The organism is Nocardioides sp. Z22_16 (genome assembly GCF_058134365.1).
The window spans coordinates 225,757-337,376 of sequence record NZ_JBYTTI010000005.1 but is presented as its reverse complement, the minus strand read 5'-3'; the positions used below and the strand labels follow the sequence as shown (position 1 = coordinate 337,376).

Annotated in this window: 112 protein-coding genes (2 of these 112 only partly in view); 61 read left to right on the top strand and 51 right to left on the bottom strand. The window is 72.1% G+C overall.

Annotated elements, in window-relative coordinates:
- Nucleotides 1-493, bottom strand: partial view of a hypothetical protein gene (locus tag AC3X7R_RS16760; protein WP_489966818.1) — the 5' portion only. 59 nt of this gene lie to the left of the window's left edge; only the first 493 of its 552 coding nucleotides appear in the window; its start codon is at nt 491-493; its stop codon lies off the left edge, out of view.
- A 146-nt stretch (nt 494-639) separates the two neighbouring features.
- Between AC3X7R_RS16760 and rimP the strand changes: the two genes are divergently transcribed.
- The 7 genes from rimP to AC3X7R_RS16725 all read left to right on the top strand — a co-directional run bounded on the left by rimP (nt 640) and on the right by AC3X7R_RS16725 (nt 7,873).
- Nucleotides 640-1,128, top strand: a complete 489-nt coding sequence (rimP, locus tag AC3X7R_RS16755) for a ribosome maturation factor RimP (protein WP_489966817.1) — start codon at nt 640-642, stop codon at nt 1,126-1,128.
- Nucleotides 1,128-2,138 carry a transcription termination factor NusA gene (gene nusA / locus AC3X7R_RS16750; RefSeq protein ID WP_489966816.1) on the top strand — a complete coding sequence of 337 codons (1,011 nt, stop codon included), beginning with the start codon at nt 1,128-1,130 and terminating at the stop codon, nt 2,136-2,138. Before rimP ends, nusA begins: the two co-directional genes overlap by 1 nt.
- Before the next feature lie 66 nt (nt 2,139-2,204).
- Nucleotides 2,205-2,537 carry a YlxR family protein gene (locus AC3X7R_RS16745; RefSeq protein WP_489966815.1) on the top strand — a complete coding sequence of 111 codons (333 nt, stop codon included), beginning with the start codon at nt 2,205-2,207 and terminating at the stop codon, nt 2,535-2,537.
- Between the two features lie 96 nt (nt 2,538-2,633).
- Entirely contained in the window at nt 2,634-5,501 is a 2,868-nt protein-coding gene (gene infB, locus AC3X7R_RS16740; protein ID WP_489966814.1) for a translation initiation factor IF-2, read from the top strand.
- Nucleotides 5,502-5,570: 69 nt separating this feature from the next.
- Nucleotides 5,571-6,026, top strand: a complete 456-nt coding sequence (rbfA, locus tag AC3X7R_RS16735) for a 30S ribosome-binding factor RbfA (protein WP_489966813.1) — start codon at nt 5,571-5,573, stop codon at nt 6,024-6,026.
- Nucleotides 6,023-6,913 (top strand): tRNA pseudouridine(55) synthase TruB, encoded by an 891-nt coding sequence (gene truB, locus AC3X7R_RS16730; RefSeq protein ID WP_489966812.1) that lies wholly within the window; start codon nt 6,023-6,025, stop codon nt 6,911-6,913. The genes rbfA and truB overlap by 4 nt, the downstream gene beginning before the upstream one ends.
- Before the next feature lie 21 nt (nt 6,914-6,934).
- A complete protein-coding gene (locus AC3X7R_RS16725; protein WP_489966811.1) occupies nt 6,935-7,873 on the top strand; it encodes a bifunctional riboflavin kinase/FAD synthetase in 939 nt (312 codons plus the stop codon).
- A 4-nt stretch (nt 7,874-7,877) separates the two neighbouring features.
- Here AC3X7R_RS16725 and AC3X7R_RS16720 read toward each other — a convergent pair whose 3' ends face one another.
- Nucleotides 7,878-10,028, bottom strand: coding sequence for a molybdopterin-dependent oxidoreductase (locus AC3X7R_RS16720; RefSeq protein ID WP_489966810.1), 2,151 nt, complete (start codon nt 10,026-10,028; stop codon nt 7,878-7,880).
- Nucleotides 10,029-10,182: 154 nt separating this feature from the next.
- Here AC3X7R_RS16720 and AC3X7R_RS16715 point away from each other — a divergent pair, with 154 nt between their 5' ends.
- The 3 genes from AC3X7R_RS16715 (at nt 10,183) to AC3X7R_RS16705 (ending at nt 11,069) form a co-directional block, all read left to right on the top strand.
- A complete protein-coding gene (locus AC3X7R_RS16715; protein ID WP_489966809.1) occupies nt 10,183-10,458 on the top strand; it encodes a DUF6458 family protein in 276 nt (91 codons plus the stop codon).
- A 114-nt stretch (nt 10,459-10,572) separates the two neighbouring features.
- On the top strand, nt 10,573-10,917 hold the full coding sequence (locus AC3X7R_RS16710; RefSeq protein WP_181310559.1) for a PadR family transcriptional regulator: 345 nt from the start codon (nt 10,573-10,575) through the stop codon (nt 10,915-10,917).
- Nucleotides 10,914-11,069 (top strand): hypothetical protein, encoded by a 156-nt coding sequence (locus AC3X7R_RS16705; RefSeq protein ID WP_489966808.1) that lies wholly within the window; start codon nt 10,914-10,916, stop codon nt 11,067-11,069. Before AC3X7R_RS16710 ends, AC3X7R_RS16705 begins: the two co-directional genes overlap by 4 nt.
- 363 nt (nt 11,070-11,432) lie before the next feature.
- Here AC3X7R_RS16705 and AC3X7R_RS16700 read toward each other — a convergent pair whose 3' ends face one another.
- Nucleotides 11,433-12,668, bottom strand: coding sequence for a hypothetical protein (locus AC3X7R_RS16700; protein ID WP_489966807.1), 1,236 nt, complete (start codon nt 12,666-12,668; stop codon nt 11,433-11,435).
- A gap of 273 nt (nt 12,669-12,941) precedes the next feature.
- Between AC3X7R_RS16700 and rpsO the strand changes: the two genes are divergently transcribed.
- The 3 genes from rpsO to AC3X7R_RS16685 all read left to right on the top strand — a co-directional run bounded on the left by rpsO (nt 12,942) and on the right by AC3X7R_RS16685 (nt 17,092).
- On the top strand, nt 12,942-13,217 hold the full coding sequence (gene rpsO, locus AC3X7R_RS16695) for a 30S ribosomal protein S15 (RefSeq protein WP_489966806.1): 276 nt from the start codon (nt 12,942-12,944) through the stop codon (nt 13,215-13,217).
- Between the two features lie 267 nt (nt 13,218-13,484).
- On the top strand, nt 13,485-15,716 hold the full coding sequence (locus AC3X7R_RS16690; protein ID WP_489966805.1) for a polyribonucleotide nucleotidyltransferase: 2,232 nt from the start codon (nt 13,485-13,487) through the stop codon (nt 15,714-15,716).
- A gap of 104 nt (nt 15,717-15,820) precedes the next feature.
- The gene (locus AC3X7R_RS16685) at nt 15,821-17,092 is read left to right on the top strand and encodes a M16 family metallopeptidase (RefSeq protein ID WP_489966804.1); all 1,272 of its coding nucleotides are present in this window, start codon (nt 15,821-15,823) and stop codon (nt 17,090-17,092) included.
- Nucleotides 17,093-17,125: 33 nt separating this feature from the next.
- Here AC3X7R_RS16685 and AC3X7R_RS16680 read toward each other — a convergent pair whose 3' ends face one another.
- From AC3X7R_RS16680 to AC3X7R_RS16670, 3 genes are read right to left on the bottom strand one after another with little or no spacing between them, the layout of a single operon-like run.
- Nucleotides 17,126-17,668: a hypothetical protein gene (locus tag AC3X7R_RS16680; RefSeq protein WP_489966803.1), complete on the bottom strand. Its 543-nt coding sequence runs from the start codon at nt 17,666-17,668 to the stop codon at nt 17,126-17,128.
- Nucleotides 17,669-17,691: 23 nt separating this feature from the next.
- Nucleotides 17,692-18,306 (bottom strand): transposase, encoded by a 615-nt coding sequence (locus AC3X7R_RS16675; protein ID WP_489966802.1) that lies wholly within the window; start codon nt 18,304-18,306, stop codon nt 17,692-17,694.
- Nucleotides 18,307-18,358: 52 nt separating this feature from the next.
- Nucleotides 18,359-18,874, bottom strand: coding sequence for a class I SAM-dependent methyltransferase (locus tag AC3X7R_RS16670; protein WP_489966801.1), 516 nt, complete (start codon nt 18,872-18,874; stop codon nt 18,359-18,361).
- A 102-nt stretch (nt 18,875-18,976) separates the two neighbouring features.
- Here AC3X7R_RS16670 and dapB point away from each other — a divergent pair, with 102 nt between their 5' ends.
- Nucleotides 18,977-19,744: a 4-hydroxy-tetrahydrodipicolinate reductase gene (dapB, locus tag AC3X7R_RS16665; protein ID WP_489966800.1), complete on the top strand. Its 768-nt coding sequence runs from the start codon at nt 18,977-18,979 to the stop codon at nt 19,742-19,744.
- 17 nt (nt 19,745-19,761) lie between these two features.
- Here the strand turns inward: dapB and AC3X7R_RS16660 are convergent, their stop codons facing one another.
- The 4 genes from AC3X7R_RS16660 to AC3X7R_RS16645 form a co-directional block, all read right to left on the bottom strand.
- Nucleotides 19,762-20,058: an AzlD domain-containing protein gene (locus tag AC3X7R_RS16660; protein WP_489966799.1), complete on the bottom strand. Its 297-nt coding sequence runs from the start codon at nt 20,056-20,058 to the stop codon at nt 19,762-19,764.
- Nucleotides 20,058-20,810, bottom strand: a complete 753-nt coding sequence (locus AC3X7R_RS16655) for an AzlC family ABC transporter permease (protein WP_489966798.1) — start codon at nt 20,808-20,810, stop codon at nt 20,058-20,060. The genes AC3X7R_RS16660 and AC3X7R_RS16655 overlap by 1 nt, the downstream gene beginning before the upstream one ends.
- A gap of 21 nt (nt 20,811-20,831) precedes the next feature.
- Nucleotides 20,832-21,062, bottom strand: coding sequence for a hypothetical protein (locus tag AC3X7R_RS16650; RefSeq protein WP_489966797.1), 231 nt, complete (start codon nt 21,060-21,062; stop codon nt 20,832-20,834).
- A gap of 93 nt (nt 21,063-21,155) precedes the next feature.
- A complete protein-coding gene (locus AC3X7R_RS16645; protein WP_489966796.1) occupies nt 21,156-21,701 on the bottom strand; it encodes a GNAT family N-acetyltransferase in 546 nt (181 codons plus the stop codon).
- A gap of 102 nt (nt 21,702-21,803) precedes the next feature.
- On the opposite strand from AC3X7R_RS16645, the gene paaA reads away from it, so the two are divergent.
- Genes paaA through AC3X7R_RS16620 form a run of 5 tightly spaced genes read left to right on the top strand, consistent with a single transcriptional unit; the run spans nt 21,804 to nt 25,333 of the window.
- On the top strand, nt 21,804-22,754 hold the full coding sequence (gene paaA, locus AC3X7R_RS16640; RefSeq protein ID WP_489966795.1) for a 1,2-phenylacetyl-CoA epoxidase subunit PaaA: 951 nt from the start codon (nt 21,804-21,806) through the stop codon (nt 22,752-22,754).
- Nucleotides 22,751-23,038, top strand: coding sequence for a 1,2-phenylacetyl-CoA epoxidase subunit PaaB (paaB, locus tag AC3X7R_RS16635; protein WP_489966794.1), 288 nt, complete (start codon nt 22,751-22,753; stop codon nt 23,036-23,038). Before paaA ends, paaB begins: the two co-directional genes overlap by 4 nt.
- Nucleotides 23,035-23,802, top strand: coding sequence for a 1,2-phenylacetyl-CoA epoxidase subunit PaaC (gene paaC, locus AC3X7R_RS16630; protein WP_489966793.1), 768 nt, complete (start codon nt 23,035-23,037; stop codon nt 23,800-23,802). The genes paaB and paaC overlap by 4 nt, the downstream gene beginning before the upstream one ends.
- A gap of 8 nt (nt 23,803-23,810) precedes the next feature.
- Nucleotides 23,811-24,290 (top strand): 1,2-phenylacetyl-CoA epoxidase subunit PaaD, encoded by a 480-nt coding sequence (gene paaD, locus AC3X7R_RS16625; RefSeq protein ID WP_489966792.1) that lies wholly within the window; start codon nt 23,811-23,813, stop codon nt 24,288-24,290.
- Nucleotides 24,287-25,333, top strand: coding sequence for a 2Fe-2S iron-sulfur cluster-binding protein (locus AC3X7R_RS16620; protein WP_489966791.1), 1,047 nt, complete (start codon nt 24,287-24,289; stop codon nt 25,331-25,333). The genes paaD and AC3X7R_RS16620 overlap by 4 nt, the downstream gene beginning before the upstream one ends.
- Here the strand turns inward: AC3X7R_RS16620 and AC3X7R_RS16615 are convergent.
- Entirely contained in the window at nt 25,321-26,145 is an 825-nt protein-coding gene (locus tag AC3X7R_RS16615) for a hypothetical protein (protein ID WP_489966790.1), read from the bottom strand. The genes AC3X7R_RS16620 and AC3X7R_RS16615 overlap by 13 nt on opposite strands.
- Before the next feature lie 14 nt (nt 26,146-26,159).
- The gene (locus AC3X7R_RS16610; protein WP_489966789.1) at nt 26,160-26,783 is read right to left on the bottom strand and encodes a DUF3043 domain-containing protein; all 624 of its coding nucleotides are present in this window, start codon (nt 26,781-26,783) and stop codon (nt 26,160-26,162) included.
- A gap of 133 nt (nt 26,784-26,916) precedes the next feature.
- Between AC3X7R_RS16610 and AC3X7R_RS16605 the strand changes: the two genes are divergently transcribed.
- Genes AC3X7R_RS16605 through nadA form a run of 6 tightly spaced genes read left to right on the top strand, consistent with a single transcriptional unit; the run spans nt 26,917 to nt 31,500 of the window.
- Nucleotides 26,917-27,699, top strand: coding sequence for a PspA/IM30 family protein (locus AC3X7R_RS16605; protein ID WP_489966788.1), 783 nt, complete (start codon nt 26,917-26,919; stop codon nt 27,697-27,699).
- Entirely contained in the window at nt 27,696-27,974 is a 279-nt protein-coding gene (pspAA, locus tag AC3X7R_RS16600) for a PspA-associated protein PspAA (RefSeq protein WP_489966787.1), read from the top strand. The genes AC3X7R_RS16605 and pspAA overlap by 4 nt, the downstream gene beginning before the upstream one ends.
- 1 nt (nt 27,975) lies before the next feature.
- Nucleotides 27,976-28,884, top strand: a complete 909-nt coding sequence (gene htpX / locus AC3X7R_RS16595) for a zinc metalloprotease HtpX (RefSeq protein ID WP_489966786.1) — start codon at nt 27,976-27,978, stop codon at nt 28,882-28,884.
- 1 nt (nt 28,885) lies between these two features.
- Nucleotides 28,886-29,461, top strand: a complete 576-nt coding sequence (pspAB, locus tag AC3X7R_RS16590; protein ID WP_489966785.1) for a PspA-associated protein PspAB — start codon at nt 28,886-28,888, stop codon at nt 29,459-29,461.
- Entirely contained in the window at nt 29,458-30,279 is an 822-nt protein-coding gene (locus AC3X7R_RS16585; protein ID WP_489966784.1) for a sensor histidine kinase, read from the top strand. Before pspAB ends, AC3X7R_RS16585 begins: the two co-directional genes overlap by 4 nt.
- 30 nt (nt 30,280-30,309) lie before the next feature.
- Nucleotides 30,310-31,500, top strand: a complete 1,191-nt coding sequence (nadA, locus tag AC3X7R_RS16580) for a quinolinate synthase NadA (protein ID WP_489966783.1) — start codon at nt 30,310-30,312, stop codon at nt 31,498-31,500.
- A gap of 18 nt (nt 31,501-31,518) precedes the next feature.
- Here nadA and AC3X7R_RS16575 read toward each other — a convergent pair whose 3' ends face one another.
- Complete coding sequence (locus AC3X7R_RS16575; RefSeq protein ID WP_489966782.1) at nt 31,519-32,427, bottom strand: GNAT family N-acetyltransferase; 909 nt, start codon at nt 32,425-32,427, stop codon at nt 31,519-31,521.
- 51 nt (nt 32,428-32,478) lie between these two features.
- On the opposite strand from AC3X7R_RS16575, the gene AC3X7R_RS16570 reads away from it, so the two are divergent.
- Both AC3X7R_RS16570 and erpA read left to right on the top strand, forming a co-directional pair.
- Nucleotides 32,479-33,567, top strand: a complete 1,089-nt coding sequence (locus tag AC3X7R_RS16570) for a glycerate kinase family protein (protein ID WP_489966781.1) — start codon at nt 32,479-32,481, stop codon at nt 33,565-33,567.
- A 91-nt stretch (nt 33,568-33,658) separates the two neighbouring features.
- A complete protein-coding gene (gene erpA / locus AC3X7R_RS16565; RefSeq protein ID WP_489966780.1) occupies nt 33,659-34,021 on the top strand; it encodes an iron-sulfur cluster insertion protein ErpA in 363 nt (120 codons plus the stop codon).
- Nucleotides 34,022-34,106: 85 nt separating this feature from the next.
- Here the strand turns inward: erpA and AC3X7R_RS16560 are convergent, their stop codons facing one another.
- Nucleotides 34,107-34,241 carry a hypothetical protein gene (locus AC3X7R_RS16560; protein ID WP_489966779.1) on the bottom strand — a complete coding sequence of 45 codons (135 nt, stop codon included), beginning with the start codon at nt 34,239-34,241 and terminating at the stop codon, nt 34,107-34,109.
- Nucleotides 34,242-34,413: 172 nt separating this feature from the next.
- Between AC3X7R_RS16560 and AC3X7R_RS16555 the strand changes: the two genes are divergently transcribed.
- Nucleotides 34,414-35,400 (top strand): carbohydrate kinase family protein, encoded by a 987-nt coding sequence (locus tag AC3X7R_RS16555; protein ID WP_489966778.1) that lies wholly within the window; start codon nt 34,414-34,416, stop codon nt 35,398-35,400.
- Nucleotides 35,401-35,415: 15 nt separating this feature from the next.
- Here the strand turns inward: AC3X7R_RS16555 and AC3X7R_RS16550 are convergent, their stop codons facing one another.
- The gene (locus AC3X7R_RS16550) at nt 35,416-35,655 is read right to left on the bottom strand and encodes a sulfurtransferase TusA family protein (protein ID WP_489966777.1); all 240 of its coding nucleotides are present in this window, start codon (nt 35,653-35,655) and stop codon (nt 35,416-35,418) included.
- The gene (locus AC3X7R_RS16545) at nt 35,652-36,794 is read right to left on the bottom strand and encodes a cysteine desulfurase family protein (RefSeq protein WP_489966776.1); all 1,143 of its coding nucleotides are present in this window, start codon (nt 36,792-36,794) and stop codon (nt 35,652-35,654) included. The genes AC3X7R_RS16550 and AC3X7R_RS16545 overlap by 4 nt, the downstream gene beginning before the upstream one ends.
- Nucleotides 36,795-36,951: 157 nt before the next feature.
- Between AC3X7R_RS16545 and ctaC the strand changes: the two genes are divergently transcribed.
- The 3 genes from ctaC to AC3X7R_RS16530 are packed head-to-tail and all read left to right on the top strand — an operon-like array spanning nt 36,952 to nt 39,997.
- Nucleotides 36,952-37,836: an aa3-type cytochrome oxidase subunit II gene (ctaC, locus tag AC3X7R_RS16540; RefSeq protein ID WP_489966775.1), complete on the top strand. Its 885-nt coding sequence runs from the start codon at nt 36,952-36,954 to the stop codon at nt 37,834-37,836.
- Nucleotides 37,833-39,602, top strand: coding sequence for an aa3-type cytochrome oxidase subunit I (ctaD, locus tag AC3X7R_RS16535; protein ID WP_489966774.1), 1,770 nt, complete (start codon nt 37,833-37,835; stop codon nt 39,600-39,602). Before ctaC ends, ctaD begins: the two co-directional genes overlap by 4 nt.
- Complete coding sequence (locus AC3X7R_RS16530) at nt 39,599-39,997, top strand: cytochrome c oxidase subunit 4 (protein WP_489966773.1); 399 nt, start codon at nt 39,599-39,601, stop codon at nt 39,995-39,997. The genes ctaD and AC3X7R_RS16530 overlap by 4 nt, the downstream gene beginning before the upstream one ends.
- A 90-nt stretch (nt 39,998-40,087) precedes the next feature.
- Here the strand turns inward: AC3X7R_RS16530 and AC3X7R_RS16525 are convergent, their stop codons facing one another.
- From AC3X7R_RS16525 to ctaE, 5 genes are all read right to left on the bottom strand, one after another.
- Nucleotides 40,088-41,113 (bottom strand): LLM class flavin-dependent oxidoreductase, encoded by a 1,026-nt coding sequence (locus tag AC3X7R_RS16525; protein WP_489966772.1) that lies wholly within the window; start codon nt 41,111-41,113, stop codon nt 40,088-40,090.
- Nucleotides 41,114-41,204: 91 nt separating this feature from the next.
- Nucleotides 41,205-42,947: a cytochrome bc1 complex cytochrome b subunit gene (qcrB, locus tag AC3X7R_RS16520; RefSeq protein ID WP_489966771.1), complete on the bottom strand. Its 1,743-nt coding sequence runs from the start codon at nt 42,945-42,947 to the stop codon at nt 41,205-41,207.
- Nucleotides 42,944-44,026, bottom strand: coding sequence for a cytochrome bc1 complex Rieske iron-sulfur subunit (gene qcrA / locus AC3X7R_RS16515; protein ID WP_489966770.1), 1,083 nt, complete (start codon nt 44,024-44,026; stop codon nt 42,944-42,946). Before qcrA ends, qcrB begins: the two co-directional genes overlap by 4 nt.
- Nucleotides 44,023-44,895, bottom strand: coding sequence for a cytochrome bc1 complex diheme cytochrome c subunit (gene qcrC, locus AC3X7R_RS16510; RefSeq protein ID WP_489966769.1), 873 nt, complete (start codon nt 44,893-44,895; stop codon nt 44,023-44,025). The genes qcrA and qcrC overlap by 4 nt, the downstream gene beginning before the upstream one ends.
- Nucleotides 44,896-44,930: 35 nt before the next feature.
- Entirely contained in the window at nt 44,931-45,578 is a 648-nt protein-coding gene (gene ctaE / locus AC3X7R_RS16505; RefSeq protein ID WP_489966768.1) for an aa3-type cytochrome oxidase subunit III, read from the bottom strand.
- Nucleotides 45,579-45,700: 122 nt separating this feature from the next.
- On the opposite strand from ctaE, the gene AC3X7R_RS16500 reads away from it, so the two are divergent.
- The 3 genes from AC3X7R_RS16500 to trpD are packed head-to-tail and all read left to right on the top strand — an operon-like array spanning nt 45,701 to nt 48,094.
- Nucleotides 45,701-46,624 carry a cytochrome c oxidase assembly protein gene (locus tag AC3X7R_RS16500; protein WP_489966767.1) on the top strand — a complete coding sequence of 308 codons (924 nt, stop codon included), beginning with the start codon at nt 45,701-45,703 and terminating at the stop codon, nt 46,622-46,624.
- Nucleotides 46,625-46,637: 13 nt separating this feature from the next.
- Nucleotides 46,638-47,057, top strand: a complete 420-nt coding sequence (locus AC3X7R_RS16495; protein WP_489966766.1) for an Rv3143 family two-component system response regulator — start codon at nt 46,638-46,640, stop codon at nt 47,055-47,057.
- Nucleotides 47,058-47,062: 5 nt separating this feature from the next.
- A complete protein-coding gene (trpD, locus tag AC3X7R_RS16490) occupies nt 47,063-48,094 on the top strand; it encodes an anthranilate phosphoribosyltransferase (RefSeq protein WP_489966765.1) in 1,032 nt (343 codons plus the stop codon).
- Here trpD and AC3X7R_RS16485 read toward each other — a convergent pair.
- From AC3X7R_RS16485 to AC3X7R_RS16470, 4 genes are all read right to left on the bottom strand, one after another.
- The gene (locus tag AC3X7R_RS16485; protein WP_489966764.1) at nt 48,083-49,540 is read right to left on the bottom strand and encodes a hypothetical protein; all 1,458 of its coding nucleotides are present in this window, start codon (nt 49,538-49,540) and stop codon (nt 48,083-48,085) included. The genes trpD and AC3X7R_RS16485 overlap by 12 nt on opposite strands.
- A 149-nt stretch (nt 49,541-49,689) precedes the next feature.
- Entirely contained in the window at nt 49,690-54,009 is a 4,320-nt protein-coding gene (locus AC3X7R_RS16480; protein WP_489966763.1) for a hypothetical protein, read from the bottom strand.
- Between the two features lie 135 nt (nt 54,010-54,144).
- Nucleotides 54,145-54,423, bottom strand: a complete 279-nt coding sequence (locus AC3X7R_RS16475) for an Lrp/AsnC family transcriptional regulator (RefSeq protein ID WP_489966762.1) — start codon at nt 54,421-54,423, stop codon at nt 54,145-54,147.
- A 10-nt stretch (nt 54,424-54,433) separates the two neighbouring features.
- Nucleotides 54,434-56,215, bottom strand: coding sequence for a DEDD exonuclease domain-containing protein (locus AC3X7R_RS16470; protein ID WP_489966761.1), 1,782 nt, complete (start codon nt 56,213-56,215; stop codon nt 54,434-54,436).
- Nucleotides 56,216-56,303: 88 nt separating this feature from the next.
- On the opposite strand from AC3X7R_RS16470, the gene AC3X7R_RS16465 reads away from it, so the two are divergent.
- The 4 genes from AC3X7R_RS16465 to AC3X7R_RS16450 all read left to right on the top strand — a co-directional run bounded on the left by AC3X7R_RS16465 (nt 56,304) and on the right by AC3X7R_RS16450 (nt 60,255).
- Entirely contained in the window at nt 56,304-57,599 is a 1,296-nt protein-coding gene (locus tag AC3X7R_RS16465; protein WP_489966760.1) for an NYN domain-containing protein, read from the top strand.
- Between the two features lie 64 nt (nt 57,600-57,663).
- Complete coding sequence (locus AC3X7R_RS16460; RefSeq protein ID WP_489966759.1) at nt 57,664-57,870, top strand: hypothetical protein; 207 nt, start codon at nt 57,664-57,666, stop codon at nt 57,868-57,870.
- Between the two features lie 107 nt (nt 57,871-57,977).
- The gene (locus AC3X7R_RS16455; RefSeq protein ID WP_489966758.1) at nt 57,978-58,967 is read left to right on the top strand and encodes a C40 family peptidase; all 990 of its coding nucleotides are present in this window, start codon (nt 57,978-57,980) and stop codon (nt 58,965-58,967) included.
- 58 nt (nt 58,968-59,025) lie between these two features.
- On the top strand, nt 59,026-60,255 hold the full coding sequence (locus AC3X7R_RS16450; RefSeq protein WP_489966757.1) for a M48 family metallopeptidase: 1,230 nt from the start codon (nt 59,026-59,028) through the stop codon (nt 60,253-60,255).
- A gap of 48 nt (nt 60,256-60,303) precedes the next feature.
- On the opposite strand, the gene AC3X7R_RS16445 is transcribed toward AC3X7R_RS16450, so the two are convergent.
- The 10 genes from AC3X7R_RS16445 to AC3X7R_RS16400 form a co-directional block, all read right to left on the bottom strand.
- A complete protein-coding gene (locus AC3X7R_RS16445) occupies nt 60,304-60,513 on the bottom strand; it encodes a Flp family type IVb pilin (protein ID WP_489966756.1) in 210 nt (69 codons plus the stop codon).
- 77 nt (nt 60,514-60,590) lie between these two features.
- Nucleotides 60,591-60,791, bottom strand: coding sequence for a Flp family type IVb pilin (locus AC3X7R_RS16440; RefSeq protein WP_489966755.1), 201 nt, complete (start codon nt 60,789-60,791; stop codon nt 60,591-60,593).
- Nucleotides 60,792-60,950: 159 nt separating this feature from the next.
- Nucleotides 60,951-61,628, bottom strand: a complete 678-nt coding sequence (locus AC3X7R_RS16435; protein ID WP_489966754.1) for a response regulator transcription factor — start codon at nt 61,626-61,628, stop codon at nt 60,951-60,953.
- On the bottom strand, nt 61,625-63,223 hold the full coding sequence (locus AC3X7R_RS16430) for a sensor histidine kinase (RefSeq protein ID WP_489966753.1): 1,599 nt from the start codon (nt 63,221-63,223) through the stop codon (nt 61,625-61,627). Before AC3X7R_RS16430 ends, AC3X7R_RS16435 begins: the two co-directional genes overlap by 4 nt.
- Nucleotides 63,223-64,146 (bottom strand): type II secretion system F family protein, encoded by a 924-nt coding sequence (locus AC3X7R_RS16425; protein ID WP_489966752.1) that lies wholly within the window; start codon nt 64,144-64,146, stop codon nt 63,223-63,225. The genes AC3X7R_RS16430 and AC3X7R_RS16425 overlap by 1 nt, the downstream gene beginning before the upstream one ends.
- The gene (locus AC3X7R_RS16420) at nt 64,146-66,047 is read right to left on the bottom strand and encodes a type II secretion system F family protein (RefSeq protein ID WP_489966751.1); all 1,902 of its coding nucleotides are present in this window, start codon (nt 66,045-66,047) and stop codon (nt 64,146-64,148) included. The genes AC3X7R_RS16425 and AC3X7R_RS16420 overlap by 1 nt, the downstream gene beginning before the upstream one ends.
- Nucleotides 66,047-67,564, bottom strand: coding sequence for a TadA family conjugal transfer-associated ATPase (locus tag AC3X7R_RS16415; protein WP_489966750.1), 1,518 nt, complete (start codon nt 67,562-67,564; stop codon nt 66,047-66,049). Before AC3X7R_RS16415 ends, AC3X7R_RS16420 begins: the two co-directional genes overlap by 1 nt.
- Before the next feature lie 4 nt (nt 67,565-67,568).
- On the bottom strand, nt 67,569-68,837 hold the full coding sequence (locus AC3X7R_RS16410) for a CpaE/TadZ family protein (protein WP_489966749.1): 1,269 nt from the start codon (nt 68,835-68,837) through the stop codon (nt 67,569-67,571).
- Between the two features lie 9 nt (nt 68,838-68,846).
- Entirely contained in the window at nt 68,847-69,575 is a 729-nt protein-coding gene (cpaB, locus tag AC3X7R_RS16405; RefSeq protein WP_489966748.1) for a Flp pilus assembly protein CpaB, read from the bottom strand.
- Between the two features lie 157 nt (nt 69,576-69,732).
- The gene (locus AC3X7R_RS16400) at nt 69,733-71,520 is read right to left on the bottom strand and encodes an AMP-dependent synthetase/ligase (protein WP_489966747.1); all 1,788 of its coding nucleotides are present in this window, start codon (nt 71,518-71,520) and stop codon (nt 69,733-69,735) included.
- 137 nt (nt 71,521-71,657) lie between these two features.
- On the opposite strand from AC3X7R_RS16400, the gene AC3X7R_RS16395 reads away from it, so the two are divergent.
- Genes AC3X7R_RS16395 through AC3X7R_RS16380 form a run of 4 tightly spaced genes read left to right on the top strand, consistent with a single transcriptional unit; the run spans nt 71,658 to nt 74,636 of the window.
- On the top strand, nt 71,658-72,095 hold the full coding sequence (locus tag AC3X7R_RS16395) for an SRPBCC family protein (protein ID WP_489966746.1): 438 nt from the start codon (nt 71,658-71,660) through the stop codon (nt 72,093-72,095).
- 2 nt (nt 72,096-72,097) lie between these two features.
- The gene (locus AC3X7R_RS16390) at nt 72,098-73,264 is read left to right on the top strand and encodes an ArsA family ATPase (RefSeq protein ID WP_489966745.1); all 1,167 of its coding nucleotides are present in this window, start codon (nt 72,098-72,100) and stop codon (nt 73,262-73,264) included.
- Complete coding sequence (locus AC3X7R_RS16385; protein WP_489966744.1) at nt 73,261-73,680, top strand: hypothetical protein; 420 nt, start codon at nt 73,261-73,263, stop codon at nt 73,678-73,680. Before AC3X7R_RS16390 ends, AC3X7R_RS16385 begins: the two co-directional genes overlap by 4 nt.
- The gene (locus AC3X7R_RS16380) at nt 73,677-74,636 is read left to right on the top strand and encodes an ROK family protein (protein WP_489966743.1); all 960 of its coding nucleotides are present in this window, start codon (nt 73,677-73,679) and stop codon (nt 74,634-74,636) included. The genes AC3X7R_RS16385 and AC3X7R_RS16380 overlap by 4 nt, the downstream gene beginning before the upstream one ends.
- Here the strand turns inward: AC3X7R_RS16380 and AC3X7R_RS16375 are convergent.
- The gene (locus tag AC3X7R_RS16375; RefSeq protein ID WP_489966742.1) at nt 74,621-75,859 is read right to left on the bottom strand and encodes an ornithine cyclodeaminase, nickel-pincer nucleotide-dependent; all 1,239 of its coding nucleotides are present in this window, start codon (nt 75,857-75,859) and stop codon (nt 74,621-74,623) included. The genes AC3X7R_RS16380 and AC3X7R_RS16375 overlap by 16 nt on opposite strands.
- Nucleotides 75,860-75,917: 58 nt before the next feature.
- Here AC3X7R_RS16375 and AC3X7R_RS16370 point away from each other — a divergent pair, with 58 nt between their 5' ends.
- Entirely contained in the window at nt 75,918-77,285 is a 1,368-nt protein-coding gene (locus AC3X7R_RS16370; RefSeq protein WP_489966741.1) for a hypothetical protein, read from the top strand.
- Here AC3X7R_RS16370 and AC3X7R_RS16365 read toward each other — a convergent pair.
- Together AC3X7R_RS16365 and AC3X7R_RS16360 are read right to left on the bottom strand one after the other, a co-directional pair.
- Entirely contained in the window at nt 77,222-77,665 is a 444-nt protein-coding gene (locus tag AC3X7R_RS16365) for a hypothetical protein (protein ID WP_489966740.1), read from the bottom strand. The two genes, AC3X7R_RS16370 and AC3X7R_RS16365, sit on opposite strands and share 64 nt — an antisense overlap.
- Before the next feature lie 41 nt (nt 77,666-77,706).
- Nucleotides 77,707-78,474, bottom strand: coding sequence for an alpha/beta hydrolase (locus AC3X7R_RS16360; RefSeq protein ID WP_489966739.1), 768 nt, complete (start codon nt 78,472-78,474; stop codon nt 77,707-77,709).
- A gap of 45 nt (nt 78,475-78,519) precedes the next feature.
- Between AC3X7R_RS16360 and AC3X7R_RS16355 the strand changes: the two genes are divergently transcribed.
- Genes AC3X7R_RS16355 through AC3X7R_RS16335 form a run of 5 tightly spaced genes read left to right on the top strand, consistent with a single transcriptional unit; the run spans nt 78,520 to nt 82,659 of the window.
- A complete protein-coding gene (locus AC3X7R_RS16355; protein WP_489966738.1) occupies nt 78,520-79,281 on the top strand; it encodes a lysophospholipid acyltransferase family protein in 762 nt (253 codons plus the stop codon).
- Complete coding sequence (gene macS / locus AC3X7R_RS16350) at nt 79,278-80,447, top strand: MacS family sensor histidine kinase (protein WP_489967093.1); 1,170 nt, start codon at nt 79,278-79,280, stop codon at nt 80,445-80,447. Before AC3X7R_RS16355 ends, macS begins: the two co-directional genes overlap by 4 nt.
- Nucleotides 80,444-81,010, top strand: coding sequence for a flavin reductase family protein (locus AC3X7R_RS16345; RefSeq protein WP_489966737.1), 567 nt, complete (start codon nt 80,444-80,446; stop codon nt 81,008-81,010). The genes macS and AC3X7R_RS16345 overlap by 4 nt, the downstream gene beginning before the upstream one ends.
- Before the next feature lie 34 nt (nt 81,011-81,044).
- Nucleotides 81,045-81,677, top strand: coding sequence for a response regulator (locus AC3X7R_RS16340; protein ID WP_489967092.1), 633 nt, complete (start codon nt 81,045-81,047; stop codon nt 81,675-81,677).
- Between the two features lie 49 nt (nt 81,678-81,726).
- On the top strand, nt 81,727-82,659 hold the full coding sequence (locus AC3X7R_RS16335) for a hypothetical protein (RefSeq protein ID WP_489966736.1): 933 nt from the start codon (nt 81,727-81,729) through the stop codon (nt 82,657-82,659).
- A gap of 43 nt (nt 82,660-82,702) precedes the next feature.
- Here the strand turns inward: AC3X7R_RS16335 and glpK are convergent, their stop codons facing one another.
- The 3 genes from glpK to AC3X7R_RS16320 are packed head-to-tail and all read right to left on the bottom strand — an operon-like array spanning nt 82,703 to nt 86,252.
- A complete protein-coding gene (gene glpK / locus AC3X7R_RS16330; RefSeq protein WP_489966735.1) occupies nt 82,703-84,169 on the bottom strand; it encodes a glycerol kinase GlpK in 1,467 nt (488 codons plus the stop codon).
- Nucleotides 84,166-85,032: a DUF1028 domain-containing protein gene (locus AC3X7R_RS16325; RefSeq protein ID WP_489966734.1), complete on the bottom strand. Its 867-nt coding sequence runs from the start codon at nt 85,030-85,032 to the stop codon at nt 84,166-84,168. Before AC3X7R_RS16325 ends, glpK begins: the two co-directional genes overlap by 4 nt.
- On the bottom strand, nt 85,029-86,252 hold the full coding sequence (locus AC3X7R_RS16320; protein WP_489966733.1) for a pyrophosphate--fructose-6-phosphate 1-phosphotransferase: 1,224 nt from the start codon (nt 86,250-86,252) through the stop codon (nt 85,029-85,031). The genes AC3X7R_RS16325 and AC3X7R_RS16320 overlap by 4 nt, the downstream gene beginning before the upstream one ends.
- Nucleotides 86,253-86,362: 110 nt before the next feature.
- Between AC3X7R_RS16320 and AC3X7R_RS16315 the strand changes: the two genes are divergently transcribed.
- The 3 genes from AC3X7R_RS16315 to AC3X7R_RS16305 are packed head-to-tail and all read left to right on the top strand — an operon-like array spanning nt 86,363 to nt 90,283.
- Nucleotides 86,363-87,838 carry an APC family permease gene (locus AC3X7R_RS16315; protein ID WP_489966732.1) on the top strand — a complete coding sequence of 492 codons (1,476 nt, stop codon included), beginning with the start codon at nt 86,363-86,365 and terminating at the stop codon, nt 87,836-87,838.
- Nucleotides 87,839-87,896: 58 nt separating this feature from the next.
- Nucleotides 87,897-89,234 carry a class II 3-deoxy-7-phosphoheptulonate synthase gene (locus AC3X7R_RS16310; RefSeq protein ID WP_489966731.1) on the top strand — a complete coding sequence of 446 codons (1,338 nt, stop codon included), beginning with the start codon at nt 87,897-87,899 and terminating at the stop codon, nt 89,232-89,234.
- 35 nt (nt 89,235-89,269) lie between these two features.
- Nucleotides 89,270-90,283 (top strand): threonine aldolase family protein, encoded by a 1,014-nt coding sequence (locus AC3X7R_RS16305; protein ID WP_489966730.1) that lies wholly within the window; start codon nt 89,270-89,272, stop codon nt 90,281-90,283.
- Nucleotides 90,284-90,298: 15 nt separating this feature from the next.
- Here AC3X7R_RS16305 and aroF read toward each other — a convergent pair whose 3' ends face one another.
- The 4 genes from aroF to pknB form a co-directional block, all read right to left on the bottom strand.
- Nucleotides 90,299-91,348: a 3-deoxy-7-phosphoheptulonate synthase gene (aroF, locus tag AC3X7R_RS16300; RefSeq protein WP_489966729.1), complete on the bottom strand. Its 1,050-nt coding sequence runs from the start codon at nt 91,346-91,348 to the stop codon at nt 90,299-90,301.
- A 225-nt stretch (nt 91,349-91,573) separates the two neighbouring features.
- Nucleotides 91,574-92,467 (bottom strand): DMT family transporter, encoded by an 894-nt coding sequence (locus AC3X7R_RS16295; RefSeq protein ID WP_489966728.1) that lies wholly within the window; start codon nt 92,465-92,467, stop codon nt 91,574-91,576.
- The gene (locus AC3X7R_RS16290; protein WP_489966727.1) at nt 92,460-93,350 is read right to left on the bottom strand and encodes a deoxyribonuclease IV; all 891 of its coding nucleotides are present in this window, start codon (nt 93,348-93,350) and stop codon (nt 92,460-92,462) included. The genes AC3X7R_RS16295 and AC3X7R_RS16290 overlap by 8 nt, the downstream gene beginning before the upstream one ends.
- Before the next feature lie 41 nt (nt 93,351-93,391).
- Nucleotides 93,392-95,488: a Stk1 family PASTA domain-containing Ser/Thr kinase gene (pknB, locus tag AC3X7R_RS16285; RefSeq protein ID WP_489966726.1), complete on the bottom strand. Its 2,097-nt coding sequence runs from the start codon at nt 95,486-95,488 to the stop codon at nt 93,392-93,394.
- Nucleotides 95,489-95,587: 99 nt separating this feature from the next.
- Here pknB and AC3X7R_RS16280 point away from each other — a divergent pair, with 99 nt between their 5' ends.
- Complete coding sequence (locus AC3X7R_RS16280; protein ID WP_489966725.1) at nt 95,588-95,959, top strand: Rv2175c family DNA-binding protein; 372 nt, start codon at nt 95,588-95,590, stop codon at nt 95,957-95,959.
- A gap of 36 nt (nt 95,960-95,995) precedes the next feature.
- Here the strand turns inward: AC3X7R_RS16280 and AC3X7R_RS16275 are convergent, their stop codons facing one another.
- Complete coding sequence (locus AC3X7R_RS16275; protein ID WP_489966724.1) at nt 95,996-97,060, bottom strand: polyprenyl synthetase family protein; 1,065 nt, start codon at nt 97,058-97,060, stop codon at nt 95,996-95,998.
- A gap of 102 nt (nt 97,061-97,162) precedes the next feature.
- Between AC3X7R_RS16275 and metF the strand changes: the two genes are divergently transcribed.
- Together metF and AC3X7R_RS16265 are read left to right on the top strand one after the other, a co-directional pair.
- The gene (gene metF, locus AC3X7R_RS16270) at nt 97,163-98,053 is read left to right on the top strand and encodes a methylenetetrahydrofolate reductase [NAD(P)H] (protein WP_489966723.1); all 891 of its coding nucleotides are present in this window, start codon (nt 97,163-97,165) and stop codon (nt 98,051-98,053) included.
- 54 nt (nt 98,054-98,107) lie between these two features.
- Entirely contained in the window at nt 98,108-98,695 is a 588-nt protein-coding gene (locus AC3X7R_RS16265; protein WP_489966722.1) for an SIMPL domain-containing protein, read from the top strand.
- 13 nt (nt 98,696-98,708) lie between these two features.
- On the opposite strand, the gene AC3X7R_RS16260 is transcribed toward AC3X7R_RS16265, so the two are convergent.
- The 3 genes from AC3X7R_RS16260 to AC3X7R_RS16250 are packed head-to-tail and all read right to left on the bottom strand — an operon-like array spanning nt 98,709 to nt 100,877.
- Nucleotides 98,709-100,007, bottom strand: a complete 1,299-nt coding sequence (locus AC3X7R_RS16260) for a phytoene desaturase family protein (RefSeq protein WP_489966721.1) — start codon at nt 100,005-100,007, stop codon at nt 98,709-98,711.
- 10 nt (nt 100,008-100,017) lie between these two features.
- Nucleotides 100,018-100,404 carry an ArsC/Spx/MgsR family protein gene (locus tag AC3X7R_RS16255; RefSeq protein ID WP_489966720.1) on the bottom strand — a complete coding sequence of 129 codons (387 nt, stop codon included), beginning with the start codon at nt 100,402-100,404 and terminating at the stop codon, nt 100,018-100,020.
- Nucleotides 100,404-100,877 carry a YbaK/EbsC family protein gene (locus AC3X7R_RS16250; RefSeq protein ID WP_489966719.1) on the bottom strand — a complete coding sequence of 158 codons (474 nt, stop codon included), beginning with the start codon at nt 100,875-100,877 and terminating at the stop codon, nt 100,404-100,406. The genes AC3X7R_RS16255 and AC3X7R_RS16250 overlap by 1 nt, the downstream gene beginning before the upstream one ends.
- An 89-nt stretch (nt 100,878-100,966) precedes the next feature.
- Here AC3X7R_RS16250 and AC3X7R_RS16245 point away from each other — a divergent pair, with 89 nt between their 5' ends.
- The 7 genes from AC3X7R_RS16245 to AC3X7R_RS16215 all read left to right on the top strand — a co-directional run bounded on the left by AC3X7R_RS16245 (nt 100,967) and on the right by AC3X7R_RS16215 (nt 108,726).
- The gene (locus tag AC3X7R_RS16245; RefSeq protein ID WP_489966718.1) at nt 100,967-101,431 is read left to right on the top strand and encodes a hypothetical protein; all 465 of its coding nucleotides are present in this window, start codon (nt 100,967-100,969) and stop codon (nt 101,429-101,431) included.
- A gap of 156 nt (nt 101,432-101,587) precedes the next feature.
- A complete protein-coding gene (locus AC3X7R_RS16240) occupies nt 101,588-101,935 on the top strand; it encodes a DUF6504 family protein (protein ID WP_489966717.1) in 348 nt (115 codons plus the stop codon).
- Between the two features lies 1 nt (nt 101,936).
- On the top strand, nt 101,937-102,410 hold the full coding sequence (locus tag AC3X7R_RS16235) for an SAV_6107 family HEPN domain-containing protein (RefSeq protein WP_489966716.1): 474 nt from the start codon (nt 101,937-101,939) through the stop codon (nt 102,408-102,410).
- Nucleotides 102,400-106,179, top strand: a complete 3,780-nt coding sequence (locus AC3X7R_RS16230; protein WP_489966715.1) for a DNA polymerase III subunit alpha — start codon at nt 102,400-102,402, stop codon at nt 106,177-106,179. Before AC3X7R_RS16235 ends, AC3X7R_RS16230 begins: the two co-directional genes overlap by 11 nt.
- 37 nt (nt 106,180-106,216) lie before the next feature.
- The gene (locus AC3X7R_RS16225) at nt 106,217-106,948 is read left to right on the top strand and encodes a methyltransferase (RefSeq protein ID WP_489966714.1); all 732 of its coding nucleotides are present in this window, start codon (nt 106,217-106,219) and stop codon (nt 106,946-106,948) included.
- A gap of 24 nt (nt 106,949-106,972) precedes the next feature.
- Entirely contained in the window at nt 106,973-108,166 is a 1,194-nt protein-coding gene (gene dinB / locus AC3X7R_RS16220) for a DNA polymerase IV (RefSeq protein WP_489966713.1), read from the top strand.
- Nucleotides 108,167-108,276: 110 nt separating this feature from the next.
- A complete protein-coding gene (locus AC3X7R_RS16215) occupies nt 108,277-108,726 on the top strand; it encodes an SCO2097 family morphological protein (RefSeq protein ID WP_489966712.1) in 450 nt (149 codons plus the stop codon).
- Between the two features lie 132 nt (nt 108,727-108,858).
- Here the strand turns inward: AC3X7R_RS16215 and AC3X7R_RS16210 are convergent, their stop codons facing one another.
- On the bottom strand, nt 108,859-111,213 hold the full coding sequence (locus tag AC3X7R_RS16210) for a transglutaminase TgpA family protein (RefSeq protein ID WP_489966711.1): 2,355 nt from the start codon (nt 111,211-111,213) through the stop codon (nt 108,859-108,861).
- Nucleotides 111,210-111,620, bottom strand: the end of a protein-coding gene (locus tag AC3X7R_RS16205; protein WP_489966710.1) for a DUF58 domain-containing protein. It continues 864 nt past the right edge of the window; only the last 411 of its 1,275 coding nucleotides appear in the window; its start codon lies beyond the right edge, outside the window; it ends in the stop codon at nt 111,210-111,212. The genes AC3X7R_RS16210 and AC3X7R_RS16205 overlap by 4 nt, the downstream gene beginning before the upstream one ends.

Genomic DNA, 111,620 nt, shown 5'->3' with positions numbered 1-111,620 from the left:
AGGCCAGCAGCCGGGCCACCTGGGCGTCGTCGGCCTCCCTGGCGCGGTCGAGCACGAGCCGCGCGTGCGCGGACTCCGCCTTCCGCAGCCGGCCCAGCGCCCGGGCCGGCCTCCCCGGCACCGACGGCGCGGTCGCGGCGGCCGGCTCGGAGGGGGAGGGGAGGGACGAGGCGGCAGAGCCCTCGCCGGTCGCCGTACGGAGCACGCGCGCGTGGTCGTCATGGGTCAGTCGGAGGCCCTCGAGCGTCGTGGCGAGCCGCGGGTGGGCGGTCGCGGTCGCGTGCACCAGCGAGATCAGCGTCGAGGTGCGGGCGAGGAGGTCCGGCAGCGGGTGCGCGGCCGGCTCGACGCCCGGTGCCGGTGTGTGGTCGCCCACGGTCGCGTCGCACCCGGCGGCCAGCACCGTCGCCACCCCGCCGGCACCCAGCAGGACCGACCGGCGCGTCGTCGCCAGGGGGTCTCGGGCGTCTCGGTGACGAGGTGGGAGGAGCACCGGGGGAGCCTAGTCCACCGGTCGGGGAACGGGTTCGTGGCAGGCCGCGCGGCCTCACCTGGCCGGCCCCGGACGCGTGCGGCTGACCCGATTCCCGCGGCGGCGGTTATGGTGGGCGCAGACAACAGCACAAGGAGGTTGACAGCGTGGGCAACGCCAGAAGTGACGCCACCCGAGCCGGCATCGAGACGGCGCTGACGGACCCCCTGCAGGTGCTGGGCCTCGACCTCGAGGCCGTGGAGGTCACCCCGGCCGGCAAGCGTCGGGTGCTGCGGATCGCGGTGGACAAGGACGGCGGGGTGACCCTGGACGACGTCGCCGACGCGACCAAGGAGGTCTCGCGGGTCCTCGACGACTCCGACGTGATGGGCGAGATGCCCTACCTTCTCGAGGTCACCTCGCGGGGTGTCGACCGGCCGCTGACGCTGCCGCGCCACTGGCGGCGCAACGCAGGCCGGCTCGTGCGGGTCTCCCTGGTCGACGGCGACGAGCTCGTGGGCCGGATCGCCTCGAGCGACCAGGACGGTGTCGACCTGACGGTCGACGCGGACGAGCGCCGCGTGACCTACGACGACGTGGCCAAGGCTCTGGTGCAGGTCGAGTTCAATCGCAAGGACAAGGACGAGGACGACTGATGGACATCGATCTCGGCATCCTCAGGATGCTGGAACGCGAGAAGGAGATCTCCTTCGACGTGCTCGTCGAGGCGATCGAGCAGGCACTGCTGACGGCGTACCACAAGTCGCCCGGTGCCCAGGAGCGGGCCCGGGTCACCCTGGACCGCAAGACCGGGCACGTCGCGGTGCTGGCCGCTGAGCTGGACGCGGAGGGCAACGTCGTCGCCGAGTACGACGACACCCCCGACGGCTTCGGGCGGATCGCCGCGACCACGGCGAAGCAGATCATGCTCCAGCGGCTCCGCGACGCCGAGGACGACATCCGCTTCGGGGAGTTCTCCGGCAAGGAGGGTGACGTCATCTCCGGCGTCATCCAGCAGGGTCGCAACCCCGACGACGTGATGGTCGACCTCGGCAAGGTCGAGGCCCTCCTCCCGGTCGGCGAGCGGGTGCCCGGCGAGACCTACACCCACGGGACCCGGATCAAGTGCCTGGTGGTCTCGGTGCGCAAGGGGATGCGGGGGCCGCAGATCACCCTGTCGCGCACCCACCCCAGCCTGGTCAAGAAGCTCTTCGCCCTCGAGGTCCCCGAGATCGCCGACGGCACCGTGCAGATCGCCGGGATCGCGCGCGAGGCGGGGCACCGCACCAAGATCGCGGTGTACTCCAAGGTGCCGGGCGTCAACGCCAAGGGTGCCTGCATCGGTCCCATGGGCCAGCGGGTGCGCAACGTCATGTCGGAGCTGCACGGGGAGAAGATCGACATCGTCGACTGGTCCGAGGAGCCTGCCGAGCTGGTCGCCCACGCCCTCTCCCCGGCGCGGGTGACGTCGGTGGAGATCCTGGACCGCGCCGCCCGCTCGTGCCGGGTGGTGGTGCCGGACTTCCAGCTCTCGCTGGCCATCGGCAAGGAGGGGCAGAACGCCCGCCTGGCCGCTCGGCTGACCGGTTGGCGCATCGACATCCGCTCCGACGAGGAGCCCGCGAAGCAGCCCTCGGACTCCGACGAGGCACCGGCCGCGGGCTAGCAGGAGCGCGGGGCCCCGCATCCCCGGTTCGGAAATCACTGGCCTCACACGCTAGGCTGGCTCCCAGTGATTCGTACGACGTTCCTCCCTGCCCCCGGTCCGGTTCGGACCTGTGTGGGGTGTCGCCGTCGGACCACTAAGAGCGAGCTGCTGCGCGTGGTGGCAGGCGAGGGAGCCGACGGTCGTCCGGCCGTGGTTCCCGATCCCGCCGGCTCCGCACCAGGCCGCGGGGCGCACCTGCACCCCACGTCCGAGTGCCTGCAGCTGGCGGTGCGAAGGCGGGCGTTCCCCCGGGCCCTCAGGTCCAGGGAGGGCTTGACCCTCACACCGCTGGAGGACCACCTCTCAGCTCATCCCACCGTGATCGACCGACAAGAAACTGGAGCAGGCAGCTCATGAGCACTCGATGAGTACTTTCCGATGAGCCAGCACCACCACTAACGGTCCGAAGACATCCCCTGACGGGGCTCGGGCCAGAAGGAGCAACGTTCTAACGTGGCCAAGACCCGAGTCCACGAACTCGCCAAGGAGTTCGGAGTCGAGAGCAAGTTCGTTCTCGAGAAGCTCAAGGAGATGGGGGAGTTCGTCAAGTCGGCATCGTCGACGGTCGAGCCCCCGGTCGAGATGCGCTTCAAGAAGCAGTACGGCGACCAGCTGAAGTCCGCTGGCGCTGCTGCCCCCGCCGCGGAGGCCGCCCCGGCCCCCGCCGCGCCCGCTGCCCCGGCGGCGCCCGCGAAGGCGGCTGACAAGCCGGCCGAGACCGTGGCGCCCCGCGAGACGGCGCCGGCTGAGAAGTCCGCCGCCCCGACGCCGCCCCGCCCGGGCCCCAAGCCCGGTCCCAAGGCGAAGCCTGCCCCCGAGCCGGAGCCCGCTCCCGCGCCCGCCCCGGCTCCGGTGGCCCCGGCTCCCGTGGCCCCGGCCGCGCAGCAGCCGCCGGCCGCGGCCGCCAGCCCGACCCCCGGCCCGAGCCCGACCCCCAAGGCCCCGACCCCCGCACCTCGGCCGGTCGGCAAGCCCGGGGCTCCGCGGCCCGGCAACAACCCCTTCGCGCCCAGTCAGGGCATGGGCCGTCGCCCGTCCGCCCCGCCGACCCCTGCGACGGGGACCCCGGGCGGCGCCGGCGACGAGCAGCGCGCGCCTCGTCCTCCCGCTGCACGTGACGGTGCCCCCGCGGGCCGTCCCGGAATGCCGCGTCCCAACCCGGCGATGATGCCGAAGTCCCCTGCCGCCTTCGGTGGCGGCCCCGGTGGCCGCGGTCCGGGCGGCCCCGGCGGCCCTGGCCGCGCGGGTGGACCCGGACGTCCGGGTGCTCCGGCACGCGGCGGCGCCCCGGGTCGCCCCGGTGGCGGCGCCCCCGGTGCCGGCGGTCGTCCCGGCGGTGGCTTCGGCCCGCCCGCCAGCGGGCGTCCCGGCCAGCGGCCGGGCCAGCGCGGCCAGACCCAGGGTGCCTTCGGTCGCCCCGGCGGCCCGTCGCGACGCGGCCGCAAGTCCAAGCGGGCACGTCGCCAGGAGTTCGAGGCCATGCAGGCCCCGACCATCGGTGGCGTGCGGGTCCGCAAGGGTGACGGCGAGACCATCCGGCTGCCCCGCGGCGCCTCGCTGACCGACTTCGCCGAGAAGATCAACGTCGACGCGGCCGCCCTGGTGCAGATGCTCTTCTCGCTCGGCGAGATGGTGACCGCGACCGAGTCGGTCAACGACGAGACGTTCGAGCTGCTCGGCGAGGAGCTCAACTACGTCGTCCAGGTCGTCTCCCCCGAGGACGAGGACCGCGAGCTGCTGGAGTCCTTCGACCTCGAGTTCGGCTCCGACGAGGGTGACGAGTCCGACCTGGTGATCAGGCCGCCGGTCGTCACCGTGATGGGTCACGTCGACCACGGAAAGACCAAGCTCCTCGACGCGCTGCGCAACGCCAACGTCGGCGCCAAGGAGGCCGGTGGCATCACCCAGCACATCGGTGCCTACCAGGTCCACACCGAGGTCGACGGCCAGGACCGCCGCATCACCTTCATCGACACCCCGGGTCACGAGGCGTTCACCGCCATGCGTGCCCGTGGTGCCCAGGCGACCGACATCGCCATCCTCGTGGTGGCGGCCGACGACGGTGTCATGCCGCAGACGGTCGAGGCGCTCAACCACGCCAAGGCCGCCGGTGTGCCGATCGTGGTCGCGGTCAACAAGATCGACAAGGAGGACGCTGACCCGACGAAGGTGCGTGGTCAGCTCTCCGAGTACGGCCTGATCCCCGAGGAGTACGGCGGCGACGCGATGTTCGTCGACGTGTCGGCCAAGTCCGAGCTCAACCTGGACAAGCTCCTCGAGGCCGTGGTGCTCACCGCCGACGCCTCGCTGGACCTGCGTGCCAACCCGACGCAGGACGCCCAGGGTCTCGTGGTCGAGGCCCACCTGGACCGCGGTCGCGGTCCGGTGGCGACCGTCCTGGTCCAGCGCGGCACGCTGCGCGTCGGGGACTCCCTGGTGGCCGGGCCGGCGTACGGCCGGGTGCGCGCCATGCTCGACGAGTTCGGCAACGAGCTCACCGAGGCGGACCCGTCGCGTCCGGCGATGGTCCTGGGTCTCAGTGCCGTCCCCGGTGCCGGCCAGAACTTCATCGTGGTCGACGACGACCGCATGGCTCGCCAGATCGCCGAGAAGCGCGAGTCGCGTGAGCGGGCGGCCATGCAGGCCAAGCGTCGCGTGCGTCGCACCCTCGAGGACTTCATGGCCTCCATGGAGAAGGGCGAGAGCCAGGAGCTCAACCTCATCCTCAAGGGCGACGTGTCCGGATCGGTCGAGGCCCTCGAGGACTCGCTGGCCCAGATCGACGTCGGCGACGAGGTCACCCTGCGGGTCATCGACCGCGGTGTCGGTGCGATCACCGAGACCAACGTCGACCTGGCCGCGGCCTCCGACGCGATCATCATCGGCTTCAACGTCAAGCCCCAGGGCAAGGCGGCGCAGATGGCCGACAAGGAGGGCGTGGAGATCCGGTACTACTCGGTGATCTACCAGGCCATCGAGGAGATCGAGGCGGCCCTCAAGGGCATGCTCAAGCCGGAGTACGAAGAGGCGAGCCTCGGGCAGGCGGAGATCCGCGAGATCTTCCGCTCGTCCAAGGCGGGCAACATCGCCGGCTGCATGGTCATCTCGGGCACGGTGCGACGCAACGCCAAGGTGCGCGTGCTGCGCGACGGCAAGGTCGTGGCGGACAACCTTGACCTGGCCTCGCTCAAGCGCGAGAAGGACGACGCCTCGGAGGTCCGCGAGGGCTTCGAGTGCGGTCTGGTGCTCAAGAACTTCCAGGACATCAAGATCGGCGATGTCGTGGAGTCGTTCGAGATGCGCGAGATCCCGCGCGGCTGACAGACCCACCCTCGAGTCGGCGCCAGTGAAATGCTGGCGCCGACTCGACATTTTGACGAAGGTAGGAACATGGCAAACCCACGGGTGCGCAAGATCGCCGACCGGATCCACGTGATCGTGGCCGAGATGCTGGAGCGCAAGATCAAGGACCCGCGACTCGGGTTCGTGACCATCACCGACGTGCGTGTCTCCGGTGACAGCCAGCACTCCACGGTCTTCTGGACCGCGCTGGGCGAGGAGACCGAGGTCGAGAGCTCGGCCGCGGCGCTGGAGTCGGCCAAGGGCGTGATCCGCGCCGAGATGGGCAAGCAGCTGGGCATGCGCCTGGTGCCGACCCTGGAGTTCGTCCGGGACGCGCTGCCCGACAGTGCCCGCCACCTCGACGACGTGCTGGCCGCGGCCCGGGCCAGCGACGAGGCGGTGGCGGCGCAGCGCGCCGGCGCGACGTACGCCTCGGAGGAGGACCCCTACAAGAAGCCGCGTACCGCGGAGGACGACGAGTCCGCCACGGACGACGACGCGTGACCGGCGCGCGCCCGCAGAAGGGCGCCGAGGGCCCGACCGGTCTGGTCGTGGTCGACAAGCCGGGCGGCATCACCTCGCACGGGGTGGTCGCACGGGTGCGTCGGCTCGCCGGGACCCGCAAGGTCGGTCACGCGGGCACGCTGGACCCGATGGCCACCGGTGTCCTGGTCCTCGGCCTCGGTCGGGCCACCAGGTTGCTGGGTCATCTGATGCTGACCGAGAAGCAGTACGAGGCCACGATCCTGCTGGGTCGCTCCACCACGACTGACGACGCCGAGGGCGAGGTGCTGGAGGAGCGGGACACCTCGGGGCTCCTCGAGCCGCAGGTGAGGGCCGAGCTGGAGCGGTTCGTGGGCGAGATCGACCAGGTCCCGACGGCGGTCTCGGCGATCAAGGTCGACGGCCGGCGCGCCTACGAACGGGTCCGGGCGGGCGAGCAGGTCGACCTCCCCGCCCGCCGGGTGACCGTGCACGAGCTCGAGGTGGTGGAGATGACGCTGCCACAGGTCCGCATCCGGATGCGCTGCTCCAGCGGCACCTACGTCAGGGCGGTGGCTCGCGACCTCGGCCTCGCGCTGGGGGTGGGTGGCCACCTCACGGCGCTGCGGCGCACCGCGGTCGGACCGTTCGACCTGGCGACGGCGCGCACCCTGGAGCAGCTGGAGCAGGAGCTCGCGGTGCTGCCCATCAGCGAGGCGGCCCGCGCCGGCTTCCCCGCGGTGGACCTCTCGGACGAGGAGGCCAGGGACGTACGGGTGGGGAGGCGACTCGACAGGGCGCTCCCAGGTGGCGGCGAACACGCGCTCTTCGCGCCCGACGGCGAGTTCCTGGCCCTCTACGAGCCTGCTCCGGAGGGGGCGCGTCCGGTCGCCGTCTTCGTCGGCTGACCCACGCCGTAGCATTCCCCCGTGCAGATCTGGCGATCAGTCGAGGAAGTCCCTGCCGACCTCGGGCCCACCGTGGTCTCCGTCGGCAACTTCGACGGGGTGCACCGCGGTCACCAGCACGTGCTGGAGCAGGCCCGGGCCACGGCGGAGCGGATCGGCGTGGAGACGGTCGTGGCCGTGACCTTCGACCCGCATCCGATGGCCGTGCTCCGTCCCGAGCACGCCCCACCCACGCTGACCTCGATCCCGAGGCGGGCCGCGCTGCTGGCCCGGGCGGGGGTCGACGCGCTCCTCGTCGTCCCCTTCGACCGGGGCGTCGCGGCGTGGGAGCCGCTGACCTTCGTGGACCGGATCCTGGTGGAGGCGCTGGGCGCGCGCGCGGTCGTGGTGGGGGCCAACTTCCGCTTCGGGCGCAAGGCGGCCGGTGACGTGGCCTTCCTGTCCCGGGTGGGGGCGGAGCGAGGCTTCGAGACCGAAGGCGTGCCCCTGGACGGTGGTCCCCAGGTCTGGAGCTCCACCTACGTCCGGCAGTGCCTGGCCTCCGGCGACGTCACCGGCGCGGCCGAGGCGCTGGGCCGACTGCACACCGTGCGGGGGGTGGTGGTCCGTGGGGACCAGCGAGGCAGGGACCTGGGCTTCCCCACCGCCAACGTCCCCACCTCGGTCGCCGAGGCCGCGCCGGCCGACGGTGTCTATGCCGGGTGGCTCACCCGTCGGGACACCGGCGAGCGCTTCCCTGCTGCGATCTCGGTGGGCACCAACCCGACGTTCGCGGGTGAGCGCGAGCGCAGGGTGGAGTCCTACGTGCTGGACCGTGACGACCTCGAGCTGTACGGCGTGGAGGTCGAGGTGGCCTTCGTCGAGCGGCTGCGCGGCATGGTCGCCTTCGAGGGGATCGAGGCGCTGGTCGCCACCATGCACGACGATGTGCGCCGCGCCCACGAGGTCCTGGGCGTCTGAGACCTCAGGCGGTCGAGACCCGGACCGGTACCCCGCTCAGGGCGGCGTTGCCCGACACGTCGAGCACCTCGGGGTCGGTCAAATCGTTGATCGAGACCCCCGGGACCTGGGCCGCCACGGACATCGACGTGCCCGGCCGGCCGTGGCCGTAGCCGTGGGGCAGGGAGACCACCCCCGGCATCATGTCCTCCGAGGCGCTGACCTCGACCACGACCTCGCCGACCCGCGAGCTCACCCTCACCAGCGCCTGGTCGCGCAGTCCGTGGCACGCCAGGTCCTCGGGGTGCATGAGGAGCTGGTGCCGGGGCCGCCCCTTGGTCAGCCTGGCCGTGTTGTGCATCCAGGAGTTGTTGTCGCGCTGGTGGCGCCGACCGATCAGGAGCAGCGTGCCGGGCTCGGGCGGCGTGGCTGACCCCAGACGGGCCAGGTCCTCCAGCACCAGGTCGGGCGCGGCCTGCACCAGGCCGTCGGTGGTGCGCAGCCGGCCGGGCAGCTGGTCCGGTCGGAGCGGACCGAGGTCCAGGCCCGAGGGGGCACGCCGCAGTGCCCGCAGGGTCACCCCCGTCCTGCTCGTGCGCAGCAGGATCGAGACCACCCGGGCGGGGGAGGTGCGCATCCGCGCCCAGCGCACCGCCCGGCGCCGCCGGGGGAGCCGGCGCGACGAGCGCGCGGCCAGGCGGCGGACCAGGCCGGCGTAGATCTCCCAGTCGTGGCGCTGGTCGTCGGACTTGGGGAAGGCGGCGGGGGAGAAGCGGGCGGTGTTGCGCACCGCCAGGGCGTGGAAGACCAGGTCGTAGTGGTCCCGCTCGAGGTGGGAGGTCGGAGGCAGGATCACGTCGGCGTGCCGGGTCGTCTCGTTGACGTAGAAGTCGATCGAGGCCATGAAGTCGAGCGTCGGCAGCACCCGGTCCAGCCCGCCGCCGTCGGGGGTGGAGAGCACCGGGTTGCCGCTCATCGTGAGCAGCGCACGCACCTGGCCCTCGCCGGGCGTCTCGATCTCCTCGCGCAGCACCGCGACCGGCAGCTCGCCGGCGGTTTCCGGCAGTCCCCGGACCCGGCTGTGCCAGACCCCTCGGTGTCCGGGGCCGATCAGGCCCCGCCCCACCACGTCGATCGCCGGGCTGGTCAGCATCGTCCCGCCGACCCGGTCGAGGTTGCCGGTGAGCAGGTTGAGCAGCTGGACCGACCACTGCGCCAAGGTGCCGAACTCAGTGGTGGAGACGCCGATCCGGCCGTGCACCGCGGCCCGCTCGGCACCCGCGAGCTCGCGGGCCAGGCCGCGGATGGTCTCGGCGGGCAGGCCGCTGGCGCCCTCGGCCGCCTCCGGGGTGCGGTCAGCCACCGCGGCGCGCACCCGGTCCAACCCGGCGACGTACGGCGGCGGCGTGGTCAGGTCCTCGGCGAGCAGCACGTGCACCATGGCCAGCAGCACGTGCACGTCGGTGCCGGGGCGGACGAAGAGGTGCTGGTCGGCCACCTTCGCGGTCTCGGTGCGGCGCGGGTCGAGGACCACGAGCCGCCCGCCGCGTCCCTGCAGCTCGCGGAGCCGGGCGGGGAAGTCGGGGACGGTCATCAGCGACCCGTTGGAGGCCATCGGGTTGTAGCCGAAGGCCAGGAGGAGGTCGGTGCGGTCGAGGTCGGGCACCGGCAGCAGCAGCTGGTGGCCGTACATCAGGTGGGCCACCAGCTGGGCGGGCAGCTGGTCGACCGAGGTGGCGCTGAACCGGTTGCGCGTGGGCAGCGCCTTGGCCAGCTCGGTGCCATGGGTCATCGAGCCCAGGCTGTGCACGTTGGGGTTGCCGAGGTAGACCGCGAGCGCGTCGCGTCCGTGCCGCTCGACGGTCTCCGCGAGCCGGTCGGCGACCAGGTCGAGGGCCTCGTCCCAGTCCAGCTCCTCCCACTGCGGGTCGTCCGCAGGCCCGCGGCGGCGCACGGGTCGGCGCAGCCGCTCGGGGTCGGTGAGCACATCGGCGATGGCGACGCCCTTGGGGCACACGTGCCCCCGGGAGAGCGGGTCGGCGGGGTCGCCGCGCACACCGGTGACGGCGCCGTCGGTGATCGTCAGCCGGAGGCCGCAGATCGCTTCGCACAGGTTGCAGGAGACGTGACGGATCCCGTCCCGGGGCTCGGTCGTGGCGCGGGAGGGGAGCAGCATCCGGGCATCGTGGCACCCCGGGGCCAGGGGGGACATGGGCGCGGAGCACAGAACCCGGGGCGCCGGATCCCTCAGGTGTGCACGCATGGTCACCGGGGTCCAAGGGTACGCCTGCCCTGCAAGGCGCGCGGTCGCGTGCCCGAAGGACAAGCAGATGGAGGACGTCATGGGTTACGGAGGCGCCGTCGGACTGATCGTGGTGGGACTGATCCTGTCCCTTGCCATCAACGAGGAGCAGGTCGGCCCGGTCAACCTCGGCATGGTGGGCTGGATCCTGACCCTCGCCGGCGTGGCGCTGCTGCTGCTGAGCATCGCCCAGCAGAACACCAGGCGCCGGCAGAGCACCATCGCCACCACCACCGACGCACAGGGTCGGCAGGCGACCACCGAGCGGCACGTGGAGGCGGACCCGCCGCCGCCGGCCTACTGAGAGACCCCGACGCTGAGCCCGGACCGTTCATCGGTCCGGGCTCAGACGTATGTCCGACACGCAGACGGCCTAGCATTCTGCGCAGTAGTGCGTAATCCGCACTGCTGTGCAGCCATGGATACCACCCAGCTCCTCAAGGGAGTGCTCGACCTGGCCGTGCTGGCCGTGGTCCACGACGAGGACGGCTACGGGTACGACGTCGTGCGGCGGCTGCGGGCCGGCGGCCTCGAGGACGTGGGGGACGCCTCGGTCTACGGCACGCTGCGTCGTCTCTACGCCGCCGGTGCGCTCACCTCCTACGTCGTCCCCAGCGACGAGGGACCGCACCGCAAGTACTACGGGATCACGCCCGCCGGGCGTGACCAGCTGGCGCGCGAGCGCACCGACTGGCGGACCTTCGCCACCACCCTCGGCCGGATCCTGGACGGGTCCGCCCCGGCACACGGAGTGAGCGCATGAACACGACCAGTATTCCGGCCAGTCCCGACGTGGCGCAGTTCGTCGCCCAGGTGCGAGCCCTGCTCGCCGACCTCCCGACCGACGTCCAGCAGGACCTGACCGAGGGACTCGAGTCCGATCTCGGTGAACAGCCAGCCCGAGTGCGTCTATGACGAGGGCGGGACACCCCAGGACCGCCTCCGGGTCTACTACCCGTGGAGCACGCCCATCGGCGCCGGCGACAACATCTTTCGCGTGCCGAGCCGGCTCCAGGACAGCGACCAGCCGCAGGTCGATCCACGCGCCTTCCTCGGCCTGGACCGGCCCTCGGTCGGAGGGTTCCCGATGGCCCGGGTGCCGGCCGCGGCTGCTGAGTGCCGATGGGGTGCCCGCTGCCGGCCTTGGGCGTCTGCTGCGGTTGCCGTGAAACGGTCGCGGACATGTCGTGCCCGGGTGAAAACGTCGAGCGTCTCGGCCGGCGTCGCTGACGTGGGGAGGGTCCACTCGTGTCGAGTGAACCCTCTCGCCGTTTCTCGTTAGGGGAATCGCCCGCCCATCGGCGTGAAGTAGAAGAAGCGGATCCAGACCATCTGCATCAGGGTTCCCACGACGGCGATGACGATCAGCGTCATCGCGCGATGGACGGGGCCCACGATGCGGGCGGAGACCTCCGGCAAGGGCCAGCCAGGCACCGCGACCAGGATCAGGTACCGAAACACACTCGGCGTGGTCCGGCTGGACCCCACGATGTAGAGGGCGTACAGGAAGGCCCAGGCGCGGAGCTCAGGGCTCCACGCCCGTGCCTGGGGCCTGCACACGACCCATCCCAGCAGGCTGAGGGCGCCGAAGACCAGGATGGTCGCCGGGAGGTCGTCACCACTGAGTGCCTGACCGAGCCACGTGCTCCACTCCTGACCCGGTCCCAGCCAGTTGCGCTGGGTCTGGGCGTAGCCGTCCCAGTCCCCTGTCACGACCCCGACGGTGAAGGGCCAGATGAGGAACGTCAGCGCAGTGGCGACGGACGCCGCACCGAGACGAAGGCGCTCGCCGACAGGGAAGGGTTCCTCGTGTCGCCCGCGGAACCGGAGGACCCAGACGACACCCATCACCGCGGCGAGTGGAAGGACGATGGGACGGCTCAGGGAGAGGACTACTGCGACAGCCACTGTCCAGCCGTAGCGCCGCTGCTCCAGACACATGAGGGCAAGGACCACCAGGAGCAGTGCGAGCCCTTCGGTGTAGGCGGCCTGGAAGACGATGGCGGCGGGGGCGAACAGCAGCGCCGTGATGCAGAGGGTCGCCAGGAATGCCCCTCCCCGGCGCGCCATCATCCGGTACAGGAGGATGACGGCCAGACCGGTGCAGGACGTGCTGACCACGGTCGCCGCCACGGGGAAGGAGAACCCCAGCGCGACCAGGCTCGCCACGAGCAACGGATAGACCGGATAGAAGGCCCAGGCGTTCGCCGCTACCTCGCCCTCGAAGCGAGGAAGGACCGCGGGATACCCCTCTGCCACGATGCGGCCGTACCACTGACCGTCCCAGACCGTCAGGGAATGCAGATAGGTCAGGGCGTCCAGGCGGTGGCTGCTCGCCATGTCGGCCGGCGCCCTGGACTCGATGAACCAGCTCAGCAGGACGGCGTCCACCACGCGGCTCGCCACGAGCACGGTCAGTGGGACGACCAGCCAGCGCCACCCGCGGGTCAAGTGTGGTGGCCTGGCGGTGCGGCCCGTCGTCGGGGCCCGGGTGTCGAGCACCTGGCTGGGCATCGTGTGTCCTCCACGGCAGATGACGTGGCCGGGCAGGGCCACCTCGCCAGAACGCTAGTGCCGCAATCGACTGCCTGTCCCGGACTTCGGCGAACGTGCTGACTTTCCGAATTGGGTGCGTCCGCCGGTCCGTTGGTAGTCTGTCGGAGTTGTCCACCTTCGGGTGGGCGACACCTGCCGTCCAACGGCCGCGGATCGAGAGTGCCCGGGTGAACAGGCCCCGGCGCGCCGCGCAACGAACGAGCCCCTGGTGGGCCGGAAGGGAGCCTGCGCATGTCCATCGGTACTGACGCGGAGACCAAGAAGAAGATCATCGCCGAGTACGCCACGGCCGAGGGTGACACCGGTTCGCCGGAGGTCCAGATCGCGCTGCTGTCGCACCGGATCGCCCACCTGACCGAGCACCTCAAGCAGCACAAGCACGACCACCACAGCCGTCGTGGTCTGCTGCTGCTGGTCGGCCAGCGCCGTCGCCTGCTGAACTACCTGCAGAAGACGGAGATCGAGCGCTACCGCTCGATCGTCGAGCGTCTCGGCCTGCGTCGCTGACGTGGGGGAGGGTCCACTCGTGCCGAGTGGGCCCTCTCGCCGTTTCTCGCTACATTTGCATGTGTGACACCCGTGGGCCTGGCCCGCGACACAACTGAAAACCCACCACTCAGGAGCGACCCGCCGACAAGGCTCGGTCCTCGGTAGTGGCCCGCAGGAGGCGACCAGGCGGTCGTAGGCCTGAGGGCCTCGATCGAAGACCGGCCCATGCCCCGCACGGGGCTTGGTCGTCCGCGGGTGCGCTCCGCGAACAGAAGGGACCACTACGTGGAACCCACCATCTCCGCCGTCGAGACCGTTCTCGACAACGGCAAGTTCGGCAAGCGCACCGTCAAGTTCGAGACTGGCCTGCTGGCCCGTCAGGCCGCCGGCTCGGTGACCGCCTACCTCGACGACGAGACCATGCTGCTCTCGGCGACCACCGCCTCCAAGCAGCCCAAGGACCACTTCGACTTCTTCCCCCTGACGATCGACGTCGAGGAGCGGATGTACGCCGTGGGCCAGATCCCCGGCTCGTTCTTCCGCAGCGAGGGACGCCCCGGCGAGGACGCGATCCTCACCTGCCGCCTGATCGACCGGCCGCTGCGCCCCACCTTCAAGAAGGGGCTGCGCAACGAGGTCCAGGTCGTCATCACGGTCCTTTCCCTGGACCCCGACATGCCCTACGACGTGCTGGCGATCAACGCCGCGTCGATCTCCACCCAGCTCTCCGGCCTGCCGTTCTCCGGCCCGGTCGGCGGCGTCCGGGTGGCGCTGATCGACGGCCAGTGGGTGGCGTTCCCCAGCCACAGCCAGCTCGAGGACGCGGTCTTCGACATGGTCGTGGCCGGACGCGTCACCGAGACCGGTGACGTCGCGATCATGATGGTCGAGGCCGAGGCGACCGAGCGTGTCATCTCCCTGGTCGAGGGCGGCGCCCAGGCGCCGACGGAGGAGGTCGTGGCCGAGGGCCTCGACGCCGCCAAGCCCTTCATCAAGCAGCTCTGCCAGGCCCAGGCCGAGCTGGCCAAGGAGGCCGCGAAGCCGGTCCAGGAGTTCCCGGTCTTCCTCGAGTTCGAGGACGACGTCTACGCCGCTGTCGAGGCCGCGGCCAAGGACGAGACCGCTGCTGCCCTCCAGATCGCGGGCAAGCAGGAGCGCGAGGAGAGGATGGACGCGATCAAGGCGTCGATCCTGGACCGCGTCGGCGGCGACTTCGAGGGTCGCGAGAAGGAGATCGGCGCCGCGTTCCGCTCGCTGACGAAGAACCTGATGCGCGAGCGCGTGCTGCGCGACAAGATCCGCATGGACGGCCGCGGCCTGGCCGACATCCGTCCGCTGCACGCCGAGGTCGGCCTGATCCCGCGGGTCCACGGCTCCTCGCTCTTCGAGCGCGGCGAGACCCAGATCATGGGCGTCACGACCCTGGACATGCTCAAGATGGAGCAGCAGCTGGACACGCTCTCCCCGGAGAAGCACCGCCGCTACATGCACAAGTACGTCTTCCCGCCGTTCTCCACCGGTGAGACCGGCCGGGTCGGCTCCCCGAAGCGGCGCGAGGTCGGGCACGGTGCCCTGGCGCGCCGCGCCCTCCTGCCGGTGCTCCCCACCCGCGAGGAGTTCCCCTACGCCATCCGCCAGCTCTCCGAGGCCATGGGCTCCAACGGCTCGACCTCCATGGGCTCGGTCTGCGCCTCCACGCTCTCCCTCCTGCAGGCGGGTGTGCCCCTGAAGGCCTCGGTCGCGGGCATCGCGATGGGCCTCATCTCCGGTGAGGTCGACGGCAAGACCGAGTACGTCGCGCTGACCGACATCCTCGGAGCCGAGGACGCCATGGGCGACATGGACTTCAAGGTCGCCGGTACGCGGCAGTTCGTCACCGCGCTCCAGCTGGACACCAAGCTCGACGGGATCCCCGCCGAGGTGCTCGGCGCGGCGCTCAAGCAGGCGCGCGACGCCCGCCACACCATCCTCGACGTGATGGCCGAGGCCATCGACGCCCCCGAGGAGATGTCGGTCCACGCCCCGCGGATCATCACCATCCGGGTGCCCGTGGACAAGATCGGCGAGGTCATCGGGCCGAAGGGCAAGGTGATCAACCAGATCCAGGACGACACCGGCGCGACGCTCTCGATCGAGGACGACGGCACCGTCTACATCGGTGCCACCAACGGTGAGGCGGCCGAGGCGGCCAAGGCCGCGGTCAACGCGATCGCCAACCCGACGATGCCCGAGATCGGCGAGCGCTACCTGGGCACGGTCGTGAAGACGACCAACTTCGGGGCCTTCGTCTCGCTGATGCCGGGCAAGGACGGCCTCCTGCACATCAGCAAGCTGCGCGGCCTGGCCGGCGGCAAGCGGGTGGACAACGTGGAGGACATCGTCTCGGTGGGCCAGAAGGTCCAGGTCCAGATCGCCGAGATCGACGACCGCGGCAAGCTCTCCCTGGTGCCCGTCGTCGAGGACGAGGGCGGCTCGGAGGAGTCCGGCGCCTCGGAGCAGGACTCCGAGACCGAGTGACCACACGCTCCAGGACGACCGGCCAGCAGGTTTCTGCTGGCCGGTCGGCCGTTTCCCAGTCACTTCCGTCCCAGCCGGTGGGCTCGACCCGGACCCTGCAGACGGTGAAGGACGTCGAGGGGCACGTGACCTCCCGGGTGCGCCGTACCCTCCTGCCGGGCGGTCTGCGGGTGATCACCGAGCAGATGGCGGGCGTCCGCTCGGCGAGCATCGGTGTCTGGGTGGCAGTCGGCTCGCGCCACGAGTCCCCGGCGCTCCACGGCTGCTCGCACTTCCTCGAGCACCTGCTCTTCAAGGGCACGCGAGAGCGCACCGCCATGGACATCTCGGTGGCCCTCGACGCGGTGGGCGGTGAGTTCAATGCGTTCACCGCCAAGGAGTACACCTGCTACCACGCACGCGTCCTCGACGAGGACCTGCCGCTGGCGGTGGACGTGCTGGGCGACATGATCACCAGCTCCCGCCTCAGCTCCGACGACGTCGAGGCCGAGCGCGAGGTGATCCTGGACGAGATCGCCATGCACGACGACGACCCCGACGACGTGGTGCACAACCTCTTCGCGCAGCAGGCCTGGGGGGACAGCCCGCTGGGGCGTCCGATCGCGGGGACGGCCGACTCCATCGGGTCGCTGACCCAGGCCCAGATCGCCCGCTTCTACCGCCGGCACTACCGACCTGCCGCGATGGTGGTCGCCGTGGCCGGCAACGTGGACCACGGCTCGGTGGTCCGGCAGGTACGACGGGCGTTCGACCGCAACAACTTCCTGATCGGGGACGAGCCGCCGGTGCGGCCGCGGAGCGGCGCGCGGTCGCGCCGGGTCACTCCCGGCACGGTGACGGCCAGCCGCCAGCTCGAGCAGGTCAACCTCGTGCTCGGCATGCGGGGGATCACCCGCGGCGACCCACGCCGATTCGTCCTGGGGGTCCTCAACACCGCCCTGGGCGGGGGGACCTCCTCGCGCCTCTTCCAAGAGGTGCGGGAGCGTCGCGGGCTGGCCTACTCCGTCTACTCGTTCGGCAGCCATCACGACGATGCTGGACTGGTCGGGGTCTCGGTGGCGTGCCTCCCCGCGAAGGTGGACGAGGTGCTCGACGTGGTCCGCGCCGAGCTCGCCCGGGTGGCGGCCGAGGGGATCACCGAGGAGGAGGTGAGCCGGGGCAAGGGGCAGCTGCGGGGGAGCGTGGTGCTGGGGCTCGAGGACAGCGGCGCCAGGATGTCGCGCCTGGGCAAGTCTGAGCTGGTCTACGGGGAGCTGCTGAGCATCGACGAGGTGCTCGGGCGGATCCAGGATGTGACGGCCGACGACGTGCGACGGCTCGCCGCCGAGGTGTTCAGCCAGCCCGAGGTGCTCGCCGTGGTGGGCCCGGAGAGCTAGGCACGGCCCCGGGCGGGTCACGCCCGGGGTCTGTCACCCCGTCAGCAGCAGGGCGACCCCGGCGCACCCGGCGGCCCACAGCACGCTGACGAAGGTACCGATGAGGAACCGCTCGGCGATACCGGTGTGCTGTTCGTTGCGGAGCTCGGGATAGCGGCCCAGACCCTTGACCGCGAGGCTGATGGCGATGCCTTCGGGCCACCGGCCGAGCAGGGAGGCGACGACCGCCAGTCGCTCCAGGGCCCCGATCCACGCCCCTCCCCGCAACACCTCCGCCGCGCGGCGCACGGAGCCGACCTGCTGGTCCCCCGGGCCGTCCACCAGGCGGAAGACCGCGGTGGTCAGCGGGCCGCCCCCCAGGACCGCCAGCACCGCGCACAGGCCCGCCAGGAGGACCTCGAGCTCGCGCTGGGAGGCCGCCATCCCCGGTTTCAGAGCGGCCAGCAGGGCAGCGACGACCACGAGCAGCAGCTGGGTCCCCGCCAGCCAGGGGGAGCGGTCGACCCACCAGCCGACGACCGCCGCGAGCGTGGCGCCCGCCAGCACGAGCAGGCAGAGCCAGGTCGTGGAGGTCATGGCGGGGACGGTGATCACGGCCGTCATCGTGGCCCCTCGAGCCACTCGCGGGCCAGCGCGGTGACCAGCTCGCGAGCCCGGCGTGACTCCACCAGGCCGGCGGCGGCGGCCCGCTGGCTCACCGCCGACTGGGAGATGCCCAGCGTGCGGCCCGCCGCCTCGTAGGAGAGACCGCCGTCGACCAGGTCGGCCACCTCCCAGCCCTTGTCGGTGCGACGGCCCAGGACCGCCGCCCACAGCCAGCAGACCGACTCCAGGTGCCGCGCCAGGGGCGTCCGGCCCGCCACGCGGAGCTGCCACGGCGCGTTGCGCGTGGAGGAGACAGCCTCCCGGGCGGCCACGAACGCCGGACCACGTGCCTCCCGGGTGTCGCGCGGCAGTGGCGTCTGCACGAGGTCGAGGCCGATGCCCACGTGCCAGCGTCCGTCGCGGAGCAGCAGCTCGAGCGCCGGGGCCAGAGCGGCCGCGTCGTCCACGACCCCCTGGAACTCGTCGCCGGCGGTGCGTCGGAAGGGCAGGAGCGTGGGCACCGGGGTGAGGGCCTCGAGCGTGGAACCCACCGCGTCGGGGTTGCGCCGGCTGTCCCGCTGGTCGACGGTGAGGACCACGCCGCGGATACCATCAGGCTCAGCACTCATAGTGTCGAGTATTAGGGAAAAAACTTATGAGTGCAAGAGATAAGCCCAGTGCCTAACGCCGACCGATCACTCCGATGACCGGAGGGGCCTTCTGCTCCACGATCGAGACCCGGAAGCCGGCGCCCGCGAGGGCCGCCGAGGTCTTCTCCACGATGTTGGGGACCAGCTCGGGCCGCACCGCCTCGTAGAAGAGGAAGACCGCGCCGCCCGGGACCAGGCGCTCGTGCAGCAGGGCGACCTCGTCCTCGCACGGGCGGACCCAGAAGAGGTTCACGTTGAAGGCGAACACCTTGGTCAGGCGCTTCACCGGGACCCTCAGGGTGGCGAGATCGATCTGGCGCACCGTGAGACGTCCGGACTCGACGTGCTTGGCGTTGCGCCGCTTGGTCCGGTCGACGCCGGACTCGGAGCGGTCGATGGCGAAGAGCTTCCCGCCGTCCAGCCGGGCGCAGATCAGCTCTGCCCCGGCTCCCGGACCGCAGCCGATCTCCAGCACCTGGTCGTGGGGCTGGATGTCCATCAGGTCCACCGCCCACCGGATCCGGGGAGGAATCGTCTGGGAAGCCATGGGGAACAGCCTGCCATCCCCGGGTCCCGGAGTCAGCCACCGGCTCCCCTCCGTTCCGGGTGCTCCGCGCGCGGGCGCGCGTGCCAGCGCTAGATTGCCCTCGTGAGCGCGCAGCGAGAGACGGTCCGTGTCGGTGTCCTGGGAGCCCGTGGCAAGGTCGGCCGGGAGGTGTGCCGTGCTGTGCGGGAGGCTCCGGACACCGAGCTGGTGGCTGAGATCGACGCCGGGGACGACATCGAGGACCTGGTCGCCTCCGGTGCCGAGGTCGTGGTCGACTTCACCCATCCCGACGTCGTGATGGACAACCTCGAGTTCTGCATCCGCCACGGGATCCACGCGGTCGTCGGGACCACCGGGTTCGACGACCGGCGCCTCGACACCCTGCGCCGGTGGCTCGGCGAGGAGCCGGCGTGCGGCGTCCTCATCGCCCCGAACTTCTCGATCGGCGCCATCCTGATGATGCGGTTCGCCGCGCAGGCGGCGCCGTTCTTCGACTCGGTCGAGATCGTGGAGCTGCACCACCCCGACAAGGCCGACGCGCCCTCGGGGACGGCGCGCCGCACCGCCGAGCTCGTCGCGGCTGCGCGGGCCGCTGCGGGCTCCGCCGCCATGCCCGACGCCACCTCGACGTCCCTGGAGGGTGCCAGGGGCGCCTCCGTCGCGGGTGTGCCCGTGCACGCACTCAGGATCCGCGGCATGGTGGCGCACCAGGAGGTCGTGCTGGGAGGGCTCGGCGAGACCCTGACCGTGCGGCACGACTCCATGGACCGCGTCTCCTTCACGCCCGGGGTGCTCGCCGGGCTGCGGGCCGTCGCGGACCATCCCGGGTTGACGGTGGGGCTGGAGCACTTCCTCGATCTGTCCGGCTGAGCGGAAGCCGGCTGGGCTCAGAGCAGGCGGACCAGCGCCGCGGCCAGGGCGGCGCCGAAGACGACGACCAGGAACGGCGCGCGCAGCAGCAGGGCCACCACCGCGAAGGCCAGGCCCACCAGGCGGGCGTCTGCGACGAGCGCCGACCCCTCGCCCAGCACCTGGACCGCCAGCAGTGCGGCCAGGAGCGCCACCGGGATCAGGTCGGCCGTGCGCGCCACCACGCGGTGCTCGAGGACGGCGGGGGGCACCGAGAGTCCTGCCAGCTTGAGGAGGTAGCAGGCCACGCAGCCTGCGAGCAGGGCGCCCCACATCAGTCCGCGCTCCTCGTGGGCGAGGCGTCAGGGGCGTCAGGCCCCGAGCTGTCCTGGTGCGAGGGAGTCAGGGCACCCACCAGCAGGGCCACGCCTGCGGCTCCCAGGACCGGCACCCCGGCGGCGGTGACCGGCACCAGTCCCAGGGCCACGGCCGCGGCGAGGACCGCCACGAGCCGGTGGCGCGGAGTGTCGAGCCGTGGCCACAGCAGGGCCAGGAAGGCTGCCCCCACGGCGGCGTCCAGGCCGTAGTCGCGCGGGTCCCCGAGGGTGTTGCCCGCCAGCGCGCCGACGACGGTCGCCAGGTTCCAGAGGGTGAGGACACCGAGCCCGGTCGCCCAGAAGCCGGTGCGTGCCGCCGCGGTGGAGTCCCGGGAGACCGACATCGCCGTGGACTCGTCGATCACCACGTGGGCGCCGGCCAGCCGGGCCCAGCCGCGGAGCCGGAGGAGTGGCGCGAGACGGAGCCCGTAGAGGGTGTTGCGCGTGCCGAGGAGAGCGGCGGTCGCCGCGCCCGACCACGGGCTCCCGCCGCTGGCCAGCACCCCCACCATGGCGAACTGGGAGGCGCCGGTGAACATCAGCAGCGACAGGGCGCAGGTCTGCAGGACGCTGAGCCCGGCGGCGACGGAGATCGCGCCGAAGGAGACGCCGTAGAGCCCGGTCGCCACCGAGACGCCGAGGGAGTCACGCAGGATGCGCGAGCGCTGGAGGGCGGGAGGCTCCCCGGACAGGCGGGAGGAGTCGGACACCCGGGGAGGTTAGCCCGCAGCTCAGCGCCGGCGGCCCCGTGGGTGGTTGCGGGCCTGGGGTCCACGGCCGTGGGGCTCGTGCACCAGCAGCCAGGCGGCGACCATGCCCGCGAGCACCCCCAGGGTGGCACCTCCGGAGATCAGGACCGGGACCGGGTGGAGGTGGCCGGCCCAGACGCCGAGGCCGACGAAGACGGCGAGCGCCGTGGCCGCGACCGCGAGCTGGTGGAGGCGGGGGAGTGGTCCTAGCACCGGAACCTCCTGCGGGGCGGGTCCGGCGACCTTGCCGGACCCCTCCATAGTGCCGCCATCTGGCCGGAAAGCAACTGTTGAACGGTCCACCGTCTAGGCGATGGCGGTGTGCAGCCTCACCTGCTTCAGGCGGTGCGTCCCGTTGCCGTCCAGGTCGAGCTCGCGGTGCGCGCCGTCCGGCGCCCAGCCGGCCTGGGTGAGGAACTCCCGCAGCGGGTCGTTGCGGCTGTCGACCCAGGTCACGGCCCGGACGAAGCGGTCCGCCACGAGCGTGTCCACGCAGGCCTGGAGGAGCCGGGACCCGTGGCCCCGGCCCCGCTCGGCCGGGTCGAGGGTGAGCTCGGTGAGCTCGCCGTCACGGACCGGGTCGCAGTCGGGGTCGGCGGCGGGGGAGGTGAGGGCGAACCCCACCACGCGGTTGCGCTCGAGGGCCACCAGGACCCGGTTGCGCGCGTCCGCCGGCCTGCTCAGTGCGGCCTGCCAGACCGGGGTCAGCTCGTCGGGGTCCTGGGGGAGGGTGTCCTGCGGCACGAGGCCGGCGTAGAGGTCGGGCCAGGCCCGCACCTGCAGCGCCGCGATGGCAGGAGCGTCGTCGGCCCAGGCGACGCGGACCGAGACGTCGGCGGAGGGTGTGCTCATGGGGACATCCTGCCGTGCGGCCGGCGGCGTCCCCACAGAGCAGTCATTACACAGCGACTGCACCTCTACACAATCGTGTCACATGCGTGCTAGCGTCGCTGGATGGGTGGGCAGGACGCGCAGGGAGCGGAGCTCGACCGGATCCTCGCCGGGGGCGGGCCGGTGGAGCCGACGGACCCGATGCCCGAGGAGTACCGCCGGGCGCTGATCCGTCAGATGGCCCAGCACGCGCACTCCGAGATCATCGGGATGCAGCCGGAGGGCAGCTGGATCGCGCGTGCGCCGAGCCTGCGCCGCAAGGCGATCCTGATGGCCAAGGTGCAGGACGAGGCCGGCCACGGTCTTTACCTCTACGCCGCCGCCGAGACCCTCGGGGTCGAGCGGGCCGACCTCCTCGAGAAGCTGCACTCCGGCCAGCAGAAGTACTCCTCGATCTTCAACTACCCCACGCCGACCTGGGCGGACGTCGGGGCGATCGGCTGGCTGGTGGACGGCGCGGCCATCGTCAACCAGGTCCCACTCTGTCGCTGCTCCTACGGCCCCTACGCCCGGGCCATGGTGCGGGTCTGCAAGGAGGAGTCCTTCCACCAGCGGCAGGGCTTCGAGCTCCTGCACACGCTCTCCCACGGGACGCCGGCTCAGCGGGCCATGGCCCAGGACGCGGTCGACCGCTTCTGGTGGCCCAGCCTGATGATGTTCGGCCTGCCGGACGCGGAGTCGCCGCACACCGCGCGTTCGATGGCCTGGGGCATCAAGCGGTTCTCCAACGACGAGCTGCGTCAGCGCTTCGTCGACATGACCGTCCCCCAGGCCGAGGCCCTGGGCCTCACGCTCCCGGACCCCGAGCTGCGCTGGAACGAGAGCACGGGCCACTACGACCACGGGCCCGTCGACTTCGGCGAGCTCGCCGAGGTGATCGACGGGCGCGGGCCGTGCAACGCCCAGCGCCTCGCCCACAAGGTCCGCGCCCACGAGGAGGGCGCCTGGGTCCGCGAGGCCGCGGCGGCGTACGCCGCCAAGCAGGCCGCCCGGGGAGAGGCCGGCGCGGCATGACGGCCTGGTCCGAGCCCCTGTGGGAGGTCTTCGTGCGCTCCCGGCGTGGCCTGGCGCACGTGCACGTGGGCTCCCTGCACGCCGCGGACGCCGAGCTCGCGCTGCGGAGTGCTCGCGACCTCTTCACCCGGCGCGAGGAGGGGATCTCCCTGTGGGTGGTGCCGGCCGCCGCCGTCACCGCCAGCAGGCCCGAGCAGCAGGCGTCCTTCTTCGAGCCCGCCGCCGACAAGGCGTACCGGCACCCCACCCACTACGCGGTCCCCGAGGGGGTCGAGCACCTGTGAGCGCCCCGGCCCCCGTGCCAGGCGCGGCCCAGGTGCTGCTCGCCCTGGGCGACGACGCGCTGGTGGCCAGCCAGCGGCTCTCCTGGTGGATCAGCCGGGCGCCGGCGCTGGAGGAGGACGTGGCCCTGGCCAACATCGGGCTCGACCTGCTCGGGCAGGCCCGGAGCCTGCTCTCGCGAGCCGGCGAGCTCGAGGGCGAGGGTCGTGACGAGGACGACCTGGCCTACCTGCGCGACGACCGTGCGTTCCGCAACGTCTGCCTCGTGGAGCGCGTGCAGCACGACTTCGCGACGACCATGGTGCGCATGCTCGTGCTCAGCAGCTGGCAGCGCGAGCTCTACGCCGCGCTCCGTGCCAGCGCGGACCCCGTGCTGGCCGCCGTGGCCGCCAAGGCCGTCAAGGAGGTCGCGTACCACCATGACCACGCCCGCCTCTGGCTGCTGCGGCTCGGCGACGGGACCGACGAGTCGCACCGCCGGGTCCAGGCGGCGCTGCACGCGGAGTGGCCGTGGGTCGCGGAGCTCTTCGACGGGACCTGGCTCCACCCCGACGTCGTGGCGTCCGGGCTGATGGTCGACCCCGTGACCCTCCGCCCGACGGTCCTCGACACGGTGACCGACGCGGTGCGCCGCGCCACGCTGACCGTCCCGGAGGTGCCGCCGGCGGTCGCCGCCGGGCGGACGGGCCGGCACACCGACGCGCTCGGCCCGCTCCTCGCCGAGATGCAGCACCTGGCGCGGTCGCACCCGGGTGCGTCGTGGTGAGCCCGGGCGTGAGCCGAAGCAGGGCCTGGGAGATCGCGGCAGGCGTCGAGGACCCCGAGCTCCCGGTCGTCACCCTCGAGGACCTGGGCATCCTTCGCGACGTCACCGAGGACGACCAGGGCCGGGTGCACGTGCAGGTCACCCCCACCTACTCCGGGTGCCCGGCGATGGAGACCATCCGGGCCGACCTCATCGCCCGGCTGCAGGAGGCGGGCTACCGGCGGGTGTGCGTCGAGTTCGTGCTGGCCCCGGCCTGGACCACGGACTCGATCACCGACCGGGGGCGGCGTCGGCTCGCCGCGCACGGGATCGCGCCACCGGGGCCGGTCGTCGCCCCTGGCCCCGTGGACCTCACGCTCACGGTCCGCTGCCCCCGCTGCGGCAGCACGCGGACCCACGAGTCGAGCCGCTTCGGATCCACCGCGTGCAAGGCGCTGCGGGTCTGCGGCGACTGCCGGGAGCCCTTCGACCACTTCAAGCCGCTGTGACCGGCCACCTCCTGGAGGTGGCGCAGGTGCGGCCGCTGACCTCCGACGCCCTGGAGATCGAGCTGACGGTCCCCGCCGACCTGCGGGAGACCTACGCCTACCTCGCCGGCCAGCACCTGACCGTGCTCTGCGCCGACGGGGTGCGTCGCTCCTACTCGCTCTGCAGCGCGCCGTCGGCGCGGCGCTGGCGGATCGCGCTCCGCCGGCTCCCGGGCGGCGCCTTCAGCGACGGCGTGGCCCCCCTGCTGAGAGCAGGGGACGTGCTCGAGGTGCTGCCGCCCGCCGGCGGGTTCTCCGCGACACCGGACTCCGGGCGCGCAGCGTCGTACGTCGCGGTCTCAGGCGGGTCCGGGATCACCCCGGTGCTCTCGATCGTGACCACGCTGCTGGAGGAGGAGCCGGACTCCGACGTCACCCTGGTCGCTGCCGACCGGTCGACGGCGAGCGTCATGTTCCTCGACGAGCTGCACGACCTGAAGGACCGCTTCCCCACGCGCTTCCAGCTGGTCCACGTCCTCTCCCGGGAGCGGCAGGAGGTCGACCTCCTCTCGGGACGGCTCGATGCCGAGCGGTTCGACTCCCTTCTCGACGCCCTGGTGGAGCACGAGCGGGTCGATGAGTGGTTCCTCTGCGGACCCCAGGCGATGGTGCTCGCCCTGCACGACCTGCTGACCCGCCGAGGGGTGCGCCGGGTGCACACCGAGCTCTTCCACGCCGAGGCGGTGGCGCCGCGCCCCCCCCGCCCGCCCGGGAACGCGGCGGGATCGGCGACGGTCAGCGCCCGGCTGGACGGCCGCGTCACCGAGGTCGTGCTTCCGGTCGGCCGCGCGAGCATCCTGGAGGCGGTCGCCGAGGTCCGCCACGACGTCCCGTTCGCCTGCAAGGGAGGCGTCTGCGGCACCTGTCGCGCGCGGGTGCTGGAGGGCGAGGTCGAGATGGACCTCAACTACGCGCTCGAGCCCGAGGAGGTGGAGCGCGGCTACGTGCTCACCTGCCAGTCGCACCCCGTGAGCACCCGGGTCGTCGTGGACTACGACGCCTGAGGCGGCGAGGGTGTGGCAGCGGGACGGACGGTGGCTGCGCCCACCACGGCGAGGGCCAGTCCCGCGACGACCGCGGGGAGCCAGCCCGGCCGGGCCGCGTCCCCCAGCAGCACCAGGCCCACCAGTGCCGGCACGAAGGTCTGCGCGGTGATCATCGGAGCCGTCGCGGTGGTGACGAGGGTCCCGGAGAGTCCACGGGAGTAGAGCCAGAAGGCCACGAGACCCAGCGCGGGCACCAACAGGGCGGCGGCCACCATCGAGGCCTCCGGCGGCCACCCCACGCCGCGGACCGCCAGGGCCGAGCCGGCGTAGCCGAGCCCGGCACCCCAGCCGAGCAGCCCGCCGCGGGACGCGGGGACGCGGCCGAAGGTGAGGACCAGCCCGAGCAGGAGGAGCAGCAGCAGCCCGGGCAGCCACCAGTCCGTCCGGACCTCGCCGGGGGCGCCGGCGGCACGGGCCAGGAGCACCAGCCCGACGGTCACGGCGACCACGCCGCGCCAGGCGCCGAGGGGGAGTCGTCCGTCCACCCGGCCCGAGGCCAGGGCCGTGACCGGGAGGGAGAGCGCCACCGTCGCCTGGGCGAGGTAGAGCGGCAGCCACCAGATCGCGACCGCGTGCAGCACGAAGCCGACGAGGTAGGCCAGCACGACCAGCATCAGCACCCGGTCGCGGACACCGGTGCGCGCGAAGTCGGCGAGACCCTGCGACGCGGGCAGTCGCCGTGCGGCCGAGGCTTGGGCGACGGCGGCCACGCCGAACAGCACCGCCGACACGACACCCGCGGCCAGGCCCCAGGCCGTCTGCAGCGCCACCGGTCAGCGCCCGGTCAGCGGTAGTGCTCGGGCAGCTTGTCGCCGATCTTGACCTGGGCCTTGGGCAGCCGCAGGAACTTCATCTGCATGGCTCGCATGAGGGCGTAGTAGGTCGTGCCCTTGGTGGGGGCGTCGGGGAACCGGCGCCGGAGCTCGCCGCGGAGCCGGAAGCGCAGGAAGAAGCCGTCGAGGATGATCATCACGACGCCGCCGATGAGGATCATGTTGCCGACGCCCACCAGTGTGGAGTTGCCGGTCCAGCCCAGGATCAGGGTCACCACCATCACCGGGATGAGCAGCTCCACGACGGAGAGGCGCGAGTCGACGAAGTCCCGGATGAACCGCTTCACCGGACCGCGGTCGCGAGCGGGGAGGTGGCGCTCGTCCCCGGTCTTCATGGCCTCACGCACCCGCAGGTTGGCCTCCTGCCGGGCCGCGCGCTTGGCCGCGGCCACCTCCTTGCGGGTCCGGGGCACCTTGGCGCGCGCCCGGGCGGCCGCCTCCGCCTCCTTGCGGGTGGGCGTGGGGCGGCCCTTCCCCCCGGGTCGACGAGGGTCTGGGGTCGGCTCGACGGTCTCGGTGGGCGCCGGGGAGGAAGCAGGCGCGGCGGACTGGTCGGACTTGGCGCGACGGAGCAACGGGGCACCTTCGTGAGGAGTGCGGCGGGAACCGCTCCATCCTACCGTCCGGGGGTCCTTCATCCGGTCTTGCGTGTGGCCCTAGGGTGAGGGGACAGCACCAGTGACCAGCACGAGGGAGGGGTTCGCCCCCATGAGTCTCATGAAGCGCATCAGCCTGATCTTCCGGTCCAAGGCCAACACGGCCCTCGACCGTGCCGAGGACCCCCGGCAGACCCTGGACTACAGCTACCAGCGGCAGCTCGAGCTCCTCTCCAAGGTACGCCGTGGCGTCGCCGACGTCGCGACCAGCCGCAAGCGGGTCGAGCTCCAGGTCAACCAGCTGACCCAGCAGGCCGACAAGCTCACCGGTCAGGCGCAGAAGGCCATCGACGTGGGCCGCGAGGACCTGGCCCGTGAGGCGCTGACCCGCAAGTCGGGCCTCGCCACGCAGATCCAGGACCTCCAGGCCCAGCACGCGCAGCTCCAGGCCGAGGAGGAGAAGCTCACCCTGGCCCAGCAGCGCCTCCAGGCCAAGGTCGAGTCCTTCCGCACCCGCAAGGAGACGATCAAGGCCACCTACACCGCCGCCCAGGCACAGACCCGGATCAACGAGGCGATGTCCGGCATCGGCGAGGAGATGGGCGACGTGGGGCTCGCCATCCAGCGCGCCGAGGACAAGACCGCCCAGATGCAGGCCCGGGCAGGTGCCATCGACGAGCTGCTGGCCTCCGGTGCCCTCGAGGACGTCTCCCAGGTGGGCGGCGGCGACGACATCGCCCGCGAGCTCGACTCCATGAGCTCGACGGCCGACGTCGAGGCCGAGCTCGCGCGGCTCAAGTCCGCCAAGGCGCCCGAGGCGCTGGAGTCCTCGCAGGGCGGGGACGTGCTCGGCAACGGGTCGACCCAGTCCACCACCGAGGGTGAGACCCGATGATCGTCAGGATCCTGGGGGAGGGGCAGTACGACGTCCCGGACGCGGAGCTGGACCACCTCAACGCGCTGGACGCCGCGGTGGAGTCCGCGGTGGAGTCCGGCCAGGAGGAGGCGTTCCGCTCGGCGCTGGCCGCACTGCTGGACGGCGTCCGCCGGGTCGGCTCGGTGCACGAGGTCGACAGCCTCGACACCTCGGACCTGATCCTGCCGATGGCCGACGCCGAGCTCGAGGACGTGCGCGCCATGCTCAACGACGACGGTCTGATCCCCGGCTGACATGGCCCACAGCCGCTTCATCAAGGACAACGGGCTCACCGCCCGGATGACTCTGGTGATGTTCCTGCTCGGGGCGCTGCTCGTGGGCCTGGTCGTCGCCCTGATGTACATCTTCCCGGCCGGCTATGCCCCGTTGATCGGCCTCGCCGGGCTCGCCGTCGCCTTCTACCAGTGGTGGAGCTCGGACAAGGTGGCGATGCGGGCGATGCGGGCCCGCGAGGTCACCCCCGAGGAGGCCCCGGAGCTGCACGGCATGATCGACCGGCTGTGCGCGATGGCGGACATGCCCAAGCCCCGCGTCGGCATCGCCGACATGGCCATCCCGAACGCCTTCGCCACGGGTCGCTCGCCCGACCGAGCCGTGGTCTGCGTGACGACGGGCATCCTGGGCAAGCTCAACGCCGAGGAGCTCGAGGGCGTGCTGGCCCACGAGCTCTCCCACGTGGCGCACCGCGACGTGCTGGTGATGACGCTCGCCTCCTCGGCGGGCATCGTCGCCGGGATGCTCACCCGGGGCGCCCAGTTCAGCGGCCTCGGGCGCAGCCGCAACAACCAGGGCGCGGCGGCCGCCTTCGTGCTGGCCCTGGTGGTGAGCCTGGTGGTCTACGCGATCAGCTTCTTCCTGACGCGGCTGCTCTCCCGGTACCGGGAGATGTCCGCCGACCGCGCCGGGGCCTACCTCACCAGCAAGCCCGCCGCGCTCGCCTCCGCCCTGCAGAAGATCACCGGGGAGATGTCGACGATCCCCGAGCGCGACCTGCGCGGCACGAAGGCGATGAACGCGTTCTTCATCGCTCCCGCCGTCAGCGGAGCCTCGCTGCGGACGATCACCGCCACCCACCCCTCCCTGGAGGCGCGGCTCGAGCAGCTGGCCCGGATCCAGGCCGAGCTCTCGCGGCCGGCGGGCTGACGTGGGCCTGTGGGACTCGCTGCTGGGACGTTCCCGGCCCAAGGCCCCCGACCTCGACTCGCTCTTCCTGGTCCCCAGCGCGGCGATCACCCTGCAGACCGCGGCCGGGCTGATGCCGACGGGCAGCGGCTCGGTCTGCTACCGGGCCGCCTCGGGCGCCGCCTTCGCCCAGACGCAGGACGACGTGGTCGCGCTGTTGCGCGACGACCCGCAGGCGCCGGCGGCCACGACCACGCAGGATCCCTACGGCTACACGTGGCTCGTCGTGCAGGGTGACCCCGCCGACGTGGCGGGCCTCTGCACGGATCTGCATGCGGTGAACAGCAGCCTGGGGGCGCAGGGCTTCGCGCACTCGCTGCTCTGCACGCTGATCCCGTTCCAAGGCCCCGACGGCCGTCGGGTCGGGCTGGTCTACCTCTACAAGCAGGGGACCTTCTACCCCTTCGCACAGGTGCCGGGAGAGAAGCGCCGCGACAACCTGCTCGAGCTCAACGTGCGCGACATGCTCGCCGGTGAGCTTCCGATGGAGAAAGACCTCCAGAGGTGGCTCGCGGTGTGGGATGCTCCGGGACTGTGAGCGACGACACCCTCAGCAGACCCTCCGACGTCACGGCCGACCTCCGCAGACTGGCCTCGGCCCTCAGTGAGCCCGACGACCTCGCCGTGCTGCGCCGGGTCGAGGCCGCCTACGTGGCGGCCGAGGCTGCGGCCTTCGACGCGGCTGAGGCGGTGGCGCGTGCCGAGGCCGAGGTGGCCCGGGTGGCCGGACAGATCGCCCACGACCTCAACAACCCGCTCGCGGCCGTCGCCATGTCGCTGGAGATCGCGCGCGACCAGGTGGAGGAGTCTCAGCAGCTGCTGATCTCCCTGCTCGAGCGGGCCAGCGGCAGCGCCGCCCGGATGAAGCGGATGACGGCCGACCTCCTCGACCACGCGCAGGACCCGGCGTCCGGCACGACCGACCTGCAGGCGGAGCTGGACGCGGTCCTGGGGGCCCTCTCCGAGCTCGTCCCCGGTGAGGTGGTGGTGCTGACCCCGCTGCCCGTCGTGGCCGGCGGCCCGGGTGACTTCCGGGTGGTCCTGGTGGGGCTGCTGGAGAACGCGGTCAAGTTCGCGGCCGAGGACGTCCCGCTGCGGGTGGAGGTCAGTGCCCGGCAGCAGGGCCGGGAGTGGCGCGTGGAGGTGGCCGACAACGGACGCGGCATCGCCCCCGAGGACCGCGAGCGGGTGCTCGACCCGATGGTGCGCCTCGACAAGAGGGTCCCGGGGCTGGGCCTGGGGCTCTCCACGGTCCGCCGGGTCGTCGGGGCGCACGGGGGCCGGGCCGGCGTCGAGGAGAACCCCGCGGGTGGGACGACCGTCTGGTTCACCCTTCCGGTGCTCGACTCCGAGTGAGCGCGGCCACGCTCCCCGTAGGATGCTGGCATGACGATCGACCTCCCCCTCCTGCCGCTGCTGCCTCTCGGCAAGGGCCGTGACCTGGACGCGGAGCGGGGCGTGGAGTGCCCCGGTGACCTGCCGATGGCCTCCGACCCCACGCTGGTGGCCCGGGCGCGCGCCGCCAAGGAGGCGCTGGGCGAGCGGGTCTTCGTCCTCGGTCACCACTACCAGCGCGACGAGGTCATCCAGTTCGCGGACGTCACGGGCGACAGCTTCAAGCTGGCCCGCGAGGCGGCCGCGCGGCCGGCTGCGGAGTTCATCGTCTTCTGCGGCGTCCACTTCATGGCGGAGTCCGCCGACATCCTGACCACCGACGACCAGCAGGTGGTCCTCCCCGACCTGGCCGCCGGCTGCTCGATGGCGGACATGGCTCGACTGCCGCAGGTGGAGGACTGCTGGGACGCGTTGGTCGACGCCGGCGTCGCCGACTCGGTGGTCCCGGTGACGTACATGAACTCCTCCGCGGACATCAAGGCGTTCTGCGGCCGGAACGGGGGAGCGGTCTGCACCTCCTCCAACGCCGACGTGGCCCTGGAGTGGGCCTTCGCCCAGAAGGGCGGGGTGGACTCCGACGCCAAGGTCCTCTTCCTGCCCGACCAGCACCTGGGGCGCAACACGGCGGTCCTGCAGCTCGGCATGGAGCTGGAGGACTGCGTGGTCTGGAACCCCCTGCTCCCCGGGGGCGGCCTGAGCGCCGAGGAGCTCCGTGACGCCCGGATGATCCTGTGGCGTGGCCACTGCTCGGTCCACGGCCGCTTCAGCGAGGACGTGGTCGACGAGCTGCGTGCCACGCACCCCGATCTCAAGGTGCTGGTGCACCCGGAGTGCCGGCACGAGGTGGTGCTGAAGGCGGACCTGGTGGGCTCCACGGAGTTCATCATCAAGACGATCGAGGCGGCGCCGGCCGGCTCGACCTGGGCGATCGGCACGGAGCTCAACCTGGTCAAGCGCCTCGCGGACGCCCACCCGGACAAGAACATCGTCTTCCTCGACCGGAACGTCTGCTACTGCTCCACGATGAACCGGATCGACCTCCCCCACCTGGTCTGGGCGCTGGAGTCGCTGGTGGCGGGCACGGTGGTCAACCGGATTGAGGTCGACCGGGACACCCAGCACTGGGCGCAGGTGGCCCTGGAGCGGATGCTCGCGCTGCCGGGCCGCGCCCAGCGCGACTGACCGGGCGGCTCCGTCGGCTCAGAGCAGCGAGCCGTGGTGCAGGTAGGGCGCCGGGGGCTTGAGCCCGCGCAGGGCCAGGTAGCCGTCGAGACGGACGTGGAGGCCCGCCTCCATCCCGGTCTCCAGGGCCCACTGGTTGGCGCCGGTCACGTGAGCCACCCGGGTGGGGCGCCCCGGCGGGACGGCCGCCAACGCGTCCCACAGCAGCCGGGAGGCGGTACGGCGGTTGTCGGCGGCCAGCACCTGAACGCCGTCCAGGTTGCTGTAGGCGTAGCCCCGCCCGGTGCGGTGGTCGATCACCCGGAGACGGTGCACCGAGCGGAGGAAGCCGTGGTCGTGACCGCGACCGGCCCCGCGGGCGGCGCGGTCGAGGGAGTCCATCCACTCCTGGTCGCCGGAGGTCCCGTCGCGCAGGTGGCGCAGCTCGGGGATCGCGGACCGGTCCACCTGCCCCTCCAGGCACATCTGGGGGTGCAGGTCGAAGCCGGCGAGCCGGTAGCGGCGCGCGGCACGCGGGTCGGAGGAGGCGCTCAGCATGCCGCGCACGCAGCCACGGGAGTAGCCCAGGGCAGCCTCGAGGAGTGCCTTGCCGATGCCGAGGCCCTGCCACCGGGGCGACACGGCGTAGGTGGACAGGAACCACGTGGTCTCCCGCCGGAAGGAGGTCGCGAAGCCGACCACCTCGTCGTCGCGCTCGGCCGCCCAGCAGCCCTCGGCGTCGCGCTCGAGGAACCTCGCCGTGCGGGCGATCCAGATCTGGGCCGCCTGTACCGAGCGTCCGCTCGGCGCCGGGGTCCCGGCCGGCGCCAGCCGCTGCTCCAGGTCGAGGAACGCGTGGGACGACAGGCGTTCGACCACCCGGAGGTCGTCGTGCCGCAGGGGTCGGATCCGGAGGTCGGAACGGTCGGGAACCGGCACGGCTGTCATGACCACGGCATCGTACGCCGCGGCGCGGGGCCCGCACGGCAGTATGTGCACATGCATGTGCTCATCGCCCCGGACAAGTTCGCCGGCACGCTGACCGCTGTCCAGGCCGCCGAGGCGATCGCGCGGGGCTGGCAGCGCCAGGCGCCGGGCGACGTGGTCGACCTCGCCCCGATGGCGGACGGGGGCCCGGGCTTCGTCGACGTCCTGCACGCCTCGCTCGGGGGCGAGCTGCTCGCCGCCTCCGTCGCCGGCCCGTCGGGGGAGGAGGTGCCCGCCTCCCTGCTCCTCGTCGGCGAGGTGGCCTACGTGGAGTCGGCGCAGGCGTGCGGGCTCCACCTCGCCGCGGGCACCGACCCCGAGACGAGATCGTCACGAGGCGTCGGCGAGCTGCTGCTGGCGGCCCGCGACGCGGGGGCCCGGACCATCGTGGTCGGGCTGGGCGGCTCGGCGACCACCGACGGGGGTGCCGGGCTGCTGGGGGCGCTCGGGGCGACGGCGGACGTGCCCCTCGACGCGGGCCCCCGCGGGCTGGCGGGCGTCCGCGCGGTGGACCTGGCCCCCGCCCGCTCGGCGCTCCGAGGGATCTCGTTGGTGGCCGCCACCGACGTCGACAACCCGCTGACCGGTCTCTTCGGGGCCGCCCGCACCTACGGGCCGCAGAAGGGGATCCCGGAGGAGGCGCTGGTGGCCGTCGACGTCGCCCTGGAGGAGCTCGCCGTCGCCTGCGACCGGCGGACCTCCCTGGAGCCCGGTGCCGGGGCTGCCGGGGGCCTGGGGTTCGCGCTGATGCTGCTGGGGGGCACGCGGGAGCCGGGGATCCGGCTGGTGGCCGACGCGGTCGACCTGGCTGCGCGGGCGCGGCGCGCGGACCTGGTGGTCACCGGGGAAGGCGCCTTCGACTTCTCCAGCCGGGCGGGAAAGGTCCCGTACGGGGTGGCGGAGATCGCCGGCGAGCAGCTGCGGCCCTGCGTCGCGCTCGCCGGCCGGGTGCTGGTGGGGGCGCGTGAGATGCGAGCGCTGGGCATCGAGTCCGCCTACTCGGTGGCGGAGGCCTACGGGGAGGAGAGGGCACTCGGGCGGCCCGCCGAGGCGCTGGCCGACCTGGCCCAACGGGTGGCGCGGAGCTGGTCACCGGCCTGAGCGGAGTCCCGGTCGCGGCGGAGCGGAATAACCAGAGCTGTGAGACGCTTGAGCCGTTGACCACCACGACCTAGACCCACGGGAGATCGAGATGACCGAGCAGGTCGAGACCACCGAAGAGCGCCGTACCGACCAGATCAACCTGAGCGCGGTTGCGGCCGGCAAGGTCAAGAGCCTCCTGGAGCAGGAGGGTCGCGACGACCTGGCTCTCCGCATCTCCGTCCAGCCCGGCGGCTGCTCCGGTCTGCGCTACCAACTCTTCTTCGACGAGCGCACCCTCGACGGCGACGTCACCACGGACTTCGACGGCGTCACGGTCGTCGTCGACCGGATGAGCGTGCCCTACCTCAACGGCGCGATGATCGACTTCGTCGACTCGATCGAGAAGCAGGGCTTCACGATCGACAACCCCAACGCGACGGGGTCGTGCGCCTGCGGCGACTCGTTCCACTGAGTCGGGCGGCCCGCCGCCCTCCACAGACGAGAAGCCCCCGCCTCACGGCGGGGGCTTCTCGTCGTCCGGTCGGCGGACGGTGGGCTCAGTCCAGGTGCAGGTGCAGGGCATTGGCGAGTCGGGCCGCTGCCGCGCTGACCCGGATCTCGCTCTTGCGCACCTCTCGGGGGTAGTCCTCGAAGTGGATGCTAGGCGCCTGCCGGACTGCTGCCCTGGCCACTCTCTCCAGGCGGAGGGAGGACACGACCGCACGAGCGTCGGCACACATCTCCGTGGGCGTCGAGAGCTCGTCATGGGTCAAGTGCGAACCTGGGTTCTGAGTAGCCATGTCTGAGACGCTAGCCGTTACCGATTGGTACTCCGAACGGAACTCGCTAGTAGTGTGCGGCGACATGTCGCTCTTGATCGCCGGCTCCGTGGCCACTGACCACCTCATGTCCTTCGAGGGCAGGTTCTCGGACTCCCTGGTGGTCGACCAGCTGGACAAGATCTCGGTCTCGTTCCTCGTCGATGACCTCGAGGTACGGCGGGGGGGAGTCGCCGCCAACATCTGCTTCGGCCTGGGAAACCTCGGGCTGCGGCCGGTGCTCGTCGGCGCCGTCGGCGAGGACTTCGCCGACTACCGCGCCTGGCTGGAGCGGCACCACGTCGACTGTGACTCCGTGCACGTCTCGCAGACCCGGCACACCGCCCGCTTCGTCTGCACCACCGACACCGCGATGGCCCAGATCGCCTCGTTCTACCCCGGGGCGATGAGCGAGTCCCGCGAGCTGGAGCTCAAGCCGATCGTGGACCGGGTCGGGGAGCCCGACTTCGTGCTCATCGGGCCCGACGACCCCGAGGGCATGCTGCGGCACACCGACGAGTGCCGCCAGCGGGGCTACCGCTTCGTGGCGGATCCCTCCCAGCAGCTCGCGTTCGGTGACGGTGACCTCATCCGCCAGCTGATCGAGGGGGCGGACATGCTCTTCTCCAACGAGTACGAGGCCTCGCTCATCATCCAGAAGACCGGCTGGAGCGTCGAGGACGTCCTCGACCGGGTCGGCACGTGGGTGGTCACCCTGGGGGCCGCAGGGGTCAGGGTCGAGGGGAAGGGGCGCGAGACCATCACGGTGGCGGCCGTCCCCGACGTGGCCCCGGTGGAGCCGACCGGGGTGGGCGACGCCTTCCGGGCGGGTTTCCTCGCCGCCCTGGCGTGGGGCCTGGACCACGAGCGCGCTGCCCAGCTGGGGTGCCTGCTGGCGGTCCACGTGGTCGAGCAGGTGGGCACGCAGGAGTACACCCTCTCGCGCGCGGCCTTCCTGAAGCGGTGCACCGACGCCTACGGGGCGGCGGCGACCGCCGACTTCGAGCCGCACCTGCGCACGTTCCACCCCTGAGGGGCGGACGGCGGCTCAGCTGAGCCGGCGCACCACGAAGCGCGGGGAGCCGTCCTGGGCGACGTCCTCCCCGACGTACTCGTGCCCGCGCATCCGGCACCAGGCGGGCACGTCCACGCGGGCAGCCGGGTCCCGGGTGACGACGGCCAGACAGGCGCCCGGCGCGACGTCGACCACGTGGCGGGCCAGCTCGATGACGGGCATGGGGCAGAGCATCTCGCGGCAGTCGAGCTCCAGCTCCGCGGCGCGGCTCACAGCCCCACCTGCGCACGCAGGTCTCGGACCACGTCGGGAAGCTCGGCGAGGAAGCGCTCGACCTCGGCGGCCTCGGTCTCCCTGGTGAGCGAGAGTCGCACGTTCCCGTGGGTGAGGACCCCCATCGCGGCCAGCACGTGCGAGGGCTCCAGGGTCGAGGCGGTGCACGCGGACCCGCTGGCGACGCCGAAGCCCCGACGGTCCAGCTCGGTGACCAGCGCCTCCCCGTCGACGTAGAGGCACGAGAAGGTCACCAGGTGGGGGAGGCGGAGCCGGGGCTCGCCCACCACCTCCACGTCGGGCACCCGCGCCGCTGCCTGCCGGACCCGGTCGATGAGCTCGGTCTGGGCGGAGGTCACCGTGTCGCGCTCGGCGACCACGGCTTGGAGCGCGGCCGCCGCGGAGAGGGCCGCCGGCACGTTCTCGAAGCCGCTGCCGCGCTCGTCGGACCGGTCGTCGGCGGGGAAGGGGGTGCGCCAGCGCGACCCCTTGGCCACCAGCAGCACCCCGACGCCCGCGGGGCCGCCCCACTTGTGCGCGGAGGCCGCGGCTGCCGACCAGCCCTGCGGCAGGGGGAGGCGTCCCGCGCTCGCGCAGGCGTCCACGAAGAGCGGGACCTCGTCGAGTCCGGCGGCGATCTCCGCCACCGGGTGGACGGTGCCCACCTCGTGGTTGGCGTGCTGGACGGCCACGACGGCGGGAGGTCCCTCGCCGCGGGCCTGCTCGGCGACCGTCGCGGAGACGGCCTCGGGCGTGACCAGCCCGGTCCGCCCCACGGGAACCACGACGGTGGGGTCCCGCGTCCAGCGCGCGGCGTGGAGCACCGCGGAGTGTTCCACCGCGGAGTGGACGACCGTCCGGCCGGCACGGGCGCGGGCCAGGTGCAGGCCGAGCAGGCCGCGGTGGACGGCGTCGGTGCCCGAGCCGGTGAAGGTGACCTCGTCCGGACGGACGGCCAGCGCCTCGGCGACCACCTCGCGCGCGTTGTCCAGGAGCATCCGGGCGCGACGCCCCTCGTGGTGCAGCCGACGCGGGTCCGACCATCCCTGGTCCAGGGCGGCCAGCAGGGTGTCGCGGGCGGCTGGGTGCAAGGGCTCGGCGGAGGCCGCGTCGAGGTAGCTGCGGGCGGGTGTGCTCACCCGCTCGAACCTAGCGGCTGTGACCCGTGGGAAGAACCACCGGCAGACCCGCCCGGCCACCGACGCCAGCATTCGGATACTGTTCTGTTCATACGTGACTGCCCAAGAGAGAGGCTCGTTCGTGGGTCTGCAACTCCCCTCGCGCGCAGTCGCACCCGTGAAAAGGGTCGCGACCGCCACCGTGCTGGGTCTCACCCTGTTGTTGCTGGGTGGGTGCTCGGCTGAGGACAAAGATGAGATCGCCCGGTTCGCGATGCCGTCGCCGATTACCGAGCAGGGGCCGGCCACGCTCGACCTGTGGAGGTGGGCCTGGGTCGCCGCCCTGGTCGTCGGTGTCCTCACCTGGGGCCTGATCTTCTACTCGTCGTGGCGCTTCCGCCGTCGCAGCGAGGACGAGGTCCCGGTCCAGGTCAGGTACAACCTGCCGCTCGAGATCTTCTACACGGTCGCGCCGATCATGATGGTCGTCGTCTTCTTCTACTGGACGGTCAACGTCCAGAACGAGGTGACCGAGATGGTCGACGATCCCGACGTGACGGTCGACGTGGTGGGCCAGCAGTGGTCCTGGACGTTCAACTACACCGACCAGGGCGAGGGCGGCACCACGCCGTACACGGTGGGCACCACCGCGATCCAGCCGACCCTGGTGCTTCCCGTGGACCAGCGGGTGCAGTTCAACCTGCACTCCCCGGACGTGATCCACTCCTTCGGCGTCCCGGCCTTCCTCACCAAGCTCGACGTGGTGCCCGGCCGGGTCAACAAGTTCCAGGTCACGCCCAACGAGCTCGGCACCTACATGGGCAAGTGCTTCGAGCTGTGCGGCACCTACCACTCCCGGATGCTCTTCAACGTGGAGATCGTCAGCCAGGCTGACTACGAGCTGTACCTCGCCGAGCTCGAGGAGGCGGGTTCCGTCGCCGACGAGCCGCTGCTCGGCGGATCCGACGCCCTGACCCAGGCCGGCCTGGACGACCCGTCCGAGGACGAAGTGGAAGAGGCCGGGCAGGCCGAGGACGATGACGAAGAAGGAGGCCAGGAGTGACCGCGCTCGCAGATTCACCGCAGGTCACGGGCACGCCGAAGCTGACCCTCGGTCAGCAGACGGTCAGGATGCTGACCACCACCGATCACAAGCTGATCGGGAAGATGTACCTGGTGACCTCGTTCATCTGGTTCATCCTCGGCGGGCTGATGGCGATGGTCATCCGCTCCGAGCTGGCCTTCCCGGGCAACCAGGTGGTCAACGACGAGCTCTACAACCAGCTCTTCACCATGCACGGCACGATCATGCTGCTGCTCTTCGCGACCCCTCTCTTCTTCGGTTTCGCCAACATGATCATGCCGATCCAGATCGGTGCGCCGGACGTGGCGTTCCCGCGGCTGAACATGTTCAGCTACTGGCTCTTCCTCTTCGGCGGACTCATCGCCGCGTCGGGGTTCCTCACGCCCTCGGGCGCCGCTGACTTCGGGTGGTTCGCCTACACCCCGCTCTCCGACGCGGTCCGTTCGCCCGGCGTGGGCGGTGACCTGTGGATCATGGGTCTCTACATGGCCGGTCTGGGCACGATCCTCGGTGCGGTCAACTTCATCACCACGATCATCACCATGCGTGCCCCCGGCATGACCATGTTCCGGATGCCGATCTTCACCTGGAACGCCCTCATCACCAGCATGCTCGTGCTGATGGCCTTCCCGATCCTGGGTGGCGCGCTGCTCTCGCTCGAGGCCGACCGGCTGCTGGGGGCACACGTCTTCGACCCGGCGCACGGTGGACCGATCCTCTGGCAGCACCTCTTCTGGTTCTTCGGGCACCCGGAGGTCTACATCATCGCGCTGCCGTTCTTCGGCATCGTCTCGGAGATCCTGCCGGTCTTCAGCCGCAAGCCGATCTTCGGCTACGTCGGCCTGGTCGGCGCCACCATGGCGATCGCGGTGCTCTCCATCGCGGTCTGGGCACACCACATGTTCGTCACCGGTGCGGTGGACCTGCCGTTCTTCTCCGGCATGACCTTCCTGATCGCGGTCCCGACGGGGGTGAAGTTCTTCAACTGGATCGGGACCATGTGGGGTGGATCCGTCTCCTTCGACACGCCCATGCTGTGGTCGATCGGGTTCCTGACGACCTTCCTCTTCGGTGGGCTCACCGGCGTCATCCTGGCCAGCCCCCCGCTGGACTTCCACGTCTCGGACTCCTACTTCGTGGTGGCGCACTTCCACTACGTGGTCTTCGGCACCGTGGTCTTCGCGATGTTTGCCGGCTTCTACTTCTGGTGGCCCAAGATGACGGGCCGGATGCTCGACGAGCGTCTCGGCAAGCTGCACTTCTGGCTGCTCTTCGTCGGCTTCCACTCGACCTTCCTGGTGCAGCACTGGCTCGGGGTCGAGGGGATGCCCCGGCGCTACGCCGACTACCTGCCCGAGGACGGCTTCACCACGCTGAACCAGATCTCCACGGTGGGTGCGTTCCTGCTGGCCGCCTCTACCCTGCCGTTCCTCTGGAACGTCTACCAGTCGCGGAACGCGCCGCTGGTCGGGGTCGACGACCCCTGGGGCTGGGGCCGGTCGCTCGAGTGGGCCACCTCCTCGCCGCCCCCGCGGCACAACTTCCACCAGCTGCCCCGGATCCGTTCGGAGTCGCCGGCCTTCGACCTGCACCACCCGGAGATCGCCGCCCTCGAGCTGGAGCAGAACGAGGCGGAGCGTCAAGGCCGCTTCGCGGACGCGCCGGACGTGGAAGGTCGCAAGGAGCTCCTGGAGGAGCGGATGGATTCCACGATCGACGAGGACAAGGACGGTGACGCGCGATGAAGGCCGAAGCATGGATCTTCGTGGTCACGGGGGTCTTCTTCACCCTGGTCTCGCCCGCCTACTGGGTGATCACCAATGACTGGACCGGAACCTCGGCCCTGGTGATGACCACCTTCCTGGCCTGGATGATCGCCCTGTACCTGGGTTTCCACGCCTCGCGCATGGATCCCCGGCCCGAGGACCGCAAGGACGGCAACATCGAGGACGGGGCCGGCGAGCTCGGCTTCTTCCCGCCGTACTCCTGGTGGCCCCTGTGGTGCGCGTTGGCGCTCTCGCTCTTCGTGTACTCCATCGCGCTGAGTGCCTGGTGGCTGGTGATGATCGCCGGGGGTCTCGGCATGATCGCCCTGTGTGGCTGGGTCTTCGAGTACTACCGCGGAGAGCACGCCCACTGACATCTGCTCTGACGCGAAGAACGGCCCCGGACTCTGGTCCGGGGCCGTTCTGCTGTGCTGCCCCCGGGAGCGGGTGGCGCTGCGCCGTCCTCAGGAGAGGAGCGCGCGGACCCGTGGCGCGACCTCGGTGCCGTAGAGGCGGATGCACTCCATCAGCTGGGCATGCGGCATGGGGCCGTTGGAGTACTTGAGGTCGAACCGGTCCACGCCCAGGTCCCGCACAGTCGCGGCGATCCTGGTGGCCACCGTCTCAGGGGATCCGACGAAGAGGGCCCCGTGGTCGGCCTCGGCCTCGAACTGCTCCCGGGTGGCAGGGCCCCAGCCGCGCTCGGCGCCGATCCGGTCCCGGTTGGCCTTGAAGTGCGGGAAGAGCAGCTCCCTGGCCTCCTGGTCCGACGCGGCCACGAAACCGGGGGAGTGCACGCCTACCGGCTGCGGCGGCTGACCGAGCTCGTCGAGGGCGCGGCGGTAGAGCTCCACGAAGGGCGCGAAGCGGGCCGGCGCCCCACCGATGATGGCCAGCATCATCGGCAGGCCGTGGCGGGCGGCGCGCACCACCGACTCGGGTGACCCGCCGACCCCGACCCAGGTCGGCAGCTGACCTCGTTCCGTCTTGGGATGGACGTGCGTGGGGGGCAGCGGGCGGCGGGTGCGCCCCTCGAACGAGACCTCGCCCTCGGAGCGCAGACTGGCGAAGAGGCGGAGCTTCTCCTCGAAGAGCAGCTCGTAGTCGGCGAGGTCCAGGCCGAAGAGGGGGAACGACTCCGTGAAGGAGCCGCGTCCCAAGGTGACCTCCGCCCGGCCCCGGGAGAGCGCGTCAAGGGTCGCGAAGCGCTCGTAGACGCGGATCGGGTCGTCCGAGCTCAGCACCGTCACGGCGGTGCCCAGGATGATCCGCTGGGTACGGGAGGCGATCGCCGCCAGCACGACGTCGGGAGCGGTGATGGCGTAGTCGTCGCGGTGGTGCTCGCCGACGCTGAACGCGTCGACGCCCACCTCGTCGGCGAGGACGGCCTGCTCCACGACGTCGCGAAGCACCTGGTGGTGGGGGAGAAGCTCTCCCGCCGAGTCCGTGGTGACGTCACCGAAGGTGTCCAAGCCGAGCTGCACGGTCATCGTGGTGACGCCTTCCTGTTCCTGGAAACACGTTCGCCCGGCCCCCTGACCGGGGACCGGGCGAACGTGATGATCACTGGCTGACGCTCACTCAGTGCCTGAGCTCGTCGCCCTCCACCGCGTGGACACCGTCGAACTGGTGTCCGTCGGCCGGGTGGTCGAGCCCCGACTGCAGCTCGGCCTCGTGCTCGGCGTGGTGGTGCGCCGCCTCGAGCTCCTCACGGGTCGGCTTCTGCACGTTGTGGCCGTTGAACCAGGCCGAGAGCCTGGCCCGCAGCCGGTTCGCACGAGTGCCGGGGGCCGGCACGCCATTCTCGTCGACGTCGCTCTCGAGGGTGTAGACCTCGTCGCGGTCACGAGCGGTGAGCGTGTACTGCGTCTCCTGAGCGAGCGGCAGGTGCCGCTCGGTGTAGGCGCCCTCGGGCGAACGCATGATGATCCCGGTCTCGTAGCCGTGGAGGAGCTTCTCCTCGTCCTGGCGCTGGAGCGAGATGCACCACCGGCGGGTGATCCAGAAGGCGATCAGCGGCCCGATGAACACAGCCACCCGCATGAAGTAGGTGATCTGGTTGATGCTCAGGTCGAACTTGATCGCGATGATGTCGTTGCCGCCGGCCGCCCAGAGGAGGCCGTAGAACGTCATCAGGGCCACCATGACCGCGGTGCGCGTGGGCGCGTTGCGCGGGCGCTGGAGCAGGTGGTGCTCCCGCTTGTCGCCGGTGATCCATGCCTCGATGAACGGCAGGAGCAGCACGACGACGAAGAGCAGGATCGGCAGCACCAGGATCGGCAGCAGCACGTTCCACGAGAGCGTGATGCCCAGGAACGACGACTCCCATCCGGGCATGATCCGCAGCGCGCCGTCGGGCCAGCCCATGTACCAGTCGGGCTGGGAGCCCGCGGTCACCTTGGACGGGTCGTACGGGCCGTACTTCCAGACCGGGTTGATGGTCATGAAGCCGCCCATCAGCGCCGTGACGCCGAAGACCACGAAGAAGAAGCCGCCGGCCTTCGCCGCGTAGACGGGGAGCATGGGGTAGCCGACCACGTTGCCCTCGGTGCGTCCGGGCCCGGGCCACTGGGTGTGCTTGTGGTAGACGAGCAGCAGCATGTGCGCCGCGATCAGGGCCAGCAGGAGGCCCGGGATCAGCAGCACGTGGATGATGTAGAGCCGCGGGATGATCGCCTCGCCGGGGAACTCGCCGCCGAAGAGGAAGAACGACATGTAGGTGCCGACCACCGGCGCGGCCTTCATGAAGCCGTCAGCCGCCCGGACGCCCGTGCCCGAGAGCAGGTCGTCGGGGAGGGAGTAGCCGGTGAAGCCCTCGAGCGTGCCGAGGATGAGCAGCAGCATGCCGATGACCCAGTTGAGCTCACGGGGCTTGCGGAAGGCGCCGGTGAAGTAGACGCGCATCAGGTGGACCATCATCGAGGCGATGAAGATCATGGCCGCCCAGTGGTGCATCTGGCGCATCAGGAGGCCGCCGCGCACGTCGAACGAGATGTCCAGCGCCGAGACCATCGCCTCGGACATGTAGACGCCGCGCAGCTGGTCGTAGGAGCCCTGGTACTGGACCTCGGACATGCTGGGCGTGAACCACAGCGTGAGGAAGACTCCGGTCAGGAGCAGCACGACGAAGCTCCACAGGGCGATCTCGCCCAGCATGAACGACCAGTGGTCGGGGAAGACCTTGCGCAGGTTCTTCTTCATCGCGCCGGCGATCCCGAGGCGCTCGTCGGCCCAGGTGGCCAGTCCTCCTGGCTTGACGGTCTTCCTGCCGGTGGCAGCGGTGGTGCCATTGCTGGTGGCCACCTTGCTGGTGTCGACGCTCACTTCGAGTCACGCTCCCAGTAGCTCGGACCGACGGGTTCGGTGAAGTCGCTCTGCGCGATCAGGTAGCCCTCGGCGTCGACGGCCAGGGGGAGCTGAGGCAGTGCCCGCGCGGCCGGTCCGAAGACCACCCGGGCGCTGTCAGCCAGGTCGAACGTCGACTGGTGGCAGGGGCAGAGCAGGTGGTGGGTGATGCGCTCGTTGAGCGAGATCGGGCAACCGACGTGGGTGCAGATCTTGGAGTAGGCGGTGATGCCGTCGACGGTCCAGTTCTCCCGGCCGGGGCCGGGAGTGATGTCGTCGGGCTCCATGCGCAGCAGGATCAGCGAGGCCTTCGACTTGGCCACCTGGAGGGCAGCGCCCTCGAAGACGTGGTGACCGTTCTCGTCGACCGCGAAGATCGCGGCGGGCTGGGCGTTGACCAGGTCACCGATCTCCAGGTCGGAGACCTTGATCGGCGTGCCGAGGACGTCGCGGACGACGCGCTCGCCGGCCTTCCAGATCGTGTGCTCGAGGCCGCCGCCGTTCTCGGGGTCGACCACGTCGTCGGAGAAGGGGAGCGGGCCGAGGTCGCGCAGCAGCACGATCGCGGGCAGGCCCAGGGCGCCCATCGCACCGAGGAGCGAGTTGCGGACCAGCGGGCGCCGGGCGATCCCGGACTCCGCCAGACCGGTCTGCAGCGCCTCGACGGCGGCCTCCCGGTCCTCGTCGGTGGAGCGGGCGGGGTGGCGGTACTCGACCAGCTCCTGGTCGGCCATGAGCTTGCGGGCCCACTGGATGATGCCGATGCCCAGCAGCAGCAGGGCGAGGCCCAGCGTGGCGCCCAGCGTCACGTTGGAGGCGCCGAAGCCCAGCAGCGTGTCCATGTCGTCCCCGACGTCGAACGAGAAGTAGGCGACGACGAAGAGGACGGCGAAGAGCGCGGACAGCCCGAAGAAGGTCGCGACCTGGCGCTCGGCCCGCTTGGCGGCCCGCTCGTCGACGTCGGTGGGACGCCACTCGTGCGGTGCGAGGCCGGGGTCCGCGATCGGGTCACCCTCGACCGCGGGGAGGTTCTGCTCGTTGTGGTCGTTGTGACTCACGCTTCCACCTTGTCCTTCTTCGAGCGGGTCGAGTGCGCAGCGATCCACACCGCGAACGCGACCAGGCTGCCCATCCCGATCACCCAGGCGAAGACGCCCTCGGAGACCGGGCCGAGACCGCCGAGACCGAAGCCGCCGTACTCGGGCTCGGACTCGAGGGACTTCAGGTAGGCGATGACGTCACGCTTGGCGTCGGGCGGGATGTTGCCGTTGGAGAAGACATCCATGCTCTGCGGGCCGGTGAGCATGGCCTCGTAGATGTGCTTCTCGTCGACGCCCTTGAGGGAGGGGGCGTAGCCACCTCGGGGCATGGCTCCGCCCGAGCCGTTGAAGTTGTGGCAGGCGGTGCAGTTGGTCAGGAAGATCTGGCCGCCGCGGGAGATCGCCTCCTGGCGCTCCTCCTCCGACAGGCCGTCGACGCTGTAGTCCTCCTCGGACGGGATCGCGGGGCCGGGGCCCAGGCTGGCCACGTAGGCGGCCAGCGCGTCGATCTCCTCGTCGGCGTAGACACGCTCCTTGCGCGGAGCCTGGTGGCTCGGGTTGGCCATCGGCATGCGACCGGTCCCGACCTGGAAGTCGACGGCGGCAGCGCCGACGCCCACCAGCGAGGGGCCGATGTTGTAGCCGTCGCGGACGGTGCTGACGCCCTCGGCGTTGAGGCCGTGGCAGGAGGAGCAGCCGACCAGGAAGAGCTCACGACCCTGCTCGATGAGCTCCTGGTCGCTGCTGGCCTGCTGCGCGGTGGCAGGGGCGAAGGCCGAGTAGAGCCCGCCCGTCATGACCAGCCCCAGGAGCAGCACGGCAAGACCCGCGAGCGGACCCCGGCGGTGCCGGGAGAGCCGTCCGGCGGTTCGATTCAAGAGACGCACGTGACAAATTCCTCTTCAGATCCGGTTCGGGAGACTCATTGGATGAGGTAGATGGCAGCGAACAGGGCGATCCACACCACGTCGACGAAGTGCCAGTAGTAGGACACGACGATCGCGCTGACGGCCTGTTCATGGGTGAAGCGGCGGGCCAGGTAGGTCCGGCCCAGGACGAAGAGGAAGGCGATGAGGCCACCGGCCACGTGGATGCCGTGGAACCCGGTGGTCAGGTAGAACATCGTGCCGTAGGCGGAGTCCTGGATGGTCACGCCGTGGTGGACGAGCTCCACGTACTCGAGCGCCTGGCCGGCGACGAAGACGGCGCCCATGACGTAGGTCAGGATGAACCACTCGCGCAGGCCCCAGCCCTTGACGGCGAAGATCGAGCCGGTGCGGCCGACCTGGCCGCGCTCGGCCGCGAAGACACCCAGCTGGCACGCCACGGACGAGAGCACCAGGATCGTGGTGTTCCCGGCGGCGAAGGGCACGTTGAGGTGCGCCGTCTCCTGTGCCCAGAGGTCGGGGCTCACTGCGCGGATCGTGAAGTACGACGCGAAGAGAGCCGCGAAGAACATGAGCTCACTCGCGAGCCAGATGATCGTCCCCACGCTGACCATGCTCGGTCGGTCGTGGTGCCCGTGTAGCCGGGATGCCGGAATAGCCGTTGCTGTCGCCACGGTAGCCATTATGTAGGAGGGCGTCCCCGATGGCTCCCCTACCCCCTGTGTTTGAGCGATTCCCCGCATGGCTGCCCGGTGAGGGCGCACTCGTGGGCTGTGGGCCACGGGGCGCCACGTACTCTGAGGCAATGCTCGTTGCCTCATCCGGTTCGACTGTGCTACCGGAGTTCACCCTCGGCCGCGTCTTCACCGACTGGGGGATCGCGCCCGTCCCGTTCGTGCTCACGGTCTGGGTCTGTGGGCTCTACCTCCTCGGTGTGCGGAGCCTGCGCCAGCGCGGCGACGCCTGGCCCTGGGGCCGGACGGTGGCCTTCGTGGGTCTCGGCATGGGGTCGTTCCTCTTCGCGACCGCCTCCGGGCTGGCGCGCTACGACACCACGTTGCTCTCGGCCCACATGGTCCAGCACATGATCCTGTCGATGGTCGTGCCGCTCTGCCTTGCGCTGGGGGCGCCGGTCACCCTGGCTCTGCGCACCCTGCCGCGGATGCCCCGCGGATGGCTGCTGGCCGTCCTGCACTCCAGGGCGGCGAGGGTCCTCTCCTTCCCGCCGCTGGTCTTCGGGCTCTACATCCTCTCGCCGTGGGCGCTCTACTTCACCGACTGGTACGACGCCAGCCTCCGCTCCACGTACGTGCACGAGATGATGCACGTGCACCTGGTGGTCGTGGGTGCTCTCTTCTTCTGGCCGCTGATGGGGATCGACCCGGTGCCGGGCCGGGTCAGCTACCCGTTCCGGCTGCTGCTGACGGTGCTGACCCTGCCCTTCCACGCCTTCCTCGGCGTGACGATCATGGGGCAGAGCAGCCTGCTCGCCGGTGACTGGTACCTGGCGCTGCGCGAGGGGCCGATGGGCGCCTGGCTGCCCGACGCCATGGACGACCAGCACCGCGCCGGCGGCATCCTGTGGGCGTCCGGCGACCTCATCGGCATCATCTTCCTGCTGGTGCTCTTCGCCCAGTGGGCGCGCTCGTCGATGAAGGAGGGGGAGCGGGAGGACCGCCGGTTGGACCGGTTGGAGGCGCGCGAGCAGCTGGCCCGTCCCGGCGGGTAGCATCAGCGACGTGATGGACTCGAATGCCTCGAAGGCCGCCCCGCTGAAGGTGCTCGTCTACTCCGACGACATCAACACGCGTCAGCAGGTCATCCTCGCCCTGGGACGGCGTCCGCACCCCGACCTCCCCGAGCTGGAGTACGTCGAGGTGGCCACGGAGCCGGTCGTCATCGCCAACATGGACGCGGGCGGCATCGACCTGCTGATCCTCGACGGTGAGGCGGTCCCCGCCGGTGGCATGGGCATCGCCAAGCAACTCAAGGACGAGATCTACGACTGCCCCCCGGTGCTGGTGCTCACCGGTCGTCCCCAGGACGCCTGGCTCGCGACGTGGTCCCGGGCCGAGGCGGCCGTGCCGCACCCGATCGACCCGATCCAGCTGGCGGAGTCGGTCGTGGCACTGCTGCGCTCGCGCGTGCCGGCGACCGCCTGACCTCGATGGCGGCCGCCACCTGGCCAGAGGTCCTCACCGACCTCGTGGCCGGTCGTGACCTGTCGCTGGGCCAGGCCCAGTGGGCCATGGGCCAGGTTCTCGCCGGAGAGGCGAGCCCCGCCCAGATCGCGGGCTTCGCGGTGGCGCTGCGCGCCAAGGGGGAGTCGGTCGACGAGATCGAGGGGCTCTCCGACGCGATGCTCGCGGCGGGCAACCCCATCTCGGTGCCGGGTCGGCTCCTCGACATCGTGGGCACGGGAGGGGACCGGTCGATGTCGGTCAACATCTCGACGATGTCGGCGATCGTCGCGGCCGCGGCCGGCGCTCGGGTGGTCAAGCACGGCAGCCGTTCAGCGTCTTCCCAGTCCGGGTCGGCGGACGTGCTGGAGGCTCTCGGCATCCGACTCGACCTGCCCCTGCCACGCGTCGCGGCCATCGCCGAGGAGGTCGGGATCACCTTCTGCTTCGCCGCCGCCTTCCACCCCGCAATGCGTCACGCCGCGGCGCCACGGCGCGAGCTGGGCATCGCGACCAGCTTCAACCTGCTCGGGCCGCTGTCGAACCCGGCCCGGCCCGCAGCCCAGGCGATCGGGTGCGCGGACCCGCGGATGGCCCCGATCATGGCGGAGGTCTTCGCGCGACGTGGCGTGGATGCCTGGGTCTTCCGGGGGGACGACGGGCTCGACGAGCTGACCATCACCACGACCTCGACCGTGTGGAGCGTGCGGGGCGGCACGGTGGACCGGTGGACGGTCGACCCCGTGGAGCTCGGGTTGTCGCTGAACCCGGTCGAGACCCTGCGCGGCGGCGACGCGGCGTTCAACGCGGAGGTGGTCCGGAGCCTGCTCGGGGGGCGGAGCGGGCCGGTGCGCGACGCGGTGCTGCTCAACGCCGGGGCTGCCCTGGCGGTCTACGACGACGGCGCGGGCACGACGGTCGAGCGGCTCGCCGCTGGCATGGAGAAGGCGGCGCAGGGGCTCGACTCCGGCGCGGCTGAAGATCTCCTTGACCGCTGGGTCGCCGCCTCACTCGGCTGACACGTCGAGCCACCCCTCCGGCGCCACTAGATAGACAAGGCTCGTTTCCCCGTTGTCGTCCTGTGCTTCCACGGTCCAGTCCCAACCATTCTCGAGCGCGTACGCCAGCGGGCTCTCTGTGAGCAGGAGGGCATGGGTGACCGGCAGCGCCCTGAGCTTCTCGTCCCACCCGGGCTCCACGTTCTGGATGTCCAGATTCCGCTCCAGTTCCGCGTCGGTGAACATGTCGCCGTATCCGTGCATCACCAGCGCGAGGTCGGGATAGAGCCACATGTCAGTGCCGCCCAGACCCCAGTTGTTGAGGAGGGCGCTGCCGGCGGGAAGGGCTGTCACGGCTCGCGAGGCCGCGCTGTCCTCTCGGGGAGGCTGCTGTGCGGTGAACGGAACGGTGGCGGCGAGGACCGCCGAGGCGACGACCCCCAGAGCGACTATCGCAGTCCCCTCCCACCGCGCCGCCGGTCTGCGGGGGACGAGAGTGCCGAGCGAGGTCGCCAGCATGGGCACCAGGATTGCCACGGCCACGGGCACGGAGCGCTCGGCAAGGAGCATCCAGCCACCTGCCATGGCGAGGAGGCAGAGCTCGAGCCAGGACTGGGCGCCGTCTCGCAGTCGGATGAGGAGCGTGATCGCCAACATGAGCGCGGCGCTCGCCGTGGACGGGTCCGTGAACTCCGGTGACGACCACTCGGTGAAGAAGCCGGAGATGCTGCTCACGCGTGCCGTGGCCGTCCAGATCGCAGGTCCGACTGGCGTCAGTCCCGCTGCCAGCAACGAGAGGACAGGTACGAGCCAGGGTGCCCAGAAGGGGTGAAGGCGCCGATCTGGGGGTGCTGATCGGCGGTCGAGGCTGAGCCCGAGCGCGGCGCCCAGACCGACGATGACCCCAGAGAGCCACATACCGTGGACCATGGCCCACACCCAGGTGAGGGGGATCGTCCACCAGGGGAGCCGACCGTTGCGTCCTGCGTGGAGCCAGGCAGCCGTCACGAGGACGAGGAACAGGTAGCTCGCGACCTGCGGGCGCGAGGTGAGGAACGGGAGGGTCCCGAAGACGGCGAGCCCCGTGACGAGGGCGGCCACGAGCAGACCTCCGAACCGCCGCGAGACCATGGCGAGAGTGGCCACCAGGGCGATGGCCACGGTGCCGCTCAGCCAGGCGACCCCCGGGAGGCCGAACCACTTCTCGGCCCCGGCGTACAGAAGCTGGCTGAGCCACTGTGTGGGGGACCATTCCGCAGTCGCGAACGGGGTCACGGTGCCTGGGTCCCACGGGGTCCACTGCCCCAGGAACTCCCGCCCCAGGCGCAGGTGGAAGAAGGTGTCCGGATTCGTCACGGGCTCAGCGAATCTCTTGACCACGACCGCGAGGGCTCCGCCCAGGACCAGCAGGGGAACCAGCGTCAGGATGGGCGAGGTCTGGGCACGCGAGGGCTGGGGCTGTGGCACCGGGTCACCCTCGCACGAGACGCTGGGAGGCGTGATCGGATTGGCGCCAATGATGTCCGATTCACGGATCTGACGCCTGGACGGCGCACACGTGTTCGGGCAGCGATGTCCTCGGCAACCTCGGGCTGAAGCCGCAGTCCGTCAGTCCGTCAACCCTTCTTCCCACGTCTGACCACGAGCTTCACCGCTCGCGACGTGGAACCCGAGATCTGCGGAGTACCTACGTAGAACACCTTGATCTTGTTCTTGGGCTTCTTCAGGCGCGGCAGTTTGAGTGTGACGCCACCGCCCTGCTTCTCCTTGAGCACGGCCTGGACGAGCTTCTTGCGCCCGGCCTTGACCATGATCTTGCCGGCGGGTCCGGCGAGCCCTTCGACGCTCACGGTGATGGTGATCGTCGCCCTGTCCTTGCGGGTGATCTTCTTCGCCGACAGGACCGCGTGCGTGGCCGAGACCATCTTGGGGATCTTGATCGGGGCGGAGGTCGCCGTCCCGTCACCCTGTCCCTCCTTCTTGGCGACGACCAGGACCGACAGGTCCAGGGCCGCGTCCTGCGGGAGCACCCCGTAGGAGGAGCCGGTGGCGTCCTTGATCGGGGAGCCGTTGCGCAGCCACTGGTAGGAGATCCGGGTGTCCTTCGGCCAGCTGCCGGGGTTCGCCCGGAGCTCCCCGCCGACCCGCGCCTCACCTGAGATGTCGGGCGGTGCGGTCGCTGTGAGGATGGGACCGAGCACACCGGTGATCGCGTTGCTCAGCACCTTGGCGTCGGTCAGACCCGGCTTGCGGCCGTCGACCTGGACCGAGATCGCGGCTCCGAGGTCCTGGGTGTCGACGGTGTAGGTGGGTCCGTGCTGTCCGCGCAGCGGTTCACCGTTGCGCAGCCAGGTGTGGCTCGTCTCCACGCCCCCCTGGTCCCAGGTGGGCAGCGTGAGGGTCAGGACGCTGCCGACCTGTCCGCTCCCCGCGATGCTCGCGGGCACCGTCACGGTCGGCGCGGCGCCGACGGTTCCCGGGACCGCGTTGCTCACGCTGACCCCGTCGTCGTACCCGTCGAGCCTGCCGGTCACCCGCAGGGTCACGGGGCGGCCGATGTCCTCGGACGTGACGGTGTAGGAGGTGCCGGTGGCTCCCTCGATCTCCCACCCGGAGCGCAGCCACTGGTAGGTGTTCACCACTCCCGGCAGGTTCCAGCTCGGCGCGCGACCCGTCAGGACGGTCCCGACCGCGCCGGAACCCTCGATCCGGGTGGGGGTGCTCGCCGCGGGGGAGGCGTCCACCCGGAAGGAGCGCCACGCGCTGCTGCCGAGGTCGGCCCCCTGCGGGTCGAGCGCGGTCACCCGCCACAGCCAGTCGCCACCGGCGATGGCGGAGGCAGGCGCCCAGGCCAGCGCCGTCGTCTCCTGCCTCTCCACCACGCTGGGGGAGGAGGCGGGACGGCGCTCGAACCGGTAGGTCGCGGCGCCGGGGGTGGCCTTCCAGGAGAAGTAGCCGTCACGCGGGGGGACCGTCGCCCCGGTCGCCGGACCGGTGACCTCCGGGGCGTCGCCCGCCACGGTGAACCTGCCCCAGTCGCTCCACGCCCCGTTGCGGTCGCTCGCGTCCAGTCGGCGCACCCGCCACACGTACGGCTTCTCGGCACGCGGCAGGGGAGCGAGGTTGGTCAGGGTCACCTGCGGGGTGACGACGCTGAAGACCCGGTTGGCGTCGCTGGCGTTGGTGTCGTTGTCCCGGTAGACCTCCACCTGGTACTTGGCCGCGTAGTTGAGCGGCGTCCAGGTCAGGGGAGTGTTGCCCGGGACGACTCCGCCGCCGGGGTTCGACTCCAGCGGACTGACGAGCGCGGGTGCGGGGGACCGCTTGTTGAAGACCCGGATCGGGCTCCACGGCAAGGGGCGGTTGTTCCCGTCGAAGGCCTGGACCCGCCAGTAGACGGGACCCTCGGGATAGGTCGTCGCGAACGAGGTGAAGGAGCGCTGGTCGACCTGGACGTCGTCGAGGATCGAGCCCTGGAAGGTCGGCTCGGTGGAGACCTGGACCCGGTACTGCCGGGCCTCCACGGTCGCCTTCGTGGTCAGCGGGGTGTCTCCCCGCGGCTGGTCCCGGTTGGACTCCAGGTAGCCCTTCCACCGGAACGTGACGTCGTCCTGGATGGTGGGCACGCTGGCCCCCTCTGCCACGGGGTAGGCGATCCCCGGGCCGCTCCCCAGGTCGACCGGGTTGCTCATCTTGTTGAACGCGTGCGCCGGGTACTCCGGCGGGGTGCAGACGTCGTCGTACTTGCACGGTTGCACGTGCCAGAAGTACGCCGAACCGGCCTGGCTGTCCTCGAACGTGCCGGTCGTCAGCCAGGTGGTGGACTCGGTGCTGACCGGGAAGCCCGGCAGCACCGACCCCTCGGTCATCTCGCGGTCCTTCGAGAGCCACACCTTGTAGTAGCCGGCCTCGGGCTGGGGCGACCAGGAGAGCAGCGGGGTCTGCCGCAGGTTCTGGCACTCGGCCGGCAGCGTGGCCGCGCAGGTCTCGCTGCCGCCACGGAGCAGCCCGGTGGCGGTGAGGGCGGCACGGTGGCCGTCGACGTCGGGAAGCGTGACGATGCGGAAGAGGCCGCCGTCGGCAGTGCCCCGCACGGCGCCGTTGGAGTAGGCCTCGACCCGCCACTCGTAGGTCCCCTCGGCGATGAAGTCCGCTCCGGCGTCCTGGCCCTCGGGGTACTGGAAGATGTCCCGGACCTCCCGCCAGGCCCCCGGACCCTCAGGCCGGATCCAGACCCGGTAGTGGGTGACGTCGCCTCCCGTGGCGGTCCACCTCAGCAGGGGGAACCGGGAGAAGGTGGGCACGCCGTCCCCCCCGTCGACGGGGGAGACGATGGTGGGGGTGGTCGGCCCTGGGGCGGGCATCTCCGCCAGGGTGAAGACCGGCTGGGACTCCTGCAGCCAGCCGGCGCTCATGCGTCCGCTCGCCGACACGGTCTGGACCATCCAGCGGTAGCTGCCCGGGTCGAGCTTCCACCGGGGCGTCCAGCTCAGCGAGGCCGTGGTGAACGCCTGGGCGCCACTGCCGTCCAGCGGGGTGATCGTCACCCGGTACCGCGCAGCTCCCGAGACCGGCTTCCAGGTCAACGTCGGGATGGTGACGGTCTGCCCGTCACCGGGGGAGACGAGCTCGACCGTCTCAGCGCTGTAGGTGAACTGACGGGCCTGGGCGCGGGCCGCGATGGCGTCGGTCGCGGGGGGATTCCCGCTGAAGTCGTCGAAGGCCAGGACCCGCCACCAGTAGGTGCCGGCGTCGTTCGGCCAGCAGGAGGCCGCGTCCTGGGGCACCAGGGTGGTGTGGACGGTGGTGCAGCGGCGGATCTCGCCCGCCCGGTCGAAGCTCCGGTCCGGACTGAACTCGACGACGTAGCGGCTCGCCAGCGGTGCGGGGGTCCACTCGAACATGGGAGCCCCGGTGAGCTCTGCCCCCGCCTCCGGGAAGAGAGGCACCGGCTGGTCGGGCCAGGCGCGACGGAACCGCCAGATCGGGCTCTTGTCGAAGTCCTTGCTGTACCCCGTGACGTCCTTCCCGCGGACCCGCCAGTAGTACTCGTCGTTGCCCAGGGTGTCGGGGCGCGCGTAGCTGGTCCCGGTGATGTTGCGCCGCTCGTGGACGATGCTCAGGAACCGGGAGTCGGTGGAGATCTGGAGGTCGTAGGACTGGGCGCCCGGGATGGGGTCCCAGTCCAGGACGGCGTCGTCGACGACCGCCCCGTCACCGTCGGGACCTGCCAGCGGCGCCCGGCGGGTCGCGTCGTCGAGCTGGACCACGGTGTAGGAGCGCGGCGCGGAGGTGCGCGAGAAGATGCCGTTGCCGAGCCGTGCCTTGACCCGCCAGTGGTAGGTGCGCTCGATACCCGGGGTCTGGACGGTGTGGTGGAGGGACTTGGTGGAGACGGTGGTGATCGCGCGCTCGTCGGTGAAGAGCGGGTCCGTGCTGATCTCCACGACGTACTCGATGGCGCCCTGGACGGCTGTCCAGGAGAGGACGACGGGCTCGTCCGGCTGCTTCAGGGGAGCAGACCCGGGAGCGGTCGGGGTGGGAGCCGCGAGGTCGGAGAGGGTGAAGGTGGCGCTCGACCAGTCGCTCAGGGCTCCTCGCACGGTCGAGCGGACCCGCCAGGTCAGGGGCAGGTTGCGCGGCAGCTGGACGGTCGGGACCGCCTGTCGCTGGACCGTGTCGAGTCCCCACAGCACGTTCCCCGAGCCGTTGAGCACCTCCACCCGGTAGCTGCTGGCCTCAGGGACCCGGGTCCAGGTCAGGGTAGGCGTGTCGCTGAGCACGTCGCCCGCGGGGATGAGGCTGCCGGGCGGCTGGGCCGACGACGGGGCCACCTGCCCGGGCCCCAGGACTGCGAGGCTGCTGACGAGTGCGGCCGTCACCAGCGTGACGAGCACCTGGCGCCACGACGACGGACGGTGGGAGATGACCTGCATGCGTGCCCCTACTGATGCCGAGGCTCGACTGCGCGCTCGGACCCGGATGTGTCTTCAAGGGCACGCTAGGGCGCGGACGGGACACGCGTGGGCGAATGGGGGAAAAGTGTGCGACCGGACAGCGGCGCGGAGAGGTCAGTCGAGACCGAGGGAGAAGGCCGCCTCGAGGTCGTGGCGTGAGTAGCTGCGGAAGGCGATGTGCGTCTCGGTCTCCCGGACGCCGGCCACCTTGTTGAGCTGGTCGGCCACCACCCGCGCCACGTCCTCGTGCTGGGAGACCCGCACCAGGGCGATCAGGTCGATCTTGCCGGTGACGGAGTAGACCTCGCTGACGCCGTCCAGGGCCGCGATGGCCTCGGCGACCTCCGGGATCCTGGCCACGTCGGCCTTGACGAAGACGATGGCGGTGATCATGGAGGCGAGACTACCGAGTGGGCTGGTGCACGGGGGACGGCAGACGCTGCTCGTCGAAGGGGACCAGGCTCAGACGCGAGTGGCTGACCGCGTCGTGGAGGGCCAGGTGACGACCAGCCCCTCCGACGGGGCAGGCCCACTCGCCCTGCACGTCGATCAGGCGGACCCCCGGTGACTCCAGCCAGCGCAGGATCCGCTCGGTCTCCTCGGCGCTGGCGGCCGGCACGGGACCCGGACCGGCGCTCACGGTCTCGGCGGACGCCGTGAGCTCGGCCACGAACTGGTGGGCGTCGGCGCCCGCCGGGATCACCCCGGCGCCAGCGAGCCGGCCGTGCCGGATCACGTGCACGGCCCAGCGGCCGTCGTCCTCGCGGCGACCGGCGACCACCTGAGAGCACCGGGCTAGGGCGCCGAGACGCTGGGTGCGCGCCACGGCGCGCACGAAGGCGGCGAGCCGGTCGCGGTGCACCCCCGCTTCCTCGAAGCGCTCCCCGCCGGCCAGGGCCTCCATCCGCTCGTTGATCCGGGCGACGACCGCGTCCGGCCTCCGGAGCAGGCTGTCGCGCAGTCGGCTCACCACCGCGGCGTAGGCGGCGGTGTCGACGGAGCCGTCGCAGGGCGCCAGGCAGCGTGCCATCTCGGCCAGCGCACAGGCGGACCGGGACGGCGCCAGGGGGAGCCGGCCGCTGCACTGACGGATCGGGAAGACGTCGTGGAGCGCCTCGAGGCTCTGCTCCGCCACCCGACGCGAGGAGAACGGGCCCAGGTAGTCGGCGTCGTCGTCGAGGACGCGTCGGACCAGCGAGAGCCGCGGCCAGGGCTCTCGGGTGAGCTTGAGGAAGTGCATCCGCTCGGGGAAGCGTGAACGACGGTTGTAGCGCGGCTTGTGCTCCGCGATCAGCCGGAGCTCGCGCACCTCCGCCTCGAGGGGGGTGGCGCACTCGAGGCCGGTCACGGTGGCGGCCAGACCGACCATCTCGCCCATGCGCGACCGCGTCTCGGAGGCGGTGAAGTAGGTGCGGACCCGGGTGCGCAGGTCTCGGGACGTTCCGACGTAGAGCACCCGGGCCTGGTCGTCGCGGAAGAGGTAGACCCCAGGGGCGTGCGGCAGCGACTCGGCGAGGTGGCGCTTGCGACGCTGGGCGCTGGTCACCTTGGCGCTGAACGTCTGGAGCTCCTCCAGGGTCTGCACCCCGAGGGAGCCCAGTCGCTCGATGAGGCCGTGCAGCACGTCGACGGTGGCGCGTGCGTCGGCCAGCGCGCGGTGGTTGGGGGTGGTCGTCGACCCGAAGAGCCGTGCCAGGCTGCCCAGCTTGCAGTTGGGGGTCTCGTCGCGCGTGACGACCCGGCGTGCGAGCTTGGCGGTGTCGATCACCTCGAACCGGGGCCACGGCCGGCCCTGCTCCTTGGCGAAGTGCTGCAGGAAGCCGACGTCGAACGGTGCGTTGTGGGCCACCAGGACGGTGCCGGCGGCGAACTCCAGGAACGCGGGGAGGGCGGAGTCGATCGCGGGTGAGTCCGCCACCATGGAGTTGGTGATCCCGGTCAGCACCGCGATGAAGGCAGGAATCTCGGCCCGAGGGTTGACCAACGTCTGGAACTCGCCCAGCACCTCGCCGCCCCGGACCTTCACTGCGCCGATCTCGGTGATCATCGACCCCGCTGCCGCCGATCCTCCGGTGGTCTCCAGGTCGACCACGGTGAACGTCAGGTCTCGAAGCGGGCGCCCCAGCTCGTCGAAGCTGCGCTGCGTCTCCCACCGTCCGGTCCTGGCCACGGCCGCGCTGTTCATGTCGGGGACGCTAGACGTGCGCACCGACAGGACCGGCGAGGCTCGCGGACTACTGTGGGCGCACCAGCCGCCACGAGAGGATCCGAGCGTGACCCCGCACCAGGACGAGGGTGGGCCGATCTCCCTCGCCCAGCTGCCGGAGCCGGTGCGGCGCCGGGTGCTCGCGCTGGCTGCCGAGGCGCTGCCCCGGGTGGCTGGGCTGCCGGCGTCCCTGCAGAAGGTCGCATCCTTCGCCCCGGCCCGGCGGGCCCGTGCGGGCGCGGCACTGCTGGAGGCGGCCCTGGGCGACGAGGACCTGCGGCGCCGGGTGGCGACGCAGGTGGAGGCCGTCTCCGCGTCCCCGTCAGGCCCTCCGGAGCCCGACGAGCCGGTCGCGGCGGATGCCGTGACTCGAGCCGCGCACTGCTGGCTGCGCCGGCCCGAGGGATGGCGCGAGAGGCTGGACTCCTGCCTGGAGGAGCTCACGGAGGAGACCTCGGCGCGGGTCGACGAGCGGGAGGTCGCACGGCTGAGGGAGAGGGTGACCGCGCTCCAGCGGTCTGCGCAGGAGAGCAGATCGGAGCAGCGGGAGCGGCTGCGGGCGCTGAGGGAGGAGAACGCGGACCTGCGGCGCAAGCTGGGGGAGACCCGCACTGCCCTTCGTGCCGCACGCGGCGAGCTGGAGTCCTCGGCGAGCGCGGAGGAGAGCGCCCGGCAGGACGCCGAGCTCGCTGCGCGCCAGGCCCAGGCGGAGGTGCGCCGGATGCGTGCGCAGGTCGAGCAGCTGACCCGGGAGCTCCAGACCGCACGGCGCGAGAGCCGCACCGGTCGGGACGAGACCACCGTGCGCGCCCGGCTTCTCCTCGACACGGTCGTGGAGGCGGCCACCGGACTGCGTCGCGAGCTCGGACTGCCGGTGGTCGACGGGGTCCCTGCGGACGCGGTGCGCGTGGACGGGGCGGCGACGGCCGGGACGCCCGGCCCGCGTCCGGCGGAGACACCTGAGTCGCTGGAGACGCTGCTGGCCCTGCCGCGGGCCCGCCTCCTGGTGGACGGCTACAACGTGAGCAAGGCGGCGTGGGGCTCCTCGTCGCTGGAGGTCCAGCGGATCAGGCTGCTCTCCGCGCTGGCGCCCGTGGTGGCGAGGACGGGGGCCGAGACGACGGTGGTCTTCGACGCGCACGAGGCCGAGAGCCGGCCGGTCGTGCGGACTCCGCGAGGGATCCGCGTCGCCTTCAGCCCGCACGGAGTGATCGCCGACGACCTGCTCCGCCAGTACGTCGCGGCCGAGCCCGTGGGGAGACCGGTCGTGGCGATCACCAGTGACGGTGCGCTGGGCGCGGACCTGCGGGCGGGGGGCGCGCGGGTGGTCCCGGCGGCGACCCTGATCCGGCTCCTGGGCTGAGCGACACGCCGCCCCGCGCCGCACCCGTCCCGGCTTGTCGGCGGTCGGTGCTTGGGTCCTTCACATGACGACGCGAATCGATTGCGACACCTGCGTGGTGCGCGGCCTGGCCTGTCACGACTGCGTGGTGACCGTGCTCCTGGGCCCACCCCCGGAGCTCACCTTGGAGGACGAGGAGACGGCGGCGCTCCAGGCGCTGGCCGCCGGGGGGCTGGTGCCACCGCTGCGGATGGTGCACCCGCAAGCGGGCCCCATCATCGAATCTGCGTAAATTCAGGCGAGTTTTGGACGGTCCCGTCGCTGGCGACTAGCCTGTCGCAGGGCTCCCTCGCGGAGCCCTTGTTCCTAGCATCTGACAGCAGAGGAGACTGGCGGCTCGTGAGCCTCGCCCCCAAGCGTCTCAGTGGCGTCGCCGTCGCTCTGGCGGCCGTCGTCGCGACCGGACTCGTCGCGGCGCCCGTGCAGGCCGAGCCGGACATCGACGAGGTCCAGGCGAAGGTCGACCGTCTCTACCACGAGGCCGAGCAGGCGCAGGAGCGCTACCACGACGCAAACCTCAAGCTCGAGGGGCTGTCCGACGAGCTCACCTCGCTCAAGGCTGACCAGAAGCGTCAGGACGCGCGGCTCGAGGTGGTCCGCGAGCAGGTCCAGGAGTCGATCGTCCGGCAGTACCAGGGCGAGAGCATCTCCACCGTCGGTCAGGTGGTCGTCTCGGACGACCCGAGTGCCTTCCTCGGCCAGCTCTCGACGATGTCGGCCTTCAACGACCTGCAGAACGACCTCTTCGACTCCTTCAGCACGGAGGTCGAGGCTCTCGGGATCCGCCAGGAGGCGACCCAGGAGCGGCGCGCCGAGATCCAGAGCACCACCGAGGAGCTGGCCGAGGAGAAGGCGGCCGTCGAGGCGAAGCTCGACGAGGCCAAGAAGCTGCTGGCCCGCCTGGAGGACGAGGAGCGCGAGCGCCTCTTCGCCGCCTCGCGGAGCTCCTTCACCCGGCTGCCCAGCAGCGTCCCGGCCTCTGGCCGTGCCGCCGTGGCCGTCAAGGCCGCGATGGCCCAGGTCGGTGATGCCTACGTCTACGGCGCCGTCGGCCCGAACGCCTACGACTGCTCGGGCCTCACCATGATGGCGTGGGGAGCCGCCGGGGTCGGCCTCCCGCACTCCTCGAGCGCCCAGTTCAGCTCCGGTGCCCGTGTCGCCCAGAGCGACCTGCAGCCGGGAGACCTGGTCTTCTACTACAGCCCGATCAGCCATGTGGGCATGTACATCGGCAACGGCATGATCGTGCACGCTGCCAACCCCGGCAGCGGGGTCCGGGTGGACGGCGTCTTCTCGATGCCGTACGTCGGCGCGGTCCGCCCGGGCTGACCTCGCGTCCGCGCCCGGGACCACCGGGTGGTCACGGCGGTCCTGAGAGGATCGACCCGTGACGTCAGAAGACCGCCCTGCGCCCTCTTCGCGTGCTGTCGCCGTGGCCGTCCTCTGCACCGGCCTGGCAGCCCTGGTCGTGTTGGGCTGGTGGCTCGTCCCCTGGAGCCCGGTGCCGGGCGGCGTGCCGGCTCCCGTGGATCCGTCGACGCTCTTCTCCCAGGCTGAGCTGGAGCGCGCGGAGGAGTACTCCCGCCGTGCCCGCGCCTGGAGCTGGAGCTCCCTGGCCCTGACCGTGTTGATCCTCGCAGGACTCGGGTTCACCCGGGCGGGGAGCAGGATGGTGGCCCGCCTCCGGGGACCCTGGTGGGTCCGGGTGCTGCTCGGCGTGGTCGGACCGCTGCTCCTGGCACGCCTGGTGACCCTGCCCCTCGCGGTGGGCGCGTGGCGGCTCCGGGTCGACGAGGGGCTCTCCACCCAGACCTGGGCGACCTGGGCGGTGGACCTGGCCAGGGGGGAGGCGGTCGAGATGGCCACCTTCGCCGCGGTCGTCCTTGTCCTCGTCGGCACCGCCCGGGGGGCGCGACGGTGGTGGCCGGCGATCGCAGCCGCAGTCCTGGGGACCGGGGTCGTGCTGGGCTCGTTCGCCTACCCGCTGCTGGTGGAGCCCGCGTTCAACTCCTTCGAGCCGTTGCCCGCCGGTGAGCTGCGGGACGCGGTCGAGACGATCGCCGCTGAGCAGTCGGTCGACCTCGAGGACATCGTGGTCGCGGACGCCTCGCGCCGGACCACGACGTTGAACGCCTGGGTCTCCGGGCTGGGGGGGACCAGGAGGGTCGTCCTCTACGACAACCTGGTCGACGACGTGCCTCAGGGCCAGGTGCTGGCGGTGGTCGCGCACGAGCTGGCACATGCCAAGCACCAGGACGTGGTCGTCGGGACGGTGCTCGGCGCGGCGGGCGTGGTGACGGCCGTCGGTCTCCTGGCCCTGTTGCTGCCGAGGATCACGCGTCTCTCGCTCGCGGATCCGCGGGTGGTGCCCCTCCTGGTGGCGCTGGTCTTCGTGGGAGGGCAGCTGGCGCAGCCGGTGCAGAACATGGTAAGCCGTCGCATCGAGCTCCGCGCCGACGTGACGGCGCTGGAGTCCGTCGAGGACCCTGGCGACTTCGTGGAACTGCAGCGGCAGCTCGCGGTGAGGTCCCTCGCCGACCCGACCCCACCGGCGTGGTCACACTGGTGGTGGGGGAGTCACCCGGGGGTGCTCACCAGGGTCGCCCTGGTGCGCTGAGTCAACGGACGCGCCGAGCCATGGCCGCGTGGCCCGGGGCTGCGGTCGTCATGGTGCGCACTGGGCCTGGGTGATCTTGGTCTTCAGGCTCCCGCACGAGTCGTCGAAGAGACCCACCACGGCGCCGCCGAAGAGGAAGACTGCCGTGACGATGATCGCGGCGATGCCGGCAACCAGCAGGCCGTACTCGACCGAGGAAGCGCCCAGCTCGGACTTCCGGTGCGGGGCAGCGGTCCGGTCGATCGCGTTGCTCTCCATGGGAGATCCTTTACGTGAATGCGCCGCGGCGCGGTCCCGCAAGGCAGGACCGCGCCGAGCACGAACGGATCAGTCGGTCAGTTGGTGCCGCCGCTGTTCTTGATCGAGGTGGAGGTGCCGCTGAAGATGTCCTTGACCAGGCCGCCGAAGGCGAAGACGGCGACGACGATGATCGCGGCGATGCCGGCGACCAGCAGGCCGTACTCGACGGCGGAGGCGCCCCGCTCGTCCATCTTGGCCTTCTTGGCGTCCAGCAGGATGGTGAGGTACTGAAGCATGGTGGGTCCTTTCGGGGAATGCTCTGGGATTCTGGTCCGGCAGGCACTCGCCTGATCCGTGGACCCAATCCTCGTCGAGTGCGCCGATCCATGAGATCGGAAGACCGGTCACGGTGCCCTAGTCACAAAGGACTACTCGGCCCCGTGGTCGGGGGAGGCTCAGCGGCCGGTGGGGTTCATCGAGGAGAGGAGACCGCTGCGCATCGCGGTCACCAGCGCCTGGGCCCGGTTGGTCGCGCCCAGCTTCTGGTAGATCCGGGCGATGTGGGACTTGGCGGTCGACTCGCTCATGTAGAGCTGTCCGGCGATCTGTCCGGCTCCCAGCCCGTCGGCCAGGAGCACCAGGACCTCCTGCTCGCGGTCGGAGAGACGCGAGGTCTCCCCGCTCATCCGCCGGATCATCGCCGCGGAGAGTCCCGCGCACAGGAACGTCCTGGGCGAGACCGCGGCGTGCTTCGCCGCCTTCACCACCTCGGTGGAGGGTGCGTCCTTGCCGACGAAGGCGGAGGCACCCGCCTCCATCGCCGCGAAGATCTGCTCGTCGCCCGAGTGCATGGTCAGCACCACGAGGCCGGTCTCCGGCGCCTCCTTGCGGACGGCCCGCACGATGTCCAGACCGGTCCCGTCCGGCAGCTGGAGGTCGGTCACCACGACCTGCGGGTGGTGACGCTGGAACTGCTCCAGTGCCTCCCCGACGGAGCCGGCCTGGTCGACCACGTGGGTGGAGGGGTCCAGCGAGAACGCCGTGGCGAGGCCCGCCCGGATCAGCTCGTGGTCGTCCACCAGGAGCACCGACGTGGGGGAGGGCGTGGGGGTGGGGGTGGGGTCAGTGGTCATGAGACTCTCGCGTTCCTGGGGAGTGGGCGGACGTCGTGCGAAGGGAGCCTGTCGAGCGGGGCGCCCACGTGCACCGAGACGACCGTGCCGCGGGTCGGGCTCGAGCGGACCTCCAGCACCCCGCCGATCAGGGCTGCCCGCTCCTTCATGATCGAGAGGCCGTGGGAGTCGCGGCGCCCGGCCTGCAGGCCCCGTCCGTCGTCGGCGACCACGATCCGGGCGTTGGGGGCCTGCACTCGGCAGTGCACGTCGATGAGGGTGGCCTGAGAGTGCTTGACCGCGTTGTTCATCGCCTCCTGGGTGATGCGCAGCAGCTCGGCCTCCACCTCGTGGCGCAGCCGGCTCGTCCGCTCGTCGACCGTCACCTTGATCGGGGTGCCCGAGACGTCGCTCAGGTGCCGGGCCAGGGTGGCGATGGCGGCGCCGAGGCTCTCGCTCGAGCCAGCCTGGGTGCGCAGGGTCATCACGGAGCGCCGTACCTCGGCCACCACCGAGGTGATCATCCCGCGGAGCTGGAAGAGCGCGTTCTGCTGCTCCGGGCTGGTGGCCGTGGAGACCAGGGCGTCCACCACGTAGCCCATGGACGCGATGTCCTGCGCGACGCCGTCGTGCATCTCCCTGGCCAGTCGACGCCGCTCGTCGGACATCGCGGCGTCCCGGAAGGCGGTGAAGAGCTGGGCGGTGTCGAGCCGCAGCGCCGCGGGGGCCAGCCGCTCCGCCAAGGTGCGGAGGCGCTCGAAGACGTCGACCGAGTCGGGGTTCGAACCGGCAGCCAGCCGTCCGGTGACGACCGCGATCGGGGCGTCGGCGTGCGAGACGGGGAACCCGAAGTCGTGGCCCAGGACGCGGGGGTGCCCGTCGTCCCAGACGGCCTGGGCCAGCTCCTGGCTCTCCTCGCCCTCCAGCCCGTCCTGGGAGGATCGCGTGACCAGGGGCAGCAGCACGCCGTCGCGCCGCACGTGCAGGACCACGACCTCCGAGGGCAGCTCGGAGCTCACCGCGTCCAGGATCTCACCGCCCATGCTCGTGGGGTCCAGGCCGCCCTGCAGCTTCGCCGACAAGTCGTTGAGCTCGGTGAGCAGGGTCCGGGCCTCGCGGTAGGCGAGCGTCCCGTCGTCCCGGGCGGAGGTGCTGACGAAGAAGCCCGCGACGAGCCCCAGGCCGAGGCCGGTGACCATGAACATGAAGACGTCGGTCACCTGCGAGCTCTGCGGGGCGTCGCCGACGAGGAACATCACCAGGGTGGTCCCGCCCAGCTGGAGCAGGAGCGACTCGGCCACACCGGGCAGGCCGCGCAGCAGGCCGTGGACGAAGGGCGGGACGGCAAGCCCGGCCAGCAGGGCGGGAGCGCTCTGGTAGAACGCGCCGGCCAGCACGCCGACCGTGAGCGCTTCCACGGCGCAGACGATCCGCAGTGGCGTCTGCGTCCGCAGCAGCCACCCCGCGGTGACCCACAGGGCGGCGAGGCCGAAGAGTCCGCCCAGCGCGTCGACGTCGCGTCCCCAGGCGATCGACATCGCGACGGTGACCAGCACGAAGGCGCGGGCGCCTTCGATGAGCCCCGCCTGCTGGAGCCGCTCGCCCCGGCCGAGCATCAGGCGAAGGTGTCCATGATGCTGATCACGGCCGGCCCGATGACCACGATGAACAGGGTGGGCAGGATGCAGAAGATCAGCGGCACCGTCATCTTCACCGGGACCTGCTGCGCCTTCTCCTCGGCCTTCTGCCGCCGCTTGATCCGCATCTCGGCGGACTGGACGCGGAGCACCTGGGCGATCGGGATGCCGAAGGCGTCCGCCTGCACCAGGGCGCTCACGAAGCTGCGGAGGTCGTCGAGGTTGGTGCGGTCGGCGAGGGCGCGCAGGGCGGCGCTCCGCCCCTGCCCGATCTGCATCTCCCGCAGCACCCGGGCGAACTCCTCGGACAGCGGGCCGTCGGTGTTCCTCGCGACCTGCTGGACGGCGGCGTCGAAGGCGAGCCCGGACTCGACGCTGATGGTGAGGAGGTCGATCGCGTCCGGGAGCCCTCTGCCGATGGTCTCCTGGCGCTCGTGGGCCTTCTGGTACAGGTACATGTTGGGGCCGAAGTAGCCGGCCACAGCACCCAGGGCCCAGAAGACGATCTTGCCCACGAGCCCGAAGGTGAGCATGAAGGAGAAGAGGACCGCGACGACGAGGCCCGCGACGGCACCGATCACCTTGAGCGCGACCACGCGGTCCACGGTCCAGCCCGCGGGGTTCCCCGCGAGCTCGAGCTTGCGGTAGATCCGCTCCGTGCTGTCCGCGCCGGTGAAGCGGCGGCCGATCACTAGGGCCCGGCCCTGGAGCGGCGCCAGCACCCGCTCCGCGAAGGGGCGGTCGAGCTCGGCGGTGAGCTCCTTGGGCACGTCGCCCATGGACTCCAACGCGGCCAGGGACCGGCTCAGCCCGGCCTCCTTCACCGGCGCCCCCGTCGCCATGGCGGCCAGCAGGATCGCCATGCCCACCAGCAGGAACCCCAGCACCAGATAGATCGTCATCAGATCTCCACCTTGATCAGTCGGCTCATCCAGAAGGCGCCCACCGCGAGCATCATCGCGGCGCCGCCGAGCATCAGCCAGCCCAGCGGCTCCCGGAAGAGCACGCTGACGTAGTCGTAGCTGGTCAGCATCAGGTAGCCGAGGAAGACGGGCGGAAGACCTCCGAGCACGTAGGCCGAGATCTTGCCCTCCGCCGCGAGTGCCTGGACCTGACGGCGCATGTACTCCCGCTCCCGGATGGTCCCGGCCACGGTGTCGAGCAGCTCGGCGAGGTTCCCGCCGACCTGACGCTGGATCTTGATGGCCATGACGACCCACTCGAAGTCCTTGCTGTCGAACCGCTCCGCGATCCCCTGCAGCGCGTCCTCGAGGGAGACCCCGAGACGCGTCTCGACCAGGACGCGCTTGAACTCGCTCGCGATCGGCTCGGTGCCCTCGCGGACGATCGTGTCCACCGACTGGGCGAGGGAGAGCCCCGCGGAGAGGGAGCCCGACATGAGCTGCAGGGTGTCGGGGAGGGCCGCGTTGAACTTCTTCAGCCGCTTCTTCTTGGCGCGGCCGAGGTAGAGCCACGGGACGATGGCGCCGATGACGATGAAGAGCAGCCCCACGCCGAGGCTGCCGCCTCCGAGGACGACCCCGAGGAGCCCGGCTCCCACGATGATGCCGGTGTGCAGCAGCAGCCACTCCGAGGACCGGAAGCCGCTGTCGGCCGCCTCCAACCGCCCGGCGATCCGCTCCTCGAGCGACTTGTTGCGCTTCAGCACGGCGTCCGCGGCTCCGCGGAACTGGGCCAGCCTCTCCTCCGACCCGGGTCCGGACCTGCCGGGCGCGGGGGCAGCGCCCGAGGCGAGGCCGGCATACATGGCGACCCGCTCCTCAGCAGTCATCTGGCCCTTCGCCATCCCGGTCAGCAGCGTGCCGAGGAAGATCAGCAGCCCGGCGCCGACCAGCGACACCGCGGCCCACATCGCCCAGTCGGGGAGGATGATGCCCCGGTCGGGAGAGGGCAGCGTCACCTTGCGGGGGGTCGGGGCGCTCGCGCGCACCGGAGCGAAGACCTCCGCGGTCAGGATCCCGGTGCCGGTCGGCAGCGAGACCGAGATCGTCGCCTCGTCAGCCGCCCCGGCGGGGACCTGCGAGGTGACCAGGACCTGGCTCGCCAGGATCTCCGCCTTCTCGGAGAAGGCGGCGCCCAGGGCGTCCACGTCGGCGCTGATCACCTGGCCGTTGCCGGCGTTGCTGAGCTCGGTCAGGGGACCGAGGTCCCCGTCCTGCTCCAGGGCGACCACGTCGACCAGGACCCCCGTGCGCGAGATGGCGGAGGTGACCTCGTTGAGGGCGGTCTGGCTGGTGTCCGCCCCGTCCGAGAGGACGAGCAGGCTGCGCTGTCCCTCGGTCCCGGCGAGCTCGGCAGCGGTGATCACGCCGTCGTACAGCCGGGTCTGACGGGCCAGCGTCAGACCGGCGATCGCGCTGCGCGCCGCCTCGCGGTCGGTCGTCGGCGGCACCGCCGGGACGACCGTCTTGTCGAAGGTGACGAGGCCGACCTCGACGTCGGCCGGCACGGAGCCGAGGTAGACCTCGGCCGCGGCCTTGGCCGCCTCGAAGCGCTCACCGTCCATCGAGCGACTGGTGTCGATCACCAGGACGGTGGTCCGCTGGACCGACTGTCCACCCGCGGACTCGGCCGTGGCCTCCGCGGAGGCGCCGTCGAACGAGACCTCGACGCCCTCCATCTCCACCTCGGCGCCCGGAGGCACGGCGACCAGCAGCTGGATTCCTTCGGCGGTGGACTGGACGTGGGTGATGCTGGCGTCGTCCGCCGCGTGCGCGGCGATCGGGAGACCCAGGAGTGCCGCCACCCCGAGGGCGGCCAGCACGCGCGAGAGGCCGCGCATCAGAACCGCTCCGGCACGAAGATCATCGGGTCGACGTGCACGTTGTTGTAGGTCATCTTCTCCAGGAACTTCGGCCTCAGACCGGTGGCCCTGAGACCACCCAGGGTCCGGCCCTCGGTATCGAAGCCGGCCGAGTGGTCGTAGAGGAAGACGTCCTGGAGCGTGATGATGTCGCCCTCCATCCGCTCGACCTCGGTGACGTGGGTGATGTGGCGCGACCCGTCCTTGAACCGGGTCTGGTGCACGATCAGGTCCACCGCCGAGGCGACCTGCTCGCGGATCGCGCGCACCGGCAGATCCATCCCGGCCATCAGCACCAGGGTCTCCATGCGGGACAGGGTGTCGCGGGGACCGTTGGAGTGGACGGTGCAGATGGAGCCGTCGTGGCCGGTGTTCATCGCCTGGAGCATGTCGAGGGCCGAGGCGTCACGGACCTCACCGACGATGATGCGGTCGGGCCGCATGCGCAGGCTGTTCTTCACCAGGTCGCGGATCGTGACCGCGCCCTTGCCCTCGATGTTGGAGGGCCGCGACTCCAGCCGCACCACGTGCTCCTGCTTGAGCTGGAGCTCGGCGGCGTCCTCGATGGTGACGATCCGCTCGTCGGAGGGGATGAAGGAGGAGAGGACGTTGAGCGTGGTGGTCTTGCCGGCGCCGGTGCTGCCGGAGACGATGATGTTGAGGCGGCCGCGGACGCAGGCGTCGAGGAACTCCTTGGTCTGCTGGCTGATGGAGCCGAACTTGACGAGGTCGTCCGCGGTCAGGGGATCGGTGGCGAACTTGCGGATGGTCAGCGCGGAGCCGTCGATGGACAGCGGAGGCACGACGGCGTTGACGCGGCTCCCGTCGGGCAGACGCGCGTCCACCATCGGGCTGGACTCGTCCACACGCCGGCCGATCCGGGAGACGATCTTGTCAATGGTGCGCCGCAGGTGGGCCTCGTCCTGGAAGATCGCGTCGGCCGCGACGAGCTGGCCCTTGCGCTCCAGCCAGATGCTGTGGGCGCCGTTGACCATGACCTCGGAGACGTCGGGGTCGCGCAGGTAGGGCTCGATCGGGCCGTAGCCGAGGATGTCGTCGCTGATCTCGCTGGTGATCTGCTGCCGGTCGGCGGCGCTGATGGGCCGGTCCGACTTCTTCAGCACGTCGGCGAGCGCCGCCCGGACCTTCTGGTCGAGCTCGCTCTGCTCGAGGTTGGCGTCGTAGAGCTGGGGGCCCAGCTGCCGCAGCAGCTCGGCGTGGACCGAGGACTTCAGCTCCTCGATCCGGTCCGTGTTGGCCGACTGGGGCCTCCGTGACGACGTCGGGTCCGGGACCGGGGTCCGGCGGTCGTTGAGGGGGGAGTCCGAGGCGCCGACGGGCGACGGGGGCACCATCATCGGCTCCTCGACCAGCATGTCGGCGAGGGGGGTCTCGACGGCGACCGGCGCCGTGACACCGGGAGCGGGGATGCCCGCGGCGGCGGCGGCCTCCTCGGCGCGTCGCCGTGCGGCCAGACGTTCGGAGAGGTTGCTCATCGTGTCATCTCCTGCTGATGCGGAAGCGCTTCTGGCCCTCTTCGCGCTTCTCGGTGGGGGCGGGCGCGGGGACCGGGGTCACGGGTTCGGTCTTGACCGCCTTCGGCGCCTTGGCGGCCTTCGGGGGCCGGATCTTCTGCGACGGGACGTCGGTGGGCTGCGCGGTCTCGTAGCCCATCAGCTTCTCCGCCAGGGCCCGGACGGCCTTGGAGGAGGGGTGCGAGGGGGAGGAGAGCATCAGCGGCCGGCCGGCGTTGGTGGCCTTGGCGATGTCCAGGGAGGTCGCCACGCGGGCCGCCACGTCCATCCCGAGGATCCCCTCCACCTTGTCGGCTCCGATCCCGACCTGCTCGTCGGCACGGTTGAGCAGCAGGTGACGGTGGCCCTCGGCGACGCCGAGCACGTCGAGGGTCTCCAGGGCGACCTTCACGTTCTTGAGGGTGGGCACGTCGAGGGTGGCGACGATGATGCAGTCGTCCGTCTCGTCGAGCGCGGTGAGGGTCTGCTCGTCGAAGGCCGGCGCGGTGTCCAGCACGAGGTAGTCGAAGTGGTCCTGGAGGGTGCGCAGCAGCCGGGTCACCAGGGCACCGGTCACCCGCTCCCGGGCGTCGGGCTGGCTGGGCGCCGCCAGGACCATCAGGCCGCTCTCGTGGGGCGTCATGAGCTCCTCGATGAACGCGTAGTCCATCGACTGCTCACCCCCGATGGCGTGCTCGATGGAGTGGGTGGGGAAGAGCTGGAGGGTGATCGCGATGTCGCCGAAGGCGAGGTCGAGGTCGACCACGCAGACCTTGTTCTCACCCCCGCGCATCAGCGCGATGCCGAGGTTGACCGACATCGTCGTCTTCCCCACCCCGCCCTTGGGGGAGAAGATCGTGATGACGCGCCCCAGCCGGGAGGAGGGCGCGGCATTGCCCCGCAGCGCCGCCCAGAGGGCGTGGGCACGCTGCAGGGCTGCGTTGACCTGGGGGAGGTCGCTGGCGGTCACGACCTCGCGGACGCCGGCGTGCATGGCCTGGGTCAGGACGTCGGTGTCCACGCTGTCGCGGACCAGGACCACGCTTGCGGTGGGGAGCGCGGTGCGCATGCGGTCGGAGATCGCCATCGCCTCGGCGACCGAGAGGCTCGGCCCCAGCACCACGGCGTACTCGTCGGTCCGGTGCGCGAGCCAGCCGAAGAGCCGCTCCTGGCTGTCGACCACCTGCGTGCCCGCGGGGAGCACGGTCAGGAGCGCCGCAGCCTTGGCGGGGTCCGCGTCGAGAAGGATGGGCATCGTGGTCGCCTAGCTGAAGAGATTCTGGAGGTTCATGCCCGGGTTGGGCTGGACCTTGGTGGTTCCGGTGCGCAGACCGAAGGAGAGCTCGCCGTTGGTGGCGGCGAACATCAGCTTCTCCGCCTGGTCCTGGTCGACGGCCAGCGTCAGCAGCGTCCGCGGAAGCTGCTCGACGGTCTCGGCGCCGGTCTCGTCGGTGGAGGTGGTGGAGACCAGCGTCGTCGAGCCGGCGGCGAGGATCGTGACCTCGGGGAGCAGCAGCCGGGTGAACGGCTTGCCGTCCTCCGCTGTGCCGTTGAGCCAGATCGCGACGTCCGATCCCGCGGAGATGAAGCCGGCGACCCGCGCGGTGTCGGTGAGCTGGACGGAGACCGCCAGCTTGCCGTTCGGGATCGGCAAGGACGACGAGGCGCCCACCCCGCCGAACTTCTCGGGCACGATCTGCTCGCCCGGGTAGATGTTGGTGTTGGCCGCCAGGCCCTCCAGGGAGTCCGTCGTGGTGACGGCGCTGGGCAGGACCGAGTTGCGGGGCAGGTTCTGGCGCTGGATCTTCCCGTTGGCCGCCGCGTCGGCGATCGTCTCGCCGGTGACGATCGGGCTCACGGCGGTGAGGACCTCGACCGTGTCGTACTGCTCTGCCGCCCTGTTGTCCGCGCTCTCCACGTAGAGGTAGACGAGGGCGGTGCCGAGCAGCGCCACGACGACCGCTACGACGAGCAGGAGCTTGCGTCGATCCATGGGTTGCGCCTCCGGTCTCAAGCAGACCGGGGCTCTTCCGGGCCCGGCACTGCGTTCCTGTCCATTCCGTCACACCCTGCCCAAGGAGCGAGACGGGTGTGGCGGAAACTTCGGATCGAACGCTAGTGGTCTGTACCGGGTCTTGTTCGCGTTTTCGTCAAGGAAGGTAGAGCGCCTCCACCTCGTCGCGGAACTCCCGCATGACGACGTTGCGCTTGAGCTTGAGGCTGGGGGTGAGGTGGCCCGCCTCCTCCGTCCAGGCGGCGGTCAGGATGGCGTACTTGCGGATCGACTCGGCCCGGGAGACCGCCTTGTTGGCGTCCTCCACGGCCGCGTCGATCTCGGCCCGCAGCTCCTCGTCCTGCACGAGCTGGTCGAGGGAGCCCTTCTTGCCGCGGGACTCCGCCCACCCGGGCAGAGTCTCGGTGTCGAGGGTGATCAGGGCGCCGATGAACGGCTGGCCGTCACCGACCACCATGCACTGGTCGATCAGCAGGTGCGAGCGCATCCGGTCCTCCAGCACCGCGGGGGCCACGTTCTTGCCCCCGGCGGTCACCAGGATCTCCTTCTTGCGGCCGGTGATCCGGACGAACCCCTCGTCGTCGATCTCGCCGACGTCGCCGGTGTGGAACCAGCCGTCGGCATCGAGGGCCTCGGCGGTCGCCGCCTCGTTGTTCCAGTAGCCGGCGAAGACCTGGCCGCCGCGGAACAGGAGCTCGCCGTCGTCGGCCACCCGCACCGTGGTGCCGCCGAGCGGCCGACCCACCGTTCCGACCTTGTGGGCGTCGGGGAGGTTGACGCTGAGGGCGGCGGTGGTCTCGGTGAGCCCGTAGCCCTCGAGGACCGTGAGGCCGATGCCGCGGTAGAAGTGCCCGAGACGCTCCCCGAGGGGGGCGCCGCCCGAGACCGCGTGCAGGCAGCGGCCGCCCAGGGCGGCCTCGAGCTTGCCGTAGACGAGCTTGGTGAAGAGGGCGTGCTGGATCCGCAGGGAGACCGGGACCCGGCCCTTGTCCTGGGCCTTGGACCACGCGATGGCGGTCTCAGCGGCCCGGTTGAAGATCTTGCCCTTGCCGTCCGCGGCGGCGTTCTGCGAGGCCGTGTTGAAGACCTTCTCGAAGACCCGGGGGACGGCCAGGATGAAGGTCGGACGGAAGACCTGGAGATCGGCGACGAGGTTCTTGATGTCGGCACTGTGGCCGAGCACGACCCGCCGCTTGATGGCGCCGATCTGGATGATGCGGGCGAAGACGTGGGCCAGCGGCAGGAAGAGCAGCGTCGAGGCGCCGTCGGCGAAGAGCTCGTCGAGCTCGTCGACCGCGACGCCGAGCTCGAACATGAAGTTGCCGTGGGTGAGCATGCACCCCTTCGGCACCCCTGTCGTGCCGGAGGTGTAGATCAGGGTGGCGAGGTCGTCGCGACCGGCGGCGGTGCGGCGTCGCTCCAGCTCGTCGTCGTCGACCTCCTGGCCGAGGCTGGTCAGCACCTCCAGCGCGCGGTCCTCGATCGACCACAGGTGGTGGAGGCACTCCAGGTCGGCCCGGACGCTGGTGACCCGGGCGGTGTGCTCCGGGCTCTCCCCGATCACGGCGCGGGCCCCGGAGTCGGCGAGGATCTGCCGGATCTGCTCCGACGACGAGGTCTCGTAGACGGGCACGGTGACGGCGCCGGCGAACCAGATCGCGTAGTCCAGGAGGGTCCACTCGTACCGGGTCTTGGAGATCAGGGCGACCCGGTCGCCGGGCTCCAGCCCAGCGGCGATCAGCCCCTTGGCCACTGCGCTGACCTCGGTGAGGAACTGCCCCGCGGTCACGTCGACCCACTCCTGACCGGTGTTGCGCCGGAAGACCACGGCATCCCCCGCGAGCCGGGCGTTGGTGACGACGTCATCGGTGAGGTTCCCGGTGCTGGGGAGCTCGGTCGTCAGGGGCGTGGAGAACTCACGCAAGTCAGGTGCCTCCTGGTTCGGGGTTTTCAACGCGCACGTTACCGCCGGGTCCGCCGGGCGAAGGATCCGGTAGGGTCGCGAGCCTGATCCGTATCCGTCGGTCACCACCGGCCGGCGACCAACGAGTGGGGGCAGGGATGGCCGAGCAGACCACGTCGTCCATCGTCGTCGACGCCGAGCCGCGTGCGGTGATGGACGTGATCGCCGACTTCGAGGCCTACCCCGCGTGGGCGAAGGGCGTGCGCACGGTCAAGATCGTGGACCCCGGCTCGGACGGCCGGGCCGACCAGGTCTTCTTCGCCCTCGACGTCTCCCCGATCAAGGACGAGTACACGCTCGCCTACCAGTGGGACGGTGACCGGGCGGTCACCTGGACGCTGGTGGAGGGCAAGATGCTGCGTGCCCTCGACGGTGCCTACCTGCTCAAGGACCGTGGTGACGGCTCCACGGAGGTCACCTACCGGCTGGCCCTCGACGTCTCCATCCCGGTGATCGGGATGCTGAAGCGCAAGGGCGAGAAGATCCTGATCGACACCGCCCTCAAGGGTCTGAAGAAGCGCGTCGAGTCCCTCTGACCTTGCGAGTCCTTCTCTTCACCGGCAAGGGGGGCGTCGGCAAGTCCACGGTCGCGGCCGGGACCGCGGCGGCCTCCGCCCGCGCGGGCCGGCGCACCTTGGTGGTCTCCACCGACGCCGCGCACTCGCTGGCCGACGCCTTCGGGGTGACGGCAGGCGCGGAACCGAGTGAGGTCTCCCCGCACCTCTTCGTGCAGCAGGTGGACGCGCAGCGCCGCTTCGAGGAGTCGTGGGGCGAGATCCAGGCCTACCTGCTCGGGATGCTCGACGTGGCCGGGATGGATCCCGTCGCCGCCGAGGAGCTGACCGTGCTGCCCGGCGCCGAGGAGGTGCTGGCGCTCCTCGAGCTGAGGCGGCAGGTGCGTGCGGGCGGCTGGGAGACCGTGGTGGTCGACTGTGCTCCGACCGCGGAGACGCTGCGCCTGCTCGCCCTCCCGGAGGCGCTGGGCTGGTACATGAGGCGGGTCTTCCCCGTGCAGCGCCGGGTGGTCCGTGCCCTGAGCCCGGTGCTGGGCCGGGCGGCGGGGGTGCCGATGCCCGGGGAGCCGGTCTTCGACGCGGTGACGCGCCTCCACGAGGAGCTGGGTCAGGTGCGCGACCTGCTGACGGCGCCCGGGGCGAGCGTGCGGCTCGTGCTCACCCCGGAGCGGGTCGTGGTGGCGGAGGCGCGCCGGTCGTGGACCACGCTGTCGCTCTACGGGTACTCCGTCGACGGCGTGGTCGCCAACCGCGTCTTCCCCACCGACGCCCAGGACCCCTGGCGCGCGGGGTGGGTCCGGGCGCAGGCGGCGGTGCTGGCCGACGTCGAGAGGTCGTTCTCCGGGCTCCCCGTCTGGCGGGCCGAGTACCAGGCCCAGGAGCCGGTGGGAGAGGCCGCGCTGGCGGCGCTCGCCGCGGAGCTCTACCGCGGGGACGACCCGCTGGCGGCGCCGGCCGTGGAGACACCCTTCGAGGTGGCCCGCACGCCCGCTGGCTTCCTGCTCACCCTGCGGCTCCCGCTGGCCGACGCCGGCGACGTGGACCTGGCCAGGCACGAGGACGATCTGGTGGTCACCGTGGGCTCCTACCGCCGCGTGCTGACGCTGCCCGCGGCGCTGGCGCGCCTGCGGGTCACGGCGGCGCGGGTGGACGGCGGCCGGTTGCAGGCCCGATTCGAGGAGGCAGGATGAGCGAGGAGCAGGACGACGTCGACGGCTCGGCGGAGGTCGGATCGCTGGGTGAGGAGGCCGTGCGCCTCCTCGGGGCGCTGGCCGGCTGGACGGCCGAGCACGCCTCGGACCTCGGGAACGCCCCCCAGGAGGCGGCCGACGCTCCGGACTCGCGCGACGAGGCCGGACCGCACGCCGCCCCCGGCGCGTCCGAGTGCTCGGTCTGTCCGCTGTGCCGCACCGTGCACGCGCTGCGCGGGCTCAGCCCGGAGGTGAGGTCGCACCTGGTCTCGGCCGGCACCCACCTGCTGCAGGCCGGCCTCGCGGTCCTCTCCCAGGTGCCGACGCCTGCCGGCGAGGCCGAGGGGCCGAAGGGGTCGCCGGTCGAGCACATCGACCTCGGGGAGGATTGGCCTCAGGACCCGGTGGAGGAGTGAGCGCGCCGGTCTGGGTCGGGGTCGACATCGGCGGCACGAAGGTCCTCGCGGGGGTGGTGGGGGCGGACGGCCGCGTGCGCACGACGGCCCGGCGCGAGACTCCGGGGCGGACGGCGCCCGTCGCGTTGATCGAGGATGCCCTCACCGAGGCGGTGCTGGAGGCTGCGGGGGGCGCGGCGCTGGCCGGGGTCGGGGTGGCCGCGGCGGGCTTCGTGGACGCGCCGGGGGAGCGGGTCGTCTTCGCGCCGCACCTGCCGTGGCGCGACGACCCCGTGCGCGACCGCCTCAGCGAGCGCTGGGGCGTGGCGGTGTCGCTCGAGAACGACGCCACCTGTGCAGCCCTGGCCGAGTCCGAGCACGGCGCCGCGCGTGGGGTCGCCAGTGCGCTGGTGCTGACCCTGGGCACGGGGATCGGCGGCGGCGTGGTGGTCGCCGGACAGGTCCTGCGGGGAGCCGCCGGGATGGCGGGGGAGTTCGGGCACATGAAGGTGGTGCCCGGCGGCGCCGCCTGCGAGTGCGGGGGACGCGGGTGCTGGGAGCAGTACGCGTCGGGGCGGGCGCTGGTGCGACTGGTCCGCGCCGACTGGGGCGCCCGATCGCCCCGGCTCTCGGCGAGGTGCGGGGACGACCCGGCCCGGGTGACCGGTCCGATGGTCACCGCCGCGGCGGCGGAGGGCGACCCGCTGGCGCGGCAGGCCCTGGAGGAGGTCGGGCGCTGGCTCGGGCTGGGGCTCGCCAACCTGGTGGCGGCCTTCGATCCTGCGTGCCTGGTGGTGGGGGGAGGGCTTGCCGCCGCCGGAGAGGGTCTGCTCGCACCCGCACGGCGGGCACTCGGGGAGTCCCTGGTCGGGGCGGCCCACCGTCCCGTGCCGCCCCTGCGCGCGGCGGCGCTGGGACCGGAGGCCGGCCTGGTGGGCGCCGCCCTGCTGGCCCGGCGTGCTCAGTCGCGTCGGTAGCCGGGCACCAGCTCGTGGGCCAGCTGCTCGAGGAAGAGGCCCACGTCGGTGACGATCCCGCGAGCCTGGGACGAGCCCCGGTCGGCCAGCTTGGTGACCGTGGCGGGATTGATGTCCACGCAGACGAGCGGGATGGAGGCCGGCAGGATGTTTCCGGTGGCGACCGAGTGGAGCATGGTCGCGACCATCAGGCAGAAGCCGACACCGGGCAGCTCGGCACGCATCGCGCGCTGGCCCTCCAGCACGTCGGTGTAGACGTCGGGCAGGGGGCCGTCGTCGCGCACCGAGCCGACGAGCACGAAGCGCTTGTGGTGGGTGACCAACGCGTGCATGATGCCGCCGGTCAGGACGCCACTCTCGACCGCGGCCGCGATCGACCCCTGCTTGCGGATCGTGTTGAGGGCGCGGATGTGGTGCTCGTGGCCGTGCTTGACCCCGCGGCCGTGCGCCAGGTCGACGCCCAGGCTGGTGCCGTAGAGGTTCGCCTCGATGTCGTGGGTCGCCAGCGCGTTGCCGGCGAAGAGGACGTCCACGAAGCCGGCCTCCACCATCGCCACCATCGCCGGCGCGGCTCCGGTGTGCACGACCCCCGGCCCGCCGACCCACAGCACCTTGCGGCCGGCGGCCTTCGCCTCGCGCATCCCCTGGGCGACCTGGCGGACGAGCACCGCCTGGGGCTTCTCCGACGACACGTCGGACTCCATGAAGCCGAACTGCTCCTGCCGGCGGTCGACCTCCGGCACCGTCACCCGGACGCCGGCGGCACCGCAGATCACCTGCATGCCTACGCGCACGTCGGACATCGGGAGGGTGCTGATCCGGGTGCGTCCCGCCTCGGCCGTGACGACCAGCCCACAGTCCATCTCGGGGTTCTCGACCGGGTGCCAGGTCCCGGCGAGCCGCACCCTGGTCGGCAGGTTGGTGGTCGAGTAGAACCCGTCGGGGAACACCCCGTCGTGGTCGCAGGTCGAGACCGAGGCCTCACCGGGATCCACCATGTTGACGCCGCGGGTCTGCAGCCGCATCAGCAGCCGCTGGAGCGCCTCGTCGTCCGCGGCGGTGACGGTGATGGTCGCGGTGGAGGTGTCGGCGGCCTCGCGGCCGACGTCGATGGAGTCGATGACCCAGTCGCCGTCGTACTCGCGGATGTCGTCCAGGATCTGCGACAGGACCCCGCTGTCCATCAGGTGCCCGGTGACCTCGACGGTCTCAGTGCTGCTCATCTCGCCGACTGTAGTGAGTCCGGTCCTGCGAAGGGCGCAGGGCTGGCACACTCGGCGGGTGCTCGTCCATCCTCTGGCCAGGACCGCGGTGATCCTCACCGCGTGGCTGGTGCTGCTCCAGGGGGAGCAGGTGCGCCCCATCCTGCTCTTCCCGACCCTGGTGACAGTGTCGGCGCTGGCGGCGGTCGTCCTGATCGTCACCGGCCGCGGAGGGGCGGGGTGGCGCGACCCCTTCTTCCTCGCCGCGGGGCTCACGGGCTACACGGTGCTGATCACGGCGCTCCGGTTCGCCCGTGAGCACGGAGAGAGTCCCGCGGGGCAGGTCGGGATCACCGTGGTGTTCCTGGCGCTCGGCCTCCTCGCGCTCCGCGGCACCCGCTGGGGGAGCCTGGGGTTCGTGGGCCTGCTGGCGCTCTACGCCGTCCTGGTGCTGACCACCTTCCACACCCAGAACCACCTGATCGACGTCAGGGTCCTGCTGGAGAGCGGGATCGACGCGCTGCTGGCCGGCACCAGCCCCTACGGGATCACCGTGCCCAACGTGTACGACGCCGCGAAGACCGCCGTGCTCTACGGGCCGGGCGTCGTGCAGGACGGGCGGGTGATGTACGGCTATCCCTACCTGCCCGCCGTCCTCCTCCTCGACGTGCCCGCCCACCTGCTCGGCGACGTCCGGCTGATGCACCTGCTGGCGTTCCTGGCGACGGCGGCCCTGCTGCGCCACCTCGCCACCGACCGGGTCGGGCGGGTGCTCGCGGTGCTCTGGGTGACGGCTCCGATCTCGCGCACCCTGATGGTCTCCTACTGGATCGAGCCGGTGATGGTGCTGCTGCTCGCGGTCGCGGCGTGGGCCATGCTGCGGGAGAGGTGGAGGACGGCCGGGGTGGCGCTGGGCATGCTGCTCGCCTCCAAGCAGTACCTGGTGGTGGTCCTGCCCCAGCTGTGGAGCGTGTGGCGCGCCGCGGGCCGCCGAGCCGTCGTCCTCGCGGTGGCCGTCGCCGCGCTGCTGATCGGGGTCTTCTTCGTGTGGGACCCGCGCGGCTTCTGGCGCTCGGTGGTGGAGTGGCACTTCATCCAGCCGTTCCGCGCCGACTCGATGTCCCTGCTGCCGGGTCTGGCGGAGCTGTTCGGTCCGCTTCCCGACTGGTTCGTCTCGGGCCCCTCGCTGGTCCTGGGGCTGACCGTCTCCGCCCTGCTGGCCTGGCGCGCGCGTCCGGGGTCGACCGCGATGACGCTCGGCATCGGCCTGAGCCTGCTGGTGACGGTCATGCTCTCCAAGCAGGCGTTCACCAACTACTTCGGGTTCATCGGGGCCGCGCTCCTGCTCGCTGCGGTCACGTGGTGCCGGGACGACCCCGTGGGTCAGAGCCGCGCGCCGTTGTCCCAGGGGTCGCGCGGACCGGAGTCCATCGACACGACGAGGTAGAGGAACCCCGCCACGAAGGCGAGACAGATCCCGACCGAGACGAGCGCCGGGGGGCGCAGGTCGAGCACCGCGAGCACCAGCAGGAGGAGGGGAGCGCCGAGGGTGCCCGCCCACGCCGCGCGCCGGGCCGGGGTGGTGCGGGGCAGCGGCGGGGGCGGCGGCGGGACGAAGCGGTCGTCCTCGTCGACCGGGTCCTCCTCCGGCTCCTCCGGGCGGTCGCGGTGGAGGTGGGGCTCGTCGCGGAACTCTCCGGGCTCGGGGGCCGGCGAGGCGGCGGGCGCGGCCGGGCCGTCGCCGTCGTCCTCGTCGGGCAGGGCGGGCCGCTCGCCGTAGTTGTCGACGATGGCCTGCCAGGCCGCGTCCTCGTCCCGTGCGCTCACGCCTCGAGGTTAGCCCGCCGGACGTGACCGAGCGCTCGTGCTCAGCCGGCGACCCTGGCCACGAACCGCGCCGACTCCGCCCAGATGGTCGGGGCGTCGTTGTCCAGGGTGGCCACGTGGTAGCTCTCCGGCAGCGTTCTCACGGTCAGGTCGGCGCTGGAGACGGCCCCGCGGACGATCTCCAGGGACGAGGGGTCCACCACGTGGTCGACGTCGGACTTGAAGTAGAGCAGCGGGCTGGTGACCGCCGGCAGGTCGGCGCGGAGCCGCTTCCACTGCGTCATCATCGAGTGGGTGGCCTTGAGGGGCGTGCGGGAGTAGCCGTGCTCCTGCACCCCCGGCTTCTTGATGTCGTCGGTGATCCCGGCGAGGGACGGGACGACCCACTTCAGCAGGGGCAGCGCCAGGACGTCCTTGCGGGTGGTGTGGACGGCGGGATTGACCACCATGACCCCGGCGACCTGGTCGCCGCGATCGGCGGCGAGTCGCAGGGTCAGCGCCCCTCCCATCGAGAGACCGCCCACCACGACGGCGTCGTGGCTGGCCCGGAGCCGGTCGAAGACGCGCTCGACCTCGGCGTACCAGTCGTCCCAGGTGGTCGCGTTGAGCTCCTGCCACGAGGTGCCGTGGCCCGGCAGCCTGGGGACCTCCACGGCATACCCGTGCCCGGCCAGCGCCTCGCCCCACGGCTTGATGGAGGCGGGGGACCCGGTGAAGCCGTGGCTCAGCAGCACGCCGATGCTGCGCCCGCCGGTCCTGCCGGGGTCCGCGGGCAGGGAGAGCGGGGCGGCGAGCGGGTGCAGGGGCATGGGCGCATTCTGCACGAGAGGTTTTGGAGGGGCTAGGCTCGCGTCGTGCTCTACTGGTTCTTGAAGAGGATCGCCCTCGGGCCCCTCCTGCGACTCGTCTTCCGTCCCCAGGCCTGGGGGCTGGACAACGTGCCGTCCGAGGGTCCCGCGATCCTCGCCAGCAACCACCTCTCCTACGCCGACTGGCTCTTCATGCCGCTGACGCTGCCGCGCCGGGTGACCTTCGTGGCCAAGGCGGAGTACTTCACCACGCCCGGGATCAAGGGCTGGTTCCAGAAGAAGTTCTTCAGCGGCTCCGGCCAGGTGCCGATCGACCGCAGCAGCGGGAACGCCGCGGAGGGCGCGCTCAAGTCGGCCAAGGCGATCCTCGCCCAGGGCGACCTGTTCGGGATCTACCCCGAGGGCACCCGCTCGCACGACGGGCGGCTCTACCGCGGCAAGACCGGGGTGGCCCGGCTGGCGCTGGAGACCGGTGCCCCCGTCATCCCGGTGGCGGTGGTGGGGACCGACGTCGTCGCGCCTCCCGGCAAGAAGTTCGGCAGCTTCACCCGGCCCGTGGTCCGCTTCGGGAAGCCGCTGGACTTCTCGCGCTACGAGGGCATGGAGAACGACCGCTACATCCTGCGCTCCATCACCGACGAGATCATGTACGAGATCATGCGTCTCTCCGGCCAGGAGTACGTCGACATGTATGCCGCCCGGGCCAAGGAGGAGTCGAAGAAGGCGGAGGAGGAGACCCGCCGTCTCGAGCGCGCCTCCCACGACCGGGCGCAGGAGGACTCCGCCGAGTCGAAGAAGGCGTCCTGACCGGGCCCAGGGCTCCGCGGCTCCGCGACGACGACCCGGCGGTCGTCTCGGTCGCGGACCGGCTCTTCGCGGCCCTGGCCGTGCTCCGGGTCGTGGTCACGCTCAACATGGTCGGCCTGGCCGTGTGGCGGTGGCAGAACTTCGAGCGGCCCGGCGCCACGTTGGTCGCGCTGGTGCTCCTCCTGCTCTGGACCGCGTTCGTGCTGGTCGCCTACCGCGTTCCCCGCCGCCGTACCGCGGCCCTGCTGGTGGCCGACCTCGCGGTGGCCGCGGCGGCGATGGCAGCCACCCCGTGGCTCAAGGGCGAGGAGTTCCGGGCCACCCTCCCCGGCTTCTGGGTGATGGGCGCGCTGCTGGCCTGGGCGGTCCACTGGCGGTGGCGCGGCGGGCTGGTCGCGGGGACCGTGCTCGCGGTGGTCGACGTGGCGATCCGCCAGGAGATCACCCAGACCAACTACGGCCACATCTTCCTGCTCCTGCTCGGGGGCAGCGTGGTGGGCTTCATGTGCCAGTCGCTCCAGGAGATGGCGGCGAAGCGGGGGCGCGCCGAACGGGAGGCCGCCGCCGCGGCCGAGCGCGCCCGGCTCGCCAGGGCGGTGCACGACGGGGTCCTGCAGGTGCTCAGCCTGGTGCAGCGTGCCGGCGGTGAGGGGGAGTGGGCGGCCCTGGGCCGGCTCGCGGGTGAGCAGGAGAGCCGGTTGCGCTCCCTCATCCACGCCCAGGACACCGTGCTGGCCCGCGACGAGGACGGGGGCGAGACGGACCTCTCCGCGGCGCTCGAGGCTCTCGCGTCCCGGACGGTCACGGTGGTGACGCCCGGCACCCGGGTGCCGATGCCCGCGGGCCGCGCCGAGGAGCTGGTCGCCGCGGTCTGCGCCTGCCTGGACAACGTCCGGCTGCACGTCGGCCTGGAGGCACCGGCCTGGGTGCTGCTGGAGGAGCTCGGTGACCGCGTCGCCCTCACCGTCCGCGACGAGGGGCCCGGCATCCCCGGTGGCCGGCTCGGTGAGGCTGAGCGCCAGGGCCGCCTGGGCGTCGCCTCCTCCCTCCGCGGGCGGGTCGCGGAGCTGGGCGGCACCTGTGAGCTCACCACCGGGCCGGGCGGAACCGAGTGGGAGCTGGTCGTCCCGGTGGCGGCCCCGGAGCGCCCGGAGGCACGTCGATGACCATCCACACCTCCCATCCCTTCGCCACCCCGGAGCCCGAGCGCGATCCCGTCCGCCGCCTTCGCGGCCGGATCGGCGGCGTGGTCAGCCTGTGGACCGCAGGGGGCCCCGAGGAGAGGGCCGGCCTGACCGTCTCCTCGGTGATGGTCGCCGGAGGGGAGCCGGGTCGCGCCTTGGCGCTCCTCGACCCCGACTCGGACCTGGCCGACCGCCTCCTCGCCACCCGTCGCGGGCTGCTCCACCTGCTCGACTGGCGGCACCGGGAGCTCGCCGACGCCTTCGCCGGGGTGGCGCCCGCCCCCGGAGGCCCCTTCCGCCTCGCCGACTTCGTCGACCTCGACCACGGGCCACGACTCCTCTCGGCACGGACCTGGGCGACCCTCGAGCTCGAGGAGGTCACGGAGGTCGGCTGGTCGTTGCTGGTCACCTGCGCCGTCGTGGCGGTCGGGCTGGACGGCGAAGACGGCCCGGGCGGGGGCGAGGACGACGCGGCCTCGCCGTTGCTCCACCACCGGGGTCGCTACCGGCGCGTGGCCCCCGCGCCCGGGCCTGCCGGCCACTAAGGTGCGGGCCGTGAGCGAGCAACCGATCCGGGTGATGGTCGTCGACGACCACCCCATGTGGCGGGACGCGGTCGAGCGTGACCTGCAGGCGGCCGGCTTCGACGTCGTGGCGGTCGCGGCGGACGGCGCCCAGGCGGTGGCCCGGTTCACCGCGGCGCGCCCGCAGGTGGTCGTCCTCGACCTGCAGATCCCCGAGCCCAACGGGGTGGAGGTGACCAGGACGGTGCTGGCGACCGACCCCGGCGCGCGGGTGCTGATCCTCTCCGCCTCCGGCGAGCAGGCCGACGTGCTGGAGGCGGTGAAGGCGGGCGCCACCGGCTACCTGGTCAAGTCGGCCTCGCGGGCCGAGCTGCTGGAGGCGGTACGGCGGGTGGCCGCCGGCGACACCGTCTTCACCCCGGGGCTGGCCGGGCTGGTGCTCGGCGAGTTCCGGCGGATCGCCGGCCCGTCGGACCCGGCACCGGACGTTCCCGAGCTCACCGAGCGCGAGACCGAGGTGCTGCGGATGGTCGCCAAGGGCATGAGCTACAAGCAGATCGCCGAGCGGCTCTTCATCTCCCACCGCACGGTGCAGAACCACGTGCAGAACACCCTGCGCAAGCTCCAGATGCACAACCGCGTGGAGCTGACCCGGTACGCCATCGAGCAGGGGCTGGACGCCGACTGAACCGGGCGGTCCGGGCGCGGACCCCCGTGAGCGGCCTATGCTCGTCGGCGTGCCGACGGACCCCCTGCTCGCCGTGGCGGACGAGCTCTACGCGCTGCCGCTGGGCGAGTTCACCGGCGCCCGGGACCGGCACGCCAAGGAGCTGAGGGGTCAGGACCGGGCGCTCGCCGAGCGGGTCAAGGGTCTCCGCAAGCCCTCGCTGGCCGCCTGGGTCCTCAACCTGCTGGTCAGGCGCGAGCCCGACCAGGTCGACCAGGTGCTGGCGGTCGGGGAGGCGCTGCGCGAGGCGCAGGAGACCCTCGACGGGGAGCAGCTGCGCACGCTCACCCGCCAGCGGCGGCAGGTCACCGCCGCGCTCGCCGCCACGGCCCGCGCCCGGGCGCGGGAGGAGGGGCAGCGGGTGACCGAGGCGGTGGGCGACCAGCTCGAGGCGAGCCTGACCGCGGCCCTGCTCGACCAGGGGGCGGCCGCGGCGCTGCGCTCAGGCCTGCTCGTCTCCGCCCTGCGGGCCACCGGCGTCGGCGACGCCGACGTGGGCGCCGCGGTGGCCGTCCCCGAGGCCCTGGGGCACCTGGTCACCGCGCGCCCGGCCGAGGACGGCTCCGGGGTCGGAGCGCCTGAGGACGGCGCGCGTCCCGAGCTGCGCGTGGTGCCCGACCCTGATGCCGAGCTGAAGCGCCGTCGTGCTGCCCAGGAGCGGCTGCGCGAGGCCGAGGCCCGCAGGGACCGTGCCCGGGACCGCTCCGAGACGGCCGGGCAGGAGGTCTCCGACCTGGAGGCCCGCAGCCTCCAGCTGGTCGCCGAGATCGACGAGCTGCGGCGCCGGATCACGGATCTCGAGGCGGCGGCCGAGGAGGTGGACGACGAGCTCGCCGAGGCGGAGGAGTCGGCCGCCTCGGCACGCGAGGAGCTGGCCGAGGCGGAGGCGGGCGTCGAGCGGGCCCGCGCGGCGCTCGAGGCGGCCGGGAGGCCCCACCGCTGAACCCCTGCGCCGGGGCGTCAGCCGGCCCCGCGCGGCAGCCTGCTCAGGCCCACTCCTTGGCCCGCTCGACCGCGCGACCCCACGTGGCGTACGCCGCGTCGACCAGCTCGGCGTCGCCGGCCGGCTCGAAGCGGCGGTCCAGCTGCCAGGTGTCGCGCAGGTCGTCGGTGGAGGCCCAGACCCCGGTGCCGAGTCCCGCGAGGAAGGCGGCGCCGAGTGCGGTGGTCTCCACGAACCTGGGCCTCTCCACCGGCACCCGGACCTGGTCGGCCTGGATCTGGCACAGGAAGTCGTTGGCCGCAGCGCCCCCGTCCACCCGCAGGGACGCCAGGGCGGGCATCGTCTCGAGCACGTCGCGGACCTCGAAGGCGATCGCCTCCAGCGTGGCGCGCACCACGTGGGCCCGGGTGGTGCCCCGGGTCAGGCCGATGAGGAGCCCTCGGGCGTGCGGGTCCCAGTGCGGTGCGCCGAGACCGGTCAGGGCCGGGACGAAGACCACGCCACCCGAGTCCGGGACGGTGCGGGCGATCCCCTCGGTCTCGGCGGCCGACCCGATCACCTGGAGCCCGTCCCGCAGCCACTGCACGGCCGCGCCGGTGACGAAGATGGAGCCCTCCAGGGCGTAGGTCATGGTGCCCTCCGGGCTGCGCCAGGCCGCCGTGGAGAGCAGGCCTGGGCTGGACCGGGGGAGGGTGGTGCCGACGTTGGTGAGGACGAACGAGCCCGTGCCGTAGGTGCACTTGGTGTCACCCTCCTCGAAGCAGGTCTGCCCGAAGAGTGCCGCCTGCTGGTCGCCGGCGATGCCCGCGACCGGGAGGGAGAGCCCGCAGAAGACGGCGGGGTCGGTGACCCCCACCTCGCCCCAGCTGGGCACGATCTCGGGGAGCGCGTCCCGCGGCACGCCGAAGAGGTCGCAGAGCTCGTCGGACCAGTCGCCGGTGCCCAGGTCGAAGAGCAGGGTGCGCGAGGCGTTGGAGACGTCGGTGACGTGCCAGGTGCCGCGCGTCATCCGGGTGATCAGGTAGGAGTCGACGGTGCCGATGGCGTACCGGCCGGACTCCACCAGCGCCCAGGTGTGCGGCTCGTTCTCCCGCAGCCAGGCGAGCTTGGTGCCGGAGAAGTACGGGTCGAGCCGCAGGCCGGTCAGCTCGCTGACCCGCTCCTCGTGCCCGTCCTCGCGCATCCGGGTGCACAGGTCGGCGGTCCGCCGGTCCTGCCAGACGATCGCCCGGCGGGGGGAGCCGAGGGTCTCGCGGTCCCACAGCAGCACGGTCTCGCGCTGGTTGGTGATCCCGAGCGCCGTCAGCTCGCCGGCGTCCACCTGGGCCAGGACGGCCCGGGTCGCCTCCATGGTCGCCTGCCAGATCTCCTCCGGCCCGTGCTCCACCCATCCCGGGCGGGGGAAGTGCTGCGGGAACTCCTCGTAGCCACAGGCGGTGATCGTCCCCTGCGGGCTGATCACCACCGCGGTGACGCCGGTGGTGCCGGCGTCGATCGCCAGGATGCTCATGGGCGGGCTCCTTCGTCGTCCCCGGCCGTGGCCTGCGGGTCGGGGGTGGTGTCGCGCAGGATCGCCAGGACCCGGCGGTCGATCCACCGGGGTGAGAGCCCCGGAGCCACCCGCCTCTCGAAGTTCTGGGAGCCCACCCACTCCGCGACGTGCTCGTGGCCGAGCGCGCGGGTCCGCCGCTCCAGCTCGGAGGCGAGAACCGGCGTCACCTCGACGCGCTCCTCCTCGGTGGAGGCGGTGAGGTAGAAGTCGCTCAGGTCGAGGAGCCGCAGCAGCTCGGTGGTCGGCTCCGGGTGGTCGTCGACCCGCAGGTCGACCGCGACGTCGTCGCGTCCGCCGTACCCGGCGCCCTCGCGCACCACGAAGAGCGCGGCAGACTGACGGCCACGCCGATCACCGCCCGCGGCGTCCCCGGCCGCCAGGGAGGTCAGCAGGCGGCGGGCGAAGGGCAGCCCGGAGCCGGTCTCCCACGCCGTGACCATGGCGTCGAGCACCTGGGGCCCGGCCAGGATGTTGCCCTGCGCCGCGTAGCCGGCGCCGGTGCGGTGCCCGGCCCAGTCGAAGCAGCGGTCGCCGGTGAACGCAGCGGCACCGCCGTCCAGGTCCACCATTCCGACCTGACGGTCGTGACGCCCGTCGTCCTCCTCGAGCAGGCGTGCCAGCGCGACCTCGGCGGTGGCACCCTCGTCCAGCAGGGAGAGCGCCTCGCCCTTCCAGGCGACGTTGGCGTCGGCCTGGGTCGCGATCGCTCCCACGCCCGCGACAGCCGCCGGCACGGCCGAGCCGACCGCGAGGAACCGCGAGGCGACCGCGACGCCCCAGGAGAGACCGTCGTCGCTGCGGGCCACCAGCGAGAAGGTCATGCCTCCGGGTCCTGCGGCTCGGTGAGCTGGCCCGTCGCCCGGAGGATGTCGGCGAACCAGGGCTGCGCGACGTCGAAGGCCTTGTGCCCGGCGATCCGGTCGAGCTCGATCGCCCGCAGCTCGTCGCCGCGCTCCTCGTCGTGCCCGATGACCCCCGCCTCGCCCCGCAGCGCGCACTCCACCGCCAGCTCGGCCATCTGGCGGATCAGCGCCAGGTCGGTCTCGTTGGCGGGGGCGGACCGCGAGAAGTAGCCCGACTTCTGCACCATCGTCTTCTCGGCCCCGATCCGCTCCGCGAACGCCTGGGCGAAGTAGCTGCCGGGGTTGATGGTGTCCAGCTTGACGTGACCGAAGGCGTCCCGGTCGACGGGCTTCCCGGAGGCCTCCAGCTCCGCCACGATGTCGGCGACGCCCGCTCCCTCGGCCAGGAAGATGTTGACGCACCCGATCTCGTCCATCACCGCGCGGAGCCGCTGGGCCTCGGACTCCAGGTCGATGTGGAGCTCGGGGAGGTAGACCGCGTGGATCCCCCACCGCTCGGGGGTCAGCCCGAGGCTGGGCAGCCACTGCTGCTCGGCGTGCCAGGTGAGGTAGTCCCGGGCGGCCGCGGCCGTCAGCCAGCCGCAGTTGCGCCCCATCACCTCGTGCACGATGAGCATCCGGGGACTCGACCCGTGCTCGGCGAGCACGTTGCGGGCGAAGAGCGAGGCCTGCTCGGCGGCGGTCTGGGCGCCCAGGCTCATGCGGACCGGCACGATGTCGTTGTCGATCGTCTTCGGCATCCCGACCACCGTGAGGTCGATGTCCTGGGCGCGCAGGAAGGCGGCGAGGTCGGCCGCGGCGGTGTTGGTGTCGTCGCCGCCGATCGTGTGGAGCACCGAGACGCCGTCGGCCACCAGGCGGCGGGCGGCGGCCTCCAGGGCCGTCTCGTCGGGGCCGATCAGCCCGCGCCGGCGGCAGTCCTCGTCATTGGTCAGCTTGACGCGGCTGTTGCCGAGTGGGCTGCCGCCGAAGCGGTGCAGCACCGCGGCGTCGCGCCGGGCCACCTCGTCGACCAGGACGCTGTCGCCGGTGAGCAGGCCCTGGTAGCCGTGCCGGTAGCCCAGGATCTCGGTCTCGGGGGAGACCCTGCTCCAGGTCTCTATCAGCGCACCGACCGCGGAGGAGAGACAGGGGGCGTAGCCGCCGGCGGTCAGGACTGCGACGCGATGAGGTGCCATGCGCTCATCCTAGGTTTGATCGATCGAGGACGGGCAACGTTCCTTGCCAGTCGGTCCGATGGGGACCACAGTGGGGCCATCAGCTCCGCGCACGGGTGAGGGGAACGCAGATGCCGGACTCGCAGGGCCACGACGCCGTCTCCACCGCCGACCCGGCACCCACCGGCGAGCCGGAGCTGCGCCGGGTGATGGGGCCCCGCCTGCTGCTCCTCTTCATCATCGGCGACATCCTGGGCGCCGGGGTGTACGCCGTGACCGGCGAGATGGCCGGCCTGGTCGGCGGCCTGGTCTGGCTGCCGTTCCTGCTGGCGTTCGTGGTCGCCACGATGACCGCGCTCAGCTACCTCGAGCTCGTCACCAAGTACCCCCAGGCGGCCGGTGCCGCCCTCTACGCCCACAAGGCGTTCGGCATCCACTTCGTCACCTTCCTGGTCGCCTTCGCGGTGGTCTGCTCCGGCATCACCAGTGCCTCCACGTCGGCCAACGTGCTGGCCCAGAACCTCACCGGCGGGCTGGTGGTCAACGGCTGGCTCGACGAGGCCCCGGGGAGCGGCGTGATCATGGCGATCGCGATGGCCTTCATGCTGCTGCTCGCCCTGATCAACCTGCGCGGGGTGGGCGAGTCGGTGAAGTTCAACGTGGTCCTGACCGTGGTCGAGATGACCGCGCTGGCGATCGTCATCGGCGTCGGCTTCTGGGCCCTCTCGCAGGGGGAGGGAGACCTGGGCCAGGTCTTCACGTTCCGCGACGCCGGTGACAAGGGCCTGTTCATGGCGGTCACCCTGGCCACCTCGATCGCCTTCTTCGCGATGGTCGGCTTCGAGGACTCGGTCAACATGGTCGAGGAGTGCCGGGAGCCGGAGAAGATCTTCCCGCGCACGATGCTGACCGGCCTCGGGGTGGCCGTGGTGATCTACATGCTGGTCGCGGTGGCGGTCGTGGCGGTGCTGACCCCCACCGAGCTCGACACGATCAACGAGTCCGAAGGCCGTGCCCTGCTCGAGGTCGTCAGCAAGGGGGCGCCGGACTTCCCGATCGACCGCGTCTTCCCGTTCCTGGCCGTCTTCGCGGTGGCCAACACCGCGCTCATCAACATGCTGATGGCGAGCCGGCTCCTCTACGGCCTGGCGCGCCAGGACGTGCTGCCCCGGGCGCTGGGCAAGGTCTCGCCCGGCACCCGGTCGCCGTGGGTCGGCATCCTCTTCTCCACCGTCCTGGCACTCGGGCTCATCTGGTACGTCGCGAGCCAGTCCGACTCGCCGGTGGTGACCAACCTCTCCACCACCACCGCGATCCTGCTGCTGGCCGTCTTCATGGTCGTCAACGTCGCGTGCCTGGTGCTGCGCCGCGATCCCGACAGCGGGTTCTTCCGCTCGCCGGGGCCGACGCCGGCGCTGGCGGCGGTGCTGTCGTTCGCGCTCATCGTCGTCCCGTGGGGGGAGCGGGACGCCCTCGTCTACGAGATCGCGGGCGGGATGCTGGGGATCGGCGTCGTCCTCTGGGCCATCACCTGGCTGATCAACCGCGGCGGGCGGGCCAAGAAGACCGGCTTCCGTGACATCGAGCACCTCGAGGACGACCGCTGAGCGTCCATCGCGACGACGGTGAATCGGGAGCGCGGAGAGGCGGACGTAGGCTGACGGGGTGAGTACCGTCCCCTCCCTCGAGCAGCTTCACGCCCTCGGCGCTGCCCAGCAGCCCACCTACGACGACCCCCGGGAGGTGGAGCGCGCCGTCGCGCGGCTGCGCAAGTCCCCGCCCCTGGTCTTCGCCGGGGAGTGCGACGACCTCACCGAGAAGCTCGCCGCCGTCACCCGCGGCGAGGCCTTCCTGCTCCAGGGGGGCGACTGCGCGGAGACCTTCGACGGCGTGACCGCCGACAACGTGCGCAACAAGCTCCGGGTGCTGCTCCAGATGGCCGTCGTGCTGACCTACGCCGCCTCCGTGCCGGTGGTCAAGGTGGGGCGCCTCGCCGGCCAGTACGCCAAGCCGCGCTCTTCGGACACCGAGACCCGCGGTGGGGTGACGCTGCCCGCCTACCGGGGTGACGCGGTCAACGGCTTCGACTTCACCCCCGAGTCGCGGATGCCCGATCCGCACCGGCTGGTGGAGGTGTACAACTCCTCGGCCGCCACCCTCAACCTGGTCCGGGCCTTCGTCACCGGCGGCTACGCCGACCTGCGCCAGGTCCACGCCTGGAACACCGACTTCGTCCGGGACTCGCTCGCCGGCCAGCGCTACGAGACGGTGGCGGCCGAGATCGACCGTGCCCTCACCTTCATGCGGGCGATCGGCGCCGACCCGGACGAGTTCCACCGCGTCGACTTCCACTCCAGCCACGAGGCGCTGCTCATGGAGTACGAGCACGCCATGACGCGGATCGACAGCCGCACCCAGGCGCCGTACGACGTCTCGGCGCACTTCCTGTGGATCGGCGAGCGCACCCGTCAGCTCGACGGCGCCCACGTCGAGCTCCTCAGCCACGTGCGGAACCCGGTCGGTGTCAAGCTCGGCCCCACGACGACCGCCGACGACGCGCTGGCCCTCGCGGCCAGGCTGAACCCCGGCAACGACCCGGGCCGGCTGACCTTCATCACCCGGTTCGGCGCGGGCAGGATCCGCGAGGGCCTGCCCGAGCTGGTGGAGAAGGTCACCGCGGCCGGCGTGCAGGTCGCCTGGGTCTGCGACCCCATGCACGGCAACACCTTCGAGGCGTCGTCGGGCTACAAGACCCGTCGCTTCGACGACGTGATCGAGGAGGTCCAGGGGTTCTTCGACGTGCACCGCACGCTGGGCACCTGGCCCGGCGGCGTCCACGTCGAGCTGACCGGCGACGACGTCACCGAGTGCGTCGGCGGTGGCGAGCTGCTGGACGAGGCCGGCCTCTCCGACCGCTACGAGTCGGTCTGCGACCCCCGCCTCAACCGCGTCCAGTCGCTGGAGCTGGCCTTCCTCGTCGCTGAGATGCTGCGCAAGGCCTGACGAGCGGCCGCGGCCAGCCTCCTAGGATCGGGGACGTGACCGACCTCGTCGACCTGCGCTCCGACACCCTGACCACGCCCACCCCCGAGATGCGTCGGGCCATGGCCGACGCCGAGGTGGGCGACGACGTCTTCGGCGAGGACCCGACCGTCCGCAGGCTGGAGGAGAGGGTCGCGGCGCTGCTGGGCCACGAGGCCGCGCTCTTCACCCCCACGGGCTCGATGGCCAACGTGCTGGCGGTGGCTGCCCTGGTCGGACCGGGGGAGGAGGTGCTGTGCGAGGCCTCGGCCCACATCGCGCGCGCCGAGCTGGGCGCCCACGGGGCGGTCTCGGGGGTGACGATGCGCACCTGGAGCCACCCCCGCGGCGGGGTGGACCTGGACGCCGTCGAGCGGATGTTCGCTCCCGACCTGGGGCCCTACTTCGTGCAGACCCGGGCGATCTCGGTCGAGAACACCCACAACTTCGCCGGCGGCACGGTGCTCCCGCTCGCCGACCTCGACGCGCTGCGCGCCTTCGCCAGCGCCCACGGGGTGGGGATCCACCTGGACGGCGCCCGTCTCTGGAACGCGCACGTCGCCTCGGGCGTCCCGCTGGCCGAGTACGGCGCCCGCGCGGACGTGCTCGCGGTCTGCCTCTCCAAGGGGCTGGGTGCCCCGGTGGGCTCCCTGGTCGTGGGCTCGGCCGACGTCGTCGCGCAGTCGCGGGTGCGGCGCAAGCGGCTGGGCGGCGGGATGCGTCAGGTGGGCATCCTGGCGGCGGCGGGACTGCACGCGCTGGAGCACCACCTCGAGCGGCTGGCCGACGACCACGCACGGGCCCGGCGACTCGCCGACGCGTGCGGGGTGGACCCCGAAGCGGTCGAGACCAACATCGTGCTGGTGGAGCGTGACGACGCGCCGGACTTCGTTGCCGCCGCCGCCGCCGCGGGGGTGCGGGTCAGCCAGGTGGGGGCACGGACGGTCAGGCTGGTCACCCACCTGGGGGTCGACGATGCGGGCGTCGAGCGGGCGGCCGACGTCCTGGGACGACTGAGCCGGACCGCCTGACCGCCTGACCCCACCTCAGGCCGAGGCCCGCCGGGGGACGGCCGCGGCGCGGCCCACCGCAGCGGGCAGCCGGCGCACCGCCTGCGCCAGCTCGCGCAGGTCGTTGCCGAGCAGCGCCTGGGGGCCGTCGCAGAGGGCGTCCTCCGGGTTGGGGTGGACGTCCACGATCACTCCGTCCGCGCCCACCCCGATCGCCGCCTTCGTCAGCGGGACCACCAGGTCCTTGCGGCCTCCGGCGTGGGAGGGGTCCACGATGACGGGGAGGTGGCTGGTCGCCTGCACGACCGGTACGGCGGAGATGTCCAGGGTGTTGCGGGTCGAGGGCTCGAAGGTCCGGATCCCACGCTCGCACAGGACGATGTCGAGGTTGCCGCGCTGGGCGATGTACTCGGCGGCCATCAGCCACTCCTCGATGGTGGCGGTCATCCCGCGCTTGAGCATCACCGGCTTGCCCGACTCGCCGACGGCCTGGAGGAGACCGAAGTTGGCCATGTTGCGGGTGCCGATCTGGAGCATGTCGGCGTACGCGGCGACCATCTCGACGTCGCGGGCATCGACCACCTCGGTGACGATGGGCAGCCCCGTGGCGTTGCGCACGGAGGAGAGGATCTGCAGACCCTCCTCGCCGAGGCCCTGGAAGGCGTACGGCGAGGTGCGGGGCTTGTAGGCACCGCCGCGCAGCAGCGTGGCACCGGCCGACTGCGCCATCCGGGCGGCCGACAGAGTCTGCTCCGCGGTCTCGACGGCGCACGGGCCGGCGATGAAGGTGAACGTGTCCGGCCCGATGGGCACCTGGTTGCCCTCCGGACCCACCCACACCGTCGAGCGCTGCGGGTGGTGCTGCAGGCTCACCAGCTTGTAGGGGTCGGAGATGCGATGGACGTCGGCGACCCCGGGAAGCGCGCGCAGGTTGAGGTGGTGGAACGACTCGATGTCACCCACCAGGCCGATGATGGCCCGCTCGATCCCCTTCGAGACGAACGCCTTGCCCCCGACGCTCTCGACACGCGTGACCACGTGGCCGATCTGCTCGTCGGTGGCTCCAGGGGACATGACGACGACCATGGGGGTGCTCCTTCGTGTGGCCGGCTCAGGCCACCAGACGAAAAACGCCCCTGGCCGGAGCCGGGGGCGGTGGTGTGGTGCGAGGGCGGACTACGACGAGACGCCCTGCGCGGGTGCTCCCGGCAGGTGTCCGAAAAAATAGGTCGCCTTCACAGGGACGACGCTAGCCGACGGCGGGCGTCGCGGACGGCGCCTCATCACCATGTGGACGACCAAGCGGACGGCTCACACGACGAGGTGCTGCACCTCCGCCTCCACCGCCCGGCGGCGGGGCACCAGCTCGACCAGCAGCATCGCGGAGAGCACCATCAGCCCGCCCACCACGAGCCTCGCGGTGACGTGCTCACCCCCGAGGAGCACTGCGAAGGCCGCCGCGAAGACGGGCTCCATGCTCATGATGATGGCGGCGCGGGTGGGCGGCAGGTGCCCCTGGGCCCAGGTCTGGATGAAGAGCGCCGCCGCTCCGGCCACCAGCGCCATGTAGACCAGCGAGAGCCAGTCGGGCCCGCTCTGCGGGAGGACGATGCCGTCCGGCACGGTGGCGACGAAGCAGACGAGGGTGATCACCAGGATCTGCACGATGGACATCCCCATCGCCTCCTCCGGCCTCGACCAGGCCCCCAGTCCCACGATGTGCAGGGCGTAGAGGACGGCGGCCACCAGGGTGATGGCCTCGCCGTACCCGATGCTGACCCCCTGGAGGGTGAGGACGGCGAGCCCCGCCGTGGCGAGCAGCACCGCGCCCCAGGTGAGCCGGGTGATGCGGGTGCGCAGGAGGACGGCGGCCAGCAGCGGGGTGCACACCACGTACATGCCGGTGATGAAGCCGCTGACGCTGGCAGCCGTGTGGGCCAGCCCCGCGGTCTGCAGGATCTGGGCGGTCCCGTAGAGGAGCCCGAGGACGAGTGCGTGGCGACGGGACTCGGCCGAGAGCCGGCCCAGGGCCCGGGGTGCGACGACCAGCATCGCCAGCCCGGCGATGGCGAAGCGGACCGCCAGGAAGTCCAGGGTCGGCACCCGGTCCAGGAGGTCCTTGATCAGGAAGAAGGTGGAGCCCCAGGAGGCCGTCATGGCCAGCAGGGCGAGGGCGGCGACGAGGGCCGTGCGCCGCTCACCCAACCTGAGCCGCCTCCCGCAGCTTGCGGAGCACGGCCTGGTCCGGGTTGCCCGGGGTGCGGGAGCCGGGGGTCTCCAGGACGAAGGGGACGCCGGCGGTCGCCGGATGCTCGAAGAGCTCGGTGAAGGCGCCCAGCCCGATGTGCCCCTCGCCGATCCGCTCGTGCCGGTCCTTGAAGGCTCCTCGCACGTCCATCGAGTCGTTGGCGTGGATGAGCCGCAGGCGGCCCGGTCCGGCGATCTCCACGATCCGGTCCACCGTGGCCGTCGCGCCACCCGGCTCGTCGAGTGGAGCGCCGGCGGCGAAGACGTGACAGGTGTCCAGGCAGATGCCGGCGCGCGGGTGGTGGTCGAGCGCCTCGAGGTAGGGCTGCAGGTCCTCCACGCCGGCGCACAGCGAGCGTCCCTGGCCGGCCGTGGGCTCCAGGAGGAGCCACGGCGCGTCCTCGTGGTCGAGGGTGTCCAGGATCGGCAGCAGGCCCTCGCGCACCTGGCGCAGGGCGGCGGCGTGGCGCTCGGCGCTGCCCGAGGGGTCGACGAAGGACCCGGTGTGCACCACGACCCCCTCGGCCCCGATCTGGGCGGCCCGGCGCAGGTTGTGGGCCACCACGGCGACGGACCGCTCGTAGGTGGCGGGGGTGGGGGAGCCCAGGTTGACGAGGTAGGGGGCGTGGATGAAGCTGCGCGTGCCCGTCGACTCGCAGCCGTTGCGGAAGCGGGCGTCCTCGGCCGGGTCGCCCGACGACAGCGCCCACCCCCTGGGATTGCCGACGAAGACCTGGAGCGTCTCGTAGCCCAGCTCGCGGGTGCTGGCGAGGGCACCGCTGGCGAGGCCTTTCCCGACCTGCACGTGGGTCCCGATGGGGTTGCGGACCTCGGGTGTCATGCCGTCCAGTTTAGTGCCGGGGGTGGCACGGCGACGACGGGTCAGATGAGGTACAGGGTGACCGTCGAGCCCTTCGGCACCATCTCGCCGCGGTCCGGGTCGGTGCTCAGCACGAAGCCCAGGCCGATGTACTGCCCCGACTCCTCCACCTCCACCTGGAAGCCCAGTGCCTCCAGCTCCTCCCGGGCCGCGTCCACGCCCGAGGCGACGACGCCCGGCATCTCCACCAGCTCCGGGCCGAGGGAGACCACAAGCGTGACGGTGTCGCCCTTGTAGAGGGTGGCGGTGGCCGGGTCCTGGCTGATCACCACGCCCTCCGGGACGGTGTCGCTGTGCTCCTCCTCGCGGACGACCACCAGCTTCTTGCGCTCCAGGGCCTGCTGCGCCCGGGCCGCGCTCTTCCCGGTCCAGTCCGTCACCTCGCGCGGCTTGCGCCCCTGGCTGACCACGACGTCGACGGCGTCCCCGGGCTTGAGCACGGTGCCCGCGGCGGGGTCGGTGGCGATCACCGTCCCCTCCGGGACGGTCTCGCTCCAGCGGTCCACCCGTTGGCCGTAGGCGAGGTTGGCGCCCAGGATGGCGTCCTGCGCCTCGTCGAGGCTCACCCCGGCCAGCGCAGGCACCTCGTAGCGCTCGGGACCCTGGGAGAGCGCGAGGGTGACGATCCCACCGTTCAGCACGCGCCCCCCGGGCTCGGGGTCGGTGGAGACGACGTGGCCGGGCGGCACGGTCTCGGAGAAGGCGGGGTCTCCCACCCGCCCTTCGAGCCCCGCGTCCTCCAGCGTCGAGACCGCCTCGGCCTCGGTGAGGCCGAGCACGCCCGGCGTGGTGGTCCAGCGCGCGTAGCCGAACCACCAGGCGCCCGCTCCCACGCCGACCACCAGCAGCAGGGCCAGCGCCAGCAGCAGCGGGCCGCGCCACCTGGGACGCCGCGCGCCGGTGGCGGTGTCCGCGTGCGGGCTGGGCAGCCGCGGGATCGCGGGGGCGGGTGGCGCGCCGGTCGACCTGGTCTGAGCAGCCTGGGTCACCGGGACGGCCGCCGCGGGGAGGGTCTGGATCTGCCGTGTGGAGTTCACCTCGGCGTCCGGCTCCTCGGGCGGACCTCCGGTGCCGAGGTCCTCGACCAGGTCGACGAAGCCGTCTCGCTCCGCCTCGACCTCGACCTCGAGAGGCGCGACGGGGCGGACCGGACGCAGGTCCGTCTCCAGCTCCGGATCGTCGGCGAGCCCTTCGCGCAGTGCCTGGGCGACCCGGTGGAGCTGGTGGAGCAGCACGCCGGCGTCGGCCGGGCGCTGACTGGCGTCCCTGGCGGTGGCGCGGGCCACCAGGGCGTCGACGTACGACGGGATCCCCGGCACCCGGGCCGAGGGTGGGGGCACGTCTTCGTGGACGTGCTTGTAGGCGACCTGGATCTGGGACTCGCCCTCGTGCGGCTTGTGCCCGGTGAGCAGCTCGTAGAGCACCACGCCCACCGCGTAGACGTCGGCGCGGGGGTCGGCCTGCCCGTGCACGACCAGCTCGGGCGCCAGGTAGGAGACGGTCCCGATCAGCACCCCGGTCGCGGTGTGCTGGGTGTCGGCGCTCACGGCCTTGGCCAGCCCGAAGTCGGCGACCTTGACCTGCTCGCCGCTCTCGCGGTCGCTGATCAGGACGTTCTCGGGCTTGACGTCGCGGTGGACGAGGCCGGCCCGGTGCGCGGCGGCCAGCGCGGAGAGCACCGGCTCGATGAGCGCCAGGGCGCGCGCGGGCGGCAGCGGCGCCTCGGTGCGGATCACGTCCCTCAGGGTGCGCCCCGGCACGTACTCCATCGCCAGGAAGACGATCCCGTCGTCGTCGCCCTGGTCGTAGACCGAGACCACGTGCGGGTGGGAGAGGCGAGCGGCGGCCCGCGCCTCACGGACGAACCGGGCGGCGAAGGCCTCGTCGTCGCCCATCCCCGCGTGCATCACCTTGATCGCGACCGTGCGGTCGAGCCGGGTGTCGTGAGCCTCGTAGACCCCGGCCATGCCGCCGCGTGCGATCCGTCGGTCCAGCCGGTATCGGCCCTCCAGGAGACGGCCGACGAGGGGGTCGGAGGTCGCCTGCGAGGCGCGCCTGGAGGCTCGCTCGTCTGGCTGCACGGGGACCTCCGAAGTCACCGGATGGGGAAGTGTGCGTGGCGCCATCGTACGGACGCGGCGATCACGGTGCTGGGTGGCCTGTCTCACGGCGTGGCGCCGGGTGGCAGCATGGTCCCCATGAACGACGTGCCGCTCGCCGAAGCAGACCTCGACGCACTGGTGCCGGAGTGGGTGGACTGGTCGACCGCCGCGCAGGCGCTGGGCGTCTCCGTCGGCCGGATCCGCACCATGATCAGGGAGCACGAGCTCGCCGCCGCGGTGCCGCGGCCGGGTGCGGGCCAGCAGGTGCCGGCCGCCTTCCTCCAGGACGGCCTGGTGGTGAAGGGGCTGCCCGGGCTGCTCACCGTGCTGCACGACGGCGGGTACGACGACCGCGAGTGCATCGCCTGGCTCTTCACCGACCTCGGCCTCCCGGGCCGCCCGATCGACGCGCTGCGGGAGAACCGCGGCTCGGAGGTCAAGCGGCGCGCGCAGGCGATGGCTCTCTGAGCCCGGTCCGACCTGGCCCCGTGGCGTCCCCGGCGGCTACACCGAGCGCTGGGTGACGGCGGTGGCCAGCTCGCGCAGCACCTGCCGGGCGGCCGGGTCGAGGTCGGCGTCGTCGAGCGCGGCGAGCGACTCCTCGACGAGGCGGTCGATCAGCCGCTCCACCGCCGCGCGTGCGCCGGAGGCGTCGATGAGCCCCCGGAGCCGGTCCACCGTCGCGGCGTCCAGCTGGGTGCCCAGGGCGGCGTCCAGCTCGGCGGCCGCTGCCCCGCCGGCGGCGATGGCCTTGGCCACCAGCACCGTGCGCTTGCCCTCGACCAGGTCGTCGCCCGCCGGCTTCCCGGTGACCTCGGGGTCGCCGAAGACCCCGAGCACGTCGTCGCGGAGCTGGAACGCCTCGCCCAGCGGCAGGCCGAAGCCCGTCAGCTGCTCCAGCACCTCCGGGGTGGCGCCGCCCAGCGCGGCCCCGACGTGGAGCGGCCGCTCCACCGAGTACTTGGCGGACTTGTAGCGCAGCACCGTCATCGCGGTCTGCTCGTCCGCGTGCGCCCGGGCCTGCACCGAGACGTCGAGGAACTGCCCCGCGATCACCTCCGAACGGCACAGGTCCAGCACGCCGAGGGCGGGGACGACCCGGTCCAGGGGGAGTCCGCAGCGGCGCAGCAGCTCGTCGGACCAGGAGAGGAGCAGGTCGCCGAGGAGGATGGCGGCGGCGGCGCCGTACTGCTCCGGGTCCCCGCCCCAGCCCGCGGCGCGGTGCTCGGCCTCGAAGCCGCGGTGGGTGGCGGGGCGTCCGCGGCGGGTGTCCGAGGCGTCCATCAGGTCGTCGTGGACCAGGGCGCTGGCGTGCAGCAGCTCGAGCGCCGCGCAGGCCCGGGCGAGGGCGCGCTCGTCCACCGTGTCGGGCTCCACCGCCCGGTTGCCCCACCAGCAGAACGCGGCCCGGAACCTCTTGCCGCCGCGGGTGGAGGCACGGGCCTCGGCCACCAGCCGGGCGGCGTCGGGACCGAGGGGAGCCAGCCGCTCCTCCTGGGTGGTGAGGAACTCGTCGAGCTCGTGCTGCACCCTGGCCCGGAAGTCGGTGGGGTCCCACCCCTCGCACACTGGTTCCGGATGACGAGAGGCAGACGAAGGCTGGGGCACCCGGCCAAGACTAGCCAGTGGACCGTCCCTCGCCGGGTCCGGTCTTCTCCTTAGGATCCCGGCATGACTGCTGCGCGTCCGGCACGGATCGGCGACCTCCTGCGTCAGGGTGGCCGCTCGTTCTCCTTCGAGTTCTTCCCGCCCAAGGACGCCGAGGGTGAGCAGGTGCTGTGGGCCTCGATCCGGGACCTGGAGCCGTTGCGCCCCACCTTCGTCTCGGTCACCTACGGGGCGGGTGGGTCGACCCGGGACCGGACCGTGGCGATCACCGGCCGGATGGCGCGGGAGACCAGCCTGCTGCCGATGGCGCACCTAACCTGTGTGGGCCACACCCGGGGAGAGATCTCGACGGTGCTCGCCGACCTGCACTCGGCGGGGGTGCGCAACGTGCTGGCCCTTCGCGGCGACCCGCCGGCCGGCCCCGGCACCCCCTGGGTCGCCACCGAGGGCGGGGTCGACCACGCCTGCGACCTGGTGACCCTGGTCCGCGAGCACGACGACCTCTGCGTCGGCGTGGCCGCCTTCCCCGAGGGCCACCGCGACGCGGAGAGCCTCGAGGCGGACGCGCGGGTGCTGCGCGCCAAGTACGACGCGGGAGCCGAGTTCGCGATCACCGACATGGTGCTGCGGGCCTCCGACTACTTCGGCCTGGTGCAGCGCGCCAGGGAGCTCGGCGTCGACTTCCCGATCATCCCGGGCATCATGCCGATCCTGGGGCTGACCTCCATGCGGCGGATGGTGGAGATGTCCGGCCGTCGGATGCCGGTCGAGGTCGAGGAGCGGATCCAGCCTCTTGCCGACGACCCGGCGGCGGTCCGCAGCGAGGGGATCAAGATCGCCACCGAGCTGTGCGACGCCCTGCTCGCCGGAGGCGCGCCCGGGCTGCACTTCTACACGCTGAACCGCTCGCGGGCCACCCGGGAGATCTGGGAGGCGCTCAGCCTCGCGGCCTGAGCGCTGCCGCGTCGCACACCACCGGCGTCGGGCGGAGGCGGCTACCCTCTCGCCATGCCCCGCTCTGTCTCGGTCGTCGGCCACGGCGCGGTCCGGGCCGTCCCCGACTCGGCGGCCGTGCGGGTCGCCGCGGCGCACCGGGCACGCACCGTGGCGGAGGCGGTGGCGGGCGTGGACTCGGCCGTCACCGCGATCGGGCGGGTCGCGCGCGGCCTGGCGGAGGTGGCCACCGTCTCGACCACGGGGATGACGGTCTGGCCGGTGCAGGACCGTGACGGCGGGCTCGACGGCTTCGAGGCCTCCCACCAGCTGACCATCCGGTGCCCCAACCTGCCGGTCGCCTCCGCCCTCGTGGTCGGGCTGGCCGAGGAGGTCGGCGACCGGCTGCGGATCGAGGGGGTCCAGCTGGAGGTCGCCGACGAGTCGCGGCTGCGCGACGAAGCCCGGGAGGCCGCCTACCTGGACGCCCGGCGGCGCGCGGCGCACCTCGCGGGCCTCGAGGGGCTCTCGCTGGGCGACCTGCTGGAGGTCGCCGAGGAGCCCGGCGAGGGGTCGGGTCCCGGCCTGATGCGGGCCGCGACGCTCGAGCCGGGCGAGACCACGGTGACGGCCCGGGTGCGCGGCACCTGGCAGATCGTCTGATCCGGCGAGGCGCTCAGGCCGGGCCGACGACCTGCGCGACCAGGGCCGCGGAGAGGCCGACGAAGGGGATCCCCGACCCGGGGGTCGCATGGGCCCCGGCGGCGTAGACGCCGGGCAACGGGGTGGTGGGACCCAGTCGGCGCCGTACCGTGCCGCGCCCGCGCCACTGCACCCCCAGCGGTGAGCCGCCCCACTGCTCGAGCAGGTCGCGGGGGTGACGGTCCACCCGCACCGCGACGGATCCGCGGACGTCGAGCCCGCGACGGGCCAGCACCTCCAGCACGTCCTCGGCCGTGCCACCCCGGTGGGCCACCGTCCAGGAGACGGCGCCGTCCGGCGCGCTGCCGCCCGGGCGGACCACCAGGTCCGGGTCGCCGTGCAGCACCAGGTCGTGGCCCAGCGGCGGGACGTCGCCGGCGAGCCCGAGATGGACCAGGGTCGGCGGTGCCACGGCGCGGGTCCGGACGACGTGGCTGCGCAGCGCGGGAAGGTGACGGGGGTCGACGGCGCACACGACCGCGTCCGCGTCCACCTCGCCCGCCGAGGTGGCCACGGCGGCCGGCCGGCCGCCGCGCAGCACGAGGTCGTACGCGGTCGTGCCGAGCAGGACCTCGACCTTGCGGGTCGCCAGCCGGCCCGCGAGCGCCGTCCCTAGCGCGGCCATGCCGCCTGGGACGGTCCAGGCGCCGAACTTGTGCTCCACGTAGGAGACGGTGCCCAGCCAGCTCGGCACCCGGCGCAGGTCGTGCCCGTCGACGGTGAAGGGATGGCCGGCGACCAGACGGAGCCGCTCCTCGCCCAGCACGTCGCGCAGCCGCCGTGCCAGCGACTCGCGCCGGCGCAGCAGACGGACCGTCTCGCGCTCGGCCAGGGCGGGGTCCCACGGGCGCTCGAGGTAGTCGCGGCGCAGCAGCTCCCACTCGTGGCCCAGCATGTCGACGTAGGCCGTCCACCGGGAGCCGAGCCCCTGGCCCAGGCGGTCGAAGGCGGCCTTCTGCGCTGCCCGCGAGCCGGTGGTGAGGTGCACGCTGCTGCCGTCGGTGAAGCGGTGCTCGCGGACCACCTCGCGGGGGACGAGCTCCAGCTCGCGCTCCAGGGGGCGTCCGGACTTGCGGAAGAGGTCGCGCAGCACGGCCGGCAGCAGGGTCGTGCTGGGGCCGGCGTCCCAGGTGTGGTCGCCGGCGCGCACCGTGGCGAGGGCGCCGCCGAGGGCCTGTGCCCGTTCCACCACCACCACCTGGTGGCCCAGCTTCGCCAGCCGGGCGGCAGTGGCGGTGCCCCCCAGGCCACCACCGATCACCACCACGCGCATGGGCGGGAGGTTAGCGGCCGGGGGTGGGGCGACGGGTGGGCGGCTCCTCCGCGGCGATCACCCGGGCCAGGGACTCCGCGTCGCGCCCGACGACCGTGGTCCCGTCCGCGGCGGTGAGGATCGGGCGCTGGATCGCCCGGGGATGGGCCGCGAGCGCCGCCAGCCAGCGGTCGCGGTGCTCGTCGTCACGGGGGAGGTCGATGCCCGCCTCGCGCGCCTCGCGGGGCCGCGCCAGGTCCCACGGCTCGACCCCGAGGCGTGCCGCCACCTCCGCGATCTCCTCGGCGGTGGGGGGCTGGTCGAGGTAGCGGCGGACGGTGGGGTCGAGGCCGGCCTCCTCGAGCGCGGAGGTCGCGGTCCGGCACTTGCTGCAGGCCGGGTTGAGCCAGATCTCCATCAGTCGACCTCGATCTCGCGGGCGCCGGTCATCGCGACCAGCTCCTCGAAGGTGGTGGACCAGACGGCGGCCGGGTGGCCGGCGGCGGCCCAGATGGTCGGGTGCCGCCGCAGCCAGGTGTCGACGTAGGTCGGGACGGGAGCGGGGTGGCCCCACGGCGAGACCCCGCCGATCACCTGTCCGGTGTGGGTGCGGACGAACTCCGGCGTGGCCCGGGACAGGCGCGGCACCCCCACCCGGGCCGCGGTGGCGACGGGCTCGACCCGGTGCGCTCCGGAGGTCAGGATCAGGACGGGTGAGCCGTCGGCGTCGAAGAGGAGGCTGTTGGCGATCGCCCCCACCTCGCAGCCGAGCGCCTCGGCGGCGAGCGCGGCGGTGTGGACCGACTCGGGGAGCACCACCACCTCGCCGGTACCGTGGCGGCGCGCGTGCTCGTCGCGGAATGCCGTGATGGACGCGTGCTCGGTCGCCATAGGTGCGACCCTAGCCAGTGCTGTTCCCCCGGCTCCGCCGACGGGGACCGGTGCGTCCCGTGCCCACCCCGACCCTCTGCAGGAGTTCCATGATCGTCCGGCCCCCTTCGGTGGTCCATGCCACCCGCGTCGCCCTGGCCCTGCTGGTGATGGCGGGGATCACCACCGTGCTGACCTGGTGGCGCCGCGAGGACCTGTTGACCTCGTGGGCCGAGGGCAACGCCGGGGCCCGCGTGATCCTGCGCGAAGGCGGGCTGGAGGCCGTGGAGGAGACACTGGCGGTGCCGGCCTTCGTGCCGGTGGCGGTCACCTCCTTCGTCGTCCTGACCATGCTGGTGGGGGTGCTGCTGGCGTTCTTCGTCGAGGGCTTCGGCTGGGCCCGGCTCTCCCTCGCGGTGACCGCGCTCTTCGGGGTCTTCCTGGCCGTGCTGTGCGTGGCCAGCGGGATCCCCACGCTCTTCGTGGTGATGTCGGTGCTGATGGTCCTGCTCTGCCTGGCCCTGCTGGTCCTCCTCTTCCACAAGGACACCAACCGGTACTTCCGGGAGGTCTGAGCCCTCTCGGCTCCCAAGCGTTGACCCGCTGTCGGTGGCTGGGTGTACCTTGGCCTTGTTCGAACAGACGTTCGAACGCGGATCCGGTGGCGATGCCTCGACCCCACCGCCACCGGATCCGCCAGGTGGGTCGAGCGACGCTTCCGAGGAGGAGCCATGAGGCGGTACGACGATCCCGTGGACGTGCGGAGAGGGCCGGTGCCCGGCAGCGGTGAGGAGGGGCCTGAGCAGTTCCTGTGGCGGGGGAGGCTGTGGAAGGTCCGGGCCGTGGTGGCCCACTGGGTGGAGACGCCTCCCTGGTGGCAGTCCGCACGTGCCTCGTCCCTGGCAGGCGGAGACTCCCCGGGCCCTGGTGTCGAGGAGGCCGACCTGCTGGTGGAGCGCGAGGTCTGGCGCGTCGAGGCGGGGCGCGGCGCGGTGCGTGAGGGATCGGCCGGGGGCGTCTTCGACCTCTCCTTCGACTGGAGCGACGGCTGCTGGCAGCTCGTCGGGTGCGTGGACTGAGATGACGGACCAGACGAGACCCACCAATCCCCACCTGCTGCCCGCCACCACCCACTCCTACCTGGCCCGGGCCGCGGAGTCGTTGCAGGAGGCGATGGTCGCGCGAGACGTGCCGAGCCGCTATGCCTGCGCCCACGTCGCTGCCCTCCGGGCCGCGGCCGCCCTGCTGGCCGCCCGGGCCCACCCCGCCGCGGGAGCGCGGCGCCGCCAGAAGAACGCCTGGGTGCTGCTCAGTGAGGTAGCGCCGGAGCTCACGGAGTGGGCGACGTTCTTCGCCGCGGGCGCCGGCAAGCGGGCGGCTGCCGAGGCGGGCTCCGCCCGGGCCGTGAGCGAGCGGGAGGCCGACGACCTGGTGCGCGATGCGGACCGGTTCCTGGCGGTCGTCGAGTCGACGCTGGGGTTGGTGCCGCACACCGCGGCCCCGGGATGGTTGCTGGCTGCGACGGGGCCGGGCGGTCGGACCGGTGTCGCCTGATCCCTTCGCCCACCTCCACGTGGCCTCCGGCTACTCCCTCCAGTACGGCGCCTCGCACCCGGCCGCTCTGGTCGAGCGGGCCGGGGAGCACGGGATGGACCTGCTGGCCCTCACGGACCGCGACGGCACCTACGGAGCGGTGAAGTTCGCCAAGGCCTGCGGGGCGGCGGGCCTCAGCCCGGTGCTGGGTGTCGACCTGGCGGTGGAGCCCACCGCCGTGGCCGGACGCCCGCCGGTCCGCCGGCGCACTCCCGTGCGCGGTGGGGCGTTCCGGGAGGAGAGGCGGCCTCGCGTCACCCTGCTCGCCGAGGGGCGGGCGGGCTGGACGGCACTGTGCCGACTGGTCTCCTCGGTCCACCTCACCGGGGAGCGCGGGCGGCCGGTGGCGACCCTCGACCTGCTGGCGCCCCACCTCGCCGAGGGGCGGCTGCTGGTGCTGCTGGGACCGGCCTCCCAGCTGGGCCTCGAGGTGGCCCGGCACCGGGACGACCTGGCCCGGGAGGTCGTGGGCTCCTGGCTGCGGATGGTGCCTCGGGAGAACCTGCTGGTCGAGCTGGTCTCGCACCGCCTCCCCGGGTCCGAGGGCGGGTGGGGGCCGGGGTCGACCCCGCACGCGGCCCGGATGGCCGGGCTCTCCCGGGAGCTGGGCCTGGGAGCCGTGCTCACCAACGCGGTCCGCTACGCCGACCGTGGCGACGCGCCGACCGTGGACGTCCTCGACGCGGCCCGGCGGCTGGTGCCGCTGGATCGCCGCCACGTGGACCGGGGCAACGCCGAGGGGTTCCTCAAGTCCGGCAGGCAGATGCGGGAGGTGGCCGAGGAGGTCTGCCGGGCAGCCGGTCTGGGCCGGCGCGAGGTCGACAGGCTGCTGGCCGGGACCCGTGCCGTGGCCGAGAGGTGCGCGCTCGACCCTCGTGCCGACCTGGGGATCGGGGAGGTCCACTTCCCCGAGCTGGAGACGGCTGCCGGAGCGGGGGCACCGGTGGCTCGGCTCGCCGGGGAGACCCGAGCCGACGCGGTGCTGCGGGCCCGGTGCGAGTCCGCGATCGGGTGGCGCTACGGGAGCGCGCCGCGGCAACGGATCTGGAAGCGTCTCGACGACGAGCTCCAGGTCATCGCCTCCCTGGGCTACGCCCCCTACTTCCTCACCGTCGGGGACGTCACCGACCTGATCCGGGAGATGGGAGTCAGGTGCGCTGCGCGGGGGTCCGGGGCCGGCAGCCTCGTCAACTACCTCCTCGGCGTCTCCGGGGTCGATCCCCTGCGGCACGGCCTGCTGATGGAGCGCTTCCTCTCCCCGCTGCGCCAGTCGCTGCCCGACATCGACATCGACGTGGAGTCGGCTCGCAGGCTGGAGGTCTACGAGGCGATCCTGGACCGCTACGGCGCGGAGCGCTGCGTCTGCGTCTCGATGATGGAGACCTACCGGGTCCGGCATGCGGTGCGTGACGTGGGCGCGGCCCTGGGGATGCCGCCCGGGGAGATCGACTCGATCGCCAAGGCGTTCCCGCACATCCGTGCCCGGGACGCCCGGCGGGCACTGCAGGATCTTCCCGAGCTGCGAGCCAGCGGGCTGGGGGAGGAGCGTCTCGACCTGCTGTTCTCCCTGGTGGAGAGGCTGGACGGACTGCCCCGGCACATCGCGGTGCACCCCTGTGGGGTGCTGCTCTCCGACGCCACGCTGCTCGACCGGACCCCGGTCGAGGCCAGCCATGCCGGTTTCCCGATGAGCCAGTTCGACAAGGACGACGTGGAGGACCTGGGTCTGCTCAAGCTGGACGTGCTGGGCATCCGGATGCAGTCGGCGATGGCCCACGCGGTGGCCGAGATCGAGCGGGTGGACGGAGTGGGGGTGGATCTCGACGACGAGGAGCAGGTCCCCTTCGACGACCCCGTCACCTTCGAGCTGGTCAGCTCCGCCAAGACCCTGGGGGTCTTCCAGATCGAGTCGCCCGGCCAGCGCGAGCTGGTGGGGAAGTCGGGGATCGACTCCTTCGAGGAGATCGTCACCGACATCTCGCTCTTCCGTCCGGGCCCGGTCAAGAGCGACATGATCACCCCCTACCTGGAGGTGAAGCAGGGGTGGCGCCACGCCTCCTACCTGCACCCCGACCTGGTCCCCATCCTGGCGCCGACCCACGGCGTGGTGGTCTTCCACGAGCAGGTCATCGAGATCATCGCCTGCTTCGGGGGAGTCTCGTTCGCCGAGGCCGACGAGTGGCGCCGCGCGCTGGGCGACGTGGACGGGATGGCCCGGACGAGGGAGTGGTTCGAGCCGACGGCGACGGCCCGCGGCTACTCGCCCGAGGTGGTCGCGAAGGTGTGGAAGGTGCTCGAGGCGTTCGCCTCCTTCGGCTTCTGCAAGGCGCACGCGGCCGCCTTCGCCCTGCCGACCTTCCAGTCCGCCTGGTTGAAGGCGCACTGGCCGGCACACTTCCTCGCCGGGGTGCTCACCCACGACCCGGGCATGTACCCCAAGCGGTTCATCCTCGACGACGCCCGCCAGTTCGGGATCGGGATCAGGGGGCTGGACGTCGACCGCTCCGAGGCCCACTACTGCGTGGAGCGCTCGTCGAGCGACCCTGCCGGCTACGCGATCCGGCTGGCGCTGAGCGAGGTGAAGGGGATCAGCGAGGCGGAGGCGGCCCGCATCGTCGCGGCGCGCCCCTACGCCTCGGTCAGCGACTTCTGGCACCGGGCCGCCGTCTCACGCCCCGTGGTGGAGCGCCTGGTGCTGGCCGGGGGATTCGACCGGGTCCACCGGCTCGGCGGCTCCGACCAGGCCGTGCCGCTGCGGGCCGGGCCCACCCGGCGCGACCTGTTGCTGCAGGTGGCCGAGCTCGACCGGCACAGCCGCGTGCTGCAGAGATCGTCGCGAGGACGCGGGCTCGGGGCGCGACCGGCGCGGGACCGCGCCGCGGGAAGGGCCGCTCAGGCGACCTCGCGCAACAGCAGCGACCAGGTCACCCGGAGCGGGGTGTGGCAGCAGGCATCGGCCCAGTCCAGGGCCTCGCGGCCCGTCCAGGTGGAGTCGGTCCAGCTCGCCCTCGGGCTCGGGGACGAGCCTGTCGAGGACCAGGTCTCGGGGTTGCCGGAGCTGACTCCGGCCGAGCGGGTGGCAGCCGAGCTGGAGATCCTCGGCCTCGACGTCAGCCGGCACGTCGTCGACGGCTACGCCGACCTCCTCCAGGCCCTGGGCGTGGTCCGCAGCCAGGACCTGCTCCGCTGCCGCAGCAAGGCCGAGATCCTGGTCGCCGGGGTCAAGGTCGCCACCCAGACCCCACCGGTCCGCTCGGGCCGGCGGGTGGTCTTCCTGACCCTCGACGACGCGACCGGTCCGGTGGACGCCACCTTCTTCGAGGACGCCCAGGGGCCCTACGCGGCCACCGTCTTCGGGTCCTGGCTGCTGCTCGTCCGAGGAGAGCTGCGCCGCACCGGTCACCGCGGGGTCTCCGTCCGCGCCACCGGGGCCTGGTCCCTGCCGGAGCTCCGCGCGCTCTGGGAGGAGGGAGCCACCCCCGACGAGGGCCTGGCGGCGGTCCGCGCGGTGCTGGCGGGCCGCCCGGCAGGCGGGCACGAGCCTGCCCACCGCCGGGTGCTGGTGCACAGCAGCGGGTTCCGGATGTCGCCCTACGCCGACATCAGGCCCGCCGGCGAGGACGCCGCGAGTGCGGGGGCGCTCAGCCGGGCGCTCGAGGGTGAGACGCCCGGTCGCGGGGAGGCGCCGTCGCGGGCCCTGTGGCACCGGAGCCCCGGGAGCCCGGGGTGAGCGCGGTGCCATCCGTCCACGTCCTAGGGTGTCTCTCATGCCAGCGAGTGAGCGGACCGACCGACCCAGCGAACGACGCAGCGCAGCCCGCTCCTCGGTGGTCTGGGACGCACTCGAGCCCCTCTTCGCCGGGGGGCAGGGGCTGGAGGTCCTCGACATCGGAGGCGGCACCGGAGGCTTCGCGGTCCGGGTCGCCGAGCTGGGCCACCGGGTCACCGTCGTCGACCCCAGTCCGGACGCGCTGGCGGCCCTGGACCGTCGGGCCCGGGAGCGTGCCGTCACCGTCACCGGGCGCCAGGGGGAGCTCTCCGACCTGCTGGAGACCCTCGGCCCGGCCACTGCCGACGTGGTGCTCTGCCACGGGGTGCTGGAGGTCGTGGACGACGCCGCTGCTGCCCTCGATGTCCTCGCGGAGGTGCTCCGTCCCGGTGGCACCCTCAGCCTCCTGGTCGCCCAGCGCCACGCGGCGGTGGTGGCCCGGGCGATGGCGGGGCACTTCCAGCAGGCGCGGGACCTGCTCGAGGGCACCGATCCGGGCCGGGGGAGCCGTCGGTTCACCCACGACGAGCTCCTCGAGCTGCTCGTCGCGGCGGGCTTCGAGCCCTCGGTGGTGCACGCGGTCCGGGTCTTCGCCGACCTGGTCCCCGGGACGCTGCTCGACCTCGAGCCGGGCGCCACTGCCGCGCTGGTCGAGCTCGAGCGGGCAGTGGCGGAGCGCGCCGAGTACAGGCCGCTCGCGGCACAGCTGCACGTGCTGGCCTCTCACTGACCCCGGCGTCCGGGCGGTGGCCCGGTGAGCCGGGCCGCCGGGCCGGAGTCGCGCCCGTCGATCCTGCACGTCGACATGGACGCGTTCTATGCCTCCGTGGCCGTGCGTGACCGTCCGGAGCTGGCCGACGTGCCGGTGATCGTGGGCGGCGGGAGCAGGGGCGTCGTCCTGTCGGCCAACTACCTGGCCCGCGCCCACGGCGTGCGATCGGCGCTGCCCATGACCCGGGCCCGCCGGATGTGTCCCGACGCCGTGGTCCTCGCGCCGGACTTCGACACCTTCGCCCGGGTCTCGGCGGCCGTCATGGAGAACTTCCGCAGCATCACCCCCGTGGTGGAGGTGATGTCCCTGGACGAGGCCTTCCTCGACGTCTCGGGTGCCGCTCGCAGACTCGGGTCGCCCCGGGAGATCGCCGAGAGACTGCGGGCGACGATCCACGACGAGCAGCGCATCACCTGCTCGGTCGGGATCGCGGCCTCACCCACCCTGGCCAAGCTGGCCAGTCGGCGGGCGAAGCCCGACGGCGTGGTCGTGGTCGCGCCCGAGGACGCGATCTCCTTCCTGCATCCGCTCGACGTGGGCGAGCTGTGGGGGGTGGGGGAGAAGACCCGGGCCCTGCTGCACCGGCTCGGTCTCCGCACGGTGGCCGACCTGGCCCACACGCCCCTGCGCACCCTCCAGCGGGCGCTGGGCCCCGGTCTGGGCAGCCAGCTGCACGAGATGGCGTGGGGGGTGGACAGGCGGCAGATCGTGGTGCGGCGGGGGCCCGATGAGCCGGATCGCTCGATGGGGGCGGACGAGACCTTCGCCCGGGACACCGACGACCGCGAGCGGATCCTCCGCGAGCTGCTCCGGCTCTCGGCCCGGGTGGCCGGCCGGATGCGGACCGCCGGCGTGGCCGGCCGGACCGTGACGCTGCGGATCCGGTTCGCCGACTTCACCACGATCACCAGGTCTCGCACGCTGCCCGAGGCCACGGATGTCACCGTGGAGGTCTATCGCACGGCCGTCCGTCTCTTCGACGCGCTCGGGCTGCAGCGTGCCCGGCTCCGGCTGGTCGGTGTCAGGGTCGAGGGACTCGTCCCGCGGGAGCGGGTGCAGAGGCAGCTGGTGCTCGGGGAGCGGAGCCACGGGTGGGAGGCCGCCGACCGGGCGGTCGACGCCGCCGGGAGGAGATTCGGCTCCGGGGCGGTGCGGCCGGCGACCCTGCTCGGGTGAGGCGGGATCCGGTGGTGATCATTTTTTCCCTTGCGGCTACCGTGTTGGACAAGCGCTGCCTAGACTTGACGTTGCAGATGTGCCGCGCATCACACCGGTCGGGAGGAAACGTGCCGCTCTCGGAAGAAGAGCTGCGACTGCTCGAGCAGATGGAACGTGCTCTCGTCGAGGAAGACCCCAAGTTCGCCCACACGTTGCGGGGGACTGCCTTCCAGCGAGCCGCCCGTCGCCGCGCGGTGCTCGGTGGCGTCGTCTTCGCCACCGGCGTCGCGATCATGATGACGGGGGCCATCGCCTCGATGCCCGTGGTCGGAGTCGTGGGCTTCGTCGTGATGCTCGCCTCTGCCACCGTGGTCGTCACCTCGCTCCGCAACCCGCAACGGGCCGCGCAGCCCATCCCGTTCAAGGACGCACCCCAGGGCTTCAGCGTGATCGAGGGCGGCCGCAGTCGACGCCGTTCGCGGGCCGGCCAGGGCAGCCACCCGCGCTCCTCCCACTCCTTCATGGAGCGGATGGAGGAGCGGTGGCGGCGACGGCGGGAGTCCGGCGGCGGCTTCTGACCGCCCCCTGGATCCCCGCCTGAGCGGCGATCCACGAGAGCGGGCCGGCGGCGCGGCTTATCCGGCACCGGCGCAGGCGGCGGTCATGAGGAGGCGGGGACGCCGTGCACTCCGCCGACCTGGACATCACACCTAGTCGACGTGGTCGACCAGGCCCGTCCGGCCGCTCGAGATCAACGACGCCGGGCGCTCCGTCGGCTGCCGGACCAGCGAGACGGGCCACCAGGCGGCCATCCTGGCCCGGCGCGGCCTCACCCCGGCCCTGACCGCGGCGACACACTTCGCCAGGTCCCTCGTCCAGCTCTTCTCCGGGGTCGGGACGGCGCTGGGACGAGCGAAGCGCGAGCGCTCCAGCACCTCGACCAGCCTGCCCAGCGCGGCGACGGCCGCCGGGTTCGACGGGGCGCTGCGTCCCGGCTGCCCGTCCGGCTCGGTGGCCCCGAACCAATGGGCGACGTGCTCGGCCGTCGTGCGCGGTGAGCGCCCTGCGGGCCAGGGGCGTCCCAGGTCGAGGCACTCGTCCCGCAGCTCCGCCCAGAGGCTCTCGATGTCGCCGTCGCGCTCCCTGGTCTCCCGGCGTCGGCGCCGCACGAGACGCGGAGTCAGGACGAGCGTCGCCAGCAGGGCCAGCAGCCCCACGAAGGTGAGCAGGCCCCGCCACGGCACCCCACCCTGATCCTGCTGCTCGCTCTCGTCCTCGGAGGGCGGCAGGGCCTCGGTCCGGTCACGCGGTGACTGCCCCGTGCTCTCGCGGGGCACCGCGGGGCGATCGACCTCGTCGACGGCCGGGAGCAGCCCGGTGGTGTAGTCGGGGGCCAGCCGTGCCCGGTCGGGCGGGGTGGGCTCGAAGCGCACCCACCCCGAGCCGGGGAAGAAGAGCTCCGGCCACGCGTGCAGGTCGTGCGAGGAGAACTCCCACTGACCCGGCCCGGTCTCGGTGGGCTCCAGGAAGCCGACCGCCACGCGGGAGGGGATGTCGAGGACCCGCGCCATCACCGCCATCGCGGCCGCGAACTGCTCGCAGTACCCCTCGCGGCCGCCCTCGGAGAGGAAGGCCGCCAGCTCGTTGCTCCCCACGGCGTCCACCTGGGCGAGGCTGTAGGAGAACTCGGTCCGGAACCACTCCTGCAGCGCCCGCGCCTTGCGGAAACGACTGGTCTCCTCGCTCGTCACGCTCTCGGCGAGCGTGCGCACGAGGCCGGGAAGGTTCGCCGGGAGCTGGACCATGTCGCTTCCGGCCTGGGAGACCCCGGACGACGCCTCGTCGAGGGAGTCCAGGTCGTACTCGAGCTGCACCCCGCGCATCGACCACTCGAGGCCGGCGACGGTCGCGTCGTCGTCGCCCGCGATGAAGTCCATCGTCTCCCGGTCGTAGCGCCAGTCGCCCGGCGCGTCGATCCGCGACACGTGGGAGACCGTGGGCAGCCACTGCGACTCCAGGCCTCCCGTCGCGCGGAACTCGTGGCGGGCCTCGGTGCGGTCGAGGTCGGAGGCGACTCCCAGCAGCGGGGGCATGTCGCCTCGCGCCACCTGGTCCGAGGGCACCTCCCGATCCCCGCTGCTCCACTCCTCGCCGTTGAAGCGGTTGAGGACGGAGAGCCGCACGTAGGTCGGCCGCTCGCCGTTCGTGGAGACCTCCAGCAGGGGGACGTCGGCCCCGCGGGAGAGGTCCCGGCGCATGTCCACCAAGGGGTTCTCGATCGAGATGCCGTCCCCGTCCCCACCCCGGCCGGGGCCGTCCCACACGGCGAGGTCCAGGGTCGGCAGCAGGGTCGGCAGCGCCACCGCCAGCGCCGTCGTACCGGTGCCGATCACCAGGGCGGAGGAGAGCAGCGGGCCGCGCCGCCCGTTCGCCCGACCGAGCGGGGCGTCTTCCTGAGCGCCGTCGGCGGCGCGCCCCCAGCGCAGGACGGCGTCCTCCTGCTGCAGGAAGAGCAGGCTCAGGAAGCCGGCCGCGGCCAGCACGAACCACCACCACGCCACGCCCTGGTCCACGAAGGCGACCGGCACGCTGTAGAGGGCGAGCAGCAGCAGCCCCGAGGTCCCCACCAGGCGCAGGGAGACCGCCACCAGGTCCATCACCACCAGGGCCACCGCGCCGGCCAGGAGGAAGAGCGGGGCCAGCGGGGACGCCTGGGCGGGGATCGGGGCCACGTAGCGGTTGGCCGAGGCCCCCGCGTCCCGGATCGCCTCCGCGAGCGCGGCCACGCTCTCGGCGCTCGGCAACGGGGATCCGGTGACCATCAGCAGGACGAGGGCGCCGAGCACCACGCACTGGGCCGCGGCGACGGGCAGGGCGGGAAGGCCGAGCCAGCGGAGCAGTGCGCCGCAGCAGGTGGAGGCCGCCGCGAGGACCAGCAGCGGGGTCAGCAGGTCCCCGGTCCGCGCGGTGAGGGCGTCCCAGGTGGCCACCGTCGCCCACACGGTGAGGGCCGCGACGGCGGTGACCAGCAGACCGTGGGAGAGCGAGCCCCGCGACCGAGTCACGAGCCGGCTCCGGTCGGGACCGGCGGTGTTCCCGCCCCTCGCCCCGCCTGACGCCCCAGCTCCTGCCAGACCGTGTCGAGGCGGTCGCCCGGCCCGAGTGTGGCCGCCCGCCATCCGGAGGTCGCGAGCACCCCTCCCGACGCCTGTCCCGACGGGGGCAGGTGCGGCGCCCACGCGTCCACGTCGAGCGCCACCGCCAGGGCGGTCCCTGCGTGGTGCTGCAGCCGGGTCATGAACCCCTTGTCGACCGGCTCGAGGGCCCCCACCACGGCGACGACGAGGCCGTAGCCCGCCTCCGCCATCCAGCCGCTCTCCATCAGCCGCCGGGGCTCGAGGTCGACGACCGCGAGCGCCTCGAGCAGAGGAGCGGTGTTGGCCCGGGAGTCGCGGGAGTGCCAGGCGGTGCT

Bases quoted from the DNA above. Each gene is read 5' to 3' on its own strand.
- AC3X7R_RS16265 (WP_489966722.1), top strand. From the start codon at position 98,108: ATGCCCCGCTCTGTCTCGGTCGTCGGCCACGGCGCGGTCCGGGCCGTC.
- AC3X7R_RS16315 (WP_489966732.1), top strand. From the start codon at position 86,363: ATGCCGGACTCGCAGGGCCACGACGCCGTCTCCACCGCCGACCCGGCA.
- aroF (WP_489966729.1), bottom strand. From the start codon at position 91,348: ATGGTCGTCGTCATGTCCCCTGGAGCCACCGACGAGCAGATCGGCCAC.
- AC3X7R_RS16430 (WP_489966753.1), bottom strand. From the start codon at position 63,223: ATGCTCGGCCGGGGCGAGCGGCTCCAGCAGGCGGGGCTCATCGAAGGC.
- nadA (WP_489966783.1), top strand. From the start codon at position 30,310: ATGACGATCGACCTCCCCCTCCTGCCGCTGCTGCCTCTCGGCAAGGGC.
- AC3X7R_RS16495 (WP_489966766.1), top strand. From the start codon at position 46,638: ATGGACTCGAATGCCTCGAAGGCCGCCCCGCTGAAGGTGCTCGTCTAC.
- AC3X7R_RS16250 (WP_489966719.1), bottom strand. From the start codon at position 100,877: ATGGCGACCGAGCACGCGTCCATCACGGCATTCCGCGACGAGCACGCG.
- AC3X7R_RS16290 (WP_489966727.1), bottom strand. From the start codon at position 93,350: ATGACACCCGAGGTCCGCAACCCCATCGGGACCCACGTGCAGGTCGGG.
- AC3X7R_RS16420 (WP_489966751.1), bottom strand. From the start codon at position 66,047: ATGCGCGGCCTCTCGCGCGTGCTGGCCGCCCTCGGGGTGGCGGCACTC.
- AC3X7R_RS16525 (WP_489966772.1), bottom strand. From the start codon at position 41,113: ATGACCGTGCAGCTCGGCTTGGACACCTTCGGTGACGTCACCACGGAC.
- AC3X7R_RS16470 (WP_489966761.1), bottom strand. From the start codon at position 56,215: ATGAACAGCGCGGCCGTGGCCAGGACCGGACGGTGGGAGACGCAGCGC.
- AC3X7R_RS16375 (WP_489966742.1), bottom strand. From the start codon at position 75,859: ATGAGCAGCACTGAGACCGTCGAGGTCACCGGGCACCTGATGGACAGC.
- AC3X7R_RS16720 (WP_489966810.1), bottom strand. From the start codon at position 10,028: ATGCTGCTCCCCTCCCGCGCCACGACCGAGCCCCGGGACGGGATCCGT.
- AC3X7R_RS16245 (WP_489966718.1), top strand. From the start codon at position 100,967: ATGATCGTCCGGCCCCCTTCGGTGGTCCATGCCACCCGCGTCGCCCTG.
- AC3X7R_RS16705 (WP_489966808.1), top strand. From the start codon at position 10,914: ATGAACACGACCAGTATTCCGGCCAGTCCCGACGTGGCGCAGTTCGTC.
- AC3X7R_RS16475 (WP_489966762.1), bottom strand. From the start codon at position 54,423: ATGATCACCGCCATCGTCTTCGTCAAGGCCGACGTGGCCAGGATCCCG.
- ctaE (WP_489966768.1), bottom strand. From the start codon at position 45,578: ATGGCTACCGTGGCGACAGCAACGGCTATTCCGGCATCCCGGCTACAC.
- AC3X7R_RS16700 (WP_489966807.1), bottom strand. From the start codon at position 12,668: ATGCCCAGCCAGGTGCTCGACACCCGGGCCCCGACGACGGGCCGCACC.
- pspAA (WP_489966787.1), top strand. From the start codon at position 27,696: ATGATCGTCAGGATCCTGGGGGAGGGGCAGTACGACGTCCCGGACGCG.
- AC3X7R_RS16320 (WP_489966733.1), bottom strand. From the start codon at position 86,252: ATGGCACCTCATCGCGTCGCAGTCCTGACCGCCGGCGGCTACGCCCCC.
- AC3X7R_RS16435 (WP_489966754.1), bottom strand. From the start codon at position 61,628: ATGACCACTGACCCCACCCCCACCCCCACGCCCTCCCCCACGTCGGTG.
- cpaB (WP_489966748.1), bottom strand. From the start codon at position 69,575: ATGGATCGACGCAAGCTCCTGCTCGTCGTAGCGGTCGTCGTGGCGCTG.
- AC3X7R_RS16280 (WP_489966725.1), top strand. From the start codon at position 95,588: ATGAACGACGTGCCGCTCGCCGAAGCAGACCTCGACGCACTGGTGCCG.
- AC3X7R_RS16425 (WP_489966752.1), bottom strand. From the start codon at position 64,146: ATGACGATCTATCTGGTGCTGGGGTTCCTGCTGGTGGGCATGGCGATC.
- AC3X7R_RS16675 (WP_489966802.1), bottom strand. From the start codon at position 18,306: ATGAGTGCTGAGCCTGATGGTATCCGCGGCGTGGTCCTCACCGTCGAC.
- htpX (WP_489966786.1), top strand. From the start codon at position 27,976: ATGGCCCACAGCCGCTTCATCAAGGACAACGGGCTCACCGCCCGGATG.
- erpA (WP_489966780.1), top strand. From the start codon at position 33,659: ATGACCGAGCAGGTCGAGACCACCGAAGAGCGCCGTACCGACCAGATC.
- AC3X7R_RS16385 (WP_489966744.1), top strand. From the start codon at position 73,261: ATGAGCGAGGAGCAGGACGACGTCGACGGCTCGGCGGAGGTCGGATCG.
- AC3X7R_RS16680 (WP_489966803.1), bottom strand. From the start codon at position 17,668: ATGACCTCCACGACCTGGCTCTGCCTGCTCGTGCTGGCGGGCGCCACG.
- AC3X7R_RS16445 (WP_489966756.1), bottom strand. From the start codon at position 60,513: ATGGAGAGCAACGCGATCGACCGGACCGCTGCCCCGCACCGGAAGTCC.
- AC3X7R_RS16645 (WP_489966796.1), bottom strand. From the start codon at position 21,701: ATGAGCACACCCTCCGCCGACGTCTCGGTCCGCGTCGCCTGGGCCGAC.
- AC3X7R_RS16460 (WP_489966759.1), top strand. From the start codon at position 57,664: ATGACGACGCGAATCGATTGCGACACCTGCGTGGTGCGCGGCCTGGCC.
- AC3X7R_RS16500 (WP_489966767.1), top strand. From the start codon at position 45,701: ATGCTCGTTGCCTCATCCGGTTCGACTGTGCTACCGGAGTTCACCCTC.
- paaA (WP_489966795.1), top strand. From the start codon at position 21,804: ATGGGTGGGCAGGACGCGCAGGGAGCGGAGCTCGACCGGATCCTCGCC.
- AC3X7R_RS16715 (WP_489966809.1), top strand. From the start codon at position 10,183: ATGGAGGACGTCATGGGTTACGGAGGCGCCGTCGGACTGATCGTGGTG.
- AC3X7R_RS16340 (WP_489967092.1), top strand. From the start codon at position 81,045: ATGGTCGTCGACGACCACCCCATGTGGCGGGACGCGGTCGAGCGTGAC.
- AC3X7R_RS16225 (WP_489966714.1), top strand. From the start codon at position 106,217: ATGCCAGCGAGTGAGCGGACCGACCGACCCAGCGAACGACGCAGCGCA.
- AC3X7R_RS16395 (WP_489966746.1), top strand. From the start codon at position 71,658: ATGGCCGAGCAGACCACGTCGTCCATCGTCGTCGACGCCGAGCCGCGT.
- AC3X7R_RS16530 (WP_489966773.1), top strand. From the start codon at position 39,599: ATGAAGGCCGAAGCATGGATCTTCGTGGTCACGGGGGTCTTCTTCACC.
- AC3X7R_RS16440 (WP_489966755.1), bottom strand. From the start codon at position 60,791: ATGCTTCAGTACCTCACCATCCTGCTGGACGCCAAGAAGGCCAAGATG.
- AC3X7R_RS16240 (WP_489966717.1), top strand. From the start codon at position 101,588: ATGAGGCGGTACGACGATCCCGTGGACGTGCGGAGAGGGCCGGTGCCC.
- rpsO (WP_489966806.1), top strand. From the start codon at position 12,942: ATGTCCATCGGTACTGACGCGGAGACCAAGAAGAAGATCATCGCCGAG.
- AC3X7R_RS16570 (WP_489966781.1), top strand. From the start codon at position 32,479: ATGCATGTGCTCATCGCCCCGGACAAGTTCGCCGGCACGCTGACCGCT.
- metF (WP_489966723.1), top strand. From the start codon at position 97,163: ATGACTGCTGCGCGTCCGGCACGGATCGGCGACCTCCTGCGTCAGGGT.
- AC3X7R_RS16415 (WP_489966750.1), bottom strand. From the start codon at position 67,564: ATGAGCAACCTCTCCGAACGTCTGGCCGCACGGCGACGCGCCGAGGAG.
- paaB (WP_489966794.1), top strand. From the start codon at position 22,751: ATGACGGCCTGGTCCGAGCCCCTGTGGGAGGTCTTCGTGCGCTCCCGG.
- AC3X7R_RS16255 (WP_489966720.1), bottom strand. From the start codon at position 100,404: ATGGAGATCTGGCTCAACCCGGCCTGCAGCAAGTGCCGGACCGCGACC.
- rbfA (WP_489966813.1), top strand. From the start codon at position 5,571: ATGGCAAACCCACGGGTGCGCAAGATCGCCGACCGGATCCACGTGATC.
- AC3X7R_RS16605 (WP_489966788.1), top strand. From the start codon at position 26,917: ATGAGTCTCATGAAGCGCATCAGCCTGATCTTCCGGTCCAAGGCCAAC.
- AC3X7R_RS16710 (WP_181310559.1), top strand. From the start codon at position 10,573: ATGGATACCACCCAGCTCCTCAAGGGAGTGCTCGACCTGGCCGTGCTG.
- AC3X7R_RS16360 (WP_489966739.1), bottom strand. From the start codon at position 78,474: ATGCCCCTGCACCCGCTCGCCGCCCCGCTCTCCCTGCCCGCGGACCCC.
- AC3X7R_RS16660 (WP_489966799.1), bottom strand. From the start codon at position 20,058: ATGTGGGGCGCCCTGCTCGCAGGCTGCGTGGCCTGCTACCTCCTCAAG.
- AC3X7R_RS16480 (WP_489966763.1), bottom strand. From the start codon at position 54,009: ATGCAGGTCATCTCCCACCGTCCGTCGTCGTGGCGCCAGGTGCTCGTC.
- trpD (WP_489966765.1), top strand. From the start codon at position 47,063: ATGGCGGCCGCCACCTGGCCAGAGGTCCTCACCGACCTCGTGGCCGGT.
- AC3X7R_RS16410 (WP_489966749.1), bottom strand. From the start codon at position 68,837: ATGCCCATCCTTCTCGACGCGGACCCCGCCAAGGCTGCGGCGCTCCTG.
- AC3X7R_RS16235 (WP_489966716.1), top strand. From the start codon at position 101,937: ATGACGGACCAGACGAGACCCACCAATCCCCACCTGCTGCCCGCCACC.
- glpK (WP_489966735.1), bottom strand. From the start codon at position 84,169: ATGAGCATCCTGGCGATCGACGCCGGCACCACCGGCGTCACCGCGGTG.
- AC3X7R_RS16345 (WP_489966737.1), top strand. From the start codon at position 80,444: ATGACCATCCACACCTCCCATCCCTTCGCCACCCCGGAGCCCGAGCGC.
- AC3X7R_RS16575 (WP_489966782.1), bottom strand. From the start codon at position 32,427: ATGACAGCCGTGCCGGTTCCCGACCGTTCCGACCTCCGGATCCGACCC.
- AC3X7R_RS16325 (WP_489966734.1), bottom strand. From the start codon at position 85,032: ATGACCTTCTCGCTGGTGGCCCGCAGCGACGACGGTCTCTCCTGGGGC.
- nusA (WP_489966816.1), top strand. From the start codon at position 1,128: ATGGACATCGATCTCGGCATCCTCAGGATGCTGGAACGCGAGAAGGAG.
- AC3X7R_RS16555 (WP_489966778.1), top strand. From the start codon at position 34,414: ATGTCGCTCTTGATCGCCGGCTCCGTGGCCACTGACCACCTCATGTCC.
- AC3X7R_RS16260 (WP_489966721.1), bottom strand. From the start codon at position 100,007: ATGCGCGTGGTGGTGATCGGTGGTGGCCTGGGGGGCACCGCCACTGCC.
- AC3X7R_RS16670 (WP_489966801.1), bottom strand. From the start codon at position 18,874: ATGGCTTCCCAGACGATTCCTCCCCGGATCCGGTGGGCGGTGGACCTG.